The sequence below is a fragment of the Actinoplanes sp. NPDC051388 genome, assembly GCF_055586225.1.
This window is the reverse complement of sequence record NZ_JBVJIP010000001.1, coordinates 247,462-360,289: the sequence shown is the minus strand read 5'-3', so window position 1 is coordinate 360,289 and position 112,828 is coordinate 247,462. Positions and strand designations below refer to the sequence as shown.

At 71.3% G+C, this 112,828-nt stretch carries 99 protein-coding genes, 2 tRNA genes and 1 pseudogene (2 of these 102 running past the window's edge); 42 read left to right on the top strand and 60 right to left on the bottom strand.

All coding sequences use genetic code 11. From position 1 onward, the window contains the following. The 5 genes from ACZ6TI_RS01735 to ACZ6TI_RS01715 form a co-directional block, all read left to right on the top strand. Window positions 1-85, top strand: the 3' end of a protein-coding gene (locus tag ACZ6TI_RS01735) for a DUF952 domain-containing protein (protein WP_465343051.1). The gene continues 257 nt to the left of window position 1, outside the view; only the last 85 of its 342 coding nucleotides appear in the window; its start codon lies off the left edge, out of view; it ends in the stop codon at window positions 83-85. Window positions 86-150: 65 nt separating this feature from the next. Next, a complete protein-coding gene (locus ACZ6TI_RS01730) occupies window positions 151-651 on the top strand; it encodes a DEAD/DEAH box helicase family protein (protein WP_465343050.1) in 501 nt (166 codons plus the stop codon). Beyond that, window positions 621-839: a hypothetical protein gene (locus ACZ6TI_RS01725; RefSeq protein WP_465343049.1), complete on the top strand. Its 219-nt coding sequence runs from the start codon at window positions 621-623 to the stop codon at window positions 837-839. Before ACZ6TI_RS01730 ends, ACZ6TI_RS01725 begins: the two co-directional genes overlap by 31 nt. Before the next feature lie 202 nt (window positions 840-1,041). Then, a complete protein-coding gene (locus tag ACZ6TI_RS01720) occupies window positions 1,042-1,212 on the top strand; it encodes a hypothetical protein (protein WP_465343048.1) in 171 nt (56 codons plus the stop codon). 381 nt (window positions 1,213-1,593) lie between these two features. Further along, on the top strand, window positions 1,594-3,219 hold the full coding sequence (locus ACZ6TI_RS01715; protein WP_465343047.1) for a pentapeptide repeat-containing protein: 1,626 nt from the start codon (window positions 1,594-1,596) through the stop codon (window positions 3,217-3,219). On the opposite strand, the gene ACZ6TI_RS01710 is transcribed toward ACZ6TI_RS01715, so the two are convergent. Genes ACZ6TI_RS01710 through ACZ6TI_RS01700 form a run of 3 tightly spaced genes read right to left on the bottom strand, consistent with a single transcriptional unit; the run spans window position 3,216 to window position 6,036 of the window. Next, on the bottom strand, window positions 3,216-4,322 hold the full coding sequence (locus ACZ6TI_RS01710; RefSeq protein WP_465343046.1) for a cystathionine gamma-lyase: 1,107 nt from the start codon (window positions 4,320-4,322) through the stop codon (window positions 3,216-3,218). The genes ACZ6TI_RS01715 and ACZ6TI_RS01710 overlap by 4 nt on opposite strands. Then, window positions 4,319-5,314: an NAD(P)H-dependent glycerol-3-phosphate dehydrogenase gene (locus ACZ6TI_RS01705; protein WP_465343045.1), complete on the bottom strand. Its 996-nt coding sequence runs from the start codon at window positions 5,312-5,314 to the stop codon at window positions 4,319-4,321. Before ACZ6TI_RS01705 ends, ACZ6TI_RS01710 begins: the two co-directional genes overlap by 4 nt. Then, entirely contained in the window at window positions 5,311-6,036 is a 726-nt protein-coding gene (locus ACZ6TI_RS01700; RefSeq protein ID WP_465343044.1) for a lysophospholipid acyltransferase family protein, read from the bottom strand. The genes ACZ6TI_RS01705 and ACZ6TI_RS01700 overlap by 4 nt, the downstream gene beginning before the upstream one ends. Window positions 6,037-6,169: 133 nt before the next feature. Between ACZ6TI_RS01700 and cofC the strand changes: the two genes are divergently transcribed. Genes cofC through ACZ6TI_RS01680 form a run of 4 tightly spaced genes read left to right on the top strand, consistent with a single transcriptional unit; the run spans window position 6,170 to window position 10,218 of the window. Continuing rightward, the gene (gene cofC / locus ACZ6TI_RS01695; protein WP_465343043.1) at window positions 6,170-6,826 is read left to right on the top strand and encodes a 2-phospho-L-lactate guanylyltransferase; all 657 of its coding nucleotides are present in this window, start codon (window positions 6,170-6,172) and stop codon (window positions 6,824-6,826) included. 19 nt (window positions 6,827-6,845) lie between these two features. Further along, on the top strand, window positions 6,846-7,049 hold the full coding sequence (locus tag ACZ6TI_RS01690) for a cold-shock protein (protein WP_465343042.1): 204 nt from the start codon (window positions 6,846-6,848) through the stop codon (window positions 7,047-7,049). Window positions 7,050-7,099: 50 nt separating this feature from the next. Then, window positions 7,100-9,343 carry an RNA degradosome polyphosphate kinase gene (locus tag ACZ6TI_RS01685; protein WP_465343041.1) on the top strand — a complete coding sequence of 748 codons (2,244 nt, stop codon included), beginning with the start codon at window positions 7,100-7,102 and terminating at the stop codon, window positions 9,341-9,343. Between the two features lie 2 nt (window positions 9,344-9,345). Then, window positions 9,346-10,218 (top strand): NUDIX hydrolase, encoded by an 873-nt coding sequence (locus tag ACZ6TI_RS01680; protein ID WP_465343040.1) that lies wholly within the window; start codon window positions 9,346-9,348, stop codon window positions 10,216-10,218. On the opposite strand, the gene ACZ6TI_RS01675 is transcribed toward ACZ6TI_RS01680, so the two are convergent. From ACZ6TI_RS01675 to leuC, 4 genes are all read right to left on the bottom strand, one after another. Beyond that, window positions 10,205-10,621: a hypothetical protein gene (locus ACZ6TI_RS01675; protein WP_465343039.1), complete on the bottom strand. Its 417-nt coding sequence runs from the start codon at window positions 10,619-10,621 to the stop codon at window positions 10,205-10,207. The genes ACZ6TI_RS01680 and ACZ6TI_RS01675 overlap by 14 nt on opposite strands. Window positions 10,622-10,725: 104 nt before the next feature. Next, on the bottom strand, window positions 10,726-11,574 hold the full coding sequence (locus ACZ6TI_RS01670; protein WP_465343038.1) for an HU family DNA-binding protein: 849 nt from the start codon (window positions 11,572-11,574) through the stop codon (window positions 10,726-10,728). Window positions 11,575-11,751: 177 nt separating this feature from the next. Beyond that, window positions 11,752-12,339, bottom strand: a complete 588-nt coding sequence (gene leuD, locus ACZ6TI_RS01665; protein ID WP_465343037.1) for a 3-isopropylmalate dehydratase small subunit — start codon at window positions 12,337-12,339, stop codon at window positions 11,752-11,754. Window positions 12,340-12,348: 9 nt separating this feature from the next. Further along, on the bottom strand, window positions 12,349-13,806 hold the full coding sequence (leuC, locus tag ACZ6TI_RS01660) for a 3-isopropylmalate dehydratase large subunit (RefSeq protein ID WP_465343036.1): 1,458 nt from the start codon (window positions 13,804-13,806) through the stop codon (window positions 12,349-12,351). A gap of 49 nt (window positions 13,807-13,855) precedes the next feature. On the opposite strand from leuC, the gene ACZ6TI_RS01655 reads away from it, so the two are divergent. The 3 genes from ACZ6TI_RS01655 to ACZ6TI_RS01645 all read left to right on the top strand — a co-directional run bounded on the left by ACZ6TI_RS01655 (window position 13,856) and on the right by ACZ6TI_RS01645 (window position 16,297). Continuing rightward, a complete protein-coding gene (locus ACZ6TI_RS01655) occupies window positions 13,856-14,542 on the top strand; it encodes an IclR family transcriptional regulator (protein WP_364292830.1) in 687 nt (228 codons plus the stop codon). Then, on the top strand, window positions 14,539-15,069 hold the full coding sequence (locus ACZ6TI_RS01650) for an isochorismatase family protein (RefSeq protein WP_465343035.1): 531 nt from the start codon (window positions 14,539-14,541) through the stop codon (window positions 15,067-15,069). Before ACZ6TI_RS01655 ends, ACZ6TI_RS01650 begins: the two co-directional genes overlap by 4 nt. A gap of 862 nt (window positions 15,070-15,931) precedes the next feature. Beyond that, window positions 15,932-16,297 carry a hypothetical protein gene (locus ACZ6TI_RS01645; RefSeq protein WP_465343034.1) on the top strand — a complete coding sequence of 122 codons (366 nt, stop codon included), beginning with the start codon at window positions 15,932-15,934 and terminating at the stop codon, window positions 16,295-16,297. A gap of 870 nt (window positions 16,298-17,167) precedes the next feature. On the opposite strand, the gene ACZ6TI_RS01640 is transcribed toward ACZ6TI_RS01645, so the two are convergent. From ACZ6TI_RS01640 to ACZ6TI_RS01625, 4 genes are all read right to left on the bottom strand, one after another. Then, entirely contained in the window at window positions 17,168-17,542 is a 375-nt protein-coding gene (locus ACZ6TI_RS01640; protein ID WP_465343521.1) for an NUDIX domain-containing protein, read from the bottom strand. A gap of 654 nt (window positions 17,543-18,196) precedes the next feature. Further along, window positions 18,197-18,269: transfer RNA gene (locus ACZ6TI_RS01635), tRNA-Glu, on the bottom strand. A gap of 80 nt (window positions 18,270-18,349) precedes the next feature. Then, window positions 18,350-18,421 (bottom strand) — tRNA-Gln (locus ACZ6TI_RS01630). Between the two features lie 63 nt (window positions 18,422-18,484). Further along, the gene (locus ACZ6TI_RS01625; protein ID WP_465343033.1) at window positions 18,485-19,309 is read right to left on the bottom strand and encodes an SDR family oxidoreductase; all 825 of its coding nucleotides are present in this window, start codon (window positions 19,307-19,309) and stop codon (window positions 18,485-18,487) included. 53 nt (window positions 19,310-19,362) lie between these two features. On the opposite strand from ACZ6TI_RS01625, the gene ACZ6TI_RS01620 reads away from it, so the two are divergent. Then, window positions 19,363-20,106: a TetR/AcrR family transcriptional regulator gene (locus ACZ6TI_RS01620; protein WP_465343032.1), complete on the top strand. Its 744-nt coding sequence runs from the start codon at window positions 19,363-19,365 to the stop codon at window positions 20,104-20,106. On the opposite strand, the gene ACZ6TI_RS01615 is transcribed toward ACZ6TI_RS01620, so the two are convergent. Continuing rightward, window positions 20,093-20,884, bottom strand: coding sequence for a fumarylacetoacetate hydrolase family protein (locus tag ACZ6TI_RS01615; RefSeq protein ID WP_465343031.1), 792 nt, complete (start codon window positions 20,882-20,884; stop codon window positions 20,093-20,095). The two genes, ACZ6TI_RS01620 and ACZ6TI_RS01615, sit on opposite strands and share 14 nt — an antisense overlap. Window positions 20,885-20,954: 70 nt before the next feature. Between ACZ6TI_RS01615 and ACZ6TI_RS01610 the strand changes: the two genes are divergently transcribed. Together ACZ6TI_RS01610 and ACZ6TI_RS01605 are read left to right on the top strand one after the other, a co-directional pair. Continuing rightward, window positions 20,955-21,872, top strand: a complete 918-nt coding sequence (locus tag ACZ6TI_RS01610) for a 3-methyladenine DNA glycosylase (RefSeq protein WP_465343030.1) — start codon at window positions 20,955-20,957, stop codon at window positions 21,870-21,872. Between the two features lie 146 nt (window positions 21,873-22,018). Further along, window positions 22,019-22,951: a hypothetical protein gene (locus ACZ6TI_RS01605; RefSeq protein WP_465343029.1), complete on the top strand. Its 933-nt coding sequence runs from the start codon at window positions 22,019-22,021 to the stop codon at window positions 22,949-22,951. A gap of 4 nt (window positions 22,952-22,955) precedes the next feature. On the opposite strand, the gene arfB is transcribed toward ACZ6TI_RS01605, so the two are convergent. The 7 genes from arfB to ACZ6TI_RS01570 all read right to left on the bottom strand — a co-directional run bounded on the left by arfB (window position 22,956) and on the right by ACZ6TI_RS01570 (window position 29,253). Next, window positions 22,956-23,393, bottom strand: a complete 438-nt coding sequence (arfB, locus tag ACZ6TI_RS01600; RefSeq protein WP_465343028.1) for an alternative ribosome rescue aminoacyl-tRNA hydrolase ArfB — start codon at window positions 23,391-23,393, stop codon at window positions 22,956-22,958. Window positions 23,394-23,505: 112 nt separating this feature from the next. Next, window positions 23,506-24,747 carry a sensor histidine kinase gene (locus tag ACZ6TI_RS01595; RefSeq protein WP_465343027.1) on the bottom strand — a complete coding sequence of 414 codons (1,242 nt, stop codon included), beginning with the start codon at window positions 24,745-24,747 and terminating at the stop codon, window positions 23,506-23,508. Next, window positions 24,747-25,424: a response regulator transcription factor gene (locus tag ACZ6TI_RS01590; RefSeq protein WP_465343026.1), complete on the bottom strand. Its 678-nt coding sequence runs from the start codon at window positions 25,422-25,424 to the stop codon at window positions 24,747-24,749. The genes ACZ6TI_RS01595 and ACZ6TI_RS01590 overlap by 1 nt, the downstream gene beginning before the upstream one ends. 7 nt (window positions 25,425-25,431) lie before the next feature. Then, window positions 25,432-26,307 (bottom strand): S1C family serine protease, encoded by an 876-nt coding sequence (locus ACZ6TI_RS01585; protein WP_465343025.1) that lies wholly within the window; start codon window positions 26,305-26,307, stop codon window positions 25,432-25,434. Window positions 26,308-26,318: 11 nt separating this feature from the next. After that, complete coding sequence (locus ACZ6TI_RS01580; protein WP_465343024.1) at window positions 26,319-27,269, bottom strand: VWA domain-containing protein; 951 nt, start codon at window positions 27,267-27,269, stop codon at window positions 26,319-26,321. Continuing rightward, window positions 27,266-28,240, bottom strand: a complete 975-nt coding sequence (locus ACZ6TI_RS01575) for a DUF58 domain-containing protein (RefSeq protein WP_465343023.1) — start codon at window positions 28,238-28,240, stop codon at window positions 27,266-27,268. Before ACZ6TI_RS01575 ends, ACZ6TI_RS01580 begins: the two co-directional genes overlap by 4 nt. Further along, window positions 28,237-29,253 carry an AAA family ATPase gene (locus ACZ6TI_RS01570; RefSeq protein ID WP_465343022.1) on the bottom strand — a complete coding sequence of 339 codons (1,017 nt, stop codon included), beginning with the start codon at window positions 29,251-29,253 and terminating at the stop codon, window positions 28,237-28,239. The genes ACZ6TI_RS01575 and ACZ6TI_RS01570 overlap by 4 nt, the downstream gene beginning before the upstream one ends. A 56-nt stretch (window positions 29,254-29,309) precedes the next feature. Between ACZ6TI_RS01570 and ACZ6TI_RS01565 the strand changes: the two genes are divergently transcribed. The 4 genes from ACZ6TI_RS01565 (at window position 29,310) to ACZ6TI_RS01550 (ending at window position 35,179) form a co-directional block, all read left to right on the top strand. Beyond that, entirely contained in the window at window positions 29,310-30,617 is a 1,308-nt protein-coding gene (locus tag ACZ6TI_RS01565) for a M16 family metallopeptidase (protein ID WP_465343021.1), read from the top strand. 38 nt (window positions 30,618-30,655) lie between these two features. Then, a complete protein-coding gene (locus tag ACZ6TI_RS01560) occupies window positions 30,656-31,999 on the top strand; it encodes a M16 family metallopeptidase (RefSeq protein WP_465343020.1) in 1,344 nt (447 codons plus the stop codon). 292 nt (window positions 32,000-32,291) lie between these two features. After that, complete coding sequence (locus ACZ6TI_RS01555; RefSeq protein WP_465343019.1) at window positions 32,292-33,776, top strand: hypothetical protein; 1,485 nt, start codon at window positions 32,292-32,294, stop codon at window positions 33,774-33,776. Window positions 33,777-34,174: 398 nt separating this feature from the next. Next, the gene (locus tag ACZ6TI_RS01550; RefSeq protein WP_465343018.1) at window positions 34,175-35,179 is read left to right on the top strand and encodes an endonuclease/exonuclease/phosphatase family protein; all 1,005 of its coding nucleotides are present in this window, start codon (window positions 34,175-34,177) and stop codon (window positions 35,177-35,179) included. A gap of 50 nt (window positions 35,180-35,229) precedes the next feature. Here the strand turns inward: ACZ6TI_RS01550 and cimA are convergent, their stop codons facing one another. Beyond that, window positions 35,230-36,816 carry a citramalate synthase gene (gene cimA / locus ACZ6TI_RS01545; protein ID WP_465343017.1) on the bottom strand — a complete coding sequence of 529 codons (1,587 nt, stop codon included), beginning with the start codon at window positions 36,814-36,816 and terminating at the stop codon, window positions 35,230-35,232. A 198-nt stretch (window positions 36,817-37,014) separates the two neighbouring features. Between cimA and ACZ6TI_RS01540 the strand changes: the two genes are divergently transcribed. Next, window positions 37,015-37,761: a tyrosine-protein phosphatase gene (locus tag ACZ6TI_RS01540; protein WP_465343016.1), complete on the top strand. Its 747-nt coding sequence runs from the start codon at window positions 37,015-37,017 to the stop codon at window positions 37,759-37,761. Here the strand turns inward: ACZ6TI_RS01540 and ACZ6TI_RS01535 are convergent. The 3 genes from ACZ6TI_RS01535 to ACZ6TI_RS01525 form a co-directional block, all read right to left on the bottom strand. Then, on the bottom strand, window positions 37,709-38,419 hold the full coding sequence (locus ACZ6TI_RS01535; protein ID WP_465343015.1) for a hypothetical protein: 711 nt from the start codon (window positions 38,417-38,419) through the stop codon (window positions 37,709-37,711). The two genes, ACZ6TI_RS01540 and ACZ6TI_RS01535, sit on opposite strands and share 53 nt — an antisense overlap. A 117-nt stretch (window positions 38,420-38,536) precedes the next feature. Continuing rightward, window positions 38,537-39,637 carry a branched-chain amino acid aminotransferase gene (locus ACZ6TI_RS01530; RefSeq protein ID WP_465343014.1) on the bottom strand — a complete coding sequence of 367 codons (1,101 nt, stop codon included), beginning with the start codon at window positions 39,635-39,637 and terminating at the stop codon, window positions 38,537-38,539. Between the two features lie 93 nt (window positions 39,638-39,730). Then, window positions 39,731-40,756 (bottom strand): 3-isopropylmalate dehydrogenase, encoded by a 1,026-nt coding sequence (locus ACZ6TI_RS01525; RefSeq protein WP_465343520.1) that lies wholly within the window; start codon window positions 40,754-40,756, stop codon window positions 39,731-39,733. Window positions 40,757-41,139: 383 nt separating this feature from the next. On the opposite strand from ACZ6TI_RS01525, the gene ACZ6TI_RS01520 reads away from it, so the two are divergent. Continuing rightward, complete coding sequence (locus ACZ6TI_RS01520; protein ID WP_465343519.1) at window positions 41,140-41,475, top strand: hypothetical protein; 336 nt, start codon at window positions 41,140-41,142, stop codon at window positions 41,473-41,475. A 3-nt stretch (window positions 41,476-41,478) separates the two neighbouring features. Here ACZ6TI_RS01520 and serA read toward each other — a convergent pair whose 3' ends face one another. The 6 genes from serA to ACZ6TI_RS01490 all read right to left on the bottom strand — a co-directional run bounded on the left by serA (window position 41,479) and on the right by ACZ6TI_RS01490 (window position 50,568). Then, entirely contained in the window at window positions 41,479-43,077 is a 1,599-nt protein-coding gene (gene serA / locus ACZ6TI_RS01515; protein ID WP_465343013.1) for a phosphoglycerate dehydrogenase, read from the bottom strand. A 103-nt stretch (window positions 43,078-43,180) separates the two neighbouring features. Beyond that, the gene (mpgS, locus tag ACZ6TI_RS01510; protein ID WP_465343012.1) at window positions 43,181-44,434 is read right to left on the bottom strand and encodes a mannosyl-3-phosphoglycerate synthase; all 1,254 of its coding nucleotides are present in this window, start codon (window positions 44,432-44,434) and stop codon (window positions 43,181-43,183) included. A gap of 198 nt (window positions 44,435-44,632) precedes the next feature. Beyond that, window positions 44,633-45,646 (bottom strand): ketol-acid reductoisomerase, encoded by a 1,014-nt coding sequence (ilvC, locus tag ACZ6TI_RS01505; protein WP_465343011.1) that lies wholly within the window; start codon window positions 45,644-45,646, stop codon window positions 44,633-44,635. A gap of 18 nt (window positions 45,647-45,664) precedes the next feature. After that, on the bottom strand, window positions 45,665-46,180 hold the full coding sequence (gene ilvN, locus ACZ6TI_RS01500; RefSeq protein WP_465343010.1) for an acetolactate synthase small subunit: 516 nt from the start codon (window positions 46,178-46,180) through the stop codon (window positions 45,665-45,667). After that, complete coding sequence (locus ACZ6TI_RS01495) at window positions 46,180-48,012, bottom strand: acetolactate synthase large subunit (protein WP_465343009.1); 1,833 nt, start codon at window positions 48,010-48,012, stop codon at window positions 46,180-46,182. Before ACZ6TI_RS01495 ends, ilvN begins: the two co-directional genes overlap by 1 nt. A 141-nt stretch (window positions 48,013-48,153) precedes the next feature. Continuing rightward, on the bottom strand, window positions 48,154-50,568 hold the full coding sequence (locus tag ACZ6TI_RS01490; RefSeq protein ID WP_465343008.1) for a putative bifunctional diguanylate cyclase/phosphodiesterase: 2,415 nt from the start codon (window positions 50,566-50,568) through the stop codon (window positions 48,154-48,156). A gap of 169 nt (window positions 50,569-50,737) precedes the next feature. On the opposite strand from ACZ6TI_RS01490, the gene ilvD reads away from it, so the two are divergent. The 3 genes from ilvD (at window position 50,738) to ACZ6TI_RS01475 (ending at window position 54,493) form a co-directional block, all read left to right on the top strand. Continuing rightward, on the top strand, window positions 50,738-52,585 hold the full coding sequence (gene ilvD, locus ACZ6TI_RS01485) for a dihydroxy-acid dehydratase (protein WP_465343007.1): 1,848 nt from the start codon (window positions 50,738-50,740) through the stop codon (window positions 52,583-52,585). A 102-nt stretch (window positions 52,586-52,687) separates the two neighbouring features. Then, window positions 52,688-53,176 carry a P-loop nucleotide/nucleoside kinase family protein gene (locus tag ACZ6TI_RS01480; protein WP_465343006.1) on the top strand — a complete coding sequence of 163 codons (489 nt, stop codon included), beginning with the start codon at window positions 52,688-52,690 and terminating at the stop codon, window positions 53,174-53,176. Window positions 53,177-53,473: 297 nt separating this feature from the next. Next, window positions 53,474-54,493 carry a LacI family DNA-binding transcriptional regulator gene (locus ACZ6TI_RS01475; RefSeq protein WP_465343005.1) on the top strand — a complete coding sequence of 340 codons (1,020 nt, stop codon included), beginning with the start codon at window positions 53,474-53,476 and terminating at the stop codon, window positions 54,491-54,493. Here the strand turns inward: ACZ6TI_RS01475 and ACZ6TI_RS01470 are convergent. Further along, the gene (locus ACZ6TI_RS01470) at window positions 54,490-57,120 is read right to left on the bottom strand and encodes a putative bifunctional diguanylate cyclase/phosphodiesterase (RefSeq protein WP_465343004.1); all 2,631 of its coding nucleotides are present in this window, start codon (window positions 57,118-57,120) and stop codon (window positions 54,490-54,492) included. The two genes, ACZ6TI_RS01475 and ACZ6TI_RS01470, sit on opposite strands and share 4 nt — an antisense overlap. 194 nt (window positions 57,121-57,314) lie before the next feature. On the opposite strand from ACZ6TI_RS01470, the gene ACZ6TI_RS01465 reads away from it, so the two are divergent. Beyond that, entirely contained in the window at window positions 57,315-57,707 is a 393-nt protein-coding gene (locus tag ACZ6TI_RS01465) for a PH domain-containing protein (protein ID WP_465343003.1), read from the top strand. On the opposite strand, the gene ACZ6TI_RS01460 is transcribed toward ACZ6TI_RS01465, so the two are convergent. Then, entirely contained in the window at window positions 57,682-58,596 is a 915-nt protein-coding gene (locus ACZ6TI_RS01460) for a 2-hydroxyacid dehydrogenase (protein WP_465343002.1), read from the bottom strand. The genes ACZ6TI_RS01465 and ACZ6TI_RS01460 overlap by 26 nt on opposite strands. Before the next feature lie 90 nt (window positions 58,597-58,686). Between ACZ6TI_RS01460 and ACZ6TI_RS01455 the strand changes: the two genes are divergently transcribed. Beyond that, entirely contained in the window at window positions 58,687-59,871 is a 1,185-nt protein-coding gene (locus ACZ6TI_RS01455; RefSeq protein ID WP_465343001.1) for a PQQ-dependent sugar dehydrogenase, read from the top strand. Between the two features lie 47 nt (window positions 59,872-59,918). Further along, window positions 59,919-61,514 (top strand): metallophosphoesterase family protein, encoded by a 1,596-nt coding sequence (locus ACZ6TI_RS01450; protein WP_465343000.1) that lies wholly within the window; start codon window positions 59,919-59,921, stop codon window positions 61,512-61,514. On the opposite strand, the gene ACZ6TI_RS01445 is transcribed toward ACZ6TI_RS01450, so the two are convergent. The 4 genes from ACZ6TI_RS01445 to gatB all read right to left on the bottom strand — a co-directional run bounded on the left by ACZ6TI_RS01445 (window position 61,511) and on the right by gatB (window position 65,692). Then, the gene (locus ACZ6TI_RS01445; RefSeq protein ID WP_465342999.1) at window positions 61,511-62,077 is read right to left on the bottom strand and encodes a DUF305 domain-containing protein; all 567 of its coding nucleotides are present in this window, start codon (window positions 62,075-62,077) and stop codon (window positions 61,511-61,513) included. The two genes, ACZ6TI_RS01450 and ACZ6TI_RS01445, sit on opposite strands and share 4 nt — an antisense overlap. A 51-nt stretch (window positions 62,078-62,128) precedes the next feature. Next, window positions 62,129-63,385 (bottom strand): copper amine oxidase, encoded by a 1,257-nt coding sequence (locus ACZ6TI_RS01440; RefSeq protein ID WP_465342998.1) that lies wholly within the window; start codon window positions 63,383-63,385, stop codon window positions 62,129-62,131. A 13-nt stretch (window positions 63,386-63,398) separates the two neighbouring features. Next, entirely contained in the window at window positions 63,399-64,130 is a 732-nt protein-coding gene (locus tag ACZ6TI_RS01435; RefSeq protein ID WP_465342997.1) for a hypothetical protein, read from the bottom strand. 68 nt (window positions 64,131-64,198) lie between these two features. Continuing rightward, complete coding sequence (gatB, locus tag ACZ6TI_RS01430; RefSeq protein ID WP_465342996.1) at window positions 64,199-65,692, bottom strand: Asp-tRNA(Asn)/Glu-tRNA(Gln) amidotransferase subunit GatB; 1,494 nt, start codon at window positions 65,690-65,692, stop codon at window positions 64,199-64,201. 71 nt (window positions 65,693-65,763) lie between these two features. On the opposite strand from gatB, the gene ACZ6TI_RS01425 reads away from it, so the two are divergent. Next, entirely contained in the window at window positions 65,764-67,209 is a 1,446-nt protein-coding gene (locus ACZ6TI_RS01425) for a M1 family aminopeptidase (RefSeq protein WP_465342995.1), read from the top strand. 37 nt (window positions 67,210-67,246) lie between these two features. Here the strand turns inward: ACZ6TI_RS01425 and gatA are convergent, their stop codons facing one another. The 10 genes from gatA to ACZ6TI_RS01375 all read right to left on the bottom strand — a co-directional run bounded on the left by gatA (window position 67,247) and on the right by ACZ6TI_RS01375 (window position 79,795). Further along, entirely contained in the window at window positions 67,247-68,692 is a 1,446-nt protein-coding gene (gatA, locus tag ACZ6TI_RS01420) for an Asp-tRNA(Asn)/Glu-tRNA(Gln) amidotransferase subunit GatA (RefSeq protein ID WP_465343518.1), read from the bottom strand. A 20-nt stretch (window positions 68,693-68,712) separates the two neighbouring features. Beyond that, a complete protein-coding gene (gene gatC / locus ACZ6TI_RS01415) occupies window positions 68,713-69,012 on the bottom strand; it encodes an Asp-tRNA(Asn)/Glu-tRNA(Gln) amidotransferase subunit GatC (protein ID WP_465342994.1) in 300 nt (99 codons plus the stop codon). 910 nt (window positions 69,013-69,922) lie between these two features. Continuing rightward, the gene (locus tag ACZ6TI_RS01410; protein ID WP_465342993.1) at window positions 69,923-70,567 is read right to left on the bottom strand and encodes a class I SAM-dependent methyltransferase; all 645 of its coding nucleotides are present in this window, start codon (window positions 70,565-70,567) and stop codon (window positions 69,923-69,925) included. Window positions 70,568-71,620: 1,053 nt separating this feature from the next. Further along, window positions 71,621-73,789, bottom strand: a complete 2,169-nt coding sequence (locus ACZ6TI_RS01405) for a putative bifunctional diguanylate cyclase/phosphodiesterase (protein ID WP_465342992.1) — start codon at window positions 73,787-73,789, stop codon at window positions 71,621-71,623. Window positions 73,790-73,916: 127 nt separating this feature from the next. Beyond that, window positions 73,917-76,037, bottom strand: a complete 2,121-nt coding sequence (ligA, locus tag ACZ6TI_RS01400) for an NAD-dependent DNA ligase LigA (RefSeq protein ID WP_465342991.1) — start codon at window positions 76,035-76,037, stop codon at window positions 73,917-73,919. A gap of 65 nt (window positions 76,038-76,102) precedes the next feature. After that, on the bottom strand, window positions 76,103-76,459 hold the full coding sequence (locus tag ACZ6TI_RS01395) for a VOC family protein (protein ID WP_465342990.1): 357 nt from the start codon (window positions 76,457-76,459) through the stop codon (window positions 76,103-76,105). A gap of 44 nt (window positions 76,460-76,503) precedes the next feature. Beyond that, entirely contained in the window at window positions 76,504-77,496 is a 993-nt protein-coding gene (locus ACZ6TI_RS01390; RefSeq protein WP_465342989.1) for a methionine synthase, read from the bottom strand. After that, a complete protein-coding gene (gene mnmA / locus ACZ6TI_RS01385) occupies window positions 77,489-78,565 on the bottom strand; it encodes a tRNA 2-thiouridine(34) synthase MnmA (RefSeq protein ID WP_465342988.1) in 1,077 nt (358 codons plus the stop codon). Before mnmA ends, ACZ6TI_RS01390 begins: the two co-directional genes overlap by 8 nt. Before the next feature lie 17 nt (window positions 78,566-78,582). Further along, window positions 78,583-79,266 (bottom strand): anti-sigma factor, encoded by a 684-nt coding sequence (locus ACZ6TI_RS01380; protein WP_465342987.1) that lies wholly within the window; start codon window positions 79,264-79,266, stop codon window positions 78,583-78,585. Further along, window positions 79,220-79,795 carry an RNA polymerase sigma factor gene (locus ACZ6TI_RS01375; RefSeq protein WP_465342986.1) on the bottom strand — a complete coding sequence of 192 codons (576 nt, stop codon included), beginning with the start codon at window positions 79,793-79,795 and terminating at the stop codon, window positions 79,220-79,222. The genes ACZ6TI_RS01380 and ACZ6TI_RS01375 overlap by 47 nt, the downstream gene beginning before the upstream one ends. Window positions 79,796-79,937: 142 nt before the next feature. Between ACZ6TI_RS01375 and ACZ6TI_RS01370 the strand changes: the two genes are divergently transcribed. Together ACZ6TI_RS01370 and ACZ6TI_RS01365 are read left to right on the top strand one after the other, a co-directional pair. Beyond that, window positions 79,938-80,729: a DUF4397 domain-containing protein gene (locus ACZ6TI_RS01370; RefSeq protein WP_465342985.1), complete on the top strand. Its 792-nt coding sequence runs from the start codon at window positions 79,938-79,940 to the stop codon at window positions 80,727-80,729. Further along, window positions 80,726-81,349 carry a class F sortase gene (locus ACZ6TI_RS01365; protein WP_465342984.1) on the top strand — a complete coding sequence of 208 codons (624 nt, stop codon included), beginning with the start codon at window positions 80,726-80,728 and terminating at the stop codon, window positions 81,347-81,349. The genes ACZ6TI_RS01370 and ACZ6TI_RS01365 overlap by 4 nt, the downstream gene beginning before the upstream one ends. Here the strand turns inward: ACZ6TI_RS01365 and ACZ6TI_RS01360 are convergent. Beyond that, window positions 81,338-82,144: an ABC transporter permease gene (locus tag ACZ6TI_RS01360; protein WP_465342983.1), complete on the bottom strand. Its 807-nt coding sequence runs from the start codon at window positions 82,142-82,144 to the stop codon at window positions 81,338-81,340. The genes ACZ6TI_RS01365 and ACZ6TI_RS01360 overlap by 12 nt on opposite strands. On the opposite strand from ACZ6TI_RS01360, the gene ACZ6TI_RS01355 reads away from it, so the two are divergent. Further along, entirely contained in the window at window positions 82,125-82,640 is a 516-nt protein-coding gene (locus tag ACZ6TI_RS01355; protein ID WP_465342982.1) for a hypothetical protein, read from the top strand. The two genes, ACZ6TI_RS01360 and ACZ6TI_RS01355, sit on opposite strands and share 20 nt — an antisense overlap. A 67-nt stretch (window positions 82,641-82,707) precedes the next feature. Continuing rightward, window positions 82,708-83,871 (top strand): cysteine desulfurase family protein, encoded by a 1,164-nt coding sequence (locus ACZ6TI_RS01350; RefSeq protein WP_465342981.1) that lies wholly within the window; start codon window positions 82,708-82,710, stop codon window positions 83,869-83,871. A 396-nt stretch (window positions 83,872-84,267) separates the two neighbouring features. Here ACZ6TI_RS01350 and ACZ6TI_RS01345 read toward each other — a convergent pair whose 3' ends face one another. Both ACZ6TI_RS01345 and ACZ6TI_RS01340 read right to left on the bottom strand, forming a co-directional pair. After that, window positions 84,268-85,230 (bottom strand): electron transfer flavoprotein subunit alpha/FixB family protein, encoded by a 963-nt coding sequence (locus ACZ6TI_RS01345; RefSeq protein ID WP_465342980.1) that lies wholly within the window; start codon window positions 85,228-85,230, stop codon window positions 84,268-84,270. Window positions 85,231-85,247: 17 nt separating this feature from the next. Beyond that, on the bottom strand, window positions 85,248-86,027 hold the full coding sequence (locus ACZ6TI_RS01340) for an electron transfer flavoprotein subunit beta/FixA family protein (protein WP_465342979.1): 780 nt from the start codon (window positions 86,025-86,027) through the stop codon (window positions 85,248-85,250). 195 nt (window positions 86,028-86,222) lie between these two features. Between ACZ6TI_RS01340 and ACZ6TI_RS01335 the strand changes: the two genes are divergently transcribed. From ACZ6TI_RS01335 to ACZ6TI_RS01325, 3 genes are read left to right on the top strand one after another with little or no spacing between them, the layout of a single operon-like run. Next, complete coding sequence (locus ACZ6TI_RS01335; protein ID WP_465342978.1) at window positions 86,223-86,609, top strand: YidH family protein; 387 nt, start codon at window positions 86,223-86,225, stop codon at window positions 86,607-86,609. After that, window positions 86,606-86,905, top strand: coding sequence for a DUF202 domain-containing protein (locus ACZ6TI_RS01330; protein WP_465342977.1), 300 nt, complete (start codon window positions 86,606-86,608; stop codon window positions 86,903-86,905). Before ACZ6TI_RS01335 ends, ACZ6TI_RS01330 begins: the two co-directional genes overlap by 4 nt. Before the next feature lie 38 nt (window positions 86,906-86,943). Then, complete coding sequence (locus tag ACZ6TI_RS01325) at window positions 86,944-87,306, top strand: PLDc N-terminal domain-containing protein (protein WP_465342976.1); 363 nt, start codon at window positions 86,944-86,946, stop codon at window positions 87,304-87,306. 28 nt (window positions 87,307-87,334) lie between these two features. On the opposite strand, the gene ACZ6TI_RS01320 is transcribed toward ACZ6TI_RS01325, so the two are convergent. The 4 genes from ACZ6TI_RS01320 to ACZ6TI_RS01305 are packed head-to-tail and all read right to left on the bottom strand — an operon-like array spanning window position 87,335 to window position 92,043. Next, window positions 87,335-88,957: an acetolactate synthase gene (locus ACZ6TI_RS01320; RefSeq protein WP_465342975.1), complete on the bottom strand. Its 1,623-nt coding sequence runs from the start codon at window positions 88,955-88,957 to the stop codon at window positions 87,335-87,337. A 36-nt stretch (window positions 88,958-88,993) separates the two neighbouring features. Next, window positions 88,994-90,616 carry an Hsp70 family protein gene (locus ACZ6TI_RS01315; protein ID WP_465342974.1) on the bottom strand — a complete coding sequence of 541 codons (1,623 nt, stop codon included), beginning with the start codon at window positions 90,614-90,616 and terminating at the stop codon, window positions 88,994-88,996. Between the two features lie 27 nt (window positions 90,617-90,643). Then, window positions 90,644-91,228, bottom strand: coding sequence for a hypothetical protein (locus ACZ6TI_RS01310; RefSeq protein ID WP_465342973.1), 585 nt, complete (start codon window positions 91,226-91,228; stop codon window positions 90,644-90,646). Between the two features lie 41 nt (window positions 91,229-91,269). After that, on the bottom strand, window positions 91,270-92,043 hold the full coding sequence (locus tag ACZ6TI_RS01305) for an enoyl-CoA hydratase/isomerase family protein (protein ID WP_465342972.1): 774 nt from the start codon (window positions 92,041-92,043) through the stop codon (window positions 91,270-91,272). Between the two features lie 71 nt (window positions 92,044-92,114). Here ACZ6TI_RS01305 and ACZ6TI_RS01300 point away from each other — a divergent pair, with 71 nt between their 5' ends. The 3 genes from ACZ6TI_RS01300 to ACZ6TI_RS01290 are packed head-to-tail and all read left to right on the top strand — an operon-like array spanning window position 92,115 to window position 94,101. Continuing rightward, window positions 92,115-92,579, top strand: a complete 465-nt coding sequence (locus ACZ6TI_RS01300; RefSeq protein WP_465342971.1) for a DUF6232 family protein — start codon at window positions 92,115-92,117, stop codon at window positions 92,577-92,579. A 56-nt stretch (window positions 92,580-92,635) separates the two neighbouring features. Then, the gene (locus ACZ6TI_RS01295) at window positions 92,636-93,178 is read left to right on the top strand and encodes a PAS domain-containing protein (RefSeq protein ID WP_465342970.1); all 543 of its coding nucleotides are present in this window, start codon (window positions 92,636-92,638) and stop codon (window positions 93,176-93,178) included. After that, the gene (locus tag ACZ6TI_RS01290) at window positions 93,175-94,101 is read left to right on the top strand and encodes a methyl-accepting chemotaxis protein (protein ID WP_465342969.1); all 927 of its coding nucleotides are present in this window, start codon (window positions 93,175-93,177) and stop codon (window positions 94,099-94,101) included. Before ACZ6TI_RS01295 ends, ACZ6TI_RS01290 begins: the two co-directional genes overlap by 4 nt. Here the strand turns inward: ACZ6TI_RS01290 and ACZ6TI_RS01285 are convergent. The 3 genes from ACZ6TI_RS01285 to ACZ6TI_RS01275 are packed head-to-tail and all read right to left on the bottom strand — an operon-like array spanning window position 94,092 to window position 97,031. After that, window positions 94,092-94,994 (bottom strand): ribokinase, encoded by a 903-nt coding sequence (locus ACZ6TI_RS01285; RefSeq protein WP_465342968.1) that lies wholly within the window; start codon window positions 94,992-94,994, stop codon window positions 94,092-94,094. The genes ACZ6TI_RS01290 and ACZ6TI_RS01285 overlap by 10 nt on opposite strands. Further along, complete coding sequence (locus ACZ6TI_RS01280) at window positions 94,994-95,809, bottom strand: ABC transporter ATP-binding protein (RefSeq protein ID WP_465342967.1); 816 nt, start codon at window positions 95,807-95,809, stop codon at window positions 94,994-94,996. The genes ACZ6TI_RS01285 and ACZ6TI_RS01280 overlap by 1 nt, the downstream gene beginning before the upstream one ends. 43 nt (window positions 95,810-95,852) lie before the next feature. Next, window positions 95,853-97,031, bottom strand: coding sequence for an ROK family transcriptional regulator (locus ACZ6TI_RS01275; protein WP_465342966.1), 1,179 nt, complete (start codon window positions 97,029-97,031; stop codon window positions 95,853-95,855). 369 nt (window positions 97,032-97,400) lie between these two features. Between ACZ6TI_RS01275 and ACZ6TI_RS01270 the strand changes: the two genes are divergently transcribed. Genes ACZ6TI_RS01270 through ACZ6TI_RS01260 form a run of 3 tightly spaced genes read left to right on the top strand, consistent with a single transcriptional unit; the run spans window position 97,401 to window position 99,008 of the window. Further along, on the top strand, window positions 97,401-97,898 hold the full coding sequence (locus tag ACZ6TI_RS01270) for a hypothetical protein (RefSeq protein ID WP_465342965.1): 498 nt from the start codon (window positions 97,401-97,403) through the stop codon (window positions 97,896-97,898). Next, window positions 97,895-98,320: a thiol-disulfide oxidoreductase DCC family protein gene (locus tag ACZ6TI_RS01265; RefSeq protein WP_465342964.1), complete on the top strand. Its 426-nt coding sequence runs from the start codon at window positions 97,895-97,897 to the stop codon at window positions 98,318-98,320. Before ACZ6TI_RS01270 ends, ACZ6TI_RS01265 begins: the two co-directional genes overlap by 4 nt. Then, window positions 98,301-99,008, top strand: a complete 708-nt coding sequence (locus ACZ6TI_RS01260) for a TetR/AcrR family transcriptional regulator (protein WP_465342963.1) — start codon at window positions 98,301-98,303, stop codon at window positions 99,006-99,008. The genes ACZ6TI_RS01265 and ACZ6TI_RS01260 overlap by 20 nt, the downstream gene beginning before the upstream one ends. Before the next feature lie 573 nt (window positions 99,009-99,581). Here the strand turns inward: ACZ6TI_RS01260 and ACZ6TI_RS01255 are convergent. Further along, window positions 99,582-102,023: a heavy metal translocating P-type ATPase gene (locus ACZ6TI_RS01255; protein WP_465342962.1), complete on the bottom strand. Its 2,442-nt coding sequence runs from the start codon at window positions 102,021-102,023 to the stop codon at window positions 99,582-99,584. A 28-nt stretch (window positions 102,024-102,051) separates the two neighbouring features. Beyond that, entirely contained in the window at window positions 102,052-106,983 is a 4,932-nt protein-coding gene (locus ACZ6TI_RS01250) for an NAD-glutamate dehydrogenase (protein ID WP_465342961.1), read from the bottom strand. Between the two features lie 235 nt (window positions 106,984-107,218). Between ACZ6TI_RS01250 and ACZ6TI_RS01245 the strand changes: the two genes are divergently transcribed. Then, window positions 107,219-109,165, top strand: coding sequence for a penicillin-binding transpeptidase domain-containing protein (locus ACZ6TI_RS01245; RefSeq protein WP_465342960.1), 1,947 nt, complete (start codon window positions 107,219-107,221; stop codon window positions 109,163-109,165). A 1,392-nt stretch (window positions 109,166-110,557) separates the two neighbouring features. Here ACZ6TI_RS01245 and ACZ6TI_RS01240 read toward each other — a convergent pair. From ACZ6TI_RS01240 to ACZ6TI_RS01230, 3 genes and pseudogenes are all read right to left on the bottom strand, one after another. After that, window positions 110,558-111,461: pseudogene (locus tag ACZ6TI_RS01240) on the bottom strand (arginase family protein); the annotation flags it as partial. 15 nt (window positions 111,462-111,476) lie between these two features. Then, on the bottom strand, window positions 111,477-112,409 hold the full coding sequence (locus ACZ6TI_RS01235) for a tetratricopeptide repeat protein (RefSeq protein ID WP_465342959.1): 933 nt from the start codon (window positions 112,407-112,409) through the stop codon (window positions 111,477-111,479). Window positions 112,410-112,473: 64 nt separating this feature from the next. Then, window positions 112,474-112,828, bottom strand: the 3' end of a protein-coding gene (locus tag ACZ6TI_RS01230; protein WP_465342958.1) for an SDR family NAD(P)-dependent oxidoreductase. It continues 539 nt past the right edge of the window; the window shows 355 of its 894 coding nt (coding positions 540-894); its start codon lies off the right edge, out of view — the gene reads right to left on this strand; it ends in the stop codon at window positions 112,474-112,476.

Genomic DNA, 112,828 nt, shown 5'->3' with positions numbered 1-112,828 from the left:
GATCCCGGTCACCGCGGTGGTTGCGGTCCTCGACCTCCCGCCGACCGAGGACGGCACCTTCGCCCCTCTCCCCGATGACGGCTGAGGGGCTGGTCGCCGTTGCGGCAGGACGGTCCTGAGGCGAGAGACCAGGAGGTGAGCGGCGCCGGGATGAGCGGCGCGGAAAGCGAGACGGCGGGAGCGAACTCAAGCGGCGCGGGCGGTGCGAACCCGAGCGGCGCGGCGGGCGCGAACGCGAGCGGCGTCGCTCGCCCGAACATCGCAGCGAGCACGGACGACACAATCTTCACTGCCGCAGCCACCGCGGACGACACGAACAACGCGAGCCCGAGCGGCGTGGGTGGGCTGGCCGGGAGCGGTCTGGATGTCAGTGGCGGGGCGCGCGTGGTGCTGATCACCGGGATGTCCGGGGTGGGGAAGTCGACCGTGCTGGCCGAGTTGGGGCGCCGCGGGCATCGGGTGGTGGACACCGACTACGGCGACCTGGCGGTGGAGACCGACGGCGGGCAGGTGTGGCGTGAGGACCGCATCGGTGCGCTGCTGGACGGGCACGTGAGCGGGACGTTGTTCCTGGCCGGACGGTCCCCAACCAGGGCCGGTTCTATCCGCGCTTCCACGCGGTGGTGCTGCTCACCGCACCCCTCGACGTGATGCTGGCGCGGGTGCGGGCGCGCACGACCAATCCGTTCGGCTCGACCGCGGAGCAACGCGAACGAATCACCCGCGACACCACAGAGGTCGAACCGCTCCTCCGCGCGACCGCCACCACCGAGATCGACACCCGCCGCCCACCGTCCGAGGTGGCCGACCAGCTCGAAGCTCTCGCCGCTCAGAACTGACCGCAACAGACGAGACCGACCGACCAGCCGCCGGCGCGCGACGTCCCGCCGAGATCAACTTGCGCCGCCACCGGTCCAAGCTGCCGGACGCCCTCGCACCCCAACTCACCGCACCCGACGAAGCCGACCGCCTCGTCGCCGACGCTCCATCGGATCCTCATGCCGCCCGAGCATCAGTGCGGACCTTGGCAATGGTCCGCTGATGGCGGCGCGGCGCGAGCGGCCCGACGGACCCGATTCGGCGCGGCTGGGAAACACCGCGAAGTCACCCGCGGCACCGTCGAGTTCGGTCCTCCGCGCGACCGCCGCCGCTCAGATCGGCGACGCTCGCCGGTCCGGGCTGGCCGACGAACTCGAAAACCTTGCCACCTGACCGTCATCGGCGCGATCTTGGCCGTCGTCTCTGATGTCGGCGGCAGTCCGAGTACCCTCCGAAATCCATTCGGCCGACCCTTCGAGACAAACAGACGCATCAACCCCAGCAAGATCTCATCGGATGCCAGCGTGATGGGCGTGCCACCGCAGCTCGGTGGGTGACCCTGCCCGCCGACCGGGCGCCCGAGACCGCGAGCGGAAAGCCCGGCGCGATCCGCCCGGGCACGGCCAGATCCGCTGCGCCAACAGCCACTACTCCAGAGCCGGACCGAGGCGATCAGTGCAGAGTGGCCGGCCGGGGGTCGCGGTGGTGGCGGGCAACCGTCACGATGCGTCTGTGCTCAATCGACAGAACGCTAGGCGGCTTCTTGTCGCGGGGGTGGCGCTGGTCGCGGTCGGAGCCCTGCTCGACAGTCGGCCCTGGGGTTGGCCCTGGGCTGCCATCGGCGGGTGGCTCGGCGATCATCTTGCGCTGGTCGCGGTGGGAGTGCCGGGGCTCGCGGCGGTTGTCGTGGCGCTGCGGAGCCGGCGGCGGCGGGCGCCGGCGCGGCGGCCCTGGTTGTTGTCCTATGCGGGCATCACGCTGGCGGCCGCTCTCGTTGCGGTGGTCGGTGTGGTCGCGTTGATCGCGATGTTGCGGCTTGCCGGGGCGGCCACCGAGCAGGCCAAGCTGCAGATCGACGCGATCAAGTGGGGCATCGGGCTCTTCGCCGCCGGCGGGGCGGTCGCCGCGCTGCTGCTCAACATCCGGCGGCAGCAGCACGCCGAGGATGCGCAGGAGCACACCGAACGCGACGCCGCCGAGCGGCGGGTCACCGACATCTATACCAAGGCGGTCGAGCAGCTGGGGCACGAGAAGGCCGCAGTGCGGCTCGGAGGGCTGCGCGCGCTGGAACGGGTCGGCCAGGACAACGTCAAGCAGCGGCAGATCATCGTCGACGTCATCTGCGCCTATCTCCGGATGCCCTTCGACGCGCCGCCCGAACCGACCGAGCTGACCGAGCCCGTCGAGCCGGCCGAGCCGACGACCCCGCCGATGCCGGACGCCCGGCAGGAGCTCGAGGTCCGGCTGACCGCGCAGGAGATTCTCGTCGCTCATCTGCGATCTCCGGCCGAACCGCCGATCGGGCCGGATCCCGAGTCCGCGTTCTGGCCGGGCCTCTCCATCAACCTGGTCGGCGCACTGCTGTTGAACGTCGACTTCCGGGACTGCGCCTTCACCGAGGCCGACTTCCGGAAGGCGAAGTTCGACGGCTACGCCCGTTTCGACGGTGCGGCCTTCGCCGAACTGGTGCGATTCACCGGCGCCACCTTCACCCGCCAGGCGTTCTTCGAGGGGGTCTCGTTCTGGGGTGGCGCCGACTTCCACTCGGCCGAGTTCGCGCACGGCGCCTTCTTCGGCGGCGGCGCCTTCCACGAACGCACCGGCTTCGGGTCGGCGAACTTCGCCATGAAAGCCGACTTCAAGGCGGCCACCTTCGAGTGGGAGGCGATCTTCGACCAGGCCACCTTCGGCGGGTTCGCGCAGTTCAGCGAGGCCATCTTTGTTCGGGGCGCGCGCTTTCGCGAGGCGGCCTTTCGCGGCGACGCGGGGTTCACCAAGGCGCGCTTCGACGGGGACACGATGTTCGACCGGGTCACGTTCGACAGCAGCGCGCGGTTCGGCGACACCGCGTTCGCCGGTGCGGCACTGTTCGGCCGGACCACGTTCGCCGGGGGCGCCGACTTCGTCGAGGCCGAATTCGCGGCCGGAGCGCACTTTCTCGAGGCGGACTTCCTCGACGACGCCTGGTTCGACGACGTGGACGTGCAGGACGAGACGAGCTTCGAGCGGGCCACCTTCCACCGCCGGATGACGTTTCGGGGCTGGCCCGCCGACGCCCCCGCACACTTCGACGGCGCGCGCCTGGTGCTGCCGCGCCCGGACGACGACGTGCTGCCCGGCGGCTGGAAGGTGGTGCCGTCGACCGACGGACGGAGCGTGCTGCGCCCGGTCGGGACCTAGGCCTGGTCCAGCGCGGCGGTGAGGTCGGCGATCAGGTCCTCCGGATCCTCCAGGCCGCAGGACATGCGCAGGAAACCCTCGGCGGTGTCGTCGCCCCACTGGGCCCGGCGGTCGGCCGTGGTGTGCACGCCGCCGAAGGAGGTGGCGGCGAAGACCAGGGCCGACGCGGTCAGGAAACGGGCCACCCGCTCGGCGCTGCCCAGGTCGAAGGACACGATGCCGGGGATGCGGCGCATCTGGGCGGTCGCGATCGGATATGCCGGATCGTCCGCCAGGCCCGGCCAGCGCACGCCGTGCACGTCCGGGCGGGACTTGAGGAAGGCCGCGACGGCGGCCGCGTTCGAGGTCTGGCGGGCCAGCCGCACGTCGAGGGTGGCGATCGAGCGGTGTGCCAGCCAGCAGTCGAAGGCCCCGGGAATCCCGCCGGTCTGCGAGCGCCACTTGGTGAGGCGGTCCAGGAGCGCGGCGTCGTTCGTGGCCACGTACCCCAGAAGCACGTCGGAGTGGCCCGTCAGGGCCTTGGTGCCGGACGCCACCGTGACGTCCGCGCCCAGCTCGAGCGGACGCTGGCCGAGTGGGGTCGCGGCGGTGTTGTCCAGGGCGACCAGCGCACCCGCGGCGTGGGCGGTGACCGACAGTGCCCGCACGTCGCACACCTCGAGTCCCGGATTGGCCGGCGTCTCCAGAAGGACCAGGCGAACACCGTCAAAAGACGGGTACGGCCCCGCGGTCGGCACCAGCACCGTGCCGACGCCCAGGTCCCGCAACGTCCCCTCGGCGAACGACCGCACCGTGTAGTAACCGTCCGCGGGCAGCGCCACCGTGTCGCCGGGCCGTAGCACCGCCAGCAGCAGGCCGGTGATGGCCGCCATGCCGGACGCGAACGCCCGCACCGGACCGCCCTCGAGCTCGCCGATCGCGCGTTCCAGCGCCCGCCGGGTCGGGTTGTCCGGGCGGCCGTAGCCGTTCTCCCCCGGCCCGGTGAACGGGTCCAGATGATAGGGCGCCGCCAGCACCGGACCGGGCAGGAAGGGCTGCCCCGGCACCGGATCGGGCAGGCCCGCATGCACCGCCCGGGTGCCGTCCCCCGAAGAGCCGCTCACTCCGGCTTCATCTCCCGTCCCATCAGCAGTTTCACCGCGACCCGCGGGTCCACGCCCTCGTGGCAGACCCGCTCGACCTGCTCGGTGATCGGCATCTCGACGCCGGCCGCGCGGGCCAGGTCGCGGATCGCCAGACAGCTCTTCACGCCCTCGGCGGTCTGCCGGGTCGACGCCTGCGCCGACTCCAGCGACTCGCCGCGGCCCAGGTGCTCGCCGAACGTGCGATTGCGCGACAGCGGCGACGAGCAGGTCGCGACCAGGTCGCCCAGCCCGGCCAGCCCGGCGAAGGTCATCGGGTCGGCGCCCAGCGCCACGCCCAGCCGCGCGGTCTCGGCCAGCCCGCGGGTGATCAGGGACGCCTTGGTGTTGTCGCCCATGCCCATCGCGGTGGCCATGCCATAGGCCAGCGCGATCACATTCTTCACCGCGCCGCCCATCTCGCAGCCGACCACGTCCTCGCTCGTGTACGGCCGCAGATAAGGCAACGCGATGGCGTGCTGCACAGCCCGCGCCCGATCGAGGTCGAGACCGGCCACCACCGTGGCGGCGGGCTGCTCAGCGGCGATCTCGGGAGCCAGGTTGGGCCCGGAGACGACCACCACCCGCGTCGCGTCGACCCGGGCGGTCTCCACGATCACCTGGCTCATCCGCTTGGTGGTGCCGAGCTCGATGCCCTTCATCAGCGAGATCAGCGTGGCGTCGGGGGCGAACGCGCCGGCCCACTCGGCCAGGTTGCCGCGCAGAGTCTGGGAGGGCACGGCCAGCGCCACCATCTCGGCGCCGGCCACCGCCTCGGCCAGGTCGCCGGTGGCCCGCACCCGCTCGGGCAGCTTGATGCCGGGCAGCGAGCCGTCGTTGGCGCCGTTGTTGATGGCCTCGGCCACCGCCGGTCGCCGGGCCCACACCGTCACGTCCGCGCCGGCCTCGGCGAGCACCTTGGCGAACGCCGTTCCCCAGGCGCCGGCACCGACCACGGCCGCGCGGCGGCTCATTCGGACACCGCCGGCGGCTTATTGCTGCGGCGGGGCGTTTCATAGAGCGGTGGCGGCTCGCCCTCACGGATCTCGGTGAGCAGGTCACGGACGGCGAGCATGATCGCGTCGGTCATCTGGTCCAGCACCTGCCGGGTCGGGGCCTCGCCCTGCCACTTGCTCAGGTCGACCGGTGGGCCGGCGAGGACGCTCACCGGCGTACGCAACTTGAATTTGAACTTGCTCGTGCGCGGATCGAAGACCCGTTCCGCGCCCCAGTTCGCCACCGGGATGACCGGCGCGCCGGTGAGCAGGGCCAGGCGGGCGGCGCCGGTCTTGCCCTTCATCGGCCACAGATCGGGCTCGCGGGTGGTCGTGCCCTCCGGATAGATGATCACCGTGCCGCCCTGGTCGATCGCGTCGACCAGCACGTCCAGGCTCTTCACCGCCTCCACACTGCCGCGTTCCACCGGGATCTGCCGCAGCTTCCGCAGGAACGGGCCCATCACCGGCACCTTCCACAGGCTGGCCTTGGCGAGGAACTGCGGCCAGCGACCCGAGTTGTAGACGTAATGCGAGATCACCAGCGGGTCGAAGTGGGAGACGTGGTTGGGCACCAGGATCATGCCGGTCGCCGGGAGATGCTCCTGACCGCGCCAGGTCCGCTTGGTCCAGACGGTCAAGGCGGGCAGCACCAGGCCGACCGCCAGCCGTCGCCAGAACCCGAGCCTGCGGTGTGCCACGACCCCTCCTCGCCCGGTGTGCGGCGCCGCCACTCGCCGCGTCCCCCGTCATCTGGGACGAAATCATGCCTGTTCGCGGCGGCCGAAACCAGGCAGGGGGTGGCCGGGCGCCGGACGCTGGCAGGATGGGTGGGTGCGGATGGGGTGGGTGGCGGTGATTCCGGTCAAGCGGCTGGGCGCGGCGAAGAGCCGGCTGCGCGGCGCTGTCCCGGCGGCCCGGCACCAGGAGTTGGCGCTCGCGCTGCTGGCCGACACGGCGGCCGCGGTGCTGGCCTGCGCCGAGGTCGACGAGCTGCTGGTGGTCACCGACGATCCGGCGGCGGCCGCGGTGGCCCGGCAGGCCGGCGCGCGCCCGGTGCGGGACGAGCCCGATGCGGGGCTCAATGCCGCGGTCCGGTTCGGCGCGGACGTGGTGGCCGGGCTCGGGCGGCGGCGGGTGGCGCTGGCCGGTGACCTGCCCGCGCTGCGGCCGGCCGAGTTGTCCGAGGCGTTGACGGCGGCGGTCGGCCGGTCGTTCGTGGCCGATGCGGCGGGGAGCGGGACGGTGCTGCTCAGCGTACCGGAGGGGGAAGGTCTTGATCCGTTCTTCGGGGACGGGTCGGCGGCCGCGCACGCTCGGTCCGGGGCCACGCCACTCGACGGGGACTGGCCGGGGCTGCGGCAGGACGTGGACACCGCCGCGGATCTGCGGGCCGTCGCGGAGATCGGGCCGGGCGAGCGCACCTGCGCGCTGCTTCGTGATCTCGGACTCATCGCCGACTGCGGCACTTCCCGCCGCCCGGCCGCCTGAGGAGCGGTAGCGTCGAGGCATGCAGGGCACCATCGCGACCTTCGATCCCGACGCACATACCGGGACATTGCTGCTCGATGACGGCACTGAGCTGGCGTTTCCGGCGGAGGCCTTCGAGCGGTCCGGATTGCGGCTGCTGCGGCTCGGCCAGCGGGTCGTGATCGACTCGACCCCGGCCGGCGCGATCCAGCAGCTCAGCCTGCCTGGCATCGAACCCGGTTGATCTTGAATTTGTTCATTCCCCGTTAACCCCGATCGGGCGATGATGGAGCGATGCAAAATCCCCCGCCCCGGACTCCCGGCCCGACCCCCCGGCGCGGGCCCGACGGCCGTTTCCTCCCCAGAGGCGCCGTCTTCGCCGAAGTGCTGGAAGCAATCGAGGAGCCGCCACCCGTGCTTGAGGAAGAGCTGACCGTCGACGTCCCGCCCGAGGTTTCGGAGGAACCTCCCAGCCTCCCGGACGACCGCTTCCTCAACCGCGAGCTGTCCTGGCTCGACTTCAACGCCCGCGTGCTGGCGCTCGCCGAGGACCCGGAGACGCCGCTGCTCGAGCGGGCCAAGTTCCTGGCCATCTTCGCCAGCAACCTGGACGAGTTCTACATGGTGCGGGTCGCCGGGCTGAAGCGGCGCCTGAACGCCGGCCTGCCGATGCGCGGCGGCGACCGCGTCTCGCTGCGCAACCAGCTCGAGATGATCACCGAGCGGGCGGCCGATCTGGTCTCCCGGCACGCCGCCTGCTTCGCCGACGAGGTGCGGCCCAAGCTGTCCGCCGAGGGCATCCAACTGGTCAGCTGGAGCGAGCTGGACGCACCCGAGCGCGAGCGGCTGCGCACGTACTTCCGCGAGCAGGTGTTCCCGGTGCTCACCCCGCTGGCGGTGGACCCGGCGCACCCGTTCCCCTACATCTCCTCGCGGTCGCTCAACCTCGCCGTCGCGCTGCGCGACCCGGCCGGCGGCAGCGCCGAGCTCTTCGCCCGGGTCAAGGTGCCCAACAACGTGCCGCGCTTCGTGACCGTGCAGAACGACAGCCGCGGCGCCCGCTTCCTGCCCGTCGAGGAGCTCATCGCGGTCCACCTCGACCAGCTCTTCTCCGGCATGCGGGTGCTCGAGTGGCACCTGTTCCGGGTCACCCGCAACGCCGAGCTCGAGGTCGACGAGGACCGCGACGAGGACCTGCTGCAGGCGCTCGAGCGCGAGCTGGCGCAGCGCCGCTTCGGCCCGCCGGTGCGGCTCGAGGTGGCCGCCTCGATCAGCGACCACGTGCTCGACCTGCTGGCTCGCGAGCTCGACATGGACAGCAACGACGTGCTGCGGGTGCCGGGCCTGCTCGACCTCTCCGGGCTGTGGCAGGTGTTCGGCGAGTGCGACCGCGACGACCTGAAGGACCGCCCGTTCGTGCCGGCCACGCACCCGCAACTGGCCGACGGCGAGGTGCCGCGCAGCGTCTTCAACCGGCTGCGCGAGTGCGACATCCTGGTGCATCACCCCTACCACTCGTTCTCCACCAGCGTGCAGCGCTTCATCGAGCAGGCCGCCGCCGACCCCAACGTGCTGGCCATCAAGCAGACGCTCTACCGCACCAGCGGCGACTCCCCGATCGTGGACGCGCTGGTCGACGCGGCCGCCGCGGGCAAGCAGGTGGTGGTGCTGGTCGAGGTGAAGGCGCGCTTCGACGAGGTGGCCAACATCGCCTGGGCGCGCACCCTGGAGCGGGCCGGCTGCCACGTGGTCTACGGCCTGGTCGGGCTCAAGACGCACTGCAAGACCTCGCTGGTGGTGCGCCAGGAGGGCAACCAGATCAAGCGCTACTGCCACATCGGCACCGGCAACTACCACCCCAAGACCGCCCGGCTGTACGAGGACTTCGGCATGCTCACCGCCGACCCCGAGGTGGGCGCGGACGTCACCGATCTCTTCAACGTGCTGACCGGCTACAGCCGGCAGACCGCGTTCCGCCGCCTGCTGGTCGCGCCGCACGGGGTGCGCAAGGGGCTGATCGAGCGGATCGAGGAGCAGGCCCGCATCGTCCGCGCGGGCGGCGAGGGGCTGGTGCAGTTCAAGGTGAACTCGTTGGTGGACGAGGAGACCTGCGACGCGCTCTACCGCGCCTCCAACGACGGGGTGAAGGTGGACCTGGTCATCCGCGGCATGTGCTCGCTGCGGCCGGGTGTGCCGGGCCTGTCGGAGAACATCCGGGTGCGCTCGATCGTCGGCCGCTTCCTCGAGCACTCCCGGGTCTTCCGGTTCGGCGCCGGCGACGACGCGGAATACTGGATCGGCTCGGCCGACCTGATGCACCGCAACCTGGACCGCCGGGTCGAGGCGCTGGTCCGGGTCACCCTGCCGTCCGCCCAGGACGACCTGCGCAACGTGCTGGAGCTGTCCATGGCGGAGCAGAGCGAGGGCTGGGACCTGTCCGGCGACGGCACCTGGCTGCGGCGCTCGGCCGATCCCACCAAGTCGCACATGCACCTGCAGGAGTCGCTGCTGCGCCGGGTCATCGGCAAGGCCGGCTGATCGTGGCGGATCCGGTCCTCGCGGCGGGCGCGGTGCTGCTGCGCGCCACCGGCGAGGTGTGCGTCGTGCACCGCCCGGCCTACGACGACTGGAGCCTGCCCAAAGGCAAGCTCGAGACCGGGGAGCATCCGCTCACGGCGGCGGTGCGCGAGGTGATGGAGGAGACCGGGGTACGCGGTGAGCCGCTGCACCGCCTGCCCGACGTGTCCTACGTGCTCCCCGACGGCCGCCCGAAGACCGTGCGGTTCTGGCTGATGCGGGCCACCGCCGAGCCGCCCACCGCCGTCGCCGACCCGCACGAGGTGGACCAGGTCGCCTGGCTCCCGCCCCGCGAGGCGATGGCCCGGCTCAGCTATCCGGCCGATCGTGACCTGGTCGCACACGCCGCCGGGCTGCCGCCGGTGACCGCGGTGACGCCGATCGTGCGGCACGCGCACGCGGGCGAGCGAAAGAAGTGGCACGGCATCGACGCGCTGCGCCCGATCGACTCACAGGGCCAGACCGAGGCCGCGGCTCTGAGCGAGGTGCTCGTGCACTTCGCGCCGAAGCGGCTCTATGCGGCCACCCCGCTGCGCTGCAAGCAGACCCTGGAGCCGCTGGCCGAGCGGCTCGGCCTGTCGATCGTCACCGACGCCGCGTTCGCCGAGCCGGCCGACCCGGCCGAGACGCCGGACCGGGTGCGCGTCGCGCTGGCCCGCCTGGCCGACGTGCGGTCCGGTCCGGCGGCGGCGGCGTGCAGCCAGGGCAAGCTGATGCCGCACCTGCTCGCCGCCCTCGTCCCGGCCGGCGACCCGGACGGCTACAAAACGCCGAAGGGCGGCGGCTGGGTGATCTCCTGGTCCGGCGAGACCGCGATCGGCGTCAGCCGGCTCTAGCTTTCGTGCGGCGCCTCTCGAGCGGCGCCGGGTCGGAACGCCAGTAACCCACCAGATCTCCGGTCAGCCAGCGGGCCCGCCACAACTCGTCGGCGCGCGGCTCCCAGTCCCGATAGGGCAGCAGCGCCACCCGCCAGGCCATCACGGCCAGCACGTACCACCCGAGCAGCGGCACCAGTCCTAGCCACACGTCGCGCCGCCGATAGGACGTGTGCGGCGCGAGCAGGGCCACCGCGGCCGCCGCCCAGGCACAGGTGATCAGCCAGTCCAGCAGTCCGTTGCCGGTCCAGCGCTCGGTCAGGTCGCCGAGTGTCCACCCGGGCACCACCGCGGCGGCGAACACCGTCACGGCGACGACCGAGCGGCCGGTCAGCCCGCGCGGCGGGCCACTTCTGGGGTCCATGCCCGGACGGTAGGCTCAGCCGCCCGTACGGCGCCGGAACACGCGAAAGGCGTCCACCTTTAGGGTGGACGCCTTTCGTTTGCTCAGCGGACCGCTCAGACCCCTTACTTGGTCTTGCGAGCGGCAGTGGTGCGGGCGGTCGTGGCACGGGCCGCCGGAGTGGTCCGGGCCGTGGCCGCCGTGGTCTTGCGGGCAGTCGTCTTCTTGGCGGCCGTCGTCGTCTTGGTCGCCGCCGCCTTCTTGGCCGGCGCCGACTTTGCCGCCGTTGCCTTGGTCGCGGTGGTGGTCTTCTTCGCCGGCGTCGTCTTGGTGGCGGCCTTGGCCGGGGTGGCCTTGGCCGTCGTCTTCTTCGCCGCGGCCGTCTTGGTCGCGGTCGCCTTGGCCGGGGAGGCCTTGGTCGCCGCGGCCGTCTTGGTGGCCGTGGTCTTCTTCGCCGGCGTCGTCTTGGTGGCGGCCTTGGCCGGGGTGGCCTTGGCCGTCGTCTTCTTCGCCGCGGCTGTCTTGGCCGCGGTGGACTTCGCCGGAGCCGCCTTGGCAGCGGTCTTCGCCGGCGCGGCCTTGGCCGTCGTCTTCTTTGCGGCGGCGGTCTTCGTCGCCGCCGCGGCGCGGGTCGTCGTCTTCGCCGGAGCCGCCTTGGCGGCCGTGGTCGTCTTCTTGGCGGCGGCCACCTTGGCCACCTTTCCGCTGGCGACCATCTCGCGGAATGCCGTGCCCGGCTTGAAGGCCGGCACCGACGTCTTCTTCACCTTCACCGGTTCACCGGTGCGGGGATTGCGCGCGGTCCGCGCATTGCGCGCCCGCTTCTCGAAGACACCGAAACCGGTGATGGCGACCCGATCGCCCTTTGTTACGGCGTTCTCCACCTCGCTGATGACCGCATCCAGCGCCGCTGTCGCTGTTTTCCGGTCCCCCAGTCGGGCGGCGAGCGCCTCGATGAGCTCGGCCTTGTTCATGGTTTTCCTCCCGAACGTGAGAACTGGCCCAATGCGAGCCATTCTGGCGCGACCGTATGCCCTCTGACCAGCAGACACAAACATCTGCACAAAAAAAAGCGTTGTGTCACAAGGAAATCGCCCCCTCCGGCGGGGCCGGAGAGGGCGAAAAGTGGTCTCTGACTAGGGTTTTCGGCCTTAGACGGTGACCGGCTTGAAAGCAGGACGAGTTTTCTCGTACGTGGTGATGTCTTCCTCGTGTCGGAGGGTCAGTCCGATGTCGTCGAGGCCCTCCATGAGTCGCCAGCGACTGAAATCGTCGATCGGGAAGGTCCAGACGGCATCGTCCACGCGCACCTCGCGGGCGCCGAGGTCGACGGTGATCTGCTTGTCCGGCTCGCTGTCGGCCATCTCCCAAAGGGCTTCCACGGCCTTCAGCTCCAGCTGCACCGGCAGCAGACCCTCCTTGAGCGAGTTGCCGCGGAAGATGTCGCCGAAGCGCGGGGCGATGATCGCCTTGAAACCCCAGTCGCGCAGCGCCCAGACGGCGTGCTGGCGGGACGACCCGGTGCCGAAGTTGGGCCCGGCCACCAGGATCGTGGCGCCCGCGTGGGCCGGATTGTTGAGCACGAAGGCCGGGTCGTCACGCCAGGCGTTGAACAGCCCGTCCTCGAAGCCGGTCCGGGTCACCCGCTTCAGATAGACCGCCGGGATGATCTGGTCCGTGTCCACATCGGAACGGCGCAGCGGCATCACGGTGCCCGCATGGGTGGTGAATTTGTCCATGACTCGTCCTCAGCTTTCCAGGTCCGCGGGCGCGGCCAGCTTGCCGATCACGGCGGTCGCGGCCGCCACCTGGGGAGAGACCAGGTGGGTGCGGCCACCGCGCCCCTGCCGGCCCTCGAAGTTGCGGTTCGACGTGGAGGCGGCGCGCTCCCCCGGGCTCAGCGTGTCCGGGTTCATGCCCAGACACATCGAGCACCCGGCGAACCGCCACTCGGCGCCGGCCTCGGTGAAGACCTTGTCCAGCCCCTCGGCCTCGGCCTGCTCGCGCACCTGGAAAGACCCGGGCACGATCATCATCCGTACGTCGTCGTGCACCCGATGCCCGCGCAGCACGTCGGCCGCCGCCCGCAGGTCCTCCAGACGCCCGTTGGTGCAGGAGCCCACGAACACCACGTCCACCGGCACCTCGCGCAGCGGCGTGCCGGCCTCGAGTCCCATGTATTCCAGCGCGCGCCGGGCGGCGTTGCGCTCGACCTCGTCGACGAACTCCTCCGGGTCCGGCACCGCGCTGTCCAGTGCCGCGCCCTGCCCCGGGTTGGTGCCCCAGGTGACGAACGGGCTGATCGCCGACGCGTCCAGGATCACCTCGGTGTCGTACTCCGCGTCCGGGTCGGTGACCAGCGAACGCCAGTAATCCACCGCGGCGTCCCACTGCTCGCCCCGCGGCGCGTGCTGCTTGCCCTCGAGATAGGCGAAGGTCGTCTCGTCCGGCGCGATCATGCCGGCCTTGGCGCCCCACTCGATGGACATGTTGCAGATGGTCATCCGGCCCTCCATGGAGAGCTTGCGGATGGCCTCGCCGCGGTATTCCACGATGTGCCCGTTGCCGCCGCCGGTGCCGACCTGGGTGATCAGCGCGAGGATCAGATCCTTTGCCGTCACGCCCGGGCGCAGCTCGCCGGTGACCGTGACGGCCATCGTCTTCGGCTTCGACTGCGGCAGCGTCTGGGTGGCGAGCACGTGCTCGACCTCACTGGTGCCGATGCCGAAGGCGAGCGCTCCGAACGCGCCGTGCGTCGCGGTGTGCGAGTCGCCGCAGACGATCGTCATGCCGGGCTGCGTCAGGCCGAGTTGAGGTCCGATCACGTGCACGATGCCCTGCTGCTCGTCGCCGAGCGAGCGGATCTGCACACCGAACTCGGCGCAGTTCTTCCGCAACGTCTCGATCTGGGTGCGCGACGTCGTGTCGGCGATAGTCAGGAGATCACCGCGCCGGGTGTTGAACGACGGGTCCGCATATCCCGTAGGAGTGTTGTGATCCTCGGTCGCGAGCGTGAGATCGACCCGGCGCACCGGGCGGCCGGCCATCCGGAGGCCGTCGAAGGCCTGCGGGCTGGTCACCTCGTGCAGCAGGTGCAGGTCGATGTAGAGCACATCTGGCTCGCCCTCGGCGGACCGCACCACGTGGTCGTCCCAGACCTTCTCGGCCAGGGTCCGGGGCTTGGGATTCGGCGTGACTCCCACCATCTGGACATCCTAAATTCTGGGAGGTATGTTTCGGCTTGTGGGACACAGTATGAGCGGTGTCGGCGTTCTCGACAAGGCGGTGGTCATCCTGGCCGCCTGTGTCGACGGCGCCAGCCTGGCCGAATTGGTCGACCGGACGAAGCTGCCGCGAGCGACCGCACATCGCCTGGCCCAGGCCCTGGAGATCCACCGGATGCTGGTGCGCGACACCCAGGGACGCTGGCGCCCCGGCCCCCGTCTGGGCGAGCTGGCGAACGCCGCGCCGGACGTGCTGCTGACCGCCGCCGAGCCGTTGCTGTCCGCCCTGCGGGACGCGACCGGCGAGAGTGGCCAACTCTACTTGCGCCGCGCCGACGAGCGCATCTGCGTGGCCGCCGCCGAGCGCGCGAGCGGCCTGCGGGACACCGTGCCGGTCGGCTCGGTGCTGCCGATGACCGCCGGTTCCGCGGCCCAGATCCTGCTCGCCTGGGAGCCACCGGAAGCGGTGATGCCGTTGCTGCCCCGCTGCAAGTTCACCGGCCGCACCCTGGCCGAGGTGCGCCGCCGCGGCTGGGCGCAGAGCGTGGCCGAGCGAGAGCCCGGGGTGGCCAGCGTCTCGGCCCCGATCCGCGACCGCACCGGCCGGGTGATCGCCGCCATCTCGATAAGCGGTCCGATCGAGCGACTGGGCCGCCGCCCCGGCGAACGCCACGCCATGGCGGTCGTGCGAGCCGGCCAGCGCCTTTCCGGCCTGTGACCACTCTCGAGAACCGGCCGCACAGCGCGGTCCTGATCGTCGACACCCAGACAGCGGTCATGGCCGGCACCCACGATCGCGACACCGTGGTGGCGAACATCGCCCTGCTGGTGAACCGCGCCCGCCAGGCGCCGGTCCCGGTGATCTGGGTGCAGCAGAACCTCCCCGAGGACGACGGGATCGTGCCCGAGCTGAGCCCGCAAGCCGATGAGCCGCGGCTGCGAAAGGACTACCCCGACTCGTTCGAAGGCACATCGCTGGAGGCACTGCTCGCCGACCTGGGCGTCGGCCGGCTGGTGCTGGCCGGAGCCCAGACGGACGAGTGCATCCGGGCAACCCTGCACGGCGCGATCACCCGAGGCTACGACGCCACCCTGGTGAGCGACGCACACACCACCGAGGACCTGTGCGCGTGGGGCGCGCCGCCACCGCCCGAGGTGATCGCCCACACCAACATCTACTGGTCCAACCACCGAGCGCCCGGCCGCACCGCAAACACAGCCACAGCAGAAGAAGTCCCCCTGTAGCCGATCCTCACGGGCATCGTCACTGGGACGGCGCGGGTCGCCGAGTGGCCGCACGCGTGGTCGGAAGACGCGGTCGAGCCGGCCTGCTGACCGGGGGGAATCGGTCCGGCAGACGGCTCGAGGCGACGAAGTGCCCGGGCCAACGAGGACGCCGACCGCTGCGATAACGGCCTGCCCTGCGACGAGCAATCGGCGCAGTCGCAGCGGCGGCGGCTGAGGACCGAGAACGAGTCCCTGAATTCGCGGCGTAGGAACGCCGTCCAAATCACCACCGAGCCGTCGCCGAAGTGGCGTTGCCGATGTCGACGCCGGGGACGGTGCGGGTAACCAGACGAGTGATGGTGGCGGCCCGGCGCCGGTGACGGTGGCCAGGTGAGGTGAAGCGGCTAGCGGCATTCGCAGTGCCGAAGCGGCGGCGTTGGCGGCCGGGCAACGGGATCGGTGGCAGTGGCCAGCAGCGGCGTGGCAAGGCGCCGGTGAGGGCGGCGCACAGGCCGGGTGGCCGGGCAACTGCGACGGTGGGGCGCAGTGGCATTGGCGGCGGCCAAGCGCCGCTAACGGCGGCGTGGGAGTGGCCGAGTAGCGATAACAGCAGCCGGTGCCCGTTGCGGGGTCGGTGGAGGCTGGCGGGCGTTGTGGCGGTGGCGGGTAGAGGTGTCGGTGACGTTGGCCCGATGACGGAGGCCGCGGCTGGCTTTGGTTCCAGGACCGTCTTGTTGCGAGGCTGGTGGATGTTGGCTTCCGAGCGCGGTGTGGGTGTGGTGGCGCTCCCATCGCGTTCAACCCAACCTGGCGCCATCACCGTGGTTGATCTTGCTACTCCTCGATGGGGCCGCTTCGGAGTGCATGCGACCCTTGCACTGTGGTGGAAGTGTCGATGTCGCCGGACGGGGATGATCCCGATCTCATGGCGGTAACCGTGCAGGGACCCTCGTGGATCCTGCAGTTCAGAGCGTCGCTCGACGAGTTGGCCACCCTGCGTTCTATTCGCGAGGCCGATTGGACCGCTCGACGCGCGCTACGCGTCGGAGCCGTTTTCGATGTATCGGTCTACTGGTGCATCAACGATGAGACGGTCACGGCGTTGGCCGGGGACGACGCCGAGACGTGGCAGATCGCTGTATCCATGCCGGTGGAAGCGACGGACCGTCTTGCTGCGATGGCAGCGGACCTCGTGCCAGAGCCGGCGCCTCTGGCTCCTATCCCCGGTCAGTTGGAGATCTTCTGACGCCGGGGCGCTTGAGCTGGCTTCCTCGCAGGGTGAGTCTCCCGTGAATCAGGTCTACAGCGCCTGCGCACGCAAGAAGCCCTTGCGGAGCAGGCCGAAGCCGGCACCACCCTTCCCTCCGCCGGTCGGTCATCTTGATGCGATTGAAGGTGCCCTCCGGCCGCCAGAAGCGAAGGCCAGACTCGGCCCCGCGGTGACCGCGGCAAGGTCAGCGGTCAGGCCGCCGACGATGCGGCTGATGCCCGTCAGCGCTGAATGCTCGTCTGCGGCGAGCCACGCGTTGAGACTTTCTCCGTGCGGGTGAGTCATCGTGTCGGCGAATGAGTAGACCAGTTCGAGAGGAGATCGAAGTATGGACAGCGATCCAAGATCTTCCCGATCTGCTCGCTGTCACGGCCGACGAGGATTCCGGGTCGGCACATTCATCCGGTCACCTGCGGCACGGACATCGGGCGCCGCACCTTCGTCCGGCCGGTTTGCCGGGCACTGCTCGACGAACTTGAGGACGATCGGGTAGCCGCCGTTGAAACCCGGGCCATGTTCTCGCGTCACTACGTGCCGGCTTTGGGGCAGCCTTCGCCGATGCCCCACTCCATGTAGTCCTTGACCGGGTCGACCAGACTCGGCCGACGTTTCTGGCCACCAGAGGTTCCTGCCACGTGGTGGCGTTCGCCTACCTCAAGAATGGGAGCCAGGTGTTCGTCGCTGCCCGGCACCATCTCGTTGGCCGGGCCCGCGTGAACGTTGCACCGCTCGCAGCGTTGGCGTGACTGGTGATCCGATCAGCATCGAGCCATTCAGCGACTCCCGCTGAGGTCCACCGCGACACGACGCCGGGCGGATGCGCGCTCGCGTCTATGAAGCACGTGCTCAGTCCTGGTCAGTCTCGATGCTCGCCCAGAACCTTGCTGAAGATCGCCAGGAAGCTGGGGTGAGCCAGCGACAGCCCGGCAGTTCCCCAGGCTCCACATGCCCACCGGGCAGATCCCAGACATCGGGGTACCAACGACGCCGAGGCGACCGGTGACACAGCAGAACCCGATCACCATCCCGCAGCAACGCCACAACGATGCGAGCCCGAGAAGAAACCTTCCGCCGAGATCGCCACAGCCGAGTTCTGCCACCCGCCACAACCAACACCGTTCCCACCAAACAGCAGCCAACGACCAATACCAGCAGCGAAACGGTCCCCGCATCCAACAGCGACAAGGCGTCACGCGTGCCGGCAGCAGGAGAAGGGCGCATCGCCTGTCCCCACCCGTCCGACACGGCTGACATCAAAACGACGAAGTCGGCCACGTTGCGCAGAGATCCCGTCGACTGACCCCGGCCGCAGACCAGCTGGAATGGTCGTCGACCGCAGAGCCAGGAGCGAGGCCGGCGACAAGGCAAGGCAACGGCGACCCGCTCACGCAGACCGGTCACGCAGACCGGTCACGCAGGCCGGTCACGCACGCCGGCGGCCCAGTCCACGCAGCGAAGGTCAGACAAGGGTGGCCAAGGCCGGTGCCGGTGGGCCCAGAAGCGGTGGCCGGAGGCGGTGCCGAGTGGCGAAGGCCGTGGCGGTGCTGCCACCGATGACAGAGGCGGGTGCCGGAGGAAGGGGAAGCCTCCAATGCGAGAGGCCGAGTCAGTGCCGATACCGGCGCCGACAACGAACGCCACGCCCCATCCCTGAAGCCGACCACCGATGGCGTGGCAACGGAAGTCAGACCCCGACGGGGAGAGACCAGATCGCCCAATCGCGGCTGCCGCGCAGCGGCGCCGCTAAAACACCCACCGCAAGCAACCAAACCAACCGCCCCACCGCACCGTGGGGGTCCGGGGGCTCGGCCCCCGGGAAGAAATGCGAAGTGCCCCCGGCCCGCGCTTTCCGCGGACAGGAGGCACCCCGAAACGTAGCCCCGAAGGGATTCGAACCCTCGCTACCGCCTTGAGAGGGCGGCGTCCTAGGCCGCTAGACGACGGGGCCAGGACTGCCGTTCTCGCTTCGAACGACGGTGCAGAACTTACCAGAAGTCCAGCACTGCCGCCCTCGCGGGATCGGCTGCGCTGGGGTACCAGGACTCGAACCTAGACTAACTGAACCAGAATCAGTCGGGCTGCCAATTACCCCATACCCCAAATCAACGCGTCTCCGCGCCGGGTCAGAACTCTACCCGAGCCCATGGTGCCCGCCAAATCGGGCTACCGCACGGCGTTTTCGCGGGGCTGGAACTCCGCCGCGTGTTTGCGGGCCCACTCGACCATGGTCATCGCCGGGCGTCCGAGCAGGTCGGCGACCACGGTGTTGGCCTGCTGCGGGTAGTCGGCCAAGGTGGCCTGGCCGTCCACATACCAGGTCGCGTATTCGCCCATGACCTGCGACAACTGGGCGATCGCCTGGTCTCGTGGCAGGTCGGTGAAGGTCAGTTCGCGGCCCAGTGCGGTGCCGATGGCGGCCACCTTCGATCGGCGCGAGAGTGCCTCCGGGCCGGTCATGGGGTACGACCGCCCGACGTGCCCGCCCTCCACCAGGATCTTGGCCGCGACCGCCGCCACATCCTCGATCGCGACGGGGGCGTTGACCACGTCGCCGAGGGTGTCCCGGACGACGTCGCCGGCCGCTATCTGTGCTGCCCAGATGCCCGCGTTGTTCATGAACTCGCCGGGTTCGAGGTGGGTGTACGGCACCCCGCACGCCTCCACCGCCTCCTCGATCACCGTCCAGTTGCCGCCTTTCTCGCCGGCCAGGTCCACGATGTGCGAAACCCCGGCGTCGGCGGCCATCCGGCACACCTCGAAGCAGGTCGGCGGGTAGGGCGCCAGGTACATCCGGTCGACGCCGGCCAGTGCCGCCGGCATCGTCGGTAGCCGCCCGAGGAAGCCCTCGATCACGTCGACTTCGGCGGGCAGGGCGGCCCTGTCCGGATGGTTGGTCAGCGCCCTGACATCATCGGCGCCGAGTGCCAGCAGTTCGTCCACCACCAGCCGCCCGATGTTTCCGGTCGCTCCGGTGACCAGGATCTTCACGACGCAGCACCTCTTTCCGTACGCGATACGAAAACTCAGGATACAACGAAACCATGACCGAATTCAGTGGGCGACCGGACCCGGATCGGATCCTGCCGCTGCTCTGGCGGCGGAGTCCGGAGAAACAGCGGACCGGCCGCCCGGCCAAGCTCACGATCGACACCGTGATCGACAAGGGCGTCGAGCGCGCCGACCGGGACGGCCTGGACGCCGTCACGATGGCCCGTCTGGCCAAGGACCTGGGCGTCGGCACGATGACGCTCTACAGCTACGTCCCGTCCCGCGACGACCTGGTCGACCTGATGATCGACGAGGTGTCCGCCCGGCGCGCGCTGCCCGGCCCCGGCGACGACCGCCCGGCGTCCTGGCGCGACCAGGTGCTGCTCTATGCCGAGCGCACGATGGCCATGTACGCCGAGCACCCCTGGCTGGCCCAGGTCTCCCAGGTCCGCCCGCCGCCCGGCCCGGGCATGCTGGCCGAGCGGGAGTTCGTGCTGTCCACGGTGTCCGGTCTGGGCCTGCCGCCGGCCCGAGTGAACACCACCGCGATCACGATCCAGACCTATGTGATCGCGGCGGCCCGGGGTACGGCCGAGAGCGAGTTGCTCCGCCGGGCTTCCGGGCAGACCACCGACCAGTGGTGGCAGGACCACGCCCGCCTCTGGGAGGACTACTTCGACGTCGACCGGCACCCGACCATGAACGAGTTGTGGCTGACCGGCGGGTTCGAGGACGGGCCGGACGAGGCGTACCGATATGGGTTGGGTCTGATCCTGGACGGGATCACTCCAGGGTGACCACCGGGTTGCTGATCGTGCCGATCCCCTGCACCGTCACCGACACCGTCTCGCCGGCCTCGATCGGACCGACCCCGGCCGGCGTGCCGGTCAGGATCACGTCGCCGGGCAGCAGCGTCATGACGTGTGAGACATAGGACACCAGGGTCGGCACGTCGAAGATCATGTCCTTGGTGCGGCCGAGCTGGCGCACCTCCATCGAGTCCGGGTTGCGGCCCACCTCGCAGCGCACCTCGAGGTCGCTGACGTCGAGATCGGTCACGATCCACGGGCCGAGCGGGCAGAACGAGTCGAAGCCCTTGGCCCGGGTCCACTGCGGGTCGGAGCGCTGCAGATCGCGGGCGGTCACGTCGTTGCCGCAGGTGTATCCGAAAATGGCACGTTCGGCGCCGGCCCGGTCGACGCGGCGGGCGCCGGTCGCGCCGATCACCACGCCCAGCTCGGCCTCGTGCTCGACCCGCTTGGACTGCGGGGGCAGCCGGATCGCGTCGTTCGGGCCGATCACCGAGGTGGACGGCTTGATGAAGATCAGCGGCTCCTTGGGCACCTCGTTGCCCAGCTCAGCGGCGTGTTCCGCATAGTTGCGGCCGACGCCGATGACCTTGCTGGAGAAGATCGGGGCGAGCAGTCGCACGTCGGCGAGCGCCCAGCGCTGGCCGGTGAACCGCACGGTCTCGAATGGCAAGCTGCCGATCTCGGCCACGGTCAATCCATCGGCGCTGCCCTCGACCACCCCGAAGGAGACGCCTCCCGCGTGCACAAAACGAGCAAATCGCACCGATTACCCCATCCCTCGAAAGCCTGTACGCCATCTCAACCTACGCGCCCGCGGTGGATACGCTGGGCGGGTGCTCACCACCACGCTGCCGCCGGCGACGTGGGTGCCCCTTGCCCGGTCACACGCGGAGCGCGCCGACGAGATGACCGCCGGGCACCGGGCCCGCAAGGCCCGCGGCGAGAAGCACGCGATCGAGGATTTCCTCTACGACTATCACGGCACCCGGCCCGCGCAATTGCGCCGCTGGCATCCCGGCGTCGGCACCGGCCTGTCCCCCGGCCTCGACGAGGAACCGGATCACCAGCGCTGGAAGTTCTACCGGACCTTTCCCGACGGCGTGGTCACGCTCGATGTGGCGCAATTCCTCCAGGCCCGCGGCGAAAGCGTGCGTTACATCCACGGCCTGCTGACCGCGACCGCTTCCCGGCCGGTCTTCACCGGCTGCTTCGGACTGCACGAGTGGGCGATGGTCTACCGCCGCCCGGAACACCGCCATCCCCTGCCCTTGCGCCTCGGTCAGCAGGGCACCGACGAGGTCGTGGAAAAGCATCCGATCCGCTGCACGCACTTCGACGCCTTCCGGTTCTTCACCCCCGAGGCCGTCGGATTGAATCGTCTGCAACCCACCCGGGCGACCCAGGTCGATCTGGATCAGCCGGGCTGTCTGCACGCGGCGATGGACTGCCACAAGTGGGCGTCCAAGCTGGGTCCGGCCGTGCCGGGCGCATTGGCGCTGGACTGTTTCGCACTGGCCGCGGACATCCGGCTGCTCGACATGCAGGCGTCGCCCTATGACCTGACCTCCTATGGCCACCCGGCGGTGAAGATCGAGACCCCGGAGGGCAAGGCCGAATACATCACCCGGCAGCGCGAGTTCGCCCGGCGTGCGGCGGCTCTGCGAGCCCGCCTGATCCGCGTCTGCGACGAGCTGCTGGGCCCGGCCGAGGCCTCCGCGAACCGCGAGGCCGTCGCACCCCACAACCAATAAACCCCTTCGGGTACGCCGAACACACAGTCCACATTGCCGCCGCGACCCAGGACTCCGGTCCCGGCCATCGCGCCACCGTCCGGCCCGGCGGCAACTTGCGGTCAAGGCTCTTGCGCCCCGGCTCCCCAAGAGACCGAAGATGGTGAATGGATTCCGCACGGGCGGCCGAGATCATGCAGCGCATGTGGCAGAAGCGGCAGCGCGACGGGCTGGGCGCGGTGACGATGCCGGAGGCGCCGGACCGGATGCACTTCGTCGGCGACGGTCTGCTGCGCTGCGGGGCGTGCGACGGCCCGGTCGCCGGCCGGCACAGCGAGCGGTCGCGGGCGCCGGATCCGTTGCTGGCGGCATATCGGTGTGCGGACGCCGATTGCGCGGCCGCCCGAGCGCCGGTCCGGGTCATCGATCGGGAGCTGCGCGACTTCACCGTTCGGCGGTGGGCCGAGCCCGGTTTCGTGGACCGCTGGCACCGCTCGCGGGTGGCCGAGCTCGACGCGGAGATCGCCGATGCGATCGCCGCGCACGACCACTGCCAGGATCCACGGCGCCGGGCCGAAGTCAGCCGCGTGCTCGGCGACCGGACCGGCCTGCTCCGGCGCGATGACCTGAAGGCCCGGTGGCGCATCGCGGGATTCACCGCGCAGACGGTGAAGTCGGTCCACGAACGCGCCGGGCACGCGGCGGCCCTGGGCCACCTGCCGGGCCCGGGCGCGGCCCGGTTCGAGGAGCTCGAGAGCCTGGCCGATGCCTACTTCGTGCTCGGCCCGCCGGTGCCGTTCGACAAGCGGCACGAGGATCAGCTGACGCGCCTCCATGGCAGCCGGAAGCACCAGGCCGCCGCGCTCGCCGCGCTGACCGAGCGGATCTGGGTCGCGGTGCGGGAGACGGACTGGGCCGGCGCGTCCGCCCTGCCCTCACCCATCGAGAACGCCGCACTGACCGCGGATTGGAGCAGGTCGCCGAACGCCATGATCAGGAGCCGGCGCGCGCTGCTCGAACCGGCCGCCGCCGGACACCGCCTCACCCTCGATCCGCGGGAGGGCGCCGCCGCGGCGCTGCGGATCACGCCGACCGGCTGAGCGCTCAGTCGTGGTCGGGGCGGCGGTTTCGCTTGGTCTGGCTGCGGCGCTTCTTGTCGGCGATGCGGCGCTCCACCGCGCCGCGGGACGGGCGGGTCGCCCGGCGGGAGCGCGCGGGCGGGGCGATCGCGCCCGCGACCACGCCGGCCAGCCGGGCCGCGGCGGCCTCGCGGTTGCGCAGCTGGGAGCGATGCTCGGAGGCGGTCACCGTCAGGATGCCGTTGACCAGGCGGGCGCCCAGGCGGTCGGTGGCGCGCTCCTTGAGGGCCGGCGGCAGCAGGTCGGAGCCGCACAGGTCCCAGGAGAGCTCGACCCGCGAATCGGTGGTGTTGACCCCCTGGCCACCGGGCCCGCTGGACCGCGAGAACCGCCAGGACAATTCCGCGGCGGGAATCGTCAGGCGGTCGCTCACATGGACGTCGTCGGGCACGCGCCCAAGCATCGCACCGATGCCCGCACACCCGCCACGCAGTTGTCGATCATGCGAACCCGAGTGGTAGCCCAGCCGTGCATCCGAGCGCCACATGCACGGCTGGGCTACCACTCGGTTGGTGTCAGGCGAGTGGCCACGGGCTGGTCGCCGGGGGCGGGGAGTCGTCGGTGCGGTCGATGGCGGGCAGCCAGATCACGAAGGTGCTGCCGGCGCCCAGGGTGGAATAGGCGGCGACCTGGCCGCCGTGCGACTCCACGATCTGGCGGACGATGGCCAGGCCCAGGCCGGTGCGGCGCTCGCGGTTGCGCGGCGGGGCCGGCTTCAGCACAACGGCCTCGCCGGCCGCCACCGGCACCGGGGCCGGCGGGTTCGCGGCCCGCCAGAAGCGGTCGAAGACCCGGGGCAGGTCGTCGGGGGCGATGCCGGGGCCCTGGTCGATCACCGCGAGCCACAGCCAGGAGTCGGTGCGGCCGGTGGCGATGGTGACGACGCTGGCTTCCGGGGCCAGGCGCACGGCGTTGGAGAGCAGGTTGCCGGCCGCCCGGCGGAGCGCGTCGTGGTCGCCGATGAGGTGCCGGCCGGGGCTGAGGTCGTACCGGAATCGCACTCTGGTGGAGCCGAACTCCTCGCCCGCCTCGCGGGCGACGACGGCCAGATCCACGTCGGCGTCCGGCACCGCCTGCGCGTCCCGGCGAGCGGTGGCCAGCAGATCCTCGACCAGGCGGGACATCCGGTCGGTGGCGCGGTCGACGACGGCCACCGCACGCTCGCGTTCGGCCTCGGTGGCGCCCGGCGCGGTCAGCGAGGCGTCCAGGTTGGTGCGGATGATCGCGAGCGGGCTGCGCAGCTCGTGCGACGCGTCGTCGATCAGCTGGCGCTGCGCCTGGAACGCGTCGTCCAGGCGGTCCAGCATCGAGTCGATCGTGTCGGCCAGGTCGCGCAGCTCGTCCTGCGGGCCGTCCAGGTGGATCCGGCGGGACAGGTCGGTGGCCTGGATGTCGCGGGCGGTGCGGGTGATCGCCCCGACCGGGCGCAGCGCCCGGCCGGAGAGCACCCACCCGATGCCCAGGCTGGCGATGAAGAGGCCGCCCAGCGCGATCAGCGAATAGTTCCGGAGGTTCTGCAGCGTGTTGAAGTTCACGGCAGCTTCAATTTCGCTGATCTCGGCGACCGTGGCGGTGCGGACGAACTGCCGGTTCTGATAGACCTTCGCGACCTGCTCGGTGACCGGCCGCGGCTGGGTGGTCTGCGCCACCGCGAAATAGGTGATCGCGAGCGCCGCGCCGGCCAGCGCGAACAGCAGGGTGGAATAGAGCACGGTCAGCCGGAAGCGGATGGACCGGAAGATCCGCGGGCGCAGCATCACGCCTCCCGCAACCGGTACCCACGCCCGACGACGGTCTCGATCCAGCCGTCGCCGAGCTTGCGGCGCAACGTGCCGACGGTGACCCGCACGGTCTGCGTGAACGGGTCGGCGTTCGCGTCCCACACGTGCTCGAGCAGTTCCTCGCTGGACACCACGTGACCGGGCCGGGTCATCAGGTATTCCAGCACCCCGAACTCCTTGGGCGTCAGGGCCAGCACGGCGCCGTCCAGCGTCGCCGCGTGTTTCGCCGAGTCGAGTCGCAGCGGGCCGACGACCAGCACCGCGGACGTGCCGGCCGTGTCGCGGCGCAGCAGGGCACGCACCCGGGCCAGCAACTCGGCCAGTGCGAACGGCTTCACCAGGTAGTCGTCCGCGCCCTCGTCCAGCCCGCGGACCCGGTCGTCGAGGCCGCCGCGGGCGGTGAGCATGAGCACCCGGAGGTCACCGTCGCCGGGCGTCGCCACCTCGCCGTTGCGCAGCGACCGGCACAGCGTGAAGCCGTCGCCGTCCGGCAGGTTGACGTCCAGCAGCATCAGGTCGTACTCGTTGACCGTCAGCCGGTCGAACGCCTCCGCCGCGTCGGCCGCGACATCCACCGCGTACCCGGTCCTGGCCAAGCCGACCCGCAGGCCCTCGGCCAGGTCCTCCTCGTCCTCCACCACCAGCAACCTCATCCGTCGACTATCCACGGCTGATGAGGTTGGTGGCCACCTGCTGGGCCCGCTCGATCGGCACGGCGAAGCCGATGCCGATGTTTCCGCCGCCCTCCAGGGTCGCGATGGCCGTATTGACCCCGACCACCTCGCCTCGGGCGTTCACCAGCGGTCCGCCCGAATTGCCGGGGTTGATCGCGGCGTCGGTCTGCACCGCGGTCTGCCGGGTGCTGCCGCCGAGCCGCACCTCGCGGTCGAGCGCGCTGATGATCCCGGCGGTCACCGAGCCGCTGAGGCCGAGCGGCGAGCCGACCGCCAGCACCGGCTCGCCGACCCGGGTCCCGTTCGGGGCGGCGAGCTCGAGCGGGCGCAGCGCCGCGGTCGGCTCGACCCGCAGCACCGCGATGTCGCTGCCCGGATCGGTGCCGACCACGGTGGCGGTGAGCCGGCGGCCGTCGCTGCCGACCACGGAGATCCGGCCGCTGCCACCGGCCGCGTCGACCACGTGGTTGTTGGTGACGATGTGGCCGAGGCTGTCGAAGACGAAGCCCGACCCCGATCCGCCGCCGGAGCCGGACCGCACCTGCACGGAGACCACGCCGGGGAGGGCGCGGGCGGCCGCGCCGACAAGATCGGACGGTACGCCCGCGGGAAGTGGCGCGGGCGCTCCGGCCTGCGGCTCGGCGGCCGGATCGGCGGCCGGGTCGGGAGCGGCGTAATAGCCCGCCACGCCACCGGATCCGGCGCCCACCACCAGCACCGCGGCGCCCGCGGCCAGGAAGAGCGGCCACCGCCGGCCGGACTCGGCGGCATGCGCCGGGACCCGGTCCTGCGGGGATGAGATGTCGGGTGAGAGGAACGAAGGTCCGCGCGGCTCTCCGCCCAAGCCAGTGGTCATGGTCATGTCGAAACCTCCTAGGGGAGCCGGGCGAACCAGAACATGGAGGCGATCGCGGCCAGCGCGGCGAGCGCCAGCCCGATGCCGATGAAGCGGGCCGAGACGTCCTGCCGCTCGGTCTCGTAGCCGACCGAGCTGCCGATGTCGGCGTACGCCGCGCGCAACTCGTCCGCGCTGCCCGCCTCGAAGTAGTTGCCGCCCGACGTCTGGGCGACCGCCTGCAACGTCTCGCCGTCCACCGGCACCGGCTGCGAGCCGGCGATCGTGCCCGACTCGGTGCCGAACGAGATCGCGTCCACCGGCACACCGATCTCCGATGCCAGTTGCGCGGCCGTGTCCGGGTCCTGGCCGGCGGTGTTGGCGCCGTCCGACAGCACCACCACCCGGGCCGGCGGGGTGTCCTCGCCGGCCTGCGCGTCCAGCGTGCGGATCTGGTCGAGCGAGGTGGCGATGGCGTCCCCGATGGCCGTGCCGGCTCGACCGGCGGCGCCCTCGGAGAGCCGGTCCACGCCCGCGATCACCGCGTCCCGGTCCTGCACCGGCGGCACGAACACCGAGGCGCTGCCGGCGAATCCGACCAGCCCGACGTTGAACTGCTCGGGCAGGTTGGTGATGAATTCACTCGCGGCGGCCTTCGCGGCGGAGAGCCGGTCCGGCGCCACGTCGTCGGCCAGCATGGACCGCGAGACGTCGACCGCGACCAGCACGGTGGCGCGTTCCCGGGGCACCTGCACCTCGGCGGTGGGCCGGGCGAAGCCGACCACGAGCAGGCCGAGCATGGCCAGGAACAGGCTCGCCGGGACGTGCCGGCGCCACTCGGGACGCTTGGGCGCGACGCGGTCGAGCAGTTTGAGGTTGGTGAAGCGGACGGCGTACTTGCTGCGGCGGCGCTGCATCACGATGTATCCGATGGTCAGCGCGACCACCGCGGCCAGCAGCCAGAGCCGCTGGGGAGATTCCCAGGTCATGCCGATCCTTTCGAGGCCGGCCGGCGGGCCGCGCGGCTCAGCCGGCGTTGGGCGTGCACGTGCCGGACGATGTCGGCGACCCAGTCGCCGTCCGTCCGAAGGGGAAGGTGGGTGGCGCCGGCCCGCCGGATCGCGCCGGTGATGGCGTCCTGCTGCTGCCGGGCCGCGGCCGCATAGCGTTCGCGCAACCGGCGCCCGGCCGTCGAGACCTCGCGCAGCCGGCCGGTCTCGGGGTCCACCAGGGTGAGCAGCCCGACGTCCGGCAGGTCGCGTTCGCGCGGATCGGTGACCTGCACGGCGAGCACCTGGTGGCGGGCGGCGAGCCGGCGCATCGGCAGTTCCCACTGCGGCGGCGCGCTGCCCAGCCCGTCCTCGTCCAGCCCGTCCAGGAAGTCGCTGACCAGCACGACCAGGCCGCGCCGCCGGACCGCCCGGTGCATGCCTTCGACGGCTTCGGCCAGGCTCACCGGATCGATCACCGGCGCGCCGCGCGGGACGGCAAGCAGACTGCGCAAGACCCCCAACAGATGCGTACGCCCGGTGCGTGCCGGGAAACGGCGTACCCCGAAAGGGCCGAGCAGGTGCGCGCCCAGCCGGTTGCCGACGCCGTTGGTGAGGAAGCCGACCGCGGCGACCGCCGCGACGGCGAGCTCACGCTTCTCCAGCTCGGCGGTGCCGAAGTCCATGCTCGGCGAACCGTCCACCAGCACCCAGGTGGCCAGCTCCCGGTCGGCGTCCACGGTCCGCACGTGCGGCACGGTGGTGCGCGCGGTGACCGACCAGTCCATCCGCCGCACCTCGTCCTCGCCGGCGTGATATTCGCGGCTGCCGGCCGGCTCGCTGCCGACGCCGGGCAGCAGGCCGAGGTGCTGACCGTGCAGCATCCCGTCGAGCCGCCGGGTGACCGCGAGCTCGAGCCGCCGCAGCCGGCGCTCCGGCGCGAGCTCGTTGATCGACGCGCCCTCGTTCATGCGGCTACGCCGAGACCGAGGCCCGGACCTAGCTGCTCCTGCGCGGGCGCGATGGTCGGGAGCGGGACGGATTCGATGATCCGGTGCACCAGCGCCTCGGCCGGCACGCCGTCGGCCACCGCGTCGAAGGAGAGCACCAGCCGGTGGGCCAGCACGTCGGGCGCGATGTCCAGGATGTCGTTGGGCAGCACGTAATCGCGGCCTCGCAACAGGGCCAGCGCCCGGCCGGCCGCGACCAGTCCGAGGGTGGCGCGCGGGCTGGCGCCGTAGGCGAGTTGCCCGGCCAGCTCCGGCAGCCCGAAGCGCGCCGGGTCACGGGTGGCGAGCACCAGCCGGACCACGTACTCGGCGAGCGCGTGGTGCACGAAGACCCGCCGGGCGCGCGCCTGCAGGGCCAGCAAGCGCGTGGTGTCCAGCACCGGGTGCGCGACCGGGCGGCCCTGGCCCATCCGATAGAGGATGCCGAGCTCGTCCTGATCGGTCGGGTAGTCCACGACCACCCGCATCAGGAACCGGTCCCGCTGCGCCTCGGGCAGCTGGTAGACGCCCTCGCTCTCGATCGGGTTCTGGGTGGCCAGCACCAGGAACGGCTGGGGCACCGGGTGGGTGCGCCCGCCGATCGAGACGTGCCCCTCGGCCATCACCTCGAGCAGCGCGGACTGTACCTTGGCCGGCGCCCGGTTGATCTCGTCGGCCAGCACCAGATTCGCCATCACCGGGCCGAGCTCGACGTCGAAGGTCTCCTTCGAGGCGCGGTAGATGCGGGTGCCCAGGATGTCCGAGGGCACCAGGTCGGGGGTGAACTGGATGCGGTGGAAGGAGCCGCCCACCGCCACCGCGAGAGTCTCCGCGGCCAGCGTCTTGGCCACCCCGGGAACGCCCTCGAGCAGGCAGTGCCCGCCCGCCAGCAGAGCCGTCATGAGTCGCTCGATCAGCCGGTCCTGGCCGACGATCACCTTCTTGACCTCGAACAGGGTCTGCTCGAGAAGCCTGGTTTCCGAGTTCTCTTCCATGTCACCAGGACACCAACGAGGACCGAAAGCGAGCCGAAGGAGGCAATACTGGTCCGGTGACGTCGGAAACCCTGCCGGTCGAGACCGGTTATCCGTGGCCCATCGAAACCACCCGCCTCGCGAACGGCCTCCGCGTCGTGGTCAGCGAGGACCGCAGCGCCCCGGTGGTCTGCGTCAATCTCTGGTACGACGTCGGCTCCCGCCATGAGCCCACCGGCCAGACCGGCTTCGCGCATCTCTTCGAGCATCTGATGTTCGAGGGCTCGCTGCATGTGGCGAAGACCGAGCACATGCGCCTGGTGCAGGGCAACGGGGGCTCGCTCAACGCGACCACGAACCCGGACCGCACCAACTACTTCGAGACCATGCCGTCCGAGCACCTCGAGCTGGCCCTGTGGCTGGAGGCCGACCGGATGGGCGGGCTGGTGCCCGCGCTCACCCAGGAGACGCTGGACAACCAGCGCGAGGTGGTCAAGAACGAGCGGCGCCAGCGCTATGAGAACGTGCCCTACGGCGACGCGTGGCTGCGGCTGCTGCCGCTGCTCTATCCGCCCGGCCACCCCTATCACCACGCCACGATCGGGTCGATGGAGGACCTGAACGCGGCCGGGCTGGACACCTTCAAGGCGTTCCACCAGCAGTACTACGCGCCCAACAACGCGGTGCTCACGGTGGTCGGCGACACCTCGCCGGAGGAGGTGTTCAAGCTGGCCGACCGCTACTTCGGCATGCTCGAGCCGGTCTCCGGCATTCCGCCGGCGCCCGGCGGGCACATCGCCGGGCAGGCCACCGAGCCGGTGCGCGAGACGGTGACCGCGAAGGTGCCGGCTCCGCGGATCTACCTCTCCCATCGGACCCACCCCTTCGGTACGGCCGGGTACGACGCGATCACGGTGCTCTCCGCGGTCCTCGGCAGCGGCCGTGGCAGCCGGCTCTACCAGCGCCTCGCCGACGGCAAGCGGATCGCCCAGCCGGACTACGTGGGCGCCTACGGCGTCGATCTCGCGCACGCCCCGGCCCCGCTGATCGTCACCGCGACCGCGAAGGACGGCGTCGACGCGGAGACGTTGGAGCAGGGCGTGGTCGAGGTGCTCGACGGGGTCGCCACCGAGCCGGTCACCGAGGCCGAGCTCGAGCGAGCGAAGGCGCTTCTGACCACTTCGTGGTGGCGGCAGATGTCCACAGTCGGCGGTCGCGCGGACACCCTGGGCCGCTATGCGACGCAGTTCGGCGACGCGGGCACGGCGGCCTACCGTCTGCCGGCCTGGCAGTCGGTGACGTCGGACGACATCAACGACGCGCTGCACACCCTGCGACCCGCGTCCCGGGTCACCCTCACCTACCTGCCTGGAGAAGAGTCGTGACAGAGCCGACCCGCAGCGGAAAACCCCAGACAAGTTCGGTGTTGGTCGCCAACCGTCCCGAGTCCGGCACAGCACGGCCATACTCGTTCCCGGACGTGGTCCGCACGCCGGTGGCCGGCGGCCTGGTGGTCGCCGCGCACCTGCCCGGCCAGCGGCTGGCCAGCGCGTCGTTGCTGCTCGACGCCGGCGCCGCACGCGAGACGCTGGGCCGCGAGGGCACCGCCACGATCCTGGCCAAGAGCTTGGAGGAGGGCACCCAGCGGCTCGACTCGGCCGGCTTCGCGCTGGCCCTCGAGCGGCTCGGCGCCGAGCTGTCCACCTCGGTCGACTGGGACTCGTTCCGGGTCGGCGTCTCGGTGCCGGTGTCCCTGCTGCCCGGGGCGGTGGATCTGCTCGCCGCCGCGGCGCGCACGCCCAAGCTCGACCCGGCCGACGTGGCCCGGGTCCGCGACGACGAGGTGACCGCGCTGCGGATGGACTGGGCGCAGCCCGGCCCGCGGGCGGACACCGCGTTGCGCGCCGACCTGTTCGGCGCCCAGGAGCGATACGGCCGCCCGCTGCACGGCGACCCCTCGTCGGTGGCCGCCGTGACCGTCGAAGACGTGCTCGCGTTCCACCGCGAGTGGCTGGGCCGTCCGGGCGTGCTGCTGGTGGCCGGCGACCTCGACAAGCTCGACCTGGAGGCGCTGGGCGCCGCGGCGTTCGCCGGCGCGTCCGGTGCACCGCTGCCGGCGGACGGCCCGCTGGAGGTGCCGATCCCGGCCGGCCGCAAGGTGATCCTGGTGGACCGGCCCGGCTCGGTGCAGTCCACGCTGCGCCTCGGCCACCGGGCGCCGCACCGGGCGCACCCGGACTACGTGACCATGTCGCTGGCCGCCACGGTGCTCGGCGGCGCGTTCACGTCCCGCCTCAACCACCTGATCCGCGAGGTGAAGGGCTACACCTACGGCATCCGCGGCGATTTCGGGCTGTCCCGCCGGTTCGGCCGGTTCGGGGTTAGCTCGGCGGTGCAGACCGCGGTGACCACGCCGGCGCTGGTCGACACGGTCGGCGAGATCAGCCGCACCCGCGCCGAGGGCGTGACCGAGGACGAGCTGGCAGTCGCCCGCTCCTGGCGAGCCGGCCAGCTCTCGGTGGACATGCAGACCCCGGGCTCGATCCTGGGCGCGCTGGTCACCCTGGTCATCCACGGCCTCCCCGACGACTACCACGTCCAGCTCCGCCAACAACTCCTCGACGCCACAGTCGAGCAGGTCTCCGCCGCCGCAGCCACCCACCTACACCCCGACGGCCTCACCCTGGTGGTGGAGGGCGACGCCGCAGTCATCCGAGACGACCTCACTGCAGCCAACCTGGGTGAGATCGTAGACGCACAGATCTAAGCCCAACCCGCTCGCGAATCGCCGCCGGTGACTTGCGGTGCGAAAAGTCCGAGGCGAAGCCAAGGGGCTTTTCGTGCCGCAAGTCGCCGGGTACAAGGCGATTCGCCGGAGGAGCGAAGCGACGACCAGCAAGCTCAGCAGCTCAGCTTTTCCTGCCGCAAGTCACCGGGTATGAGGCGATTCGCCGGAGGAGCGAAGCGACGACCAGCAATTCAGGGATTGCCATCGCGTGACGGAGACGTTTCAATACGTCAGCGCTCGTGAGAGCGCTCTCACCACGTTGGAGTCCCACATGCCTGCCACCTTCTCGGTCACGTCCGTGCCCGTTTCCCGGCGAAGCCTGCTGGCCCTGCCCGCCGCGGCCGCCGCCGGAGTCGCCGCCGCCGCTCTGCCCGGTGGCGATCCCGCCTCGGCCAGTTCGGACCGCCCCCGCCACCTCGTCGACCCGTCGCTCGGCGGCCCGGTCGCACGCGCCTACCGCTACCTCGACGTGGTGCAGGACGCCTATCTGAAGGGCGCCGAGCCGCGGCTGCTGCAGTCGTACAACAACGAGAGCGGGCTGATGACCGCCGCTTTCGTCTATGACAACGCGCTGGCGACGCTGGCCTATCTGGCGAACCCGAGCGTCGCGAACGTGCGCCGGGCCCGGCTGATCGGCGACGCGCTGCTCTGGATCCAGGCCAACGACGAGGCGTTCAGCGACGGCCGGGTGCGGCAGGCCTATGCGGCCGGCCCGATGCTGTTCTACGGCGGCGGACCGTATTTCCCCGGCCTCAAGCGGGAGGACGGCAAGGCGGCGTTCCTGTGGCCGTTCGGTTTCGGCGGCTCGTCCACCGGCGACATGGCCTGGGCCGGTCTGGCGCTGGCCCAGCTCTATGCCGACACCCGGATCAAGAAGTATCTGGACGGCGCGATCGCGCTGGGCGAGTGGATCGCCGACAAGCGGTCGCCGTACGCGTTCGGCGGCTATCACGGCGGCCTGCAGGCGGATGGCGTCACCCCGCAGAAGTGGTCGTCCACCGAGCACAACATCGACGTGTTCGCGCTGTGCACGCTGCTCGCCAAGCTGACCCGGGACCGCCGATGGATCGCCCGGGCGAATGAGGCGGCGGCCTTCGTGCGCGGCATGTGGAACCCGTCCGAGCGCTATCTGTGGACCGGCACGCTGGGCGGCAACCCCGGCGAGGACCCGAACCTGATCAACACCGGGAACATCCCGGAGGACGTGCAGACCTGGTCGGTGCTGGCGATGGGCGACCGGCGCTACGACCCGTCGCTGGACTGGGTCACCGCGAACCTGTGGAACAACGACGGTGGCGCCGGCTCCCAGCTGCCCGCCGGGGTGCGCGTCTCCGGGGTCACGTTCAGCTCGCAGGCGAAGCTCCTCACCGGCCCGATCTCCGGCAGCGACCTGCCGAACAACCGCAACGCCGTCTGGCTGGAGGGCAACGGGCACGCCGCGCTGGCGCTGCTCACCCGCAAGGCGACCGGCGACCGCGGCCTCGCGAAGCGGCTGCTCGCCGAGACCGTGGTGGCGCAGCGCAAGGTGGGCGCCGGGCAGACCGTGGGCCTGACCGCGGACCCGCAGGGCGGCAGGCTCTCCGACCCGGGCGCCGGCGGCAGCTGGACCGGGACCGCGCTGCCGGACCGCTCCGGCATCGTGGCGGCGACCAGCGCCTTCGACACCGGCTTCGCGTTCGGCTACTTCCAGCGCCAGCACGTCGGCGCGACCGCCTGGTTCCTGATGGCCGCCCAGAACTTCAACCCCTACCGCTGACCAAGATCAAAACCGTTCATCGGATACGCGTCCGGTGGCCCACAGGCGCAACCGCCGAGTTCCGTGGTTTCACCGCGACCCAAGCGGCACCCAAGGCCGTGGACGCGCGTCTCGCGCGCTGAAAGTGGTAGGCCAGCCGGCGATTGCCGGCCCGGATGGCCTCGTGGGCTACCACTTTCCTTGCGCGAGACTCGCGTCTACGGCCTTGACCCACCGCGCGGTCGCGGTGAGACAACGGGACCCGGGCACTGCGGTTGTGGGGCCCCGGACGCGTATCCATCAAGCTTTGATCTTGCGGCCCGGCGGCGGAAAGTTTCGGTGAGCTGGGGCATCGATCGCGCCAGATCCCGCGCCGGGCGCTCGTCACGTCGCGTGACTGATCGCGCTACCGTCGCCGCATGACGATCACCTCGGCGCCGCCTGCCACCGCGCGCCGGCATCGCAAGCGGGTCGGCGTCACCGTGCTGATCTGGCTGTTCATGCTGCCGGTGGCGGGCTGGTCGGTGGTGCGCTTCGGTGGCTGGGAGTCCGGTCCGCTGGTGCAGTTGTTCGCCTTCACGCCCTATGTGGCGGCCTGGGCCTGGATTCCGGCCCTGATCGCGCTCGCCGGCCGGCGCTGGCTGGGCGCGGCGATCGCGATCGTGGCGGCCGCCCTGCTGGCCGTCTCGGTGCTGCCGCGGATGATGGCCGACCGCGACCGCGGCCCCTCGACCGGTGTCGAGCTGCATGTGCAGACCGCGAACGTGCTGGCCGGACGCGCGGATCCGGACACCCTGGTCGGGCTGGTCCGGGCGAACGACGTGTCGATCCTGGCGCTGCAGGAGTTCACCCCGGACATCCGGTCCCGCCTGACCACGGCCGGGCTGGACCAGCTGCTGCCCTATTCGTCGCTCGCCGCCGAGTTCGGCACCACCGGGTCCGCGGTCTACTCGCGCTTCCCGATCACCGGTGGCGGGTCGCGGCGCAACGGCGGCGGCTTCATGCAGGCGTACGGGACGGTGCAGCCACCCGGCGCCGGCCCGCTGACAGTCGAGTCCGCGCATCCGGTCGCGCCCTACGACCTGAAGGTGCTCCCCGACTGGCGCGCCGACCTGGCCGACGAGCCGTGCGCCGAGACGAGCGGCACCCCGCGCATCCTGCTCGGCGACTTCAACGCGACGCTGGACCACCAGGCGCTGCGCCGGCTGGTCTCCGGCGGCAACTACCGGGACGCGGCCGCCACGGACGGCACCGGCCTGGTCGGCACCTGGGGGCCCTACGACGGCGACCCGATCCCCGCGGTGACCATCGACCACGTGCTGGTCGACCAGCGGATCGGGGTGCGCGACGTGCGCGTCCACGGCATCCCGCGCAGCGACCACCGGTCACTGATCGCGGCGCTCACCGTTCCGGCGGCGGGCTGATCCCACCGCCGGAGCGGCCGCGGGCTGATCCCACCGCCGGAACGGCCGCCCTACGCCGCCGCGGCCGAGCGGGCCAGGCCGAAGGTGAGCGCGTCCACCAGGGCCTGCCAGGAGGCCTCGACGACGTTCTCGTGCACGCCGACCGTGGTCCAGTCGCGCTTGCCGTCGGTGGTCTCGACCAGCACGCGCGTGATCGCGCCGGTGCCGTGCGAGCCCTCCAGGATGCGCACCTTGTAGTCGGCCAGCTCGAACGTCTTGAGCTCGTCGTAGTGCGCCGACAGCGCCTTGCGCAGGGCCTCGTCCAGGGCGTTGACCGGGCCGTTGCCCTCCGCCGTGGTGATCACCCGCTCGCCGCGCACGCGGACCTTGACGGTGGCCTCGGAGACCACCGTGCCGTCCTCGCGGTGCTCGGTCTGCACCCGGTACGACTCCAGCGTGAACGGGCGGGCGTACGCCTCGCCCGGCAGCTGGTCGCGGACCAGGAGTTCGAAGGACGCGTCCGCGGCCTCGAAGGACCAGCCCCCGGCCTCGAGATCCTTGACCCTGCGGGTCACCGTGGTCAGGGTGTCCGGGTGGCCGGCCAGGTCGAGCCCGAGCTCACGGCTCTTGAGCTCGATGCTCGCCCGGCCGGCCATCTCCGTCACCAGGATCCGCATGTCATTGCCCACCACCGACGGGTCGACGTGGTTGTAGAGCAGCGGATCCACCTTGATCGCGCTCGCGTGCAGCCCCGCCTTGTGAGCGAATGCCGCGGCCCCGACGTAGGCCTGGTGGGTGTCGGGGGCGATGTTGGCGATCTCGGCGAGCGCGGTGGAGACCCGCGTCGCCTTCTCGAGGCATCCGTCCGGTAGGACCTTCAGCCCGAGCTTGAGTTGCAGGTTGCTGACGACGGCGAACAGGTCGGCGTTGCCGGGCCGCTCGCCGTAGCCGTTGGCCGTGCACTGGAAATGCTCGACGCCCGCCTCGACGGCGGCGATGGTGTTGGCGACCGCGCAGGCGGTGTCGTTCTGGCAGTGGATGCCGAGCTGGTCGGGGTTCACCCCGGTGCGCGCGACGACGTCGTTGATCGCCGCGGTGATCATCGATGGGAGCATGCCACCGTTGGTGTCGCACATGACGACGCGCTCGGCCCCGGCCTCGAACGCGGCGGTGACCACGGAGGCGGTGTAGTCGGGGTCGTAGCGGAAGCCGTCGAAGAAGTGCTCGCAGTCGACGAACGCGCGCCGGCCGTTCGCCACCAGGTGCCGCACGGTGTCCCGGACCATCGCCAGGTTCTCCTCGCCGGTGGTGCGCAGCGCCCGCTCGACGTGCCGGATGTCGGACTTGGCGACCACGCAGACGACCGGCGTCTCGGCGTCGAGCAGCGCCTGCACCTGCTTGTCGCCGGCCACGTCCACGCCGGCCTTGCGGGTGGCGCCGAAGGCCACGAGCAGCGCGTGCTGCAGCTTGAGCTCGGTCTTCGCGCGCCGGAAGAACTCGGTGTCCTTGGGCATCGCGCCCGGCCAGCCGCCCTCGATGAAGCCCACGCCGAACTCGTCCAGCAGCCGCGCGACGGCGAGCTTGTCGACGACCGAGTAGCTGATGCCCTCGCGTTGCCCGCCGTCGCGGAGCGTGGTGTCGAAGACCTGGTACTTCATGGCACGGTTCCCTTCGAGGATTTGTTGTGGCCCAACAAAAAGACCCCCCGCGGATGCGGGAGGTCTGCGCGTCGGCGAGGAAGGTCAGCCGGCGCGCGAGGTGCCAATAATGAGCACGAGGTGGGTCACGCCATGAAGTGTGCCACCGTTCGCCTCCGTGGGAAGCGATGTTCCACCTTTCGGGACTAAGTTGGGCTGGTGGCCGACACCCCCCTGACCCGGAACGTGTCCTTCTCCTCGACCTACAACTTCCGCGACGTCGGCGGTTATCCGGGCCTCGACGGGCGCCCGGTGCGGTGGCGGCGGCTCTTCCGCGCGGACGCGCTGCATCGCCTGGACGGCGCGGATTGGGAGACCTTCGCGGCGCTCGGCATCCGCACGGTGATCGACCTGCGGCGCGGTTTCGAGATCGAGAAGTACGGCCGGGTCCGGCACTACGAGGGCCTGGACTACCGCAACCTGGCGCTCGAGCACGTCGACTGGGAAGAGGTCGAGCATCCCGAGACCGTGGTGCACGAGCGCTGGCTGGCCGACCGCTACCTGAACTTCGCCGAGGACGGCCACCAGGCGCTGCACGACGCGCTCAGCGTGATCGCCGACCCGGCCGCCGCGCCGGTGGTGGTGCACTGCATGGCCGGCAAGGACCGCACCGGCGTGACCCTCGCGCTGACGCTGTCCCTGCTCGGGGTGTCGGACGAGGACATCGCCGAGGATTACGCGCTGACCACCGCGTCGATGCAGGGGCTGGTCGACTATCTGCGCGTGCACAACCCGGTCGCCGTGGAGGGCCACGAGCACATGTTCGACTCGCCCGCCGACGCGATGCGGCTCTTCCTGCACGACCTGCGGGCGCTGCACGGCTCCGTCGAGGCGTATGTCAGCTCGATCGGGGTTACCGAGAAGCAGGTGGCCGCGATGCGGGATCATCTGCTCGATCTGGACTGAGCCCCACCGCCAGGTCGGTCACGGCGTCGACGAGCAGGCCGAGATCCATGGCCGGCACGTTGCCCGCGATCCGCACCGTCAGGACGTCATCCTGGAGATCGGCGAAATCCCCGAGGCCGTAACCCATGTCGGACAGCCTGAGCAGGGCCGCTCGCACCGGGGCGGTCAGCAGGGCGGCGCCGGCCGTCCCGGTCTCCCGGCCGATCCGCCACTGCCGGTGGAATTTCTGGTCACCGGCGGACGGGTCGGGCGCGGGCGGATTCTGGGCCTGCCAGAGCGTGGCGACGATATAGCGCTGCCGCAGTCGGAGCACCGGCAGGCCGGCCGGCATCCGCACCGCCACCGTGGCATGGGCCGGGACGCCGTCCTCGAGTTCGTCCCGGCCGAGCACCAGCACGGCGGGCCGGTCGGCGATCCGGCCCGTGGCGGCCGCGAGCAGCTCGAAACTCGGGCCGGGGCGTGGCGCCAGCTCCGGATCGGGCTTCTGCACCGGCGTCCAGCCACGGCGGGCGCACCACCGGCGCACCTCATCGAGGACAGCCTCGCGCCACTGCGCCTCGTGCTCGCCGTCGTGCCGGGACATGAGCCACAGCACCAGCAACAGCAGGCCCCCACCGATCGCGCCGACCAGAATGACGAAGACCAGGTTGACGTCCACCGCTGACCTACTTTCCGAGGCCGTCAGGGACGTCCAGCATCGCATTCACCGTCCACATTCGCCCGTCCGCAGGAGGTGCCAAAGCGGACACCTCCTGCGAGTCCGGAGCGGCACGACCTAGAGAACCCTGTGCACCCAGCCGTAACGGTCCTCGGCGCGGCCGCGCTGGATGTCCACGAGTTCCTGGCGCAGGCCCATGGTGATCTCGCCGGGGCCACCGTCGGCCACCTTGAACTCACCCTCGGGGAAGCGGACCGTGCCGATCGGCGTGATCACCGCGGCCGTGCCACAGGCGAAGACCTCGCGGACCCGGCCGGACGCGGCGCCCTCGCGCCACTCGTCGAAGCTCACCGCCCGCTCCTCGACGCGGCGGCCGGCCCGCTGGGCCAGCGTGATCACCGAGTCGCGGGTGATGCCGGGCAGGATCGTGCCGCCCAGCGGCGGGGTGACCAGGCTGCCGTCGTCGAGCACGAAGAAGATGTTCATGCCGCCGAGCTCGTCGACGTTGCGCCGCTCCACCGCGTCGAGATAGACGACCTGGTCGCAGCCGTTCTCGATGGCCTCGGCCTGGGCGGAGAGCCCGGCCGCGTAGTTGCCGCCGCACTTGGCCGCGCCGGTGCCGCCGGGCGCCGCCCGGGTGTAGTCCGGCGTGATCCACACGGTGACGGGCTTGACCCCGCCGGGGAAGTACGGCCCGACCGGCGACGCGATCACCAGATAGAGGTATTCCATCGCCGGCCGCACCCCGAGGAACACCTCGCTGGCATAGGCGAACGGGCGCAGGTAGAGGCTGCCGTCCTCGGTCTGCGGGATCCACTGCCGGTCGATGGTGATGATCTGCCGCAGCGACTCGAGGAACGTCGCCTGCGGGAGCTGGGGCATCGCCATGCGCTGGGCGGACTGGGAGAACCGCGCCGCGTTCGCGTCCGGCCGGAACATCGCCACGCCGCCGTCCGGCATCGTGTACGCCTTCAGGCCCTCGAAGATCTCCTGGGCGTAGTGCAGCACCGCGGTCGCCGGGTCCATCGGGATCGGCGCGCGGGCCTCCACCCGGGGCTCGTACCAGCCCTTGCCCTCGGCATATCGGATCGTGACCATGTGGTCCGAGAAGATCCGGCCGAACCCGGGGTTGGCCAGAAGCGCGTTGCGCTCAGCGGCGTCTACCGGCGCAGCATGCGGACGGACATCGAAATCGAGGTTGTTGTCACCACCACTCATGGCACGTGACCTGCTTTCTAGGAAGATTTAGTGAGCACGAACCTACCCGAACGCTCGTTAAAAGCCGATCGGGTGATCAGAACAGGGACAGACTCAGGCCGCGGAGGCGACCCGGTCACCGACCTCGGCGGTGCGCAGCGACGCGCCCGCGGTGCGGGACGCGACCTCGGCCGCGACCGCCCCGGTTACTCGGCGGGCCGCGTCGTCGTGCCCGAGGTGCTCGAGCAGCAGGGACGCGGAGAGGATGGCGGCCGCCGGGTCGGCGATGCCCTGGCCGGCGATGTCCGGCGCGGAGCCGTGCACCGGCTCGAACGTCGACGGGAACTTGCGCTCCGGGTTGACGGAGCCGCTCGCGGCCATGCCGATGCCACCGGTGACGGCAGCGGCGATGTCGGTGAGGATGTCACCGAAGAGGTTGTCGGTCACCACCACGTCGTAACGCTGCGGGTTGCTCACCATGAACATGCTCGCCGCGTCGATGTGCTGGTATTCCGTGGTGACCTCGGGGAACTCGGCGGCCACCGCCTGGAAGGCGCGCGACCACAGGCTGCCCGCCTTGGTCAGCACGTTGGTCTTGTGCACGAGGGTGAGGTGCCGGCGCTCGCGGCGCCGGGCCCGGGCGAAGGCGTCCCGGATGACGCGCTCGACGCCGAACCGCGTGTTCAGGCTTTCCTCGGTGGCGATCTCGGCGGGGGTGTCCTTGTGCAGGACGCCGCCGGCGCCGACATAGAGCCCCTCGACGCCCTCGCGGACCACGACCATGTCGATCTCGCCGGGCTTGAGGCCGGCCAGCGGGCTGGTGGTGCCCGGCCAGAGCTTGCTCGGGCGCAGGTTCACATATTGATCGAAGTCGAAGCGGAGCTTGAGCAGCAGGCCGCGCTCGAGCACGCCGGGCGGCACGCTGGGGTCGCCGATCGCGCCGAGCAGGATCGCGTCGTGGCCGGCCATCTCGTCCTGGACCGTCTGCGGGAGGACCTCGCCGGTGCGGTTGTAGAAGCGGGCGCCGAGGTCGTAATCCGACCACTCCACGCCCGGGAGCACGGCGTCGATCACCTTGCGCGCCTGCGCGGTCACCTCGGTCCCGATGCCGTCGCCGGCCACCACCGCGATCCGCGCCACGCTCACAACGTCTCCCAAACGCTCGACTCCAACCCGCGCAAGAGTAGTCGGGCGTCTCGATCTTCGGTCAGCTGGTCCCACTTAATGGACGTTCAACGCGCTCGGGAACGCGAACAGCCCCCTTCGATCGCGGCAAACGACCGAAGGGGGCTGTAGCGACGAAAACGCGTGGCTCGCGCCCGCCGGGGGTGCTGACCGTGGGCACAACGATGAACACGTCACCCGAAGACGAGTCACCGGCGCGCCGCGCGGCGGGATCAACGCTAGCTATGCGGACTAATAACGCGCAAGACGCATCCACCGCGTGTCGGCCCAAGGATCAACGATAGCGACGGACCGTGTGGCACCATGCGCCGGTGAGTTTCGACCTCGTGGTGTGGGCCATGGACCAGACGGAAACGCCGGAAGCGGTGCGGGCGGCCAATGTCCGCTGCGTGCGCGGCGAGCATCCGCAGCGCCCCGCCGACCCCCGCGTCGTCGCCTTCTATGACGCGCTGACCGGCGAATACCCGGACCGCGGCCCGCACGCCAAGGCGCCCGGCTCACCATGGGCCAGCGCGCCACTGCACGCCGCCGCCGACCACATCAAGATGCGGCTGGACGAGAACTGCCCGGACGCCGTCCTGGAGCGCATCGAGCGGCTGGCCGGAGAGCTCAACCTGGATCTGCTCGACCTCCAGGACGGCACGGTCTATCCGCCGCCGGTCCGCAACCGCTAGCAGCTACTCCACCCGCAGGTCCGCCAGGCTGGCCCGGGACGCCCCGATCGCGTCCGCGGCGGTGTTCAGCAGGTCGGCGTCGACCGAGGAGTCGACGGTCAGCGTCATCAGCGCCTCGCCACCCGCTTCCCGGCGCGCCACCTGCATGGCCGCGATGTTCACGCCGTGCCGGCCGAGCGCGGTGCCGATCGCGCCGACCACGCCCGGGCGGTCCGCGTACCGGAAGAAGAGCAGGACCCCCTCGGCGCCGAGCTCGAGATCGAAGCCGTCCACCTCGGTGAGCCGGCGGATCTCCCGCGAACCGGTCACGGTCACCGTGCCGGCCACGCTGACCCGGCGGCCGTCCGGCAGCGCGCCGCGGATCGTCACCAGGTTCTCGTGGTCGCCCGGCTCGTCCACGGTGACCAGCTGGACCTCGACGCCACGCTCGGCGGCCAGCTGCGGCGCGTTCACATAGGTCACCCGATCTTCGACCACCGCGGCGAACAGGCCCTTGGTCGCGGCCAGCCGCAGCACCCGCACGTCGTGCGAGGCCACCTCGCCGCGCACCTCGACGGTCACTTCGGCGGCGACCTGCCCGGCCACCGCGGTGAACACCTTGCCGAGCTTCTCGGCCAGCGGCAGCAGCGGCCGCACCTGCTCGTCCACCACGCCACCGGTCTGCACGTTCACCGCGTCCGGCACGAACTCGCCCTGCAGCGCGAGCTGCACGCTGCGGGCCACCGACAGGCCGGCCTTGTCCTGCGCCTCCGCGGTGGACGCGCCCAGGTGCGGGGTGACCACAACGTTGTCCAGCTCGAACAGCGGCGAGGAGGTGGACGGCTCCTTCACGAACACGTCCAGGCCGGCGCCCGCCACGCGTCCCTCGGCGAGCGCGTCGGCCAGCGCCTGCTCGTCGATCAGGCCGCCGCGGGCGGCATTGACGATGCGCACGCTGGGCTTGACGGTGGCGAGCTCACGCTCGCCGATCAAACCCAGGGTCTCCGGGGTACGCGGCAGGTGCACCGAGATGAAGTCGCTCTCCCGCAACAGCTCGTCGAGCCCGACCAGGCGCACGCCGAGCTGGGCCGCACGGGCCGGCTGCACATAGGGGTCGTAGGCGATCAGCGTGGTGCCGAACGCGGCCATGCGCTGGGCGAACAGCACACCGATGCGGCCCAGCCCGACCACGCCGACGATCTTGCCCTGCACCTCCACGCCGGTGTACTTGGACCGCTTCCACTCGCCCTTCTTCAGCGCCGAGCTGGCGCTGGCGGTGTGCCGGGCCACCGCCAGCAGCAGGGCGATCGCCTGCTCGGCGGCGGAGACGATGTTCGAGGTCGGCGCGTTCACGACGAGCACACCGCGGGCGGTGGCGGCGGGCACGTCCACGTTGTCCAGCCCGACGCCGGCCCGGGCCACCACCTTGAGGCGGGTGGCCGCGGCGAGCGCCTCGGCGTCGATGTTGGTGGCGCTGCGCACGATCACCGCGTCGGCCTCGGGGAGGGCCGCGAGCAGGGTCGGGCGGTCGGCGCCGTCCACGTGCCGCACGTCGAAATCTTGTGCCAGGACATCGAGGGCGGCCGGGGCCAGCTCCTCCGCGATCAGCACGACGGGCTTCATACGTCTCCATCCGCTGGGGGGAATTCGGATGGTAGTACGTGACAGCGGTCACTCCGGGATGTCTGTCCAGAGTGACCGCTGTCACACGTGAGAAACCTGGCCGTTACACCGGGATCTGGTCCCGGTCGATCGGCGGGTTGGCCGGCAGCCCCGCGGAGGCGAGACCATCCAGCTGACGGAAGCTCTGCGCCTCGGCGTCCAGAGCGTCGTAGAGCAGGTCGAGGGCCAGGGTGCCGACCGGCGGATAGGTGCGCTCGCGGGGCGGCTCCTGCCCGACCTCCAGCGCGCCCTGCGACACCATGAAATCGAGGATCGCCTGGCGCACCGAGGGCAGCGTGATCTCCGAGTGGTAAAGCACGTTCAACGCCTGCATCCGCATGCCCTGGACGTGTTCCTCGCCCTTGTTGTCGTGGAAGTGCGGGTTGCGGGTCTCGATCTGCAGCACCGGCACGGAACCCGCCATCACCTCCGGATGCGGGCTCTCCAGCACGCCGCCGAACTGCTCGAACAGGTCCACGTACTCGTACGGCTCGACGGCGAAGCCACCGGCCAGCCGCAGTTTCATGCCGAGCGCGAGGCTCATCGCGTGCTCGCCGGCGTTGCCGGTGGCGATCACCTCGGTGCCGAAGTTCGAGTACTCCGCGACGAACCTGTTCAACCACTCGTTGGTGACCTCGGAACTGCGCCCGCGGCGGCTGAAGAACAACCGGCCCTCGCGCAGTTTGGGCTTGGAGTGCCAGGAGATCCGGACCATCGAGTACGCGGACTCGGCCAGGTGCAGCCCCGCCGCGTACGCCTTGCAGTATTCGTGCACGGCGCCCGGCACGTAATTGTCCGCGTCCACATAGCCGATGTACTGCCGGCCGGTCATCGCGGCCAGCGCCATGCCGACCAGCATCGCCTCGCCCTTGCCGGCCCGCACCAGCCCGGCGTCGTCGATCAGTTCGTCCATGCCGGCCGCCTTGAACGCGGCCGCCACCCCGGGATCGCGCTGATGCACGGTGATCGCCGACCGGCCGGCCAGACGGCAGAACTGCTCGACCGTCTGCGCCTCGATCTCGTACCGGTCCACCGGTCCGCGATCACTGTTCGACACCAGCACGATCAGACAATCGTGCGGGATCCCGGAGAGCACGCCCTCGATGACGCTCCGCGTCTCATTCATGCACGGAACGACGATGACCAATTGCGTCTCGATGGCGCGTAACGCCTCCGGCCCGACAATACGACTGCCGGCCGAAATCCCGGGCCGGCCGGCATCAGCCACGGCGCCCGAGTCCAGCTCAATCACCCGTTGCAGCTCATGAATCCGGACCGCGCCGAAGCGCTCACTCCGGAAAGAATCAGCCAGTCGCATGCGGCGAGGCTAGCTGACGATTGCTACTCGGAAGAGCCTGATCAGTCCACAATTTGGCAACGGCGCTGACCAGGTAAGCAGCACGTAACGCCCACGTTTCAAGTAATCGTTCGATCACGCAAAGCGCCCGGCTGTGCCGCTACCGACGCCTGGTCCTCCGGACGGCGCGGAGGACCAGGCGCCATTAAAACCAGCGTATTAAGCGGTTTCGGTGATCGGCCGGTCAACCCACGACATCATGTCGCGCAGTTTCTTTCCGGTCACCTCGATCGGGTGCTTGGCGCCCTCTTCGCGGTACTTGGTCATCGCCGGGCGGCCGGCGTCGTCGTCCGCGATCAGGGCCCGGGTGAACTCGCCGGACTGGATCTCGGCGAGGATCTTCTTCATCTCCGCCTTGGTGTTGGCGTTGATCACCCGCGGGCCGCTGACGTAGTCACCGAACTCGGCGGTGTCCGACACGCTGTAGCGCATCCGGGAGATGCCGCCCTCGTACATCAGGTCGACGATGAGCTTGAGCTCGTGCAGGCACTCGAAGTATGCGATCTCCGGGGCGTACCCGGCTTCGGTGAGCACCTCGAAGCCGGTCTGCACCAGCGCCGCCGTGCCGCCGCAGAGCACCGCCTGCTCACCGAACAGGTCGGTCTCGGTCTCCTCCTTGAAGGTGGTCTTGATGACGCCCGCGCGGGCGCCGCCGATCGCCTTCGCATAGGACAGCGCGAGCGCCAGGCCGTCGCCGGTCGGGTCCTGCTCCACCGCGACCAGGCAGGGCACGCCCTTGCCGTCCACGTATTGGCGGCGGACCAGGTGGCCGGGGCCCTTCGGGGCGACCATCGCGACGGTGACGTTCGCCGGCGGCTTGATCAGCTCGAAGCGGATGTTCAGGCCGTGGCCGAAGAACAGCGCCTTGCCCTCGGTCAGGTTCGGCGCGATCGACTCGGCGTAGATCTTGCGCTGCGCGGTGTCCGGCGCGAGCACCATGATCACGTCGGCCCAGGCCGAGGCCTCGGCCGGAGTCTGCACGGTGAGGCCCTGCTCCTCGGCCTTGGCCCGGCTCTTCGAGCCCTCCTGCAGGCCGACCACCACGTCGACGCCCGAGTCACGCAGCGACAGCGAGTGCGCGTGGCCCTGGCTGCCGTAACCGATCACGGCGACCTTGCGTCCCTGGATGATGGACAGGTCGGCGTCGTCGTCGTAGAAAACTTCCGCTGACATGACTTTCCTTTTCTGATTTCAGGCGGCGCGGAGCGCCGGGCCGGTCGTGATGGAGCGGGAACCGCGGCCGATGGCCACGAGGCCGGACTGCACCATCTCCTTGATGCCGTACGGCTCCAGGTCGCGCAGCAACGCGTCGAGCTTCTCAGGGTTGCCGGTCGCCTCGATGGTGAGGGTGTCCGGCGCGACGTCGATCACCTTCGCGCGGAAGAGCTCGACCGTCTCCAGCACCTGGGCCCGCTGCGCGCGATCGGCGCGCACCTTGACCAGCAGGAGCTCCCGCTGGACCGACTGCTGCGGGTCCAGCTCGACGATCTTCAGGACGTTCACCAGCTTGTTGAGCTGCTTGGTCACCTGCTCCAGGGGTGAGGAGTCGGCGTTGACCACGATCGTGATGCGGCTGACGTCCGGGTTCTCCGTCTCGCCGACCGCCAGGGAGTCGATGTTGAAGCCGCGCCGGGAGAACAGCCCCGACACCCGGGCCAGCACGCTGGGCTTGTTCTCCACCAGCACCGACAAAGTGTGCTTGTTCATCAGAGGTCGTCTTCCTCGAACGTGGGACGCACGTCCCGGGCGAACAGGATCTCGTCGTTGCTGGTGCCGGCCGCGACCATCGGCCACACCATCGCGTCCTTGCCGACGGTGAAGTCGATGACCACCGGGGCGTCGTTGATCGCCATCGCCGCCTCGATGGTCTGGTCCACGTCGGCCGCCGACTCGCAGCGCAGGCCGATGCAGCCCAGCGCCTCGGCGAGCTTCACGAAGTCGGGGATGCGGTGCTTGTGGGTGCCCAGGTCGGTGTTCGAGTAGCGGCCCTCGTAGAACAGGGTCTGCCACTGCCGGACCATGCCCAGGTTGCCGTTGTTGATCACCGCGACCTTGATCGGGATGCCCTCCAGCGCGCACGTGGCGAGCTCCTGGTTGGTCATCTGGAAGCAGCCGTCGCCGTCGATCGCCCAGACCGCGGTGCCCGGCTTGCCGACCTTGGCGCCCATCGCGGCGGGCACTGCGTAGCCCATCGTCCCGGCGCCGCCGGAGTTGAGCCAGCTGCCCGGCTTCTCGTATCCGATGAACTGCGAGGCCCACATCTGGTGCTGCCCGACGCCGGCCACATAGATCGCGTCCGGGCCGACCAACTTGCCGATCCGCTCGATCACGTACTGCGGGGACAGCGTGCCATCGGTCGGCTCGTCGTAGCCCAGCGGGTAGCGCTCGCGCAGGTCGTTCAGCGTCTTCCACCAGGCCGGATAGGAACCCGCGCCGGTGGCGGCGCCGGTCACCGCGGCGATCAGCTCGTCGATCACGTGCCGCGCGTCGCCCACGATCGGCACGTCGGCGTGCCGGTTCTTGCCGATCTCGGCCGGGTCGATGTCGGCGTGCACGACCTTGGCGTCCGGCGCGAACGAGTCGAGCTTGCCGGTGACCCGGTCGTCGAAGCGGGCGCCCAGCACGACCAGCAGGTCGGACTTCTGCAGCGCGTAGACCGCCGGGACGGTGCCGTGCATGCCGGGCATGCCCAGGTGCTGCTGGTGCGAGTCGGGGAACGCGCCGAGCGCCATCAGGGTGGTGACCACCGGCATGCCGGTCAGCTCGGCCAGCTTGCGCAGCCCGTCGGTGGCACCGGCCTTGAGCACGCCGCCGCCCACATAGAGCACCGGGCGCTTGGCCTGGGCGATCAGCCGGGCCGCCTCGCGGATCTGCTTGCCGTGCGGGTGCAGCGTCGGGCGGTAGCCCGGCAGGTCCAGCGTGGGCGGCCAGGAGAACGTGGTCTGCGCCTGCTGCACGTCCTTGGGGATGTCCACCAGCACCGGGCCGGGCCGGCCGGTGCTCGCCAGGTGGAACGCCTCGGCCATGATGCGCGGGATGTCCTCGGGCGACTGGATCAGGAAGTTGTGCTTGGTGATCGGCAGCGTGATGCCCTGGATGTCGGCCTCTTGGAAGGCGTCCGTGCCGATCGCCGGCCGGGACACCTGCCCGGTGATCGCAACGATCGGCACCGAGTCCATGTATGCGTCCGCGATCGGCGTGACCAGGTTGGTCGCGCCCGGCCCGGAGGTGGCGATGCAGACGCCGACCTTGCCGGTGGCCTGCGCGTAACCCGTGGCCGCGTGGCCCGCGCCCTGCTCGTGCCGCACCAGGATGTGCCGCACCTTGGAGTCGTAGAGCGGGTCGTAGGCCGGCAGGATGGTGCCGCCCGGGATGCCGAACGCCACCTCGACGCCGAGGGCCTCGAGGGACTTCACGAGCGAGCCGGCGCCGGTGGTCGGCGTCGGGCCCGCGGCTACCGCGTGGTTGCCCGCGGCGGCGGCCACGGTGGCGGGGCTGGCTCGGTGGGCGAGGGTCTCGGGTGTCGGTGGTCTCGTCATCGCTGATGCCTTTGGGGTAGACGTGATCCGGGCAACAAAAAAGGCCCTCGTGCCTGAATGACACGGGACCTTGCGCGCTGTCACCTACGGAGAGGGAAGCAGCGCGCTCACATAAGTACTCGGGACGACAAGCACATGCGGCTAACCTTGCCCGATCTCACGCGATGAGTCAACAGATCCCACATTCTGATCACGGGTCGTTCCCTCTTGCGGGGTCTCGGCGCTCTGCTCGGCCGGCAACAGGGCCCTGAGCTGCCGCATTCCGGGTCCGAGCATGACCACCTGGCTGCGCGCGGTGGCCCCCGGCGGCACCACCGGACGCGGGATCGGGGTGGGCTTCGGGGCGATCGCCGGGCGCAATGATCGAAGCTGGGCGGCCAGGTGCTCGGGCGGCACGCCCCAGCCGAAGAGCGAGCCCTGGCCGAGCCGGCAACCTGCCTCCTCCACGACCGCGCGCTGTGCGGGTGTCTGGATGCCCTCGGCGAGCACCTCGAGGCCAAGCCGGTGTCCGAGCCGGACCACCACGTCGACCAGCGGCGCGGCGGTGCCGGTGCGCGACTCCGGCTCGGCCACCAGCCGCTGGTCGATCTTCAGGATGTCCACCGGAAGCGTGCGCAGCTGACCCAGCGACGAGTAGCCGGCGCCGAAGTCGTCCAGCGCGATCCGCACCCCGGTGGCGCGCAGCTCGCCGAGCCGCCGCACCAGTTCCTCGACGTCGGTCGCCACCGCGTGCTCGGTCACCTCGAGCACCAGCCGCTGGGCCGGCACGCCGAACTCGAGCAGCACGTCGGCGACCTGCCCCGGGTAGTCCGCCGCGTGCAGCTCCTTGGGCGACAGGTTGACCGACACCCAGACGTCGTGGCCATCGGCCAGCCAGGCGGCCAGCTGGCGGCAGGCCTGCCGCAGCACCCAGAGCCCGAGGCGGTTGATCAGCCCGGACTCCTCGGCCACCGGGATGAACTCGTCCGGCCGCACGTTGCCCAGCGTCGGGTGGTGCCAGCGCAGCAGCGCCTCGGCGCCCACCGGCCGCATCGACGGCAGCGCCACCACCGGCTGGAACACCAGCCGCAGCTCGTCCCGGTCGATCGCGTGCCGCAGCTCGTTCTCCAGCGTGCTGCGGCGGCGGAGCAGCTCGTCGTAGCGGACGTCGTACCGCTCGACCCGGTTCTTCCCGCGCTGCTTCGCATAGCGCAGCGCGAGGTCGGCGTCGCGCATCAGCTCGCCGGTGTCGCCCGGGGCCGGGCGGCCGGCCACGCCGACGCTGGCCGACAGGAAGACCGACGCGCCGTCCACCTCGTAGGGCTCCCCGAGCACCGCGAGCAGCCGCTTGGCGGCCAGCATGGCCTCGTCGGGCGTGGCGTGCATGAGCACCGCGAACTCGTCGCCGCCGAGCCGGGCCGGCACGTCGCCGGAGAGCAGGTTGCGCCGCAGCCGCGCGCCCACCTCGGCGAGCACCGCGTCACCCACGTCGTGCCCGCGGACGTCGTTCACGTTCTTGAAGTGGTCGAGATCGATGCTCACCAGACTGAGCGGCCCGGAATCGGGCTGCCGGCCCTGCGGATCGGGCTCGCGCAGCGCCCGGATCAGGCCCCGGCGGTTGGCCAGGCCGGTCAGCGGGTCGGTGTGGGCGAGCTCGCGGAAGTGCTTCTCGCTCTGCGAGAGCTGCAGCGTGTAGCGCTTGACGTCGGTCAGCGCCAGGTATTGCCGGCTGACCAGCAGCAGGCCCTCGACGCTGGACGCGGCGATGCCGGCCGCCTCGATCGAGCCGCCCTGGGAGATGCGGTAGACGGCGAATCCGATGGTGGCCAGCACCGGCACGAACGCGAACGCGTTGCCCCGCTGGATCATCTCACCGCTGTCCTCCACCGGCCGGTCCACGATCCGCACCGCCCGGGCCACCAGGAAGAGGCCGCCCGGCAGCAGCAGCGAGCCGGCCAGCACGGCGCCGTGCCAACCGTGGCAGATGCCACCGGAGAGCAGCATCGAGGCGACCGCGACCAGCGTCACGCCGAGCGAGACCCGCACGGTGCCGTGCCGCGGCCGGTGCGCGTGCAGGGCCAGCACCACGGTCAGGCCGATGGTCAGCGCCGACACCGCGGCCGGCAGCACCACCGGCAGACAGAACTCCGGTGGCGGCGGCGGAAGGACACTGGTCGGGCCGGTGACCAGCACCCAGACGACGAACCACAGCGCCGCGGCGACGATCCCGCCGTCGCACAGATTGCGCAGTGCCGTGCCGCGGTGCTGACCCGAGCCGGGCAGCATGATCGTGCCGGCGAGCAACGCGGCCGTGCCGAGCGTCATCGCGAGGGCCACCCCGCTGGCGAGCATCAGGCGATGGCCGCCGAGCGGCACGTCCTCCGGCCGCAGGACGGCGGTGAGCAGGCCGGCCAGCGCGGCGGCGGCAACCACCGCACCACCCGCGGCCAGCGATTGATGAGCCCGGCGTGCGTCGCCGGTGTGCTTTCGCCCTGATTTGGCCAGGAGGGCCACCGCCGGGACCGCGACCAGGAGGCTCGCCAGCCCGGCCGCCTCCCAGCCGGACGGTGTGTGCACGCCAACACTGTGCCCGATCTTCGGGGTAAAAAGTAAGTCCGTGTTTGCCCCGGCGCCTGGACCTCCGGTCGGCGCGGAAAGCCCGAACCCTTCGGGCCCAATTGTGCCCGGCCGTCCCGTGCTGTGGACCACAGAGCGGCCTGAGCAGTCACGGTGGCAGACTGTGGGGATGCCTGAACTGCGCTCCCGGACCTCGACCCACGGTCGGACGATGGCCGGCGCGCGTGCCCTGTGGCGCGCCACCGGCATGACGGACGACGACTTCGGCAAGCCGATCGTGGCCATTGCCAACAGCTACACCCAGTTCGTGCCGGGTCACGTGCACCTCAAGGACATGGGTGGCCTGGTCGCCGACTCGGTCTTCGAGGCCGGCGGGATCGGGCGCGAGTTCAACACGATCGCGGTGGACGACGGCATCGCGATGGGCCACGGCGGCATGCTCTATTCGCTGCCCAGCCGCGAGCTGATCGCCGACGCGGTGGAATACATGGTGAACGCGCACTGCGCCGACGCCCTGGTCTGCATCTCGAACTGCGACAAGATCACCCCGGGCATGCTGATCGCCGCGCTGCGGCTGAACATCCCGACGGTGTTCGTCTCCGGCGGCCCGATGGAGGCCGGCAAGACGGTCGCGGTCGACGGCGTGGTGCACGACAAGCTCGACCTGATCGACGCGATGAGCGCCGCCGCCGACGACAACGTCAGCGACGAGCAGCTCGGCGCGATCGAGCGGGCCGCCTGCCCGACCTGCGGCTCCTGCTCCGGCATGTTCACGGCCAACTCGATGAACTGCCTGACCGAGGCGATCGGCCTGGCGCTGCCGGGCAACGGCTCGACGCTGGCCACGCACGCCGCCCGCAAGGCGCTGTTCGAGCGGGCCGGCTCGCTGATCGTGGACATCGCGAAGCTGCACTACGAGAACGACGACGACTCGGTGCTGCCGCGGGCGATCGCCTCCCGCGACGCCTTCGAGAACGCGGTGGCGCTGGACGTGGCGATGGGCGGCTCGACCAACACGGTGCTGCACCTGCTGGCCGCCGCCCGTGAGGCGGAGCTCGACTTCAGCGTGGCCGAGATCGACGCGGTCTCGCGCCGGGTGCCCTGCCTGTCCAAGGTCGCGCCGAACAGCCAGAAGTTCCACATGGAGGACGTGCACCGGGCCGGCGGCATCCCGGCGCTGCTGGGCGAGCTGCACCGCGGCGGCGCGCTGAAGACCGGCGTGCGGTCGGTGCACTCCCCCGACCTGGAGAGCTGGCTGGCCGACTGGGACATCCGCGGCGGGTCGCCGACGCCGGTGGCGCTCGAGTTGTTCCACGCGGCGCCCGGCGGGGTGCGCACCACCCAGCCGTTCTCCACCGACAACCGGTGGGCCAAGCTGGACACCGATGCCGTCGAGGGCTGCATCCGGTCGTTCGATCACGCTTACACGGCGGACGGCGGGCTGGCGATCCTGTTCGGCAACCTGGCTCCGGACGGCTGCGTGGTGAAGACCGCCGGGGTGGCCGAGGAGCTGTGGAAGTTCAGCGGGCCGGCGCGGGTCTTCGAGAGCCAGGACGCGGCGGTGGACGGCATCCTCGGCAAGCAGGTGGTCGAGGGCGACGTCGTGGTGATCCGTTACGAGGGCCCGCGCGGCGGTCCCGGCATGCAGGAGATGCTCTACCCGACGTCCTTCCTCAAGGGTCGCGGCCTGGGCAAGGCGTGCGCGCTGATCACCGACGGCCGCTTCTCCGGCGGCACCTCCGGGCTGTCCATCGGGCACGTCTCGCCCGAGGCGGCGTCCGGTGGGCTGATCGCGCTGGTCGAGACCGGCGACGACATCACCATCGACATTCCCGGCCGCAGCATCACGCTGAACGTCTCCGACGAGGAGCTGGCCCAGCGGCGGCACGTCCAGGAGCAGCGGCCCAAGCCCTACACACCGGTCGATCGGCAGCGCCCGGTCTCGGCGGCGCTGCGCGCCTATGCCTCGATGGCGACCAGCGCGAGCGACGGCGCCTACCGCAAGGTTCCTGAATAGGTACGTGGACACGCTGACCGTCAACGACGTCCGGCCGTGGCCACCGCGGATCTCCGCGAGTAGTCCCGGCCGCCGGCGGCCGCCGGGCCGGAAGGGTGGGTCGTGCCCGTAGTTTTCCTGCTCGTCGGGCTGACCGGCGCGGGCAAGACGACCTACTCGAAGCGTGTGCTCGAGCCGGCCGGCGCCGTCCGGCTGTCGGTCGACGAGATCATCTACGAGCGCCACGGTCAGTACGACGTGGACTACCCGCCGAGCATCTACTTCGAACTCTACGAGCCTGCCCTGCAGGAGGTGCGCGAGCGCATGGTCCGCGAACTCGCGCTGGGCCACGACGTCTCGCTCGACCTGGGCATCTGGGCGCGCGCCGACCGCGACGAATGGAAGCACCTGGTGGAGGCGGCCGGCGGCAGCTGGCGGCTGCTCTATTTCCCGGTCTCGCACGCCGAGCTGCGCGACCGGCTGGCCCAGCGAAACCGGCTAGCCGGCGCCGATGCGCTGCCGGTGCGCGAGTCCGACCTGGACGACTTCTACGCCCGCTTCGAGGAGCCGGAGAACGAGGACGAAGAGGTCATCCAGCCGGGCTCGTACTGAAAAAGATTTGGACCGTCGCCGGCGCCCCCCGCGGGCGCGCCCCCCAGCTCGCCCGACCCCCTCAAGGTCGGGGCGCCCCGGCGACGGACTTCCTCCGGTCGGCTGAAGTCGGCCACTGAACCGGATAAGTAGGAGCGACCGTACGACGAGTGTTGAAAGCTGTCAATCCCCTTGGACGTGCCATTAGAATGTGAAACTGTGTCACTTAACCGGTTGAGTGATCACTGCCTGCCGCGGGGTTCCTACCGGAAGGTAACGTGAGAGCGCTCCATAGACCACAGTCAGGGCGGAGGGTGCATGAAGCGGCCGACCATCGCGGACATCGCGGAGCGGGCCGGAGTGTCCAAAGGTGCCGTTTCCTATGCCCTGAACGGGCAACCCGGCGTCTCCGAGGCCACGCGTCAGCGCATCGTCGCGATCGCCCGGGAGATCGGCTTCAACCCGAACAGGGCCGCCCGGGCCCTCTCCGGCGCCCGTGCCGACGCGGTCGGCCTGACCCTCTGCCGGCCGGCCCGCATCCTCGGCATCGAGCCGTTCTTCATGGGCCTGATCAGCGGCTTCGAGACCGAGCTGGCGACCCGGTCGAACGCGTTCACGCTGCAGCTCACCGACTCACCCGAGCAGGAGGTCGAGGTGCTCCGCCGGTGGTGGGGCGAGCGCCGGGTGGACGGGGTGTTCGTGACCGACCTGCGGGACCACGACCTGCGCATCCCGGTGCTGCAGGAGCTGGGGTTGCCCGCGGTGGTGATCGGCGGCCCGGGTGACACCGGCTCGATCCCGCAGGTCTGGTCGGACGACGCCGGCGCGGTCGGCGAGGCGGTGCGCTATCTGATCGCGCTCGGACACCGGCGGATCGCCCGCGTCGGCGGCCTGCCCGACCTGTTGCACACGCAGGTGCGCACGCGGGCGTTCGACGCGGTGTGCGCGTCGCTGGGCCTGCGCGGCGCGGTGACGCTGCCGGCCGACTACACCGGCGAAGAGGGCGGCCGGGCCACCCGGCAGCTGCTGATGGGCGCCGACCGGCCGACCGCGGTGATCTTCGACAACGACGTGATGGCGGTGGCCGGGCTGGCCGTGGCGCAGGAGATGGGCCTGCGGGTGCCGGCCGACCTGTCCATCGTGGCCTGGGACGACTCGCCGCTGTGCCGGCTCGTGCACCCGCCGCTGACCGCCCTGAGCCGGGACATCTCGGAATACGGCGCGCACGCGGCCCGGCAACTGCTGGCCGCCATCGAGGGCCGGCAGGTCGCCGACGTCGAAGCCGTCCCGGCCCGCCTGACACCGCGCGGAAGCACGGCGCCACCACCGGCGATCTAATTCTGCGCGGCTCGGTGTGAGTCCAGGTAGGCCTCGATGCGCTCGGCCGGGGCCGGGTGGCCCAGGGCGAAACCCTGGCCGTAGAGGCAGCCGGCGTCGCGGGCGCGGCTGATCTCCTCGGCGGTCTCCAGGCCCTTCGCCACGATCTCCAGCCCGAGGCGCCGGCCGAGGCTCACCACCACCTCGATCACCGCCGGGCTGTTCGACTCGGTCGGCGTGTTCACCAGCACCCGGTCGAGTTTCAGCATGTCGACCGGCAACCGGCGGAGATGCGAGAGGGAGGCCTGGCCGGCCCCGAAGTCGTCGAGCGCCGCGCGTACCCCGAGCTTGCGAAGCCCGGCCAGAGACGCCACGATCGCCGGCACGTCCTCGGCGATCCACGTCTCCGCCACCTCGACCACCAGCCGTTCCGGCGCCAGGGTGTGCCGGCGCAGGACGGCCTCGACACGCTCCGGGAAGCGTGCGGTGAGCAGCTCGCGCGGCGCGACGTTGACCGACAGCCAGAAGTCCTCGCCCGCGGTGTTCCAGGTCGCCAGCTGGCGGCAGGCGGTGTCCAGCACCCACTCGTCCAGGTCGGCGGAGATGCCCACGGCCCGGGCGATCGGCAGCAGCTCGGCCGGCAGGATCGTGCCCAGCTTGGGGTGCCGCCAGCGCAGCAGCGCCTCGACGCCGACCGGCTGCTCATCGCGCAGGCTGACCACGGGCTGATAGACGACGTCGAGCTCGCCGTTGTCGGCCGCGGCCAGCAACTGCTGCTCGAGGTCCATCCGCCGGTGCAGCTGGATCTCGACGTCGGTGTCGAACCACTCGACCCGGTCGCGGCCGAGCTGGCGGGCCCGGCTGCGGGCCAGGTCGGCGTGCCGCAGCACCTCGTCCGAGTCGGCGCCGCCGGCCAGCTCGGCCAGGCCGACGCTGGTGTGCAGCTCGACGATCGTGCCGGGCAGCTGATAGGGCTCCATCAGCGCGGTGACCAGGCGGGTGGCCAGCGCGTATGCCAGCACCGCGCCGTCCGCGGTCAGCACCGCGAACTCGTCGCCGCCCAGCCGGGCCGGCACGTCCTCGTCGCCCATCAGGCTGCGGATCCGGCGGCCCACCTCGATCAGCACCGCGTCGCCGAACTCCCGGCCCTTGTCGTCGTTGATCTCGGCCAGGCCGTGCAGGTCGATCACCAGCAGGGTGCCCTGCTGACCCGGCCGGCGGCGGTGTTCCAGCAGGTCACGCATCAGCGCCCGGCGGTTGGCCAGCCCGGTGAGCTGGTCCGTGTACGACATCCGGTGCAAAGTCCGCTCGAGATGCCGCCGCTCGCTGACGTCGCGCACGTGCACGACCAGCGCGGCCACCTCGGGCACCGACCGCTGATCGGACACCGTGGACTCGGTGTCGCGCCACATCTGGTGGCCGTCCCGGATCCGGGCGTTGATCAGCGCGGGCGGGCCGTCCGGATGCTCGCCCTCGAGCACCGCGCGGATCACCGCCTGCGCCTGCGCCACGTCGTCCGGGTGGATCAGCTCGCGGAACGTGTGCCCGACCACCTCCTTGTCCTCCAGCCCGAAGAGGCGGGCGGCGGCGGGCGACTGCCAGGTGATCACCTGCTCGTCGTCCAGCACCAGGGTGAGGTCGGTGGCGCCGGCGACCAGCGAGCGGAAGTGCGCCTCTTTGGTCTTGAGCTGGCTCGCGTACCGGCGGATGTCGCTGACCACGAGCAGTTCGCGCAGGGTCAGGATGGCCACCATGGACAGGCCGAGGGCGATCGCGATCCGGTCGAACTTGCCGACCGTGACGAGGTGCACCGTGGCGGCCACCACGCCGATCGCGGCCGGGATGGCGAGCAGCGGGTAACCGGCCAGATATTGGTCCGGCGTGCGCGTGCGGCGGCGGGGCGAGGACAGGTGGTGCCGGCTGCCGCCGTAGGCCGAGAGCGCGAGCCCGGCCAGCACCAGCAGGCCGGAGAGCGGGATCGCCGGGCCGATCTTGCCGACCGTGGTCAGGTTGACCGCGGTGCACAGGCCGAACAGGACGGCCAGGCTGCCGAGTCCGCACAGGGTGGCCGCCTGCCGCCGCTGCTGCGCCCGCAGCACGGTGACCAGCACGATGGCGACCCCGACGGCGGTGCACAGCATCGCCACCAGGATGGGTGGCTGCGAGCGCTGCATCGGCATCGTCAGCCAGGCCGCGAAGCCCAGGCTGATGCCCAGGCCGAGCCCGTCGAAGGCGCGCCGCAGCCGGACCGGCATCGACCGCCCGGAGCCGGGCATCAGCATCGCGCCCAGCACCCAGAACAGCGCGCACAACCCGACGCCCGCGGTGGCGACCCAGTCGCTGCCGTGGTCGAGGACCAGCGGCGCCGCCGTGCTCAGACCGGCCAGCAGGGAAGCGATCCCGATCGGGCCGGCACCGCGGCAGGCGGTGAACGACCGCGCCGCCCGCTGGATCGCCAGTGCCTCGCGGAACAGCACCACGGCCGCCCAGAGCGCGGTCACGCCGACCGCGATCGCCAACGCCGGAACCGGTTCAAGCCGACCCAGCGCACCGGCGATCAACACGACCGACGCGGCGCCGGGCACGAAGAGGTAGCTGACCCAGGCCGGGCCCGCGTTGCCGGGACGAACGGTGAGCGGCAATGCCACGTCGGTGGTTCTCCTGCGCTTCCGGTCCGAGAGGGATGGCGTTACGAGTAACGCGCCTCCCCCGATCAGGTTACGGGGCGGCGTTCACCCCTCGTACGTTCGGATCGTCGGGTATGGACCGGCGGCGGTCAAACGGGGAGCGGCGAGTCGCCCCGTCCGGGGGCGAAACCTGACCGACCGGGCCAGGTGAGACCATGGCGGGTGTGAGCCGCAAGCCTGTGTTGCGCGTACGGAAATCCGGCGCCTTGCTGGTCGCCGCCTTGATCGCGTTCGTCGGCACCGTGCCGCTCGCGGGCGCGCGCTGGCAGCTGTCGATCCTGCTGCTGATCCCGCTGGCCATCGTGATCTGGGCCTGGCGGGCCGGCACCGACGTCTTCACCGACCGGCTCCGGGTGCGCGCGCTGCTCGGCTCCACCACCGTGCCGTGGGACCGCATCACCGAACTGGCGCCGGACCAGCGCGGCCGGGTCTCCGCGCTGCTCACCGACGGTGGCGTCATCGAGCTCACCGGGGTGACCACGGCCAACCTGAAGACCGTGCTGGCCGCGGCGGATCAGCCGGTCAGTAGCCCCCCACCACCTGATTGATCAGCTCCTCGCCCGCCGCATAGCGGCGCAACTGGTCGCCGGCCAGCTGATAGGCCCGCGGCAGCAGGCCGACCACGCCGCCGCCGATGTGCGGGGTGATGAAGACGTTCGGCAGCCGCCACAGCGGGTGCTCGGCGGGAAGCGGTTCCGGGTCGGTGACGTCCAGCGCGGCCGCCAGCCGGCCGGACGCGGTCTCGGTGAGCAGCGCGGCGGTGTCCACCACCTGGCCCCGGGCGGCGTTCACCAGCAGCGCGCCGTCCGGCATCGCGGCCAGGAAGGCGGCGTCCACCAGGCCGCGGGTCTGCTCGGTGAGCGGCACCACCAGCACCACCACGTCGGCGTCCGGGAGCAGGCGGGGCAGGTCGTCGACGGCGTGCACGTCCTGGCCGGGGCGGGCGGTGCGGGCGACGCGGGTGACCGACACGCCGAACGGCGCCAGGTGCCGCTCGATGGCCTGCCCGATCGAACCGGCGCCGACGATCAGCACGCGCGCCCCGGTGAGCTCTCTGGTCGGGGTGAACGTGGTCTGCTCCCAGGTGCCGCTCTGCTGAGCGCGCGCATATGCCGGGAACTGCCGCAACACGCCCACTGCCGCGCCCACCACCCACTCGGCGACCGGCGAGTCGTGCACGCCACGGGCGTCGCAGAGCAGCACGTCGGACGGCACCCGGCCGACCCAGTTGTCCACTCCGGCGGACAGCAACTGCACCACGCGCAGCCCGCTGAGCTGCGACAACAGGTCGACGGCGGGGAACGGCGGCACCCAGAACTCCACGCTCGCCGGGTCGGAGGGCAGCTCCGCGGCGTCCGCACAGACCTCGAGGTCGACCCCGTCCGGGATCTTGCCGAGCAGCTCGCGCCCCGCTTCGTGGGCGATCCAGACCTTCACCATCCCACCGTACGGTCGGCTCGGCCGCGACGCGATCGCCGGTGATCGAGGTGTGCCGGACGTCCCAGACTTCATGGCTACCCTGGTCTGGTGAATTCGCTTCCGTCCCGACGGGTCCGCGGTGTCGCGGCGGTGCTCGCCGCCACGCTGGCCGTGAGCACCGCGTGCGCGTTCGGCCCGCCGGACCCGGACGTGGCCGGCGAGCCGCCCAACCTGCCGACGCCGTCGTCGCCGGCCGGGGCGAGCGGCGCGCCCGGTGGCGCCGAGGAGCAGGAGGTCGCGATCACCGTGCTCGCCAAGGGCCTGGACGTGCCGTGGGGCATGGCCTTTCTGCCCAAGGGCGGCGCGCTGGTCACCGAGCGCGACACCGGCCGGATCCTGCAGCTCGGGCCGCAGACGGACGCGAACGGCCTGAAGACCACCGAGGTCCGGCGGCTGGGCGAGGCGATCAGCGGGGGCGACGGCGGCCTGCTCGGCATCGCCGTCTCACCGGACTACACCACCGACGAGACGGTGTACGTCTTCTACAGCACCGCCAAGGACAACCGGATCGCCAAGCTCGAGCTGGCCTCCGCGGACCCGCCGGCGCCGATCGTCACCGGCATCCCCAAGTCGGACGAGGGCAACGGCGGCCAGCTCGCCTTCGGACCGGACGGCTTCCTCTACGCGACCACCGGCGACGGCACCGAGCAGAACAACCTGGCGCAGAACCCGAAGAGCCTCGGCGGCAAGATCCTGCGGATGACCACGGCCGGCAAGCCCGCCCCCGGCAACCCGACCGCCAACTCGCTGGTCTGGTCCTCGGGTCACCGCAACGTGCAGGGCATCGCGTGGGACGCCGGCAAGCGGATGTACGCCAGCGAGGCCGGCCAGAACATCAAGGGCGAGCTCAACGTGATCGTCAAGGGCAAGAACTACGGCTGGCCCGCGGCGGACGGCGACTCGGCCGACACGAAGTTCACGAACCCGCTGATCAGCTGGCCGATCGCGGACTCGTCCTGCGCCGGGGTGGCCGTGCTGGAACGGATGATCGCCAGCGCCTGCCTGCTCGGGCAGCGGATCTGGTTGGTCAGCACGACCGGCAACGGCACGCTGATCGGGCAGCCACAGGCGGTGCTCACCGGTGAATACGGCCGGCTGCGCGCACTGGCGGCCGCGCCGGACGGCTCGCTCTGGCTCAGCACGTCCAACCAGGAGCGCGGGGGCGAGCCGAAACCCGACGACGACCGCATCATCCGGCTGGTCTTCTCCGATGGCGGAGCCGGGCGCAGTTGATGCGTGGATTGTTTTGATAGTGGATCAAAGGGGCAGGTGAGCGCTCGATGCGCTCTTTCTTACGTCGAATTCCCGGTTACGTCCGTTCCGCACTGACCGGTCGCTGGGCCGCACGGGTCCGGCTGGCCGCGATGATCACCCTGGTCGGCGTGGCCGGCACCGTCGTCGGCACGTTGCTGTTCGCGCACACCGAGACGGCGGTGGGCCCGTTCCGCGCCGAGATGTCGGTCAGCCCGTCCTTCCACGGCGGCACCGAGGTGGACATCCCGCCGCTCGGCTCGCTGCACCTGGACAGCCACCGGGGCCCGATCCACCTCAAGGTCAATCTGGGCTCGCTCGACCAGGACCGCACCGAGGCGCTGATCGACGACCCGACCGCGATCAGCGCGGCCGGGCAGAGCGCGGTCGACGACGTGACCAACGGCGTGGTCCGGCTGGCGCTGCGCGCGCTCGGCGCGGCGGTGGTCACCAGCCTGCTGCTGGCCGCCCTGGTCTTCCGCAGCAGCCGCCGGATGGCCTGGTCCGGGCTGCTCTCGCTGGCGCTCACGGCGGGCAGCATGGGCCTGGCGGCGGCGACCGCGCGGCCCGATTCGATCAGCGAGCCGCGCTACGAGGGGCTGCTGGTGAACGCCCCCGCAGTGGTCGGTGACGCGCGCCGGATCGCGGACAACTACGGCCGGTACGCGGACCAGCTGTCCCAACTGGTCAGCAACGTGAGCCGGATCTACACCACGGTGTCCAGCCTGCCGGTCTACGAGCCGGCCGCGAACACCACCCGCATCCTGCACGTGTCCGACCTGCACCTGAACCCGTCGTCGTGGGACCTGATCCGCACGGTGGTGCAGCAGTTCGAGATCGACGCGGTGGTGGACACCGGCGACATCGTGGACTGGGGCAGCAGCGCGGAGGACACATATGTGTCGGAGATCGCCGGGATCGACGCGCCGTACATCTATGTGCGCGGCAACCACGACTCGCCGGCCACCGAGGCGGCGGTGAAGCGCCAGCCGAACGCGCGGGTGCTGGACAACACGGTGACCGAGATCGAGGGGTTGACCATCGCCGGGATCGGCGACCCGGAGTTCACCCCCGACAAGAGCACCGACGAGCCGGCGCCGATGGTCGGCAACGCGGACTCGGAGCCGTCGTCGCCGCTGCTGCGGGCCGGCGAGCAGCTGGCCACCACGATCCGCACGCAGAAGACCAAGGTGGACGTGGCGCTGGTGCACGACCCGGCGATGGCGCCGCCGCTGTCCGGCTCGGTGCCGCTGGTGCTGAGCGGCCACCTGCACCGGCGTCAGGTGAGCATCATGCCGGCGCCGGTGGTGGACCCCTCGCCGGCGCCCGCTCCCGCGGCCGACGGGGCCAGGATCGCCACCCGGCTGATGGTGGAGGGGTCGACCGGGGCGGCGGGGTTGCGTGGCCTGGAGAAGGAGGAGCCGACGCCGATCTCGATGTCGGTGTTGTACTTCGACGAGCGGCACGAGCTGAAGGCGTACGACGACATCCAGCTGGGCGGCACCGGCCGCTCGCAGGTCACGCTGGAGCGCAAGGTGATCGGCCAGGAGCCCGCCCCGACCACCGACCCGAACGTGAACAGCGGCGTCACCCCGAATCAGCCGCTCCCGAGCTCAGGACCCTAGCGGGCTTCCGCGAGCAGTTTGACCATCGCGGTGTTCTCGTCGGTCTGCTCGTTGATGACGTGCTTCGCCAGGCTGTGCGTGTAGACGTTCTGGCCGCCGGCATCCAGCAGCGAGCGGGCCATCGTGATCGCACCCTTGTGGTGCTCGATCATCAGCGTCAGGAACAGCGTCCCGGCCGGTGCCTTGTCCAGCTCAGCCAGCTGCGCCTCGGTCAGCATGCCGTGCCCGTCGCCGTGCTCGTGCGTGCCCTCGACGCCCCACGCGGACAGCCACGCGTTCGTCTCGTCGATCTCGCGCTGCTGGTCGTGGGCCACGAACTCGGCGATCGCCAGGACCCGCTCCGGCACGCCGCCGGGCTCGGCGATCAGCGCCTTGCTCATCCGCACGGCCTGTTCGTGGTGGGCCACCATCATCTGCGCGAACGCGACGTCGGTCGCGTTGGGCGCGACGACGACCGGCTCGGCCGATGCCGCGGCCGCGGGTTTCGGGTCCGGGCGGTGCAGCAGACCGACCCCGCCCAGGGATGCCGCCAGCACGAGGCCGGCGAGCAGGTAGCGACGCATGTTCTCCCCCAGCGGCCCGGCCCCGGTGACGGGGCCGGGCCGAAAGAAACCTCAGTTGCCCTGACCGTTGACGCCGGACAGCTCCGGCGGGGTCAGCGGGTTCTGCGCCGTGAAGTCCCGCGGCGCCAGGTCGAAGCCCTGCCAGTGCAGCGGCATCGGGCTCTGGTCCTCGTCCCGCGGCACGTGGTGGAAGCCGACCCGGACCCACATGATCGGGTCGTTCATCGTCTCGTTGTTGCCGGCGAAGTCCAGGATGGTGTGCCGGCGCGGGCACTCCGGGTCGGCGTTGCCGGTGGCGAACATCTCGCACCCATGGTTCTGCGTGAACGTCACGTCCGGCGTGGTCTCCGGGTGCGCCTCGTACTTGTCGTCCGCGCCGGTCACCAGCTCGTACGAACGCACGTGCTTGTCGTCGTTCTTGCTGTTCTTGCTGGCCACCCGCCACCAGCGCTGGTTCACCTTGGAGAAGCTGCCCTCGGTGGCGATCGTCTCGCGGGTGGTGGTCAGCCGCGCGGCCACCGAGCCCTGGCCGTCGGTCTTGGTGTCGAACTGCTCGACCGTCTCGCGGCCCTTGCCGTCGATGTTGAAGTCGACCCGCCAGAATGCGCTGTGGTAGTGCATCGCCGCGAAGTCGCGCTGCGCCTTGCCGATCGGCCAGCCGCGGTCGGCGTCCACATAGTCGCCCGGCGACAGGTCACCGGTGGCGCCCAGGCGGGCCGAGATGGTGCCGTCGTCGGCCAGGCGGAACTCGGTCACGTACTCGTACCAGCCGACCTTGCTGATCGAGCGCAGCACCAGATCGTGGCCCTGCTTGGAGTAGACCGTCTCGCCCTCTTCGGTGTAGCCGTGCAGCCGGTACGCCGCGCCGGACCGCTCGGCGCTGACACACAGCACCTTGCGCACCCGCGGCTCGGCGCCGCCGTCCGACCCGGTGCGAGCCGAACCGCCCTTGCAGTCCTCGCCCTTCAGCGTCTCCAGGTCCCAGCCGCCGAAGCCGTAGTCGGTGAGGTCGTTGTACTCGGTGTCACCCGAGTCGTAGGGCACGTTGAGCTGGGCCAGCCGGATCGACTGCAGGATCTGGGTCTGCGCCGGGTATTTCGCGTAGCCCACGGACACGTTCTCCAGCACCAGGCCGGCCCGCTCGTCCATGTGCCAGCACAGGTCCCAGACGGTGCCGTTGGGCAACGTCTCGTGCACCGTGGACTCCGGGGCACAGGGCGCGGGCTCGGCCGGCGCGGCCTGCGCGGGTGACGTCGGCACGAAGGCCACCAACGCAAGCGTCAGCAGCCCGATGGTGAGTCTTTTCAAGACAGGTCCCCGTTCAGCGGAGTCGGGCGACGCTGCGCCCGGAGAGGTCGACGATGATCTGGTTGACGTCGATGAAGAGCCCGTCCGGGGTCTCCACGACCAGCTGCAGGCAGCGGTGCTTGCCGCAGTCGCGGGCGCCGGAGTCGGCGGCCCGCGCCTTGTAGACGTGGGCGTTGAGCACCAGCCCGTCCTTGCCCGCGAACTCCTTACCGGTCGCCTTCTTGTAGGCGTCCTCGAGCTCGGACGCCAGCGGATCGGCGAGCAGCATGTCGAACGCCGTCGCCACCTCCTGCTTGGAGGCCGGCATCTGCAGCTCCGCCGCGGAATACGAACCGGTGAGCTTGCCGGCGCCCAGGTCGACGACCTGCTTCACCAACTTGTCGGTCTTGTAGTCGTAGAAGTACACGTCGGCGCGCCGCGTGCCGCCCTCGGTGGCGATCTGCGCGGTCAGGTATTCCGGCCCCGCCTTGCCGGTCACGTCCTGCGCCTGCGCCTTGAGCTCGGCGGTCAGCGCGATCTCCCGCGCCTTGCCGACCTCGTCGGCGGTCAGCGCGTCACCGCCCACACCGGACGCCCGCTCGGGACCCGGCTGCGGATCGGAAACCGTTGCCTGGTCGGCCGCAACGCCGGTCGTCGCACCGGGATCGGGTGCGGCGTTCGCCTGCCACGACGCCACCCCGAAGGCACTGACCGCGGTGACCGAGGCGATCCCCAGCCCCCAGCCCCATCTTTTGAACCGGCTCACGCCGTTCCTCCCCGTCGATGTCTATCGACAGGGGAGAATGCCCTAGATCATGTGTGGCGCGCGTGAAGTCAGGAAAGTTTAGAGAGGATCAGCTCGCGCACCGTCTTGGCGTCCGCCTGACCGCGCGTGGTCTTCATGACCGCACCCACCAGGGCGCCCGCCGCCGCGACCTTGCCCTCACGGATCTTCGCCGCGATGTCGGGGTTGGCGGCGATCGCCTCGTCGACCGCGGCCTCCAGCGCGCCGGTGTCGGAGACCACGCCGAGGTTGCGCGCGGCCATCACCGCCGCCGGGTCGCCCTCGCCGGCCACGACGCCCTCGAGCACCGCCCGGGCCAGCTTGTCGTTGAGCCTGCCGGAGTCCACAAGCGACTGCAGCTCGGCCACCTGGGCCGGGGTGGCGCCGATCGCGGACAGCTCGACACCGGTCTCGTTGGCCCGGCGGGCGAGCTCGCCCATCCACCACTTGCGGGCGCCGGCCGGCGAGGCGCCGGCCGCGATGGTCTCCTCGATCAGCTCGACCGCGCCGGCGTTGGCCACCGACTGCATGTCGACCTCGCTGATCCCCCACGCCTCGCGCAGCCGGGCGCGCTTGACGCTGGGCCGCTCCGGCAGGGTCGCGCGCAGCTCCTCGACCCAGGCCGGGTCGGGCGCGATCGGCACCAGGTCGGGCTCGGGGAAGTAGCGGTAGTCGGTCGCGGTCTCCTTGGACCGGCCGTCGCGGGTGTCGCCGGTGTCCTCCTGGAAGTGCCGGGTCTCCTGGATGATCCGCTGACCCGCGTCGAGCAGCCCGGCCTGCCGGATGATCTCGGAACGGACCGCGCGCTCGACCGAGCGCAGCGAGTTCACGTTCTTCGTCTCGGTGCGGGTGCCCCACTCCGCGCCGGGCAGGTTGAGCGACGTGTTCACGTCGCAGCGCAGCGAGCCCTGCTCCATCCGCACGTCCGAGACGCCCAGCGAGCGGATGATGTCGCGCAGCTCGGTCACATAGGCCCGGGCCACCTCGGGCGCCCGCGCGCCGATCCCCGGCACCGGCTTGGTCACGATCTCCACCAGCGGGATGCCGGCCCGGTTGTAGTCGACCAGCGACTCGGTGGCGCCGTGGATGCGCCCGGTGGCGCCGCCGACGTGCAGCGTCTTGCCGGTGTCCTCCTCGAGGTGCACCCGCTCGATGCCGATCCGCACGGTCTCGCCGTCGATCTCGACGTCCACATAACCCTCGGTGCAGAGCGGCTCGTCGTATTGCGAGGTCTGAAAGTTCTTCGGCATGTCCGGATAGAAGTAGTTCTTCCGGGCCATCCGGCACCAGGCCGCGATGTCACAGTTCAGCGCCAGGCCGATCCGGATGGTGGCCTCGATGCCGAGCCGGTTGGCCACCGGCAGCGCGCCGGGCAGGGCCAGACAGACCGGGCACACCTGGGTGTTCGGCTCCGCGCCGAAGACGGTCGAGCAGCCACAGAACATCTTGGTGTTCGTGCCCAGCTCGACATGCGTCTCGAGGCCGATCACCGGCTCGTAGCGGCTGATCGCGTCGTCGTAGGAAGGCAGCGTGGCGATGCTCATGGACACAAATCCTAGTCGGCCCGTTTTCAGGTGCCCCCACAGGTCAACCCCCTTTGGGTACGTTCTCCGCCATGCGCCGCACCGCCCCCTCGATCGTCCTGGTCACCGCCGTGCTCCTGACCGGCTGCACGGCCGAGGACACCCCGCCGACCCCATCGGCCTCCGCCGCACCTCCAGCCGTCGATTACGCCACCTGGCGGGCCGGCAAGTCCGAGCCGGTGGCCGACAAGCTCTACCCCGAGCGCGGCAACCCGGGCCTGGACGTGCTGCACTACGGCCTCGAGCTGGCCTGGGAGCCCGAGGACAAGCAGCTGAAGGGCACCGCCACGCTGCGCATCCGGCCGACGAGGAACGCGCCCGAGATCTCCCTCGACTTCACCGGCATGACCGTCGACAGGGTGACCGTCGACGACGTCGCCGCCCGGGGCACGGTGGCCGAGGAGAAGCTCACCGTCCCGGTCCCGGTCACCGCGGACAAGCCGGTGACGTTGGTGGTCGACTACCACGGCACGCCCAAGCCGGTGCCGATGCCGTCCCGCCGCGGCGACGCCGACGAGGGCATCGGGATGCGGGTGACCAAGGACGGCTCGCTGTGGACCATGCAGGAGCCGTGGGGCGCGCTGACCTGGTACCCGGCCAACGAGCACCCGTCCGACGAGGCGCTCTACGACATCGCCGCGACCGTGCCGGAGGGCTGGTCCGCGGTCGCGGGCGGCGTGCCGAAGGAGGTCGAGGGCAGCACGTTCCACTACCAGAGCCAGGACCCGGTGGCGGCGTACCTGGTCACGCTCGCGGTGTCGAAGTACAAGAAGACCACCGCCGAGGGGCCGCACGGGTTGCCGCTCTATTACTGGACCCGCCCGAGCATCGACGACAACGTGCTCGGGGTGCTGAAGAAGTCGCCCGCGGCGATCTCGTTCCTGGAGAAGCGGTTCGGGCCGATCCCGTTCCCGAGCGCCGGCGCCGTGGTGGTCGACAGCGTGTCCGCGATGGAGACACAGCAGATGCTCACCATGGGCGGCGCTGACGGCACGAAGTGGACCAGGCAGGTGGCGCTGGAGTTCGAAAGCACGCTGGTCCACGAATTCGCACACCAGTGGTTCGGCGACTCGGTCACCCCGAAGACCTGGACCGACCTGTGGCTCAACGAGGGCTTCGCGATGTATGCCCAGGTGCTCTGGGACCAGGAGAAGTTGAAGCTGACCGACGCGCAGCTGGAGAGGTACCTCCGGGACAGCGACGCCAAGCTGCGCAAGCGCAGTGGCCCGCCCGGCAAGCCCGACCCGGCCTACTTCGCGGAGAGCAACGTCTATCTGTGCCCGGCCGCGATGCTCAAGGAGCTGAACGACGCGCTGGGCGACAAGAAGTTCTTCGCGCTGACCACGGCCTGGGTCCAGGAGCAGCGCAACACCCACCAGGATCGAGCGTCGTTCATCGCCTTCGTCAACGCCAGGACCGGCAAGGACTTCAGCAAACTGATCAACACCTGGCTCGACTCGAAGACGACCCCGCGTTAGGGCCGGGCGCCGGCCCGCTCCGGGAGCGGGCCGACGCTCAGAGCGACGGCGGGGTCAGCGTGCCGACCGCGGATTCCAGTGCGGCCGCCACCCGGTACATCCGGTCGTCGGCCATCGTCGGCGCCATCACCTGGAAGCCGACCGGCAGGCCCTCGGACAGGCCGCACGGCACCGAGATGGCCGGGCCGCCATAGAGGTTGGTCGGAATGGTGAAGAGGTCGGCGAGGTACATCTGGTAGGGGTCCGAGGTGCGCGACCCGAACGGGAACGCCACGAACGGCGTGGTCGGCGACACCAGCACGTCGACCTGCTCGAACGCCGCGTCGAAGTCCCGCGTGATCAGCGTGCGCACCTTCTGCGCCTGCCCGTAGTAGGCGTCGTAGTAACCGCTGGACAGCGCATACGTTCCCAGGATGATCCGGCGCTTGACCTCGGGGCCGAAGCCGGCCTCGCGGGTCAGCGACATGACCTCCTCGAGCGAGCGGTTGCCGTCGTCGCCGACGCGCAGGCCGTAACGCACGCCGTCGAACCGGGCCAGGTTGGACGAGCACTCGCTGGGGGCGATCAGGTAGTAGGCCGGGAGTGCGTATTGGAAGTGCGGGCAGGACACCTCGACGACCTCGGCGCCCAGCTTGACCAGGGCGTCCAGCGACTCGCGGAAGGCGGCGAGCACGCCCGGCTCGGAGCCGTCCCCGGCGAACTCCTTGACCAGGCCCAGCTTGACGCCGGTCAGGTCGCCCTCGGCGCCCCGCTTGGCGGCCGCGACGACGTCCGGCACCGGCTGCGGGATCGAGGTGGAGTCGCGCGGGTCGTGGCCGGCGATGACCGAGTGCAGCAGGGCCGCGTCGGCCACGTTGCGCGCGCAGGGGCCGGGCGTGTCCAGCGAGGACGAGAAGGCGATCAGGCCGTACCGGGAAGTGCCGCCGTAGGTCGGTTTGGCGCCGACCGTGCCGGTGACCGCGCCCGGCTGCCGGATCGAGCCGCCGGTGTCGGTGCCGATCGCGAGCGGCGCCTCATAGGCCGCCAGCGACGCCGCGCTGCCACCGCCCGAGCCGCCCGGGATGCGACCGAGGTCCCACGGGTTGTTCGTCGGGCCGTAGGCGGAGTATTCGGTCGACGAGCCCATCGCGAACTCGTCCATGTTCGTCTTGCCGAGCATCACGGTGCCGGCCGCACGCAGCCGCTCGACGATGGTCGCGTCGTAGGGCGGACGCCACCCCTCGAGAATCTTGGAGGCGGCGGTGGTCGGCACGCCCTTGGTGGCGATCACGTCCTTGACCGCGATCGGCACGCCCGCGAGCGGGGAGGATTTGTCTCCCGCGTCGACCGCGGCGGCGGCGGCGAGCGCGCCCTCGCGATCCACGTGCAGGAACGCGTGCACCTGCGGGTCGACGGCCTCGATCCGGTCGAGGTGCGCGGTGGCCACCTCGACGGCGGACACCTCCCCGGCCTTGATCAGCCCGGCGATCTCGGTCGCGGTCATCCGCGTCACGTCACTCACGCTCAGGCCTCCTCGTCCAGAATCCGGGGCACCCGGAACCGGCCCTCGGCCTGGTCCGGCGCACCCGACAACGCGTCGGCCTGCGGAAGGCTGGGCTGCACCACGTCGTCGCGGTAGACGTTCGTCAGCGGAACGGAGTGCGACGTCGGCGGAATGTCATCGGCAGCGACCTCACCCACCCGAGCGACGGACTGCAGGATGACGTCGAGCTGCCCGGCGAACCGGTCAAGCTCCTCGTCGGTCACCGCAAGCCGCGACAGGCGCGCAAGATGCGCAACCTCCTCCCGCGAGATGGCAGCCATACCTCAGCACTTCCCTCCATGGGACCCGAAAGACTGCCCGAGTCTATTTCGCCGCGCCGCCGGCGCCTGCGCCGGGCTCTTTCAAGATCAAACCCTTTCCGGATACGAGCCATCAAAAGTCCCGTGGTCCCAGCGGACCACCGTCGTGGTCCAGGCCGCACGCCGCCCCCGGCCCCCCGCTCCCAGACCTTCTCGCCGGCGTCCGTTCGACCGACCGGCCGGCCGCGCCCGAAGAACACAGATGCGCCTTCGCGCCGCCCGCCGCCCAGCGGCGAGTCCCCCGCGCCACCGCGGGCACCGTCTCCGACGCATCCCGCCGACGCGAGACCCTCGCCGAGCGCGCCGGCAGCCGCAGACGCGAAACCCCACGCCCAGCACGCCGCCAGTCACAGACGCCAAACCCCACGCCCAGCACGCCGCCAGTCACAGACGCCACGCAGAGTACGCCGCCAGTCGCAGACACGAAACCGCACGCAGAGCACGCCGCCAGCGGCAGACACGAAACCCCTCGCACAGCGCGCCGCCAGTCGCAGACGCTCGCACAGCGCGGTGGCAGTCGCGGACGCCACATAGAGCGCGCCGCCAGTCGCAGACGCGAAACCCCACGCCGAGCACGTTGCCAGTCGCAGACGCGGAACCCTCGCAGCGCATGCCACAAGCCGCGAACGCAAGACCCTCGCCGAGCGCGCCGGCAGTTACGGATCGGACGGCGAGGTCCGCGCAGATCGAAGGTGACCCACCACGCAAATAGAAAGCCGGATGCCGCGGAGATCGAGCCCCGCCACTAGATCCTTCGCCGCGGCAACAGGTGAGCGCCGCGCTGGTCGACATCCCCCGTGGCGCTGGTCGGCGGAGTGCAAAGCCTGCAGAGCATGCCGTCGGACCGAGCCGGCCGCCTGAGCGACCGGTGCTAAGCCTTACGGAGCAAGAGGTAGCCCTGCGGGCAGGTCTCCGGCTCCTCGGGTGGGCGGCTGCCCTGGAACACCAGGTCGAGGCCGGCACCGGCGGCCAGGTCCAGCATTTCCCGGGCGGGCAACCAGTAGGCGTCGAACTCCACGCCGAGATTCGCGGACCGCCCGGCGCGCCGGTGCTGACCGTCGCCGTCCTTGAAGGCGGTCACCAGGTGGCCGCCCGGCCGGAGCACGCGCGCGAGCTCGGCGAAGGCGACGGTGCGGGCCGGCGGGGGCAGAAAGATCAGCGAGTACCAGCACACCACGCCGGCCAGCGAAGAGTCCGGGAACGGCAGGGCACGCAGGTCGGCCACCTCGAACGGGAACGCCGGGTGGTCACGGCGGGCGACCTCGACCATGCCGGGAGCAAGGTCGACGCCGCGCGGCGAAAGACCGCGCGAGGCCAGATAGGGCATGAGCCGGCCGGTGCCACACCCGACGTCCGCCACCTCGGCGCCCAGGCCCGCGCCCCGCGTCAGCTCACTGAACAGGTCAAGCACCGCCCGCTCGATCGGCATCGATTCCAGAACCCCACCCAGACGTTCCGCATACCAACCGGCCAGCACATCATGCGCGTGGCGCAGTTCCTCGGTTTGAGCATCCACGGCTCGCGACCATATCGCTCAAGCCCCGACCAACCCTCAGCGCCAACCTCTCCCCGCGACAAGCCGGGGGCCGGCGTGCAACCCCGACTTCTCCCCGACGAGCCGGGGGCCGCACGCAGCCCTTGACCTCTCCCGGCGGCAAGCCGCGGCCACACGCAGCCCTTGACCTATCCCCGCGGCAAGCCAGGAGCCGCACACAGCCCTTGACCTCTCTCCGCGGCAAGCCAGGAGCCGCACACAGCCCCCGACCTCCCCCGCGACAAGCCGGAAACGACCAACAGCCCCGGCCTCTCCCGCGACAAGCCGGCGGCGGCGCGCAGCCCCGACCTCCCGCGACGAGCGAGGAGCGGCACGCAGCCCCGCCTTCATCCCGCTGCGAGCCGGAGGAAGCGCATAGCCACGACCACTCCCCGCACAAGCCGCGGGGCGACCCACAACCCCAACCTCCCCGCAGCAAACCGGGCACGGCGCGCAGCCCCGACCTCGCCCCGCAAGCAAGCCGGGAACGACAGGCAGCCCTGACCTCACCGCGCGGCATGCCGGAAACGGCCCACAGCCCTGACCGTCCGCGGCAAGCCGGGCACGGCGCGCGGCCCAGATCTCTTCCGCGACGAGCCGGTGGCGGCGCGCAACCCTGCCTTCCCCCCGCGATGGGCCGGGCAGCCCGAAGCCCTGACCTCTTCGCGCGGCAAGCCGGAACGGCCCACGCCCCTGATCTTTCCCGCGACAAGCCGGCGGCTACGCACGCCCCGAACCTCTCCCCGTGACGAGCCGGGGGCTGCGCGGCCCGGCCTCTCCAGGCGGCAGCCGGAAACAGCGCGCAGCCCCGGACTCTCACCACCACGAGCCGAAGACGGCGCGCAACCCCGACCTCCCCGCGACGAGCCGGAATCGGCCCACAAGCCCTGCCTCTCCCCGCGGCAAGTCGGGGGCGACCCGCAACCCCGACCACTCCCCCCGCGGTGGGCCGGGGGCGGCGTGCGGCCTTGCGCACGACGGTGGTCCGCTGGAGGGGCGGGACTTGAGCTGTGCGCGTATCCGAAAGGTTTTGATCTAGAGGTTTGCCGGGTGGATGGGGCGGTAGCGGGTCAGCCAGGTGACCAGGTCGTCGGCGGGCATCGGGCGGGCGTGGAACCAGCCCTGGGCCGCGTGGCAGCCTGATGCGGCGAGCAGGCGCCAGGTGCGGTCGTCCTCGACGCCCTCGGCGACTACTCGCAGGCCGAGCGCTTCGGCCAGGGTGATCACCGAGGTGACGATGGCGGCGTCGTCCTGGTTGGTGGACATGCCCAGGACGAAGGAGCGGTCGATCTTCACCTCGGAGAGGGGGAGGCGGCGCAGGTGCTGCAGGCTCGAATAGCCGGTGCCGAAGTCGTCCAGGCTGATCGCGATGCCCATGCGGTCGAGCTTGGTGATCGTGTTGAGGATTCGGTGCGGGTCGGCCATCAGCGCGCTCTCGGTGATCTCCAGCTGAAGCAGGTCGGGGGCGACGCCGTAGGTTTGCAGCAACTCCTGGATGCGGTCGGCGATGTCGCCCGCGTGCAGGTCGCGGACGCTCACGTTGACCGCGGCGCGGATCTGCCGGCCCATCGTCTGCCAGGCGCCTACCTGGGCGATCACCTCGCGCAGCACCCGTGACGTGAGCAGGCGCATCACCGGGGTCTGCTCGGCTACCCGGATCAGCTCCTCCGGACCGACCAGGCCGCGCACCGGGTGCTGCCAGCGCAGCAACGCCTCCACGCCGACCACCTCGCCGGTCGCCACCGCGATCTGCGGCTGATAGAAGAGGGTGATGCCGTCGTCGCCGGTGTCCGCGCGCAGCGCGTGGCGCAGGTCGGCCAGCAGCGAGAGCCGGTCGGGCGAGTGGTGCGCGGCGTCCGGGCCGTAGACGGCGACCTGGTCGCCGCGCTGCTTGGCGTCGTACATCGCGACCTCGGCCTGACGCAGCAGCGCGGCGCCGTCGCTGCCGCGGTCACTCTGCACCGCGATGCCGATCGACGCGCTCACGTCGACCGCTGTGCCGTCCAGCGTGAACGGCCGGCCCAGCGCCTCGGCCAGGTGCCCGGCGATCCGGCGGGCCGCGGCGGCGCCGTCCACCCTGGTCGCCAGCACCGCGAACTCGTCGCCGCCCAGCCGCACCACCAGGTCGTGCGAGGGCACCACGGTGGCCAGCCGGCGCGCCACCTCGACCAGCAGGCGGTCGCCGAGCGCGTGCCCGAGGGCGTCGTTCACCGTGCGGAAGCGGTCGATGTCGAGCAGCAGCAGGGCCAGCTGACGCTCCGGGCGGTGCAATCCGCGGCCCAGCCCACGTTCGGCCACCGAGGCCTGCAGCGCGCGGCGGTTGGGCAGGCCGGTCAGCTCGTCGACACGGTTGGCGCGTTCGTGCTCCCCTGCCGACTTCACCATCCGGTGCACGGCATGCAAGGCCAACAACACCAGGGGTACGAGCGCCGGCCCGCCCTCAGCGGCAGCCAGCACCACCGGCCCGAGCAGCAGCAACGCCGCAGTGGCGAAGATCTCCAGGCGGCGCCGCCGAGGCCGGGGCGGCCGCCCGTCCGAGCGCCAGTGCGCGACCAGCGCCGCCAGCCCGTAACGGGCGGCCATCCAGGCGACCGCGGCCGCGACGATGAAGAGCGCGTCCGCCCAGCCGGGGTCGGGCCGCGAGCCGAGGCCGGCGACCGCGGCGACCACCGCGGCGGCGCCGAGCGCGACGGCGTGCTGAGCCATCAGGTGCACCGTGCGGCTGACCGGCCGGCGCATCCGCGCGCCGGCCACCGTGATCGCGGCGAACTGCACCGCCAGCGCCGGGAACAGTCCCCACGCCAGCACGATCGCGAACGTGAAGCAGATCGACGGCAGGATGATCGAACTGGCCCGGCGGCCGGCCACGACGTAGGGCCGCGAGTCCACCAGCAGCGCCAGCCCCGCCATGATCCAGCACGCGGCGGGCAGCGCGGCGAAGTCGTCGCTCGCGATCGCCCACAGCAGCGCGTCGGCGGCGGCCGCGATGGCGGCGGTGACCACCACCGACCGGACACGCGGCGGAATCGGCCGGCGCAGCGCCCGCCACACCGGGCCGGACCGCCGCACCGGCCCGGACGGGCCGGTCGCCTCGGGCGAGCTGGGCGGCTCGGAGAAGGTGGGCGGGCGTGATGGTGTCGGCGGCCGGGGGACGGCGGGACCGACCGGCACGGGCATGGCGCTGCGCGGATGTGCGGCGTCCATGCGACCTCCACGATGGCGTCGACCGAGCGATGAACCTCACGATAGGCGCGCGGGAACATATCTACGCGAAACAGACTCGTCAGATATCAAATCGGGAGCCGCCGTCGAACGCGCTATGCCCGCGAATTCACTCTTCCGTGGCCATCTCGGCGACCTCTCGGGCGGCGTCCGGGCCGTCGGCGAGCAGCACCGCGAACCCCTCCTCGTTGAGGACCGGCACCTTGAGTTGCAGCGCCTTGTCGTATTTGCTGCCCGGGTTGTCTCCGGCCACCACGAACGACGTCTTCTTCGAGACCGAGCCGCTCACCTTGCCGCCGCGCGACACCACCGCCTCGGTGGCCTGGTCGCGGGAGTGGGTGGCGAGCGTGCCGGTCACCACGACGGTCAGCCCGAGCAGCGGGCGCGGGGCGTCGGCGGCGCGCTCGTCGGCCATCCGCACGCCGGCCTCGCGCCACTTGCGGATGATGTCGCGGTGCCAGTCGACGGCGAACCACTCGCGCAGCGACGCGGCGATCGTCGGGCCCACGCCGTCGACCGCGGACAGCTCCTCGGCCCGCGACTCGGTGGTGGCCGCCACCTCGACCTCGTCGATGGTGCCGAACTCGTGCGCCAGCGCCCGTGCCGCCTTCGGCCCGACGTGCCGGATGGACAGCGCCACCAGCACCCGCCAGAGCGGCCTGGTCTTGACCTCCTCCAGGTTTTCCAGCAGCTTGACCGCGTTGCTGCCCAGGCTGCCGTCCTGGTTGACGAAGAACGGCGACTGCTTCAGCTGGTCGGCGGTCAGCCCGAACAGGTCTCCCTCGTTGGTGATCACGCCGGAGTCGAGCAGCGCCTGGCCGGCCTTGTAACCCAGCACCTCGATGTCGAACGCGCCACGCCCGGCCAGGTGGAACACCCGCTCCCGGATCTGCGCCGGGCAGCCGCGCGTGTTCGGGCACCGGATGTCGATGTCGCTCTCCTTGGCCGGCGCGAGCGCCGTGCCGCAGGACGGGCAGTGCGTCGGCATCACGAACGGATGCGCGTCATCCGGCCGCAGGTCGATGACCGGGCCGAGCACCTCGGGGATCACGTCGCCCGCCTTGCGCAACACCACCGTGTCGCCGATCCACACGCCCTTGCGCTCGACCTCGCGCGCGTTGTGCAGCGTCGCCAGTCCGACCGTGGAGCCGGCCACCTTCACCGGCTCGAGCACCGCGAACGGGGTGACCCGCCCGGTGCGACCGACATTCACCTCGATGTTCTTCAGCTTGGTGGTGACCTCCTCCGGCGGGTATTTGAAGGCGATCGCCCAGCGCGGCGCCCGGCTGGTCGAGCCGAGCCGGCCCTGGAGGGACACCGCGTCGACCTTGATCACCACGCCGTCGATCTCGTGCTCGACGTCGTGCCGGTGCTCGCGGTAGTGCTCGATGTAGTCCAGCACCCCGGCCATGTCGTCGACCCGGCGCCACCGCTTGCTGGTCGGCAGCCCCCAGGCCTCGAGCGCCTCATAGGCGTGCGACTGCGAGTCGGGCGTGAAACCGACCCGGGCGCCGATGCCGTGCACCACCATGCGCAGCCCGCGTGACGCGGTGATCCGCGGATCCTTCTGCCGCAGGCTGCCGGCCGCCGCGTTGCGCGGGTTGGCGAACGGGGCCTTGCCCGCCTCGACCAGCGACGCGTTGAGGTCGGCGAAGGCGGACGCCGGGAAATAGATCTCGCCGCGCACCTCGAGCAGGTCGGGCGGGTCGTCGCCGGCCAGCCGCTCGGGGATCTCGCGGATGGTGCGCACGTTGGGCGTCACGTCCTCGCCGGTGCGCCCGTCACCACGGGTGGCGCCGCGGACCAGCCGGCCCTTTTCATAGGTCAGGTTGATCGCCAGCCCGTCGACCTTGAGCTCGCAGATGAACGTGACCGGGCCGCCGGCGTCGCGCACCGTGCGGTCGGCCCACTGCTGCAGCTCGCCGAGATCGAAGACGTTGTCCAGCGACATCATCCGCTCGGCGTGCTCGACCGCGGTGAACTGCGTGGAGAACGAGCCGCCCACCCGCTGCGTCGGCGACTCGGGCGTGCGCAACGACGGATAACGCTCCTCCATCGCCTCGAGCTCGCGCAGTTTCCGGTCGAACTCCGCGTCGGCGATGGTCGGCGAATCGAGCACGTAATAACGGTATTGATGCCCCAGCAGCTCCTCGGCGAGCTCGGCGTGCGCCGCGCTCGCCTCGGGCGGCGGGTCCTCGCCGGCGTCGATCTCGGGTGCGTCAGGGGACATCGGTAACCTCCGTGCCGGTGCGTGATTCCCCGGCAACGTTAGTACCCACCCCTGACAAAAACCGGCTAGCGCAGCAGGCAGAAGGGGTGACCGGCCGGGTCGGCGTACACCCGGAAGTCCTTGCCCTCGCCGGGCAGGCGGCGCGCTCCCGCGGCCAGCACCCGCTCCTCGGCCGCGTCGAAGTCGTCGACCCGCACGTCCAGGTGGAACTGCTGCGGCCGGGCCGGGTCCGGCCACTGTGGCGCCCGGAACTCGGGAGCGCGCTGGAAGCAGAGGCTGGGCGCGCCGGGCGAGTCGGTCCGCAACGTGATGAGGTCGCCGTCGTCGTTGACCAGGTACATGCCGAGCAACTCGATGTAGAAACCGGCCAGCGCGCGCGGATCGGGGCAGTCGATGACCACGCCGTCGAGACGTCCAATCATGCGGACATGATGCCCGGCGATCGGGCCGCGGATCGGACGTTCCGTCAGACTTCAGCCATCCGGCGACCCGCCTCGCGGGCGGCTTTGAGGACAGTTCGGACATAGCGCTCGGAGGCGCCGGCCAGCCCGCAGGCCGGGGTGACCACCACCTGCTGCGGCAGCCGGGCGACCGGGAAGCCGAGCCGCTTCCACAGCCGGCTGACCCGCTCGGCGGTCTGCTTGCCGGTGACGCGCTCGGCCGGCGGCGTGGCCGGGATCGCGCCGGCGAACAGGCCGAGGCCGGCCTCGATGGCCTCGCCCAGCGGGTCCAGATCCTTGAGCAGCGACAGGTCCATCGAGACGGCCGTCGCACCGGCGTCCCGGAAGACCTGGATCGGCACCTCCGGCGCGCAGCAGTGCAGCACCACGGGCACGCCGGCCGCGTCGATCACCGCACGCAGGGCGGTGGCCGCGTCCGCCGCATCCACCGGCCGGTACGCACTGAGCCCGCTCTCCGTCGGCACCCGCCCGTGCAGCACCGTGGGCAGCGAAGGCTCGTCGAGCTGGAGGATCACCCGGGCCCGCGGCAGCCGCTTGCGCACGTCGTCGACGTGGCGCCGGAGCCCCTCGGCCAGCGAGTCGGTCAGGTCGCGAACGGCGCCCGGATCGCGCAGCAGCCGGCCACCGATCGGCAGGTCGACGCTCGCCGCCAGGGTCCACGGCCCGGCCGCCTGCACCTTGATCGTGCCCGCGTAACGGTCGCCCTGTTCGGCGAGCTGGTCGAGGTCGCGCTCCAGCAGGTCGGCCGTGCGGCGCAGATCGAGGCCCGGCCGCGGCGCCACCTGCCACTGCCCGGCATAGATCTGCACCGGTATGTCCACCAGGAAGCCGGTGCTGCGGCCGATCATGTCCGAGCCCGGTCCGCGGCCGGGCAGCTCGGCGAGGTGCGCCAAGTCGGGCAGCTCGCCGAAGACGAGCCGCTGGGCCTCCGCGATGTCGATGCCGGGCAGCGAGCCGACCCCGGTGGCCGAACCGACCGCCCAGGGGAAGTCAGGCACGAGAGGCCCCGGTGATGGTCGCCGAACCCAGGACGACGTCGCCGGCCGGGTCGGGGCGGTAGGCCACCAGCGCCTGGCCGGCCGCGATCCCCCGGGCCGGGGTGCGCAGCCGTGCGGTCAGCTCGTCGCCGGACAGCGTCACGACCCCGGCCACCACCTCGCCGTGCGCGCGCATCTGGATGTCGCACTCCACCGGGGTGTGGCCGTCGTGCCAGATCGGCCGGTGGGCGGTCACCGTGTCGACCTCGAGCGCCTCGCGCGGGCCGACCGTGACGGTGTTGGTCTTCGGGGTGATCGACAGCACATAGCGCGGCCGCCCGTCCGCGGCCGGCACCCGCAGGTCGAGGCCCTTGCGCTGACCGATCGTGTACGCGTATGCCCCCTCGTGCCGCCCGACGGTGGCGCCGGTGCGCGCGTCCACCACGTCGCCCGGCGCCTCGCCCAGCCGGTCCCGCAGGAAGCCCCGCGTGTCACCGTCGGCGATGAAGCAGATGTCGTGCGAGTCCGGCTTCTCCGCCACCGCCAGCCCGCGCGCGGCCGCCTCCTCGCGCACCACGGTCTTGGTCGAGTCGCCGAGCGGGAAGATCGCCCGGTCGAGCTGGGCGCGGGTGAGCACGGCCAGCACATATGACTGGTCCTTGGCCAGGTCGACGCTGCGCCGGAGCAGCCCGTCGGCGCCCAGCCGGGCGTGATGCCCGGTGACCACGGCGTCGAAGCCGAGTGCCACGGCCCGGTCCAGCACCGCGGCGAACTTGATCTTCTCGTTGCAGCGCAGGCACGGGTTCGGGGTGCGGCCGGCGGCGTATTCCGCGACGAAGTCGTCCACCACGTCCTCGTGGAACTGCTCGGCCATGTCCCAGATGTAGAACGGGATGCCGATCACGTCGGCCGCCCGCCGCGCATCTCGGGAGTCCTCCAGCGTGCAGCAGCCGCGGGCGCCGGTGCGGAAGGTCTGCGGGTTGCGCGACAGCGCCAGGTGCACCCCGGTGACGTCGTGCCCGGCCTCCGCGGCGCGCGCGGCAGCCACCGCGGAGTCGACCCCGCCGGACATCGCCGCAAGAACACGCATGCCTGAAGCCTAGCTACTCAGCGCGTGAGCGTCCCCCGCAGGAGACTGTCGCCACTGTGCGCGCTGTTTCCGTCGTGCGCCTCGGCGGAGACGTCGACCAGCCGGTAGGTGTTCAGGTCGGTGCCCGGCGGGATCGGCAGCACCACGTCGGGGCGGCCGGTGAGCGTGCCCAGCGCCTGCATTTTGCCGGGTTCGTCCGGGTTCAGCAGCCACACCTCGTAATAGCCCGCGGTCAGCGGCAGGTTCGCCACGTCGATCCGCAGCTCGTCGTTGTCCAGCACCTCGGCGTCGCCGCGGGCATTCGGCGGGGCGCCGTCGAGCGGCGCGAGCGCGGCCCGGGCGGTGATCGGCTGTTCCGGGGTGCGCGTGACCCACACCGTCCCGGCGACCGCGATGGCCGCGGCGACGGCGGCGGCCAGCACCGGCGTCAACCAGCGGCGGCGCGGACGGCGTACCGGGGAAATGGTCCTGGTCTCGGCCGGCGCAGCCGTGGCCGCGGCGATCGCGGCCCAGACCCGCTCCGGAGGCTTGGGCAGATCGACCAGGTCCTGCGACTCCGAACCGAGCTCGGCGACGTGCTGCAGGGCGTCGATCTCGGCCCGGCAGCCGGCGCACACCGCGAGGTGGGCGGTCTCGGTGTCGTCCGCGACGTCCTCAGAGAGCGCGAGAAGAACCAGCCGATCGGGATCCAGGTGCGGCACCGTCCACCTCCCATCTGCGTCGCAGGCTTGCCATGCCCCGCCGGATGTGACTCTTCACGGTGCCGAGCGGGAGGCCGGTGACCGCGGAGATCTGCGGATGGGTCAAGTCGTCGAAGAACGCCAGTTCCAGCGTGCGCCGCTGCTCGGCCGGCAGGCTGGCCAGCTCGTCGGCGACCACCAGACGGTCGAGCACGCGTTCCGGCGCGTCGTCCGGCGGCGGCGTCGGCAGCGCACGCACCGTCTCGGCCGCCCGGCCGTCGCGCTGAGCGGCGCGCAGCCGGTCGATCGCCTTACGCCGGGCGATGCCCAGCAGCCAGCCCAGCATGCCGCCGCGCTCGGGATCGAACGTGCCCCGGCCCTGCCACGCCGCCACGAAGGTCAGCTGGGTCACGTCCTCGGCGTCGGACCGGTTTGCCAGCAGGCGGGTGGCCAGGTGGAACACAGCGCCACCGTAGCGCTCGTAGGCGATCCGGAGCGCGTGCTCGTCGCCGGCACGGAAGTGCTCGGCGAGCTCGTGTTCGGCGCTCATCGACCTCCCTCCGCCGGTTCCCCCGCCTTGTACTTCGCCGGTCGCCCCGGCGGCGGATGCACATTTCTGCCGCCGATCGCATCCATCGGCCCGCTCGCCGGCGAAACACCCGGTTGTCATCGAAGACAAGGGAGAACACATCATGCGCTCAATTCGTCTCGCCGTCGCGGCGACCGCCGGGATAGCCGCCATGGCGGTGCTCGCGACGCCCGCCTACGCGGCCACTTCGCAGGTCTCGGTCGTGCACGGCATCCCCGGCGTGCCGGTCGACGTGTACGTGAACGGCGACAAGGCTCTCAGCGACTTCCAGCCGGGCAAGGTGGCCGGCCCGCTGAAGCTCGAGGAGGGCGACTACGACATCGTGCTGACCAAGCCGGGCGACCCCGTGACCAGCCCGATCCTCGAGGTCGACAACGCCGCGGTGCCGGGCGGCGCGAACATCAGCCTGGTCGCGCACCTGAGCGCCGACGGCGACCCGACGCTGACCCCGTTCGCCAACGACGTCAGCAAGCTCGACCCGGGCCAGACCCGGCTGATCGTGCGGCACACCGCCGCGGCGCCCGCGGTCGACGTGCGCGCCGGCGGCGACCCGGTCTTCGAGAACCTGACCAACCCCAAGGAGGCCAAGGCGGACCTGCCGGCCGGCGCGGTGGAGGCCGACGTGGTGCTGGCCGGCACGGACACCGTGGCGATCGGCCCGGCAAACCTCGACCTCGGCGAGGGCGTGGCGACCATCGTCTACGCCGTCGGCTCGGCCGACGACAAGTCCCTCGAGCTGGTCACCCAGACGATCGAGGGCCTGCACTCGGCGCCGGGCGGCGTGCCCAGCGGCTCCGGCGGACGGGCCGACCACGGCATGGCGGGTCCCTGGTACGCGGCCGGAATCCTCGGCGCCTTCCTGGTGGCGTTCGGCATCCGGCGGCTCGCTCGGTGAGACGAGCCGTCCTCTGCATCGCCGCGGGAGTGGCGCTGCTGACCTCCTTCGGCGTGGTGGCGTGCCGCAGCGCGCCCCCGCCGTCGGTGGGTTCCGAAAACGTGACCGCCCTCGCCTCGCCGTCATCGTCGCCGTCGGTCTCCCGGAAGAGCCCGACACCGGCGCCGGCGAGGGCGGTCACCCCGACCGGGCTGCGCATCCCCGAGCTCGACCTGGACGCGACGGTGCTGCCGGCCGGCGTGGACGACGACGGTCTGTTCGCCGTGCCGCCGAGCGTCGACGAGGTCGGCTGGTACCGCTACGGCCCGGGCCTGAACGCCGACCAGGGCTCGATCGTCATCACCGGCCACGTGGACAGCGCCGAGCAGGGCAAGGGCGCGTTCTTCAGGCTCGGCTCGCTGTCCCCCGGCGACGAGGTCGTGCTCTCCGCCAAGGACGGCACGACGCGTGAGTTCAAGGTGGTGGGCCGGGAACGCTACGAGAAGACGGCGATCCCGCTGGACAAGTATTTCGCCCGCGACGGGAAGCCGCGCCTGACCCTGATCACCTGCGGCGGCCCGTTCAACAAGAAGACCGGCCACTACCGGGACAACGTGGTGGTGACCGCCTCACCCGCCTAGGACTGCGGCGGGCGGCAGGCGGGCGGCCCGGATCGCCGGGTACAGCCCGGCCAGACCGCCGACCAGCACCGTGGCCGCCAACCCGCCACCGGCCACCCACAGCGGGATCGTGGGTGGCCAGTGGCGCCCGGCCGCATGGACCATCGTCACCGCGGCGCCCAGGCCCACCCCGACAGCGCCGCCCGCGGTGGCCAGCAGCAGCGACTCGGTGAGGAACGGGCGCGGATCTGGCGGGTCTCCGCCGCGCGCAGATAGATCCGGTCCGGGAAGCGGTCCACCCCCGAGATGACGCCGCGCGGCGGGCCGGCCGATCAGCGCCGCGTTGTCGAGCTCCGGCGCCAGCGGCGTGGGCCGCAGCACGCCGATCACCGTGAAGTTCCGCCCGCCGAGGTGCACCAGCAGGCCGGGCCGCACGCCGAGCCGCTCGGCGGCGGACGCGCCCAGCACCACCGTGGGAAAGGACGCCGTGGCCGGGTCGAGCCAGGCGCCGGCGTCCATCGTCACGCCCAGCACGGACGGCAGGTCCAGGTCCACCGCACAGGTGGCGATCGCGCCGGTGCGCAGGGCGGATGGCCGGTCGGTGCGGAACACTCTCGCGTCCACTGTGGTCAGGCCGGCGGCGGCGCGTACCGGGGCGATCCGCCGGATCATCGTGACCGCGGTCGGCGGCAGGTCGGCCGGCCCGCCGTCCGGGCCGGTGCCCGCCGCGACGGTGAGCAGGTCGGTGCCGAGCGAGTCCAGGGTGCGGCGCAGGTCGGCCTGGCCGGAGGCGGAGATGCCGAGCACGGCGACCATGGCGGCGATCCCGATCGCCACGCCCAGCGCGGAGCTCCGCTGGCAGCCGGTGCCCGGCCTCTTCGCGGTCGCGCAGTTCTGGGGCGACGACCGGGCGGCGGTGCTGGCCGTTCCGGCGGCGATCCGGCTGGACCGGTCCCAGCGCTGCGTCACGCCACTGCGGCTCGCGGCTCTGCCGGACGGCTTCCGGCAGACCGCCTGCCGCACCTCGATCCGCACCGGCGCGTCCGGCGGGTGGGTGCATTCGCAGATCGAGGGCCCGGGCGGCTTCTCGGTGTGGGCCGAGGACGCCCAGCCGGCCTCGTTCCAGCCGAACACCACGGTCGGCGGCGCGCCGGCGCAGTGGCGCACCGAGGATCCGCCCGGGTTGTGGATCGCGGACCGCGGCGGCGCCCAGCTGATGATCGAGGGTCTGCCCGAGACCGAGGCCCGCCGGGTGGCCGTCGGCCTGACCCTGGCACCCGACCTGACCAGGCCGTCCACCTGGCACGACTGATCGGCATAGTGACCCCGGTGACGCGCCCGGGCGGTGGGGGCTCGGGGAGGCATAAGCTGTCGTGTTGATGGCTTACCTGGATCACGCGGCGACCACACCGATGCTGCCCGAGGCGCTGGACGCATATGTCGCGGCGGCCCGGCAGGTCGGCAATGCGTCGTCCCTGCACGCCGCCGGCCGCGGCGCCCGCCGGCTGGTCGAGGAGTCGCGCGAGCGCATCGCCGCGGTGCTCGGCGCCCGCCCGTCCGAGGTGATCTTCACCAGCGGCGGCACCGAAAGCGACAACCTGGCCACCAAGGGCGTCTACTGGGCGCGGCGCGACGCCGAGCCGGGGCGCAATCGGGTGGTCGCCTCCGCCGTCGAGCACCACGCGGTGATGGATTCGATCGACTGGCTGGGCGCGCACGAGGGCGCCGCGGTCACCTGGCTGCGGGTGGACGCCGCCGGCCGGGTCGATCCGGCCGCGCTCACCGACACGCTCGGCGACGACGTCGCCGTGGTCAGCGTGCAGTGGGCGAACAACGAGGTCGGCACGATCCAGCCGATCACCGAGCTGGCGGCGATCGCGGCCGCCGCCGGGGTGCCGTTCCACACCGACGCGGTGCAGGCGGTCGGCCAGGTGCCGGTGGACTTCGCCGCCAGCGGCGCGGCCGCGCTCACGCTGACCGGCCACAAGCTGGGCGGCCCGGTCGGGGTCGGCGCGCTGCTGCTGGGCCGCGAGGTGCCGTGCACGCCGCTGTTGCACGGCGGCGGCCAGGAGCGCGACGTGCGCTCCGGCACCCTGGACACGGCCGGGGTGGTGGCCTTCGCGGTGGCGGTCGAGGCCGCGATCAAGACCCAGGAGGAGAGCGCGGCCCGCATCGGCGCCCTGCGCGACGACCTGGTGGCCCGGGTCCGCGAGGCGGTGCCCGACGCGCTCTACAACGGCGACCCGGTGGCCCGCCTGGCCGGCAACGCCCACTTCAGCTTCCCCGGCTGCGAGGGCGACGCCCTGCTGCTGCTCCTCGACGCCCAGGGCATCGCCTGCTCCACCGGTTCGGCCTGCTCGGCGGGCGTGGCCCAGCCGTCCCACGTGCTGCTCGCGATGGGCGCCGACGACGACCGCGCGCGCTCGTCCCTGCGCTTCACCCTCGGCCACACGTCCACGGCCGCCGACATAGACACCCTGCTGTCAGCCCTTCCGGGCGCCGTCGAGCGAGCCCGCCGAGCCACCGCCTGGAAAACCCGATAGCCGACCAAGCATGGCCGGAAACGGGTGAAGCTCGGCCATGCAGCGCAATCGCCGCCGGTGACTTGCGGTGCGAAAAGTCCGAGGCGAAGCCAAGGGGCTTTTCGTGCCGCAAGTCACCGGTTACAAGGCGATTGCCGCGGAGCGAAGCGGAGCCAGCCAGCTGAGCAATCGCCGCCGGTGACTTGTGGTGCGAAAAGTCCGAGGCGAAGCCAAGGGGCTTTTCGTGCCGCAAGTCACCGGTTACAAGGCGATTGCCGCGGAGCGAAGCGGAGCCAGCCAGCTGAGCAATCGCCGCCGGTGACTTGTGGTGCGAAAAGTCCGAGGCGAAGCCAAGGGGCTTTTCGTGCCGCAAGTCACCGGTTACAAGGCGATTGCCGCGGAGCGAAGCGGAGCCAGCTAGCCCAGCCGCTTGCGGATCTCCTCGTCGGCCTGCGGGACGACCTTGAAGAGGTCGCCGACGACGCCGAAGTCGGCGAGCTCGAAGATCGGGGCCTCGGCGTCCTTGTTGACCGCGACGATCGTCTTCGAGGTCTGCATGCCGGCCCGGTGCTGGATCGCGCCGGAGATGCCGAGTGCCACATAGAGCTGGGGCGACACCGTCTTGCCGGTCTGGCCCACCTGGAACTGGTGCGGGTAGTAGCCCGAGTCGACCGCCGCGCGGGAGGCGCCGACGGCGCCGCCGAGCAGGTCGGCCATCTCCTCGACCAGCTTGAAGTTGTCCGCGTTGCCGACTCCCCGGCCGCCGGAGACCACGATGGAGGCCTCGGTGAGCTCGGGGCGGGAGCCCTTCTGCTCGGCCACCCGCTCGACCACCTTGGTCAGCTTGTCGGTGTCGGACACCGACACGGTGAGCTGCTCGACCGACGGTGACGCGGCGGCCGGTGCGGGGGTCACCGAGTTGGGCCGGACGGTGACGATCGGCAGGCCCTTCTTGACCTTGGCCTGGACGATCGTGGAGCCGGCGAAGACCACCTGGGTGGCGGTACCGTCCGCGGCCACCTCGACCGCGTCGGTGAGCAGGCCGTTGTCCAGCTTGACGGCGAGCCGGCCGGCGATCTCCTTGCCCTCCTGGGTGGAGCCGAGCAGCACGGCGGCGGGCGAGACCCGCCGCACCAGCTCGGCCAGCACGGTGGCCTTGGGCGCCACCAGATAACCGTCGATGTCGTCGCCCTCGGCGGCGTAGATCTTCGAAGCCCCGTATTCGCCGAGCTTGGCGGCGAACGAGTCGGCGGCGCCCGTGCCGCCGAACACGACCGCCGACACGTCGCCGAGCGACCGGGCGATGGTGAGCATCTCGAGCGTGACCTTCTTGACGCCGGCAGCCTGGGAGGCCTCGACGACGACCAGTACTTCAGCCATGACTGTCTACTCCCCGCTCAGACGAACTTCTCGGTGGCCAGGTACGCGACGAGCTGCTCGCCACCCGTACCCTCGTCAATGATCTTGGTGCCCGCGGACCTGGGCGGGCGCTTCGCGGCGGAGACCACCTCGGAGGTCGCCCCGGCGAAGCCGACCTCATCGGCGGAAACGCCGAGGTCGGCCAGCGACAGGGTCTGCACCGGCTTCTTCTTGGCCGCCATGATGCCCTTGAAGGACGGGTAGCGCGGCTCGTTGATCGTGTCCCAGACGCTCACCACGGCGGGCGTGGCGGCCGAGACGACCTCGTAGCCCTCGTCGGTCTGCCGCTCGGCGGTCAGCTGGGAGCCGTCCACGGTGAGCTTGCGGGCGCCGGTCAGCGCGGCCACCCCGAGACGCTCGGCCAGCATGTGCGGCATCACCTGCACCCGGCCGTCGGTGGACTCGGCGCCGCAGATGATCAGATCGGCGTTCAGGGTGCCCAGGGCGGCGGCCAGGACCTTCGAGGTCGCGACGGCGCACGAGCCGTGCAACGCCTCGTCCTCGACGTGGACCGCCTTGTCCGGCCCCATCGACAGCGCCTTACGGATCGACTCCGCCGCGCGCGACGGACCCATCGTCAGGATGGTCACCTCGCCACCGTGCGCCTCCTTGATCTTCAGCGCCTCCTCGATGGCGTACTCGTCCATCTCGTTGATCACGTTGTTCGCCGAGCCGCGCTCGACCGTGTTGTCAGTCGCGCTCAGCGCGCGCTCGGCGCCGGAGTCGGGCACCTGCTTGACCAGTACGACGATGTTCATCGCGCTACGACGACCCTCCTGTATGTGAACTACGAGAACGTTACCCGCCAGTAGCTACGGCGGAGAGTGACACACCTCACGAACCGGCCGCGACCGCTCCACCCCATCGTCTACCACGTCGATCCGGCGGCCACGACGCCCGGTCCGGATAATGTGGCGTCCTCCTTCCTCACCCCGACGGTCGATAATCACCCGGTGATCAGTGATCTGCGGCAGTGGTTCGATCCCGAGCAGGGCGAGCGGGTGGGCGAGCCGCCCGATTACCGCTTCTCGCTGGCCAACGAGCGCACCTTCCTGGCCTGGATCCGCACCGGCCTGGCGCTGATCGCCGGCGGGCTGGCGTGCGCCCAGTTCCTGCCGCCGCTGCCGATCGCGCACCTGCGCGAGGGCATCGCGGTGCTGCTGCTGGTGCTCGGCGCCCTGGTCGCGCTGCGGGCGGTGGACCACTGGGCGCGCACCGAACGGGCCATGCGCCTCAAACAGGACCTGCCGGCGTCGAGGTTCCCGGCGATCCTGGCCATCGTGGTCGCCCTGGGCGCGGTGCTGCTGGTGATCGCGGTGCTGATCCAGGCCTTCGAATGACCGCCGACCCCGGCGCCTCGGCGGAACGGACCCGGCTGGCCTGGCGCCGGACCGGGCTCACCGCCACGGTGGTCGCGCTGCTCGCGGCGCGGCCCGCGTTCGCCGACGCCGAGCCCGCATCGGTGCTGCTGGCGGCGGGGGCGATGGCCGGCTGGGTGGCGCTGGTGGTCATCGCGTACCGCCGCGGCCGCGGCCTCGACGCCCGCCCGCCGCACCCCGGACGCCGGACCGTGGTGGTCTATGCGGCCGTCACGGTGAGTTTTGCCGTCATCGGTGGCCTGGTTGTCACCCTCTGACCCATGCCGTTCCCAGGTAAGCGCGTCATCATTGCCTCATGGTCCGGTTGTTCGTCTTCCTCGCCGCCGCCCAGCTGGTGCTGGTGGTGCTCGCGTTGATCAGCTGCCTGTCGGCTGATCGGGTCCGCAACATGCCGCGTGCGCTCTGGGTCCTGGTGATCCTGCTGCTGCCGCTGATCGGTCCGCTGGCCTACTTCGCCTTCGGCCGCCCGGTGCCGCCGCCTCGTGAGGGCAGCCCGGTTCGTCGCACCAAGCCGTCCGCCCCCGACGACGACCCCGACTTCCTGCGCTCGGTGGACACCGAGCAGTCCCGGCGCGACCGCGAGCTGCTGGCGCAGTGGGAACAGGATCTGCACAAGCGCGACGGCGAGGAGCCCAGGCCGCCGGCGACCGGAGTGTGACCAGCCCGGCCGGCGTCGGCAACAGGCGTCAGGCCAGGTTGGACGACCGCGGATAGGCGTCCGCCGGGTCGGTCAGCACGTTGACCAGATAGGGAACTCCGGCGGCGAACGCGCGCTCCAGGGCCGGGCCGATCTCGCCGGGCTTCTCGACGGTCTCGCCGGCCCCGCCGAGCGCGGTCACCACGTCGTCGTAACGCAGACCGGGCTGCAGGTCGGCGGCCACGTCGTAGCCGTACATCGCCTGCATCGGGTGCTTCTCGAGGCCCCAGATGCCGTTGTTGCCGACCACGATCACCACCGGCAGCCGCTGGCGGGCCAGCGACTCGACGTCCATCAGCGAGAAGCCGGCCGCGCCGTCGCCCATCAGCACGCAGATCTGCCGGTCGGGGTAGGTCACCCGGGCGCCCATCGCGTAGCCCATGCCGGTGCCGAGGCAGCCGTATGGGCCCGGGTCGAGCCAGGTGCCCGGGCGGGCGGGCTCGAGGTAGCGGCCGGCGTAGGAGACGAAGTCGCCGCCGTCGCCGATGGTCACCGCGTCCTCGGCCAGCACCTTGCGCAGCTCGCCATAGATCCGGGCGGGCTTGATCGGGTCGGTCTCGGCGGCCATCGCCTCGGCGTCGCGGGCCTTGCCGGCGTCCTCGGCGGTGCGCAGGCCCGCGATCCACTCGGCGTGGTCGCGGCGGTCGCCACCGGCGTCGGCCAGGGCGGTCAGGATCAGCCGCAGGTCGCCGGCCGGCGAAACGGCGGTCTCCACATGTGACGCGCGCTGGGTCGGCGCGTCCACGATGTGCACGACCGCGGCGGCGTCGAATTCGCCGAAGCCGAGCCGGAAGTCGAGCGGCGTGCCGATCACCACCACCACGTCGGCCTCGTTCAGCGCCGGGCGGCGGGCCTTGGCGAAGGCCAGCGGGTGCCCGGGTGGCAGCGCACCGCGGCCCATGCCGTTGGTGAACACCGGCACCTGCAGCGCCTCGGCGGCCGCACGCAGGGCGTCGATCGCGTCGCCGGCCCAGACGTCCGAGCCGGCGATGATCACCGGACGCTCGGCGCCCGCGATCAGGGCGGCCGCCTTGCTGACGTCCTGCGGGTCCGGCTCGAGCACCGGGATCTGCGGCGCGGCCGGCGCCGGCGCGTCGTCGCTGGAGAAGAAGACCTCGAGCGGCACGTCCAGGAAGGCCGGGCCGCGGTGCGGGGTGAGCGCGGCGGTCAGCGCGGCGGCCACCTCGGACGGGATCGAGGCGGTGGCGGCGGCGGTGGCGGCGTATTTGGTCACCGGAGTGACCAGCGGGACGTGGTCGATCTCCTGAAGGCTGCCCGAGCCCCAGCGGAAGGCGGGCGCCCGGCCGCCCATCACGAGCACCGGCGACGCGTTGAAGAAGGCGCTGGTCAGGCCCGAGATGCCGTTGGTGACGCCGGGTCCGGCGGTGAGCACGGCCAGGCCCGGACGGCGCTGCAGCTTGGCCACCGCCTCGGCGGCGAACACCGCGGACTGCTCGTGCCGCACGTCGAAGATCGGGAAGCCGGCCTTGTGCGCGGCGTCGTAGAGCGGGAATACGTGACCGCCGGAGAGGGTGAACATCTCGGTGATTCCGAACGCCCGCAGCGTCGCCAGCGCCAGGTCGCCGCCGTGCCCCTCGATCGTCTCGGCCATGTTCCGCACTCCCGTCGTTGGTGAATCTCGCTCACCTTAGGTGATGCCGAGGAACCTGGCGATGTCGGAGAGGACCTGCAGCAAGTCCTGATCGATCGACTCGCCGTTGCCGTAGCCATAGGCCAGCGTCATGGCCAGCAGCGGCACCGCGATCAGCACGATGAGGCTGAACAGCACCTGCAGGAAGCGCAGGAACCGCCCGCGACGCCGCTTCTTCGGCCGTTTCGCGGGCCGGGACACCGGCCGCGGACGGGCCTTCTGCACGGGGGCGGGCGCGGGCGGCGCCATCGGCCGGGTCGCGAACGGCCGCGGCGTCTGCGTCGGCCGCGGGGCCGGATCCGGCATCTGCCGGGTGGAGAACGGCGGCGGTGTCGGCGTGATCGTCTCCCGGATCTGGGTGGCCGACGGGTCCGGCTGATAGGGCTCCGGCGGCACGTGCGCCCACGGGTCCACCGGCGGCCGCATGCTCACGCTGATCTCGTCCTCGGGCTCCGGCCGCACCCCGTAGTCCACGGTCTGCACCGGCACCGAGTAGCGCGGCATCTCCGCGGTCGGCCCGGGCGCGGCCGGCGCGCTGCCCAGCAGCGCCGCGTCGGCCTGCAGGCTGCCCTCGGCCACCACCAGCTCGGGCTGCTCGATCGCCACCGGCGCCTCGCCCAGCTCGCGGTGCAGCAGCGTGGCCACCAGCGGAATCCGGCTCGCCCCGCCGACCAGGAACACCCCGGCCAGCCGACCCTCCGGCAGGTCCGCCCAGTCCAGCAGGCGCTTGGTCACCTGCACGGTCTGGTCGAGCAGCGGCCGGGCCAACTTTTCCAGCTCGTCCCGGGTGATGTGCACCTCGTGGTTGAGCAGCGGCACCACCAGGTCGGCCGCCTGCGCCCGGGACAGCCGCTCCTTGGCCACCCGCACGTCGTCCCACAGCTGTCGTTGCGCACGCCGCTCGGCCAGCGTCTCCGGGTGCAGCAGCGGCCGCCAGCCGTCGTCGCCCGCGGCCAGATGGTCGACCAGCGCGGCATCGACGTCGAGTCCACCGATGTCGTCGCGACCGTCAACCGCCAAGACCTCGAAGCCTTCAGCGGTGCGCGCCACCACGCTCGCGTCGAACGTGCCCGCGCCGAAGTCGTGCACCACCACGACCGACCCGATCGGCACGTCGCGCCCGAGCACGGTGGCGAAATAGGTCGCCGCCGCCACCGGCTCCGCGACCAGCCGCACGTCGTCGAACCCGGCCTGCGCGGCGGCCTCGGCGAGCAGCGTGCGCCGAGTGGCGCCCCAGGTGGCCGGGCAGGTGAGCGTGACGTCGGGGCGGACGTTGCCGACCGCGTGCCGCCACTCCTCCGCGACCCGGGTGAGCACCGCGCCGACCATCTCGACGACCCGCACCTCACGGTCGCCGAGCAGCACCCGGCCGTCGTCGATCCGGCGCTTGGGATTGGGCTCGAATCGGGACGGATCGATCCGGGCGCTGTAGACCGCGTCCCGGCCCACCGCCAGCCCGCCCTCGGCCTCGGCATAGACCGCGGACGGCAGCAGCGGCGAGCCGTCGATCAGGATCGGCCGGGCGCGGCCGTCCGGCCAGCGGGCCACCGCGACCGTGTTGGAGGTGCCGAAGTCCACGCCGAGGGCGTGCCGGCCGGGCCGGCCCTGGACGAGGGACATGAATGGCAGTGTAGGCGTTGCTCGCCTTTACACCGTTTGCCAGCGCAATTCGCCGTCGGCGTTCTTCAGGCAGCGCAGCGGGTCGTCGTCATCGGTCAGCCCCCTGGCGCCCTCGGGCTCGCACACGTCGCCCTCGGTGACCGGGCCCTGCACGCCGCCCGGATTCGGTGTCGCGGTGGTGACCACGTTGTTCGGCGGCTTCGGATTCGCCTGCCCGGTGGGGCCGGCCGGGGTAGGGTCCCCGGGCGGCGGCGCGATCTTCTCGTCCGGCTTCAGGACCGTGCGGCCCTTCGACTCGGCGGGCGGGGTCGACCGGCGCGTCGTGGCCGGCGCCGACGTGTGCCGGGGCGGCGTGGTCGCGGGCGACGAGGAGGATCCGGGCGGCGGGAGCGGCATCGGCGCGGCGGGCTGGCCGATGCTCGCGGTCGGCATCACCGCGTGCGGCGCGGCGGCCGCCCGATCGGTGGCCCGGCCGACCTGCGAGGCGCCCGGACCGGGTCCGAAGGTGAGCCAGCCGATGACGAGACAGAGGGCGGCCTGGCCGGCCACGAGGGCGATCGCCACGCGTACGGCGCGCCTCGGCGACGCCGCACCCGAAACCGGTCCCGTCACAACGGCGAACTTTATGTCAAACGATCGATATCCGCGAGCACCTACTGCCCAGTGAACTTGGGTTTCCGCTTTTCCACGAAGGCGGTCGTGCCCTCGACCCGGTCCTCAGTGGCGAACAGGCCGGCGAACAACTGGCTCTCCCAGGCCAGCCCGGAGGCGAGATCCATGTCCAGGCCGCCGTCGATGGCGAGCTTCGCGGCACGCAACGCGAGGGCTGGGCCGGTGGTGTAGTGCTTCAGCATCTCGGCCGCGGTCGCGTAGACCTCGGCGGCCGGCGCCACCCGGTCGGCGAGGCCGATCCGCAGCGCCTCCTCGGCGTCCACCATGCGACCGGAGAACACCAGGTCCTTGGCGCGCGCCGGGCCGATCAGCCGGGCCAGCCGCTGGGTGCCGCCCGCGCCCGGGATGATGCCCAGCCGGATCTCCGGCTGGCCGAGCTTGGCATCGTCGGCCACCACCCGCCAGTCACAGGCCAGGGCGAGCTCGCAGCCACCACCCAGGGCATATCCCGTGACGGCCGCGACGGTGGGCTTCGGGATCTTGGCGATCGCATCGAAGGCGCTGCTCAGCCGGCTCGCGCGTACGGTCATGTCCTGGAAGGTCTTGGAGACGAACTCGGTGATGTCGGCGCCGGCCGCGAAGACCTTCGCACCACCCCAGACGATCACCGCGCGGATCTCGGGATCGGTCGCCGCCTGCTGTGCCGCGGCCCGGAGCTCCTCCTGGACCTGGGTGTTCAGCGGGTTCATCGGTGGCCGATCCAGCCGGATCGTGCCGATGCCGTCCGCCACCTGCAGGGTCACAAAATCGGGCACGGGCCTCTCCTCGTCGATCGGTTCCGGTCAGCCTACAAACGGTAGATTCGGGGTGGGGCCGGGGAGGCGCGATGATCACGTACTACAAGGACCAGGAAGTGCGGATCACCTCGACCGGCGTGCGGATCGCGGACCGGGCCTGGGCGCTCGACGACTTCGCGCAGATCTGGCACCGGCGCGGGCGGCGCTCCTGGGGCGCGGTGGCCGGGCGCGGCGCGCTGGGCATCGCGATGCTGATCCCGCTCGCGATCGGCGCGCTCGGCATCCTGGTCGCGATCGCCCTGGACACCTCCACCGGCACCACGGTCGGGCTGGTCGGCGGCGGCATCCTGGTCGGGTTGATCGCGGTGCCGGTCGCCGACCTGGTGCTCGAGCGGGTCGACCGGTCCTACGACAAGGGCAGCCGCAGCCTGGAGATCTGGGGCCGGGTGCGCGGCGCCGACATTCTGCTGCTGCGCACGGACAACCGGCAGCGTTTCGGCCAGATCTATCGAGCCCTGCAGCGGGCGCTCGAAGGCGGCCCGACGGGTCGTTGAGCGATTCCGCCGAATCGCCGTCTTGAATCGGACCGAACAGGGACGATCAGGAAACCATGAGAGCGACGCAGGTTCGACCCACGGGCACCGAGCGGACGTTCGGCGAGGACGAGATCATCGTCACCAAGACCGATCTCCGCGGCGTGCTGACCTATGCCAACGACGTGTTCCTGCGGATCTCCGCGCTGCGCGAGGACGAGGCGATCGGCCAGCCGCACAGCGTGATCCGGCATCCCGACATGCCCCGCGCCGTCTTCAAGCTGCTGTGGGACACGGTCAAGGAGCGCAAGGAGCTTTTCGCGTACGTGGTCAACCTGGCCGCGGACGGGGCCCACTACTGGGTGCTCGCCCACGTGACACCGAGCTTCGACGCGCACGGCAAGGTCGTCGGATACCACTCCAACCGGCGCAAGCCCGAGCCCGCCGCCGTGGCCGCGGCCGGCGACCTCTACGCGAAGCTGCGCGCCGAGGAACGCCGGCACAGCGCCTCGCCGGCCGCCCTGGACGCGGGTTGGAAGATGATGCAGCAGGTGCTCGCCGAGCGGGGCCAGAACTACGAACAGTTCGTGTGGGAGCTGACCAACGGAGGGCGCTCGTGATCCGCCGGAACGCCACCACGACGGTCAACACCGTAGACAACGACCGGGTTCTCACGCTGATCGCCGAGGTGTGCCGCGAGGCCGCGGCCGGTGACCTCGAGGCGCGGATGCCGTCGCTGGGCGAGTCGGAGAAGGCGGTCATCGCGCGTACCGCCCTGAACGGTCTGCTGGACAACACCGACGCGTTCGTGCGCGAGGCGGGCGCGGCGTGCGAGGCGGCCGCCGAGAAACGCTTCCACCGGCGGTTCCTGACCCGGGGCATGCAGGGCGCGTTCCGCAACGCGGCCAAGCAGATCGCCGAGTCGAGCGCGCAGGTGGCGGTCACCGCGGACCGGGTCAACGAGGCCGCGCAGTCCCGGCTGGCGCTGGCCGACGAGCTCGAATCGGCCGTGCTGACCGTCTCCGAGCAGGTCGCCACCGCGGCCACCGAGATGGGCGCGTCCGCGAACGGGCTGGCCGACTTCGCGCAGAACGCGGTCGCCGACGCCGAGCGCGGCCTGGACACGGTGACCTCGCTGCGCACCGCCTCGGACCAGATCCGGCACGCGGTCGACCTGATCAACCAGGTCGCCTCGCAGACCCGGCTGCTGGCGCTGAACGCGACCATCGAGGCGGCGCGGGCCGGCGAGGCGGGCCGGGGCTTCAGCGTGGTGGCCGGCGAGGTCAAGACGCTGGCGAACGAGACCAGCAGCTCCAGCGAGGAGATCATGGGCCAGGTCAACACGGTCCAGCAGGCGGCGGCCGACGCGGTGAACGTGCTGGAGGCGGTGACCGGCAGCATCCGCGAGATGAGCGGGCTGGTCAACGGCATCGCGACCGCGGTGGACGGCGGTCACGACAGCGGCACCGCCGGGCTCTCGCAGCTCGCCGAGGTGCTGCGCTCCGAGGTGCACCGCTTCGTGTCGACCGCCCGTCAGGCCTGAGCGGTCGCGTAGAGAAGTTCGATGTCGGCCCGGGTGGGCAGGGACGGATAGGCGCCCACCTTGCGTACGCAGACCGCACCGGCCGCCGAGGCCCAGCGCACCGCGTCGACCATCTCCCGGCCCTCGCCCCAGGCGACCGCCAGCGCGCCGCAGAACGCGTCGCCCGCGGCCGTGGTGTCGACCACCTCGACCGGGAACGACGGCACCTTGGCGGTGACGCCCTCGCGATCCGCATACCAGGCGCCGGCGCCGCCCATGGTCAGCACCACCCGGGGCACGACCGCGACCAGCGCGTCGATGTTCAGCTCGCCGGGCCCGGTGATCGCCCGCGCCTCCACCTCGTTGACCACCAGCAGGTCGACCGCGTGCAGCAGCTCGGGCGGCAGCTCGCGGGCGGGCGCCGCGTTGAGCACCACCCGGGTGCTGCCGGCCTGCGCCGCGCGGGCCGCCTCGGTCACCGTGGCCACCGGGATCTCCTGCTGGCAGACCAGCACGTCGGCGCCGGCGATCAGCGACTTCTCGGCGTCCGACAGGTTGACGAACGTGCGGTTGGCGCCCGGGCTGACCAGGATCGAGTTCTCCCCGGCGCGGTCCACCATGATCACCGCGACGCCGGACGAGCCGTAACTCGTGCGCACCGAGGCCACGTCCACCCCGGCCGCGGCCAGCCGAGCGTTGATCGTCACCCCGAACGAGTCGGAGCCGATCGCGCCGAGGAACGTGCAGTCGCCACCCGCGCGGGCCGCGGCGATGGCCTGGTTGGCGCCCTTGCCGCCGGGGGTCATCACGAAGTCGTCGCCGAGCACGGTCTCGCCCGGTCCGGGCAGTGTCGCCGCCAGCCCGACGAGGTCCATGTTGGCGCTGCCGACCACGACGATCCGGGGCGCGGTCATCACGCCCCCCGGGCGGTGAAGCGGTCGCCGCTGCGTTGCACGATCAAGGGCACCCCGAAGGTCTTGGAGAGATTGTCCGCGGTCAGCGTCGCACCCAGCAGCCCGGCCGCCACCACCTCGCCCTCGCGCAGCAGCATGGCGTGCGTGAAACCGGGCGGGATCTCCTCGACGTGATGCGTCACCAGCACCATCGCCGGGGCGTCCGGATCCTCGGCCAGCTCGGTGAGCCGGCTCAGCAGATCCTCGCGGCCGCCCAGGTCGAGACCGGCGGTGGGCTCGTCGAGCAGCATCAGCTCTGGGTCGGTCATCAGGGCGCGGGCGATCTGGGTCCGCTTGCGCTCCCCCTCGGACAAGGTCCCGAACGTACGCTCCACGAGCGCGCTCATCCCCAGCTGGCCGAGCAGCGCCCGGGCCCGGGCCTCGTCCTGCGGGTCATAGCTCTCCCGCCACCGGCCGACCACCGACCAGGCCGCGGTGACCACCACGTCGAGCACCCGCTCGTCCGGCGGCACCCGGTCGGCGAGCTGCCCGGTGGTGATGCCGATCCGGGTGCGCAGCTCGTTGATGTCCGTGCGGCCCAGGCGCTCGCCCAGCACATAGGCCTTGCCGCGGGACGGGTGCATCCGGCCGGACGCCAGATTGAGCAGCGTGGTCTTGCCCGCGCCGTTCGGGCCGAGCACCACCCAGCGCTCGTCCAGCTCCACCTGCCAGGACAGGCCGCGCAGCAGATGATTGCCGCTGCGCACCACGCTGACCTGGTCGAACGCGATCACGGTGTCTTCGTCGGGCGGTGTGACAACAGCAGCCTCAGGCACGCGTCCATCCAACCACGCAGGACACGTGCGGCTGGGGAAGGGGTTAACCCGTTGTCGAGCCGAAGACCTCGTCGCGGACCGCGTCCAGCGCCATCCGCAGCGCGCCGTGCAGCACCGGCTCCACGGCGACCTGGCCGGGCACCACGCGGGGAGAGACCAGCGTGATCGCGGCCACCTCGCGGGCCACCCGGTCGGCCAGCTCGGTGCCGCCGGCCTGGCCGATCTCGCCGGCCAGCACGACCAGCGGCGGGTCCAGCACCACGCAGGTGGAGGCCACGCCGAGCGCCAGCCGACCGGCCAGCTCGTCCAGCACCGGTTCGCCGGCCTCGCCCGCGGCCACCGCGGCGCGCACCACGTCGGCCGCCTCGGCGCCCCGGAAGCCGTGCTTGCGACCGATCGCCTTGGCCGCGTCGTTGCCGACCAGGGCCTGGAACGCGCCCCGCACGCCACGCCGGGCGACATCCCGCGGCACCTCGGCGCCCGGGACCGGCAGCCAGCCGATCTCGCCGGCCGCGCCGGTCGCGCCCTGGTGCAGCTTGCCGTCGATCATCGTGGCCAGGCCGACACCGCGGTCCACCCAGATCAGCACGAAGTCGCTCTCGCCCACTGCGGCACCGCTGTGCGCCTCGGCGACGGCGGCCAGGTTCACGTCGTTGCCGAACGCGACCGGGACGCTCAGGTCCCGGCGCAGGTCGTCGAGCAGGCCCTTGTGCCACCGCGGCAGGTCGTACGCGTACGAGATCTCGCCGGTCTTGGGGTCGACCAGGCCGGGCGTGCCGAGCACCACGCGGCGTACCGAACTGGTGTCGGCGCCGGCCCGGGCGGCGGCCTGGACCACCGCGCTGTGCACCACGCCGACCGGGTCGTCGGTGTCCTTGGTCGACTGCTCGACCCGTCCGATGATCGCGCCGGTGATGTCCGCGCAGGCGGCGATCACCAGGTCCGGGCCGACCTCGACGCCGACCACGTGGGCGCTGCCGGGCGTGACGGCATAGAGCTGGGCGTTCGGCCCGCGTCCGCCGGCCTGCTCGCCGACGCGCCGGACCAGCCCGCGCTCCTCCAGCCGCTCGACCAGCTGCGAGGCGGTCACCTTGCTGAGCCCGGTCATCTCGCCGAGCTGCGCCCTGGTCAGCGGGCCGCGGCTCAGCAGCAGCTCGAGCGCTGCTCGGTCGTTCAGCGCGCGCAGCAGCCGGGGCGTGCCCGGGAGACGGGTGGCGGCCATTCTTGAGTCCCCTACCATTAGGTTTGTTTCCTATTTGATTGTCCGGCGACCAATCTCGTAGCCGCAGCGTAACGGTCGTCACAGCTGAGAATATTGCAGCGCGCGTGTCGAAAGACATGCCGTGATCGCTGGAAATCCTGGCGCGACAACCGGAGTCGCAGGTCGACGCCCCCCGAGCCGTCCGACCCAAGATAGCCGAACCGGTTCAGCAAGCAACCCTCCCGATCTCAAACCGATCGATTCGTCCTGGAGTGTCACCCCACGCCCACCCGTGACGCCGGCGTGATCGGAAGCACACTTGAACACGTTCAATATTGCCTCTATCTTCAGGGGGACAACATTTGAACGTGTTCAAGAAGGGTGCCGATCGTGGACCACAAGGTCTGGATGTACCTGGCCTACCTGGCGATCAGCGTCGGGCTGACGGTCTGGGTGGCGACCACGCTGTCCCGCAACGGGCTGGTCTTCCTGGAGGACGTCTTCGACGACAGCAAGCTCGCCCGAGCCGTCAACCAGCTCCTGGTGATGGGCTTCTACCTGCTCAATCTCGGATACGTGGCGGTCGCGATGCGCTCCACCGCCGAGGTGCCGAGCGCGGCCGGGGCGCTCGAGACGCTCTCCCTGAAGATCGGCCTGGTGCTGCTCGTGCTGGGCGTCCTGCACTTCTTCAACGTCTTCTTCCTCAACCGCTACCGCCGGGGACGCCTCCGCCAGCAGCAGGGCCACCCGCCGCTGCCGCCGGCCGGCCGCCTCCCGCAGCCGCCGCCGCAACAAATGCCGCCCGGCGGGAACTGGCCGAGCCACCCCGCCGTCCCAAATAGGCCGCAGCCGCGCCCGGGGACGACACCGCCCCCGGCCCCGGCATGACGGAGACCACCGATCCGGCCGGTCACGGGGCCGGCCGGATCGGATCGTTCACCGTCCTCTTCGACGAGGGCTGCCCGATCTGCCGGGCGGCACGCCACTGGCTGACGGGGCGTGCGCAGCTCGTACCGCTGGAATTCGTCGCGGCCGGATCGGCCGAGGCCCGCGGCCGATTCCCGGGCCTCGACCACGACGCCACGCTGCGGGATCTGACGGTCATCGCCGACACCGGAGCGGTGTACGTGCACGACGGCGCCTGGCTGGCCTGCCTGTGGGCGCTGGCCGACTACCGCGGGATGGCCGACCGCCTGAGCCGGCCACATCTGCTCCCGGCGGCGCGCAGGTTCATCGCCGCGGCGGCTGCCGTCCGCCGCTCCACCAGGGAGGCGGACTACGGTGACGTCTGTGACGACGGCTGCCGATGACGCGACCGAGCCGATGCCTCGGCGGGCCAAACCGCGCGGCGAGCAGACCCGGCAGCTGATCCTGGAGACCGCGCTGCGGCTGTTCCGCGAGCGGGGTTACGCGGAGACGACCATGCGGGCGATCGCATCGGAGGCGGGCGTCGCGGTCGGCAACGCGTATTACTACTTCGACTCCAAGGAACACCTGATCCAGGGGTTCTACGACAGCAACCAGACCGCGCACCGGGTGGCGTCCGAGGCGGTGCTGAGCGCCGAGCGTGACTTCGCCGACCGGCTGCGCGGGGTGCTGCACGCCGGCATCGACGTGAACGAGCCCTACCACTCGTTCGCCGCCACCTTCTTCAAGACCGCGGCCGAGCCGACGTCGCCGCTGAGCCCGTTCTCCCGGGAGTCCTCGCCGTCCCGGGAGGCGGCGATCGCGATCTTCCGGGACGTGGTCGAGGGATCGTCGGCCAAGCTCGACCCGGAGCTGCGGCGCGAGTTGCCGGAGCTGCTCTGGCTCGGCTGGATGGGCGTGATCCTCTTCTGGGTCTACGACAAGTCGCCCGAGGCGAGGCGCACGAGGCAGCTGATCGACGGCGTGGTGCCGCTCATCGACCGCCTGGTCGCGCTCTCCCGGCTGCGCGTGTTCCGCCCCGCGCTGCGCCAGATCCTGGCCCTGATCGAAACGATCAGACGAGACAACTAATCACTCTCTGCAACGCCCACGTAATTACTCTCCGACGTTCACATGGGGGATTCCCCCTGACCGAACGGATAGTTCGCACACCCAGGGCTTCCGCCGCGTAGTTACCACCACGTAGCGTCATGTCTGCAGGTGGATCTGGGGAAGTCATCGGGCATTCGAACTTCGGGACCAGTTCGAAAACCCGATGACATCGGGTGAGCCGGGCACGCGATCGATCTCGGGAGCGATCGGCAGCGAGCCCGGCTCACCGCTTTCCAGACCCACCCCCAGACCCCGGCCGCGGGCCGCGCCTTTGGTTCTCCTCTTTCGGCGCGCCCGCGGCCGGCCAACCACCACGCCACCCTCCGGTCGCGCACGGCCTCCCGCAGGGACGTCCCTCCCCAGCCTCCCGGCACGGCCCTACCTTCCGGCCCGCCCGCGCGACCATCCCAGCGCAACCCATCAGGCACCCCACTCGGGCGCGACGTCGCAGCGCGACCCATCGGGCACCCACTCGGCCCGCCGCCGATCACGCCGGCTCTCGGGGCGCGTGGGTGTTGCGTATATGTCTGCAGAGCAAAGGGCGTGCGGCGGTCAGGATGCGGCGGGCTGGAAGCCGCGCAGGCGGAGGCTGTTGAGGACTACGAAGACTGAGCTCAGGGCCATCGCACCGCCGGCGATCATGGGGTTGAGCAGGCCCAACGCGGCCAGTGGCAGGGCTGCCACGTTGTAGGCGAAGGCCCAGAAGAGGTTCCCCCGGATGATGCCCAGGGTGCGTCGGGAGAGCCGCACAGCGTCAGCCGCCGCGCTCAGGTCGCCACGGATCAGCGTCAGATCGGACGCCTCGATCGCCACATCGGAGCCCGCCCCCATCGACAAACCCAGATCAGCCTGAGCCAGAGCCGCGGCATCGTTCACACCATCACCAACCATCGCCACCACCCGGCCACGCCGCTGAAGACCACGGACCACCTCGACCTTGCCGACCGGCGAGACACCAGCAACCACCTCAGTGATGCCAACCTCAGCCGCCACAGCCCGGGCAACAGGCTCCGCGTCACCGGTGAGCAGCACCGGATCCAACCCCAGCTCCCGCAAGTCACGCACAGCGCCGGCACTGGACGCACGCACCGGATCAGAGAGCCCGATCTGCCCACGAACCACCCCGTCGACAACCACCTCAACCCACGTCTGCACGCCCTTTGCTCTGCTTCCTCCAAGGAAGCGCTCCCCCTCAGGAAGCAGAGCCCCTCTGCTTCCTCCTGGGAAGCGCTCCCCCTCAGGAAGCAGAGCCCCTCTGCTTCCTGCCAGGAAGCGCTCCCTCTCGGGAAGCAGAGCAAAGGCGTCCGGAGGGGTCGTGGCGCGGCGGACCTCGACCTCCCGACCCTCGACCGATCCGCGCACGCCCACCCCGGCCGTCGCTTGGAAGTCGGTCACCGCGGGAAGCGAACCACGCGCCTGGGCGGCGGCCGCGATCGCCCGTCCGAGCGGGTGCTCCGACGGGCTCTCCACAGCGCCGGCCAACCGCAGCATCTCGTCGACGGCCGCAAGCACCGCCGCGCCATCCACAGACGCCGAGGCCGGCGCATCCGCATCAACAGGCGTCGGACCCGCAGACGCGTCCGCACTCAGAGACGAAAGCCCGGCCGCATCCGCGGGGGCCGGATTTGGGGCGCTTTGTTCAGAGCGCGCAGGCGTGTGCTGGGCGGGGAGAGCTCGGAGTTCGGTCACCGTCATCGCGCCGGTGGTTACCGTGCCGGTCTTGTCGATCAGGATCGTGTTCACCCGGCGGGTGGATTCCAAAGCTGTCACGCCTCGGATGAGGATGCCCAGTTGGGCGCCTCGGCCGGTGCCTACCAGCAGGGCCGTGGGGGTGGCCAGGCCGAGAGCGCACGGGCAGGCGATGATCAGCACGGCCACGGCGGCGGTGAAGGCCGTTGTCGTGTCCTGGCCGGTGCCGAGCCAATAGCCCAGCGTGCCGGCGGCCAAGGCCAGCACGATCGGCACGAAGACCGCGGCGATCCGGTCGGCCAGCCGCTGCACCGCCGCCTTGCCGTCCTGGGCCGCTTCCACCAGGCGGGCCATCTGGGCCAGTTGGGTGTCCGCGCCGACCCGGGTGGCGCGCACCAGCAGGCGGCCGCCGGCGTTCACCGTCGCGCCGGTCACCTCGTCTCCCGGGCGCACCTCGACGGGAGCCGACTCGCCGGTGATCAGGCTGCGGTCGATTGCCGAGGCGCCGTCCACGACGATGCCGTCGGTGGCCACCTTTTCGCCCGGCCGCACCTCGAACTCGTCGCCGACCAGCAACTGGTCGGCGGGGATGGTGACCGGCGCGCCGGCGCGGATCACCGTCACGGTCTTGGCGCCCAGCGCCAGCAGTGAGCGCAGCGCGTCGCCGGCCGTTCGCTTGGCGCGGGCCTCCAGATATCGCCCGGCCAGCAGGAACGTCGTCACACCGGCGGCCGCCTCCAGATAGATCGCGTCGCCGCCGCGGGCGGTCAGCGAGAACGGGTGGGTCATGCCGGGCATGCCCGCGTCACCGAGGAACAGCGCCCACACCGACCAGCCGAAGGCAGCCAGCGTGCCGATCGAGACCAGCGTGTCCATGGTCGCGGCGGCGTGCCGCAGGTTGATCGCCATGGCTCGGTGGAACGGCCAGCCGCCATAGGCCACGACCGGCGCGGCCAGCGTCAGCGACAGCCATTGCCAGTAGTCGAACTGCCAGGCCGGAACCATCGCCAGCACGATGACGGGCGCGCTGAGCAGCGCGCTCACGATCAGACGGGTACGCAGCGGGTCCCCCGCCGCCGCCTGAGGTGCGGGGGCGGACGGCAGTGCCGCCTGATAACCCGTCTTCTCCACCACGGCGATCAGGTCTTCCGCGGACACCTCGGCCGGCACCCGGGCGCGCGCCTTCTCGGTGGCGTAGTTCACCGTCGCGCTCACGCCGTCCAGGCGATTGAGCTTCTTCTCGATGCGGTTGGCGCACGCGGCGCACGTCATCCCGCCGATCTCCAGCTCGATCAACCGCTCCATGACTCGACTATATACCCCTCGGGGGTACCTAGCCCGACGACGAGGTCTTGACCAGGGTGCGGATCTGGCGCAGCAGCACCGACAGAGCGGCCAGGTCCGCCGGTGAGTCGTCGACGCTGCCCATGGCGTTGCCGGCGCGGGCGATCGAGGCGGCGTTCACCTGCTCCCACTCCGACACCCGGTCCTCCGGGGAGTTCTCCGCGGGAGTGGACTGCAACACCTCGGCGGTCAGCCCGGCCAGCGCGGCGTACAGGTCGTAGCGCAGTGCCATCCGGGCCAGCGTCTGCCAGCGGTCGTTGCGCGGCAGCTTGGAGATGTGCGAGAGCAGCGTGTCGATCTGGAAGCGCTCGGAGAGCACGAAATAGACCTGTGCCACCTCGGTCAGCTCGCGCTGCGTGACCTTGGCCGTCTCCAGGATGTCGAAGAAGCCGAAGCCGTAGACCGTGCGGGCCACCGACTCCGCCAGCTCGTCCGGGATGCCCAGGTCGGCGAGGAACGCGACGTGGTTGTCCAGCGACTCGTGCTCGGCGCCGACCAGCACGTCGGGCAGTTGCGGCAGGAGCGCGGCGACGCCGGGTCCGAGCCGCTCGGTCTCGCCGGCCACGTCGATCGGCGAGCGCCGGTTGCTGACCAGCCAGCGCACCGCCCGGTCGAGCAGCCGCCGGGTCTCCAGGCAGACCTTGATCTGCGCCTTGGTGGGTCCGACCGAGTCCAGCGCCTCGGCCGCATTCCACAGGTCGTTCAGCCGGTAGACGTCGCGGACCACCACGTAGGCCCGCACGATGTCCGCCGCGGACGCGCCGCTCTCCTCCATCGCGCGGAACACGAACGACGTGCCGCCGCGGTTGACCACCTCGTTGACCAGCACCGTCGCGATGATCTCGCGGCGCAGCCGGTGCCCGGCCATCCGGGCGGCGAAGCGCTCGCGCAGCGGCGTCGGGAAGTAACGCGCCAGCACGTCCGTGGTCCACGGCTCGTCGACCAGGCTGGACGCCAGCACGGCGCGTTCCAGGCCGATCTTCACATAGGCCAGCAGCACGGCGAACTCCGGCGCGGTGAGCCCGTCGCCGGCCTCGTAGCGGGCGGCCAGCTCCTCGTCGGTGGGCAGCGCCTCCAGCTCGCGGTTGAGCCGGCCGTCGCGTTCCATCTCGATCAGCATGCGGCGGTGCACCGGCAGCAGCGAGTGGGCCTGCGCGCAGGCGTTGCCCAGCGCGGTGGCCTGCTCGTAGTTGTCCCGCAGCACCAGCGCGGCGACCTCGTCGGTCATCGCGGCCAGCAACTCGTCGCGGTCCGGGGTGCTCAGCTCGCCGTCGGCGACCGCGCCGCCCAGCAGGATCTTGATGTTCACCTCGTGGTCGGAGCAGTCCACGCCGGCGGTGTTGTCGATGAAGTCGGTGAAGATGCGACCGCCGGACCGGGCGAACTCGATCCGGCCGCGCTGGGTCAGGCCCAGGTTGCCGCCCTCGCCGACGACCTTGGCGCGCAGGTCGCGGCCGTTCACCCGGATCGGGTCGTTGGCCTTGTCGCCGACCTCGGCGTGGGTCTCGGAGACCGCCTTCACATAGGTGCCGATGCCGCCGTTCCACAGCAGGTCGACCGGCGCGCCGAGGATGGCCTTCATCAGTTCGGGCGGCGACAGTGCGGACACGTCGCCCAGGTCGAGCGCCGTGCGCACCTCCGGCGAGATCGGGATCGACTTCGCCGAGCGCGGGAACACCCCGCCGCCCGCACTGATCTTGGTGGCGTCGTAGTCCGCCCAGGACGACCGCGGCAGGTCGAACAGCCGCCGCCGCTCGGCGAACGAAGTGGCCGCGTCCGGGGTGGGATCGAGGAAGATGTGCCGGTGGTCGAAGGCGGCCACCAGCCGGATGTGCTCGGACAGCAGCATGCCGTTGCCGAACACGTCGCCGGACATGTCGCCGACGCCGACCACGGTGAAGTCCTGCGACTGGGTGTCCACGCCCATGTCCCGGAAGTGCTTCTTGACCGACTCCCAGGCGCCACGGGCGGTGATGCCCATCTTCTTGTGGTCGTAGCCCGCCGAGCCGCCGGAGGCGAACGCGTCGCCCATCCAGAAGTCCTTGGCCACGGAGATCTCGTTGGCGATGTCGGAGAACGTGGCGGTGCCCTTGTCCGCCGCCACCACCAGGTAGGGGTCGTCGCCGTCGTGCCGGACCACGTCGCGCGGCGCCACGATCTTGCCGCTCAGGATGTTGTCGGTCACGTCCAGCAGCGCGGTGATGAACTGGCGATAGCAGACCACCGCCTCGTCGCGGTCGCCCGGCTTCTGCTTCAACACGAAGCCGCCCTTGGCGCCCACCGGCACGATCACCGCGTTTTTCACCATCTGCGCCTTGACCAGGCCGAGGATCTCGGTGCGGAAGTCCTCGCGACGGTCCGACCAGCGCAGACCGCCCCGGGCCACCGCGCCGAAGCGCAGATGCACGCCCTCGAAGCGCGGCGAATAGACGAAGATCTCGTACTTCGGGCGTGGCTGCGGAAGATCCGGGATGGCCTGCGGGTCGAGCTTGAACGCCACGTAGGACTTCGGCCGCTGGTCCGGGCCCTTCTGGAAGAAGCTGGTCCGCAGGGTGGCCTGGATCAGCGTCAGATAGGACCGCAGGATCCGGTCCTGGTCGAGGCTCTCCACCCCGTCGAGCAGCACGGTGATCTGCTCGGCCAGGTCGGCGGAACGCTTGACCCGCTCCTGCTCACCGATGGTCAGCCGGGGCGCGAAGCGCATCTCGAAGAGCTGCACCAGCAGGCGCGCGATCTCCGGGTAGGCCACGAAGGTGGACTCCACGTAACGCTGCGAGAAGACGTTCCCGGTCTGGCGCTGATATTTCGCGTACGCCCGCAGCACGACCGCCTGCCGCCAGGTCAGCCCGGCGCGCAGCACGAGCTCGTTGAACCCGTCCACCTCGGCCTCGCCCCGCCAGGCGGCCGCGAACGCGTTCTCCACCTGGGGCCGCACCTCGGACAGCTCCCGATGCTCGGTCGGCGGCTGCAGCCCGAAATCGTAGAGATAGACCGTGCCGTCGGGGCGACGCACCTCGTAGGGCCGCTCGTCCACCACCTCGACGCCCAGCGAGTGCAGCACCGGCAGCACCGCGGACAGCATCATCGGCTCGCCGTAGCGATAGACCTTGAAGCGGATGTCGTGGTCGTCCACCTCGACGTCCCCGGACTTGCTCACGTGCCGCTTGCGATAGAGGTGCATCTCGAGCTGGCCCGGCTCCTCGAGCAGCTCCAGCTTGGCGAGGTCCTGCACCGCCTCGTAGGGCGTGTGCCCGTCCTTGTAACTGTCCGGGAACGCGGTCGCGTACCGCGAGAAAAGGTCTTTTGCCGGCTCCTCGCCCAGTTTGCGTTCCAGTACCAGGTCGAAGTCGTCGTCCCACATGCGGGTGGCGTCGGCCAGCATCTCGGCCAGCTCGTTCGGATCCACGCCGCTCGGCGGGTCGGCCGGGTCGGTGCGCACCACGAAGTGCACCCGGGCCAGCATCCGCTCGGTCACCCGGGTGGTGTAGTCGACCCCGATGCCGTTGAGCTCACGCAGCAGGATCTCCTGCATGCACAGCCGGTTGGCCGTGGTGAAGCGGTCCCGCGGGAGGTAGATCAGGCAGGAGATGAAGCGGCCGTAGCCGTCCCGGCGCAGGAAGAGGCGCAGCTGGCGGCGGCCGGCCATGCGCAGCACGCCGATCACCGCTTCGTACAGGTCATCGGTCTTGATCTGGAAGAGCTCGTCCCTCGGATAGGTCTCCAGGATCTGCAGCAGGTCCTTGCCGGAGTGACCGCGCGGGGAGAGGCCGGAGCGGTCCAGCACCTCCATCACCTTGCGCCGGACCACCGGCAGCTCACGCACGCTGGTGCGGTATGCCGAGCTGGAGAACAGCCCGAGGAAACGGCGCTCGCCGACCACCTGGCCGTGGTCGTCGAAGACCTTGACGCCGATGTAGTCGAGGTAGGCCGACCGATGCACGGTGGCCCGCGAGTTGGCCTTGGTGATCACCAGCAGCCGCTTTTCCAGCGCCCTCTGATATGCCTCCGGGGTCATCGACGACAGCGCCCGCGGCGTGCTCTCCCCGCGCAGGATGCCCAGCCCCGTGCCGTCCACCGTGTGCAGGACGTCGTCGCGGAGCTCGTACTCCCGGTAGCCCAGGAACGTGAAATGGTCGGCGGCGAGCCACTTGAGCAGCTCGATCGAGTCGGTGACGTCCTTGTCCGGCACCGGCAGCCTGGTGTCCGAGCCGCGCGCGGCGGCCAGCTCGTCGGCGATCACCACGGCCCGCTGGCGCATGCGCGGCCAGTCCTCCACCGCGTCACGCACGTCGGTGAGCACCCGGCGCACCTCGTTGTGCAGCTGCTCGCGGGCGGCCGGGTCGCGCACCGGGTCGATCTCGATCCGGATCCAGCTCTCCACCAGGTCGCCGTCGATCGCGTCGTCCGGCTCGACGTCGGCCTCGAGCTGGGCGAGCCGGCCGAGCGGTTCGCGGCGCACCACGATCAGCGGGTGCACCAGCAGGTGCACCTCGAGCTGATGGGCGGTGAGCAGCGCGGTCACCGAGTCGACCAGGAACGGCATGTCGTCGGTGACGATCGACACCACCGTGTGCGGTTCCTCACGATCGGGCGCGCTGATGTCCAGCCGCAGCTGGCCCGGCAGCCGCTCGGCGGCGAGCTCGCGGTGCGCCAGGGCGGCCGCGAACATCTCCTCCGGCGTGAACCCGACCAGCTCCTCGTCGGGCGCGAACCGCCAGAAGCGGTCCACCAGCGCGGCCGTCACGTGATCTTGACCGGCCCGCGCCACCGCCTCGCCGACCAGGCGCTCAGCGTTGGGCAACGGCTCATCGAGCTCGCTGTCCTCGGACGCTCCCAGCCGGCCGGTCAGGGCCAGCCCCGGGCCCGGCACGAAGTCGATCTCTGGTCCGGAATCGGTTGCTGCCTCGTCGGCGACAGCCATGCCTGGCACTCCCCTCAGCCCACGACTCTGTGGGCTAAACGCGTCCAGCACAGCCTACGGCGTGGCCGCTCGCGGAATCCGGGGCCTCGGTCACGCGGAGGTCGCGAACGTGCCGATCCGAACCCGAATTTGATACAGATCACCCAGCGGCGGACATCATCTCGGCCGAAGAGCGTTTACCGTTCGGTAGGTTTTCGCGAGTCATCTTCGACCAGCCGTCTCCAGGAGAGTGAACATGCGCCGCACACCGCCACCCACGCGAGGCCGCGTTTCCGCGGTCCGGCGTGCCGCCGCGGCGATGGCGACGACGACGCTGCTGCTCAGCGGCGTCGCAGCGTGCGGCTCGGACGGCCCGGCCGACACGCTGGGCGCCTTCCTGACCGGCTGGAAGACCGGCGACCTCAGCAAGGTCGGCTTCGTCAACGCGGACGGCTCGGCGATCAAGGCCGCCGACGTCTACACCGGCATCACCGGGCTCGTCGGTGACATGCCGGCCGAGACGCTGCTGGTCAGCCGGGTCGGCGAGGCCAAGGAGACCGGCGAGATCGCGACCAGCACGATCAAGCTCGACTGGACGCTGCCGAACGGCTCGCCGTGGTCCTACGAGAGCACCGTGCGGATGACCAAGCGCAACAGCAAGGGCTGGCGGGTGATCTGGGAGCCGGCCATCGTGCACCGCGAGCTCGCCGAGGGCGACCGGCTCGAGCTGCGCACGGTGGCCGCCAAGCGGGCGACCATCCTGGACGCCGCCGGCAAGCCGATCGTGACGCCCCGGCCGGTGGTCACCGTCGCGCTCGACCCGGCCCGGGTGACCGATGTGAAAGCGCTCACCACCGCGCTGACCGCGGCGTTCAAGAAGATCTCCGTGACGGTGAACCTGAAGGACCTGCAGTCCCGTCTCGACAAGGCCACGGAGGGCAGCCGCGTCGACCTGATCACCCTGCGTCGCGAGGACTACCTCAAGATCAGAGATCAGGTACGCCCCCTCGCCGGCACCACGTTCCCCGAGGAGAGTCGCGACCTCGCCCCGACCCGGACGTTCGCGCGGGCCCTGCTCGGCACGGTCGACCTGGCTACCCGCGAGGACATCGACGCCGGCCAGGACACCATCCGCCAGGGCGACCGGGTGGGACACGGGGGCTTGCAGCAGCGTTACGACACCAAGCTGCGCGGCGCCTCCGGGCAGTCCGTGGTGATCGCCCGCCAGGCGCCGGACGACACCGTGACCGACGCCCAGATCTACAGCACCAAGGCGGTCGACGGGACTCCGGTCAAAACCACGATCGACGTACGCACGCAGACCGCCGCGGACGCCGCCACCGCCGCCGAGAAGCGGCCCAGCGCCCTGGTCGCGATCAAGATCAGTGACTCGTCGGTGCTGGCCGTGTCGAACGGCCCGGACGGCGGCACGGACAACGTGGCGCTGACCGGTCAGGTGCCGCCCGGCTCCACCTTCAAGATGGTGTCCACGCTGGGCCTGCTGCAAAAGAAGGCGGTCGCCGCGGACACGGTCGTGGACTGCCCGAAGACGCAGAACGTGGCCGGCCGCGAGTTCAAGAACTCGCACGACATGGCGCTCGGCCGGGTGCCCTTCAAGACCGACTTCGCCAAGTCCTGCAACACCGCGTTCGTCAACCTGGCGCCCAAGCTCGGTGCGGACGGGCTCAAGGCGGCCGGCGACGCGCTCGGCATGGGCGGCGAGTGGGACCTGGGCACGGAGGCGTTCAGCGGCTCGGTGTCGCCCGGTGACAGCCCGACCGAGCTGGCCGCGGCGAGCTTCGGCCAGGGCAAGACGGTGGTCAGCCCGGTGGCGATGGCGAGTGCGACGGCGGCCGTGGCGCGCGGGAAGTTCCAGCAGCCCAAGCTGGTGCTCGACCCGGCGCCGGCCAAGCCGTTGCCGGACGGTCAGCCGATCGATGCCGCGACCGTGGCGCCGCTGCGCGACATGATGCGCGCGGTGATCACCTCGGGCACCGGCACCGACCTGGAGGACGTGCCGGGCAAGCCGGTCTTCGGCAAGACCGGCACGGCGGAGTTCGAGTCGGGTTCGCCGGAGACGCACGCGTGGTTCGTCGGCTGGCAGGGTGACATGGCATTCGCGGTGATGGTGCAGAACGGCGGCGCCGGGGCCGACACGGCCGTGCCGATCGTCGAGCGCTTCCTGACCGCGCTCAACAAGTAGCCATGGGGACCGGCTCAATCAGCTGTGGAGACCGGCTCAATCAGCTGTGGGGACCCGGCTCAATTAGGTGTGGGGACCCACCCGGCTCAGTCGGCTGTGGGGACCGACTCAGTTAGCTGTGGGGACCCATCCGGCTCGGTCGGCTATGGGGAACCGACTCAGTTGGCTATGGGGTTCCGGCGATGTCGGCCGGGGCCTCCGGGCCCAGGTCGAACGCCGGACGCTGGCTCGGCAGGGAGAAGCGGTCGTCGGAGGCGCGTGGGCGCAGCATGCCGGGGCGGGTGGCCGGCAGCGGGTCGGAGTCGAGCTCGGGTGACGAACCCAGGGGGCGCGGCACGATGGGGCGGCCCAGTGCGTTGACCGGGGGCACACCCGCGGTTTCGGCCGCGGCGCCCAGCACCGGGCTGTCCTGCTTCGGGGCTTCCTGACTCTCGTCCTGGTCCTGGTCCTGGTCGGCGGGCAGCGGGTCGAGCTCAGCGTCGGCCCAGTGATCGACCGGCTCGCTTTCGCCGTCGCCGGCGGCCTCGTCGTCCTCGACCTCGGAGTCCCGGGCCTCAGCGTCGCGGACCTCTCCGATTTCGACCGTGCCGTCCCGGACCTCACCGTTCCGGACCTCGGCGTCCTGGGCCTCACCGACCCGGACCTCACCGTCCCCGGCCTCACCGTCCCGGACCTCACCGTCCCCGGCCTCACCGACCCGGACCTCAGCATCCCGGACCTCGAAGTCCTCGACCTTGCCGCCCCCGGCCTCAGCGTCCCCGGCCTCACCGACCCGGACCTCAGCATCCCGGACCTCGAAGTCCTCGACCTTGCCGCCCTCGACCTCACCGTCCCGGGCCTCACCGTCCCGGACCTTGGCGTCCCTGGCCTCGGCGTCCTCGACCTCGTAGCTTTCGCGGTCGTCATTATCCGATTTGTCCTCGATGACCTGCTCGGCCAACTCGGTCTCGCTGGGTACTACCGCCGTCTCCAACGTCGCCGGGTCGAACTCGTCGGGGAAACCGTCCACCGCGTCGGCTTCCTCGACCGCGTGCAGCGTCACGGCCGGGAGGTCGACCTCCCCCACCGCCGCGGCGGCGAGCGGCACGCTCTCCGCGGCGGCCAAGGCCCGGCGCTCCTCGATCGACCGTGGCTCCGGCTCTTCCCACGCGGCCGCCGGCTCGGCGGCGACCGGCCCGGCGGCGACCGGCTCGATCGCGACCGGCTCGGCAGCCACCGGCTCGATCGCGGGCGACGCGACCGCGGCCGGCTCGATTGCGACCGGCTCGATTGCGACCGGCTCGATTGCGACCGGCTCGATCGCGGCGGGCGCGAGCCGGGCGACGGCCGCGGGCGACGTGCCCGCGAGATCATGCCGCGCGGCAACGAGGTCGGGCCGCGCCGCCACCGTGCGCACCGGGCTCAGCCCGGCGACCAGCGCCGCCGTGATCTCCTCGGCATAGGAGCCGTCGCTGTCGTAGTCCGGGTCGAAGACGGTGATCTCCACGCCGAGGCAGTGCGGCGTGTCGACCAGCCCGGCGAGCAGCAGCTCGAGCTCGGGAAAGGCGATGCCGCCGGGCGACGGCGCGTCCACTGCCGGCATCACCGCCGGGTCGAGCACGTCCAGGTCGAGGTGCACCCAGTAACCCGCACAGTCGACCAGCTGATCGCGGGCCCACTGCGCGCTGCGGGCCGCGCCCTCGGCGCGCAGGGTTGGCACCGGCCGCGTCACGATGCCGGCCGCCTGCAGGTCGAGGCGGTATTCGTCCTGCGCGCGGATGCCCATCACCACGACGTCGACGTCGCGGAAATAGGGTCGCCGGCCCTCGATCGCGGCCAGGTCGGCCTGCCCGCGACCGGTGACCAGCGCCAGGTCCTCACCGGCGGCGGCCCCCACATATGACGCGTTGCCCGGGTGCCGGAAATCCGAGTGGCCGTCCACGAACACCAGCCCGATGCGGCCGCCGATGTCCTGGCCCAGGCGGTGCATGGCGATGCCGGAACCGAGCACGATCGAGCAGTCGCCGCCCAGGATCACCGGGAACTCGCCGTCGTCCAGTATTCCGGCGATGCGGTCGGCCAGCCGGCGCGAGTACATGCCGATCTGTTCGGCGTGACACACGCCGTCGCCCGGCCGCCAGTCGCCCGGGTCGTATCGTGGCGGGGTCAGGCAGCCGGCGTCGCGGGCGTGCAGCCGCTCGAGCAGACCGTGGTCACGCAGGGCTCCGGGCGCCTTGGCGCACCCCGGCACCGACGTCACGGTCGGCGGGCGCAGACCGAGATTGGACGGCGCGTCCAGGATGGCGATGCGGCGCATGCGAGCCCTCCGGACCTAGAAGAGTGCGCGGGCGAGCGCGCGTCGGGCGTCGGCCACCGCCGGATCGTCCGGGCCGGCCACCTGGAAGAGCGAGAGCAGGTGCTTGCGCACCTCGTCGCGCTCGTCGCCGCTGGTGCGCCGGACCAGATCGACCAACCTCTGGTACGCCTCCGGCGCCTGCCCGCTGAGCACCTCGATGTCGGCGGCGAGCTGCTGCGCCGCCACGTCGGACGGGTCGGCGGCCGCCTTGGCCAGCGCCCCGGCCGCGTCCACCCCGGTCACCCGGCGGTAGAGCTCGACCTGGGCCAGCCCGGACTCGGCCGCGTGGTCCTGCGGCGACTCGGCCAGGATCTTCCGGTATGCCGCCTCGGCCTCGTCGAGGTCGCCGGTCATCAGCGCGTCGTCCGCCGCGTCGAGCCGCGGGTCCTCGGCCGGCCCGACGGCCACCCCGCCCGCCTTGAGCACCGCGTCGATGTACTGCTTTACCTGAGCCTCCGGAAGCACGCCGGTGAAGCCCTCGACGAGCTGGCCGCCGACCACCGCGACGACCATCGGGATGCCCTGCACCCGCAGCGCCTGGGCGAGCCGCGGGTTGGCGTCCACGTCGACCTTGCCGAGCACCCAGCTGCCGCCGCCGGCCGCGGCCAGCTTTTCCAGCACCGGGGACAGCTGCTTGCAGGGCTCGCACCACTCCGCCCAGAAGTCCAGGATCACCGGGGTGGCCATCGAGCGCTCCAGCACCTCGGTCTGGAAGTTCGTCTCGGTGACCTCGATGACGCCGGCGCCCAAGGCGGCCGGCGGGCCTCCCGCGGGAGTCGTGGGCGCACCGGCCGGAGGCGCGCCATCGGCGGGCGGGCCGGCGGCGGGTCGTGCCGGAGCGGGACGCAGCGCGCTGAGATCGACCGCGCCGCGGGTGAAGATCGACGGTGTGCTCCGTGGGTCGCTCATGGTTCCCTAGTCTGTCACGCGGCCGACCCCGTACGCCGCGCCGCCGGGCAGGTCATATCGGACGTCACACGGGCACACCGTCGAGGTACGCGACCCCGCTCAGCTCCTCGGCCGTCTGCCACAGCCGGGCGGCGAGCGCGGCGTCGTTCGCCAGCCCGCTCGGCGCGTCGAAGTGCACCCGGTGATCCCACTTCCGCAGCGACGGCCCGAGGAACACTCCGGTGGGCGCGTCCGGGCTCGTCGCCGCATAGAGGATCGGCCGGGTGCCGGACTCCGCGGTGCGCGCGACGAGGGCGCTGACGAGCGGCACCAGCGCCCGGGCCCGGCTGCCGACGCTGTGCGTCATCATCGGCGTGCCGGACACGCCGGGGTGCGCGACCAGGCTGCGGATCGGCCGCCCGGACCGGCGCAGCCGCCGC

What these genes read in the sequence shown, in the direction of transcription:
- ACZ6TI_RS01330 (WP_465342977.1), top strand. Translation starts at nt 86,606, where the DNA reads ATGACCGCCGACCCCGGCGCCTCGGCGGAACGGACCCGGCTGGCCTGG.
- leuC (WP_465343036.1), bottom strand. Translation starts at nt 13,806, where the DNA reads ATGGTGGGAGTCACGCCGAATCCCAAGCCCCGGACCCTGGCCGAGAAG.
- ACZ6TI_RS01425 (WP_465342995.1), top strand. Translation starts at nt 65,764, where the DNA reads ATGCGCCGCACCGCCCCCTCGATCGTCCTGGTCACCGCCGTGCTCCTG.
- ACZ6TI_RS01360 (WP_465342983.1), bottom strand. Translation starts at nt 82,144, where the DNA reads ATGGTCGCCGTGCTCGGCATCTCCGCCTCCGGCCAGGCCGACCTGCGC.
- ACZ6TI_RS01590 (WP_465343026.1), bottom strand. Translation starts at nt 25,424, where the DNA reads ATGAGGTTGCTGGTGGTGGAGGACGAGGAGGACCTGGCCGAGGGCCTG.
- ACZ6TI_RS01450 (WP_465343000.1), top strand. Translation starts at nt 59,919, where the DNA reads ATGCGCTCTTTCTTACGTCGAATTCCCGGTTACGTCCGTTCCGCACTG.
- ACZ6TI_RS01300 (WP_465342971.1), top strand. Translation starts at nt 92,115, where the DNA reads ATGATCACGTACTACAAGGACCAGGAAGTGCGGATCACCTCGACCGGC.
- ACZ6TI_RS01370 (WP_465342985.1), top strand. Translation starts at nt 79,938, where the DNA reads ATGCGCTCAATTCGTCTCGCCGTCGCGGCGACCGCCGGGATAGCCGCC.
- ligA (WP_465342991.1), bottom strand. Translation starts at nt 76,037, where the DNA reads ATGTCCCCTGACGCACCCGAGATCGACGCCGGCGAGGACCCGCCGCCC.
- ACZ6TI_RS01640 (WP_465343521.1), bottom strand. Translation starts at nt 17,542, where the DNA reads ATGCGCCCTTCTCCTGCTGCCGGCACGCGTGACGCCTTGTCGCTGTTG.
- mpgS (WP_465343012.1), bottom strand. Translation starts at nt 44,434, where the DNA reads ATGCGACTGGCTGATTCTTTCCGGAGTGAGCGCTTCGGCGCGGTCCGG.
- ACZ6TI_RS01355 (WP_465342982.1), top strand. Translation starts at nt 82,125, where the DNA reads ATGCCGAGCACGGCGACCATGGCGGCGATCCCGATCGCCACGCCCAGC.
- serA (WP_465343013.1), bottom strand. Translation starts at nt 43,077, where the DNA reads ATGAAGCCCGTCGTGCTGATCGCGGAGGAGCTGGCCCCGGCCGCCCTC.
- ACZ6TI_RS01395 (WP_465342990.1), bottom strand. Translation starts at nt 76,459, where the DNA reads ATGATTGGACGTCTCGACGGCGTGGTCATCGACTGCCCCGATCCGCGC.
- ACZ6TI_RS01675 (WP_465343039.1), bottom strand. Translation starts at nt 10,621, where the DNA reads ATGGACCCCAGAAGTGGCCCGCCGCGCGGGCTGACCGGCCGCTCGGTC.
- ACZ6TI_RS01405 (WP_465342992.1), bottom strand. Translation starts at nt 73,789, where the DNA reads ATGGACGCCGCACATCCGCGCAGCGCCATGCCCGTGCCGGTCGGTCCC.
- ACZ6TI_RS01265 (WP_465342964.1), top strand. Translation starts at nt 97,895, where the DNA reads ATGACGGAGACCACCGATCCGGCCGGTCACGGGGCCGGCCGGATCGGA.
- mnmA (WP_465342988.1), bottom strand. Translation starts at nt 78,565, where the DNA reads ATGCGTGTTCTTGCGGCGATGTCCGGCGGGGTCGACTCCGCGGTGGCT.
- ACZ6TI_RS01705 (WP_465343045.1), bottom strand. Translation starts at nt 5,314, where the DNA reads ATGAGCCGCCGCGCGGCCGTGGTCGGTGCCGGCGCCTGGGGAACGGCG.
- ilvC (WP_465343011.1), bottom strand. Translation starts at nt 45,646, where the DNA reads ATGTCAGCGGAAGTTTTCTACGACGACGACGCCGACCTGTCCATCATC.
- ACZ6TI_RS01465 (WP_465343003.1), top strand. Translation starts at nt 57,315, where the DNA reads ATGGCGGGTGTGAGCCGCAAGCCTGTGTTGCGCGTACGGAAATCCGGC.
- ACZ6TI_RS01275 (WP_465342966.1), bottom strand. Translation starts at nt 97,031, where the DNA reads ATGGCCGCCACCCGTCTCCCGGGCACGCCCCGGCTGCTGCGCGCGCTG.
- ACZ6TI_RS01235 (WP_465342959.1), bottom strand. Translation starts at nt 112,409, where the DNA reads ATGAGCGACCCACGGAGCACACCGTCGATCTTCACCCGCGGCGCGGTC.
- ACZ6TI_RS01315 (WP_465342974.1), bottom strand. Translation starts at nt 90,616, where the DNA reads ATGTCCCTCGTCCAGGGCCGGCCCGGCCGGCACGCCCTCGGCGTGGAC.
- ACZ6TI_RS01245 (WP_465342960.1), top strand. Translation starts at nt 107,219, where the DNA reads ATGCGCCGCACACCGCCACCCACGCGAGGCCGCGTTTCCGCGGTCCGG.
- ACZ6TI_RS01570 (WP_465343022.1), bottom strand. Translation starts at nt 29,253, where the DNA reads ATGGAAGAGAACTCGGAAACCAGGCTTCTCGAGCAGACCCTGTTCGAG.
- ACZ6TI_RS01620 (WP_465343032.1), top strand. Translation starts at nt 19,363, where the DNA reads ATGACCGAATTCAGTGGGCGACCGGACCCGGATCGGATCCTGCCGCTG.
- gatB (WP_465342996.1), bottom strand. Translation starts at nt 65,692, where the DNA reads ATGAGCATCGCCACGCTGCCTTCCTACGACGACGCGATCAGCCGCTAC.
- ACZ6TI_RS01520 (WP_465343519.1), top strand. Translation starts at nt 41,140, where the DNA reads ATGGACCAGACGGAAACGCCGGAAGCGGTGCGGGCGGCCAATGTCCGC.
- ACZ6TI_RS01285 (WP_465342968.1), bottom strand. Translation starts at nt 94,994, where the DNA reads ATGACCGCGCCCCGGATCGTCGTGGTCGGCAGCGCCAACATGGACCTC.
- ACZ6TI_RS01555 (WP_465343019.1), top strand. Translation starts at nt 32,292, where the DNA reads ATGCCTGCCACCTTCTCGGTCACGTCCGTGCCCGTTTCCCGGCGAAGC.
- ACZ6TI_RS01585 (WP_465343025.1), bottom strand. Translation starts at nt 26,307, where the DNA reads ATGACCATGACCACTGGCTTGGGCGGAGAGCCGCGCGGACCTTCGTTC.
- ACZ6TI_RS01690 (WP_465343042.1), top strand. Translation starts at nt 6,846, where the DNA reads ATGCAGGGCACCATCGCGACCTTCGATCCCGACGCACATACCGGGACA.
- ACZ6TI_RS01345 (WP_465342980.1), bottom strand. Translation starts at nt 85,230, where the DNA reads ATGGCTGAAGTACTGGTCGTCGTCGAGGCCTCCCAGGCTGCCGGCGTC.
- ACZ6TI_RS01580 (WP_465343024.1), bottom strand. Translation starts at nt 27,269, where the DNA reads ATGACCTGGGAATCTCCCCAGCGGCTCTGGCTGCTGGCCGCGGTGGTC.
- ACZ6TI_RS01575 (WP_465343023.1), bottom strand. Translation starts at nt 28,240, where the DNA reads ATGAACGAGGGCGCGTCGATCAACGAGCTCGCGCCGGAGCGCCGGCTG.
- ACZ6TI_RS01720 (WP_465343048.1), top strand. Translation starts at nt 1,042, where the DNA reads ATGGCGGCGCGGCGCGAGCGGCCCGACGGACCCGATTCGGCGCGGCTG.
- ACZ6TI_RS01475 (WP_465343005.1), top strand. Translation starts at nt 53,474, where the DNA reads ATGAAGCGGCCGACCATCGCGGACATCGCGGAGCGGGCCGGAGTGTCC.
- ACZ6TI_RS01445 (WP_465342999.1), bottom strand. Translation starts at nt 62,077, where the DNA reads ATGCGTCGCTACCTGCTCGCCGGCCTCGTGCTGGCGGCATCCCTGGGC.
- ACZ6TI_RS01350 (WP_465342981.1), top strand. Translation starts at nt 82,708, where the DNA reads ATGGCTTACCTGGATCACGCGGCGACCACACCGATGCTGCCCGAGGCG.
- ACZ6TI_RS01320 (WP_465342975.1), bottom strand. Translation starts at nt 88,957, where the DNA reads ATGGCCGAGACGATCGAGGGGCACGGCGGCGACCTGGCGCTGGCGACG.
- cimA (WP_465343017.1), bottom strand. Translation starts at nt 36,816, where the DNA reads ATGAAGTACCAGGTCTTCGACACCACGCTCCGCGACGGCGGGCAACGC.
- leuD (WP_465343037.1), bottom strand. Translation starts at nt 12,339, where the DNA reads ATGGACAAATTCACCACCCATGCGGGCACCGTGATGCCGCTGCGCCGT.
- arfB (WP_465343028.1), bottom strand. Translation starts at nt 23,393, where the DNA reads ATGCTTGGGCGCGTGCCCGACGACGTCCATGTGAGCGACCGCCTGACG.
- ACZ6TI_RS01655 (WP_364292830.1), top strand. Translation starts at nt 13,856, where the DNA reads ATGAGCGGTGTCGGCGTTCTCGACAAGGCGGTGGTCATCCTGGCCGCC.
- ACZ6TI_RS01340 (WP_465342979.1), bottom strand. Translation starts at nt 86,027, where the DNA reads ATGAACATCGTCGTACTGGTCAAGCAGGTGCCCGACTCCGGCGCCGAG.
- ACZ6TI_RS01730 (WP_465343050.1), top strand. Translation starts at nt 151, where the DNA reads ATGAGCGGCGCGGAAAGCGAGACGGCGGGAGCGAACTCAAGCGGCGCG.
- ilvD (WP_465343007.1), top strand. Translation starts at nt 50,738, where the DNA reads ATGCCTGAACTGCGCTCCCGGACCTCGACCCACGGTCGGACGATGGCC.
- ACZ6TI_RS01250 (WP_465342961.1), bottom strand. Translation starts at nt 106,983, where the DNA reads ATGGCTGTCGCCGACGAGGCAGCAACCGATTCCGGACCAGAGATCGAC.
- ACZ6TI_RS01670 (WP_465343038.1), bottom strand. Translation starts at nt 11,574, where the DNA reads ATGAACAAGGCCGAGCTCATCGAGGCGCTCGCCGCCCGACTGGGGGAC.
- ACZ6TI_RS01325 (WP_465342976.1), top strand. Translation starts at nt 86,944, where the DNA reads ATGGTCCGGTTGTTCGTCTTCCTCGCCGCCGCCCAGCTGGTGCTGGTG.
- gatC (WP_465342994.1), bottom strand. Translation starts at nt 69,012, where the DNA reads ATGGCTGCCATCTCGCGGGAGGAGGTTGCGCATCTTGCGCGCCTGTCG.
- ACZ6TI_RS01550 (WP_465343018.1), top strand. Translation starts at nt 34,175, where the DNA reads ATGACGATCACCTCGGCGCCGCCTGCCACCGCGCGCCGGCATCGCAAG.
- ACZ6TI_RS01685 (WP_465343041.1), top strand. Translation starts at nt 7,100, where the DNA reads ATGCAAAATCCCCCGCCCCGGACTCCCGGCCCGACCCCCCGGCGCGGG.
- ACZ6TI_RS01255 (WP_465342962.1), bottom strand. Translation starts at nt 102,023, where the DNA reads ATGGAGCGGTTGATCGAGCTGGAGATCGGCGGGATGACGTGCGCCGCG.
- ACZ6TI_RS01375 (WP_465342986.1), bottom strand. Translation starts at nt 79,795, where the DNA reads ATGAGCGCCGAACACGAGCTCGCCGAGCACTTCCGTGCCGGCGACGAG.
- ACZ6TI_RS01495 (WP_465343009.1), bottom strand. Translation starts at nt 48,012, where the DNA reads ATGACGAGACCACCGACACCCGAGACCCTCGCCCACCGAGCCAGCCCC.
- ilvN (WP_465343010.1), bottom strand. Translation starts at nt 46,180, where the DNA reads ATGAACAAGCACACTTTGTCGGTGCTGGTGGAGAACAAGCCCAGCGTG.
- ACZ6TI_RS01295 (WP_465342970.1), top strand. Translation starts at nt 92,636, where the DNA reads ATGAGAGCGACGCAGGTTCGACCCACGGGCACCGAGCGGACGTTCGGC.
- ACZ6TI_RS01605 (WP_465343029.1), top strand. Translation starts at nt 22,019, where the DNA reads ATGGATTCCGCACGGGCGGCCGAGATCATGCAGCGCATGTGGCAGAAG.
- gatA (WP_465343518.1), bottom strand. Translation starts at nt 68,692, where the DNA reads ATGACCGCGACCGAGATCGCCGGGCTGATCAAGGCCGGGGAGGTGTCC.
- ACZ6TI_RS01530 (WP_465343014.1), bottom strand. Translation starts at nt 39,637, where the DNA reads ATGAGTGGTGGTGACAACAACCTCGATTTCGATGTCCGTCCGCATGCT.
- ACZ6TI_RS01595 (WP_465343027.1), bottom strand. Translation starts at nt 24,747, where the DNA reads ATGCTGCGCCCGCGGATCTTCCGGTCCATCCGCTTCCGGCTGACCGTG.